Source organism: Streptomyces sp. NPDC054961 (assembly GCF_053609145.1).
Genome location: NZ_JBSGWY010000013.1, coordinates 50,172 through 135,614, shown reverse-complemented (window position 1 = coordinate 135,614; position 85,443 = coordinate 50,172). Strand labels below are relative to the sequence as shown.

84 protein-coding genes and 1 pseudogene are annotated in these 85,443 nt (G+C 71.8%); 30 read left to right on the top strand and 55 right to left on the bottom strand.

What is annotated here, in order from left to right:
- Positions 1-149 precede the first annotated feature (149 nt).
- The 3 genes from ACWF9Z_RS15130 to ACWF9Z_RS15120 form a co-directional block, all read right to left on the bottom strand.
- Positions 150-1,595, bottom strand: a complete 1,446-nt coding sequence (locus ACWF9Z_RS15130; protein WP_453602120.1) for an aldehyde dehydrogenase family protein — start codon at positions 1,593-1,595, stop codon at positions 150-152.
- A gap of 217 nt (positions 1,596-1,812) precedes the next feature.
- Positions 1,813-3,390, bottom strand: coding sequence for a PucR family transcriptional regulator (locus ACWF9Z_RS15125; protein WP_453602118.1), 1,578 nt, complete (start codon positions 3,388-3,390; stop codon positions 1,813-1,815).
- A 224-nt stretch (positions 3,391-3,614) separates the two neighbouring features.
- The gene (locus ACWF9Z_RS15120) at positions 3,615-6,077 is read right to left on the bottom strand and encodes an ATP/GTP-binding protein (RefSeq protein WP_453602115.1); all 2,463 of its coding nucleotides are present in this window, start codon (positions 6,075-6,077) and stop codon (positions 3,615-3,617) included.
- 241 nt (positions 6,078-6,318) lie between these two features.
- Here ACWF9Z_RS15120 and gabT point away from each other — a divergent pair, with 241 nt between their 5' ends.
- The 3 genes from gabT to ACWF9Z_RS15105 all read left to right on the top strand — a co-directional run bounded on the left by gabT (position 6,319) and on the right by ACWF9Z_RS15105 (position 9,138).
- A complete protein-coding gene (gene gabT, locus ACWF9Z_RS15115; RefSeq protein ID WP_453602112.1) occupies positions 6,319-7,653 on the top strand; it encodes a 4-aminobutyrate--2-oxoglutarate transaminase in 1,335 nt (444 codons plus the stop codon).
- A gap of 165 nt (positions 7,654-7,818) precedes the next feature.
- Positions 7,819-8,598, top strand: a complete 780-nt coding sequence (locus tag ACWF9Z_RS15110; RefSeq protein ID WP_453602109.1) for a phosphatase PAP2 family protein — start codon at positions 7,819-7,821, stop codon at positions 8,596-8,598.
- Between the two features lie 48 nt (positions 8,599-8,646).
- On the top strand, positions 8,647-9,138 hold the full coding sequence (locus ACWF9Z_RS15105) for a hypothetical protein (protein ID WP_453602106.1): 492 nt from the start codon (positions 8,647-8,649) through the stop codon (positions 9,136-9,138).
- A gap of 161 nt (positions 9,139-9,299) precedes the next feature.
- Here ACWF9Z_RS15105 and ACWF9Z_RS15100 read toward each other — a convergent pair whose 3' ends face one another.
- The 8 genes from ACWF9Z_RS15100 to ACWF9Z_RS15065 form a co-directional block, all read right to left on the bottom strand.
- The gene (locus ACWF9Z_RS15100; RefSeq protein WP_453602103.1) at positions 9,300-11,135 is read right to left on the bottom strand and encodes a chitinase; all 1,836 of its coding nucleotides are present in this window, start codon (positions 11,133-11,135) and stop codon (positions 9,300-9,302) included.
- An 86-nt stretch (positions 11,136-11,221) separates the two neighbouring features.
- Complete coding sequence (locus tag ACWF9Z_RS15095; protein WP_453602100.1) at positions 11,222-11,686, bottom strand: hypothetical protein; 465 nt, start codon at positions 11,684-11,686, stop codon at positions 11,222-11,224.
- 151 nt (positions 11,687-11,837) lie between these two features.
- Positions 11,838-13,256: an NAD(P)/FAD-dependent oxidoreductase gene (locus ACWF9Z_RS15090; RefSeq protein ID WP_453602097.1), complete on the bottom strand. Its 1,419-nt coding sequence runs from the start codon at positions 13,254-13,256 to the stop codon at positions 11,838-11,840.
- Positions 13,257-13,288: 32 nt separating this feature from the next.
- Positions 13,289-14,095 carry an ABC transporter permease gene (locus tag ACWF9Z_RS15085; RefSeq protein WP_356653296.1) on the bottom strand — a complete coding sequence of 269 codons (807 nt, stop codon included), beginning with the start codon at positions 14,093-14,095 and terminating at the stop codon, positions 13,289-13,291.
- A complete protein-coding gene (locus ACWF9Z_RS15080) occupies positions 14,095-15,036 on the bottom strand; it encodes an ABC transporter permease (protein ID WP_453602094.1) in 942 nt (313 codons plus the stop codon). The genes ACWF9Z_RS15085 and ACWF9Z_RS15080 overlap by 1 nt, the downstream gene beginning before the upstream one ends.
- Entirely contained in the window at positions 15,033-16,184 is a 1,152-nt protein-coding gene (locus ACWF9Z_RS15075) for an ABC transporter ATP-binding protein (RefSeq protein ID WP_453602091.1), read from the bottom strand. Before ACWF9Z_RS15075 ends, ACWF9Z_RS15080 begins: the two co-directional genes overlap by 4 nt.
- Before the next feature lie 73 nt (positions 16,185-16,257).
- Entirely contained in the window at positions 16,258-17,508 is a 1,251-nt protein-coding gene (locus ACWF9Z_RS15070) for an ABC transporter substrate-binding protein (protein WP_453602088.1), read from the bottom strand.
- Positions 17,509-17,582: 74 nt separating this feature from the next.
- Positions 17,583-19,112, bottom strand: coding sequence for a gamma-aminobutyraldehyde dehydrogenase (locus ACWF9Z_RS15065; RefSeq protein ID WP_453602193.1), 1,530 nt, complete (start codon positions 19,110-19,112; stop codon positions 17,583-17,585).
- Positions 19,113-19,306: 194 nt separating this feature from the next.
- Between ACWF9Z_RS15065 and ACWF9Z_RS15060 the strand changes: the two genes are divergently transcribed.
- On the top strand, positions 19,307-19,858 hold the full coding sequence (locus ACWF9Z_RS15060; protein WP_453602085.1) for an NADAR family protein: 552 nt from the start codon (positions 19,307-19,309) through the stop codon (positions 19,856-19,858).
- A gap of 125 nt (positions 19,859-19,983) precedes the next feature.
- Here ACWF9Z_RS15060 and ACWF9Z_RS15055 read toward each other — a convergent pair whose 3' ends face one another.
- Positions 19,984-20,685, bottom strand: a complete 702-nt coding sequence (locus ACWF9Z_RS15055) for a DUF4190 domain-containing protein (RefSeq protein ID WP_453602082.1) — start codon at positions 20,683-20,685, stop codon at positions 19,984-19,986.
- A 109-nt stretch (positions 20,686-20,794) separates the two neighbouring features.
- On the opposite strand from ACWF9Z_RS15055, the gene ACWF9Z_RS15050 reads away from it, so the two are divergent.
- Together ACWF9Z_RS15050 and ACWF9Z_RS15045 are read left to right on the top strand one after the other, a co-directional pair.
- The gene (locus ACWF9Z_RS15050) at positions 20,795-21,820 is read left to right on the top strand and encodes an adenosine deaminase (protein ID WP_453602079.1); all 1,026 of its coding nucleotides are present in this window, start codon (positions 20,795-20,797) and stop codon (positions 21,818-21,820) included.
- Positions 21,821-21,840: 20 nt separating this feature from the next.
- Positions 21,841-22,530, top strand: coding sequence for a glycerophosphodiester phosphodiesterase (locus ACWF9Z_RS15045; protein WP_453602076.1), 690 nt, complete (start codon positions 21,841-21,843; stop codon positions 22,528-22,530).
- On the opposite strand, the gene ACWF9Z_RS15040 is transcribed toward ACWF9Z_RS15045, so the two are convergent.
- The 3 genes from ACWF9Z_RS15040 to ACWF9Z_RS15030 form a co-directional block, all read right to left on the bottom strand.
- Positions 22,475-23,050, bottom strand: a complete 576-nt coding sequence (locus ACWF9Z_RS15040; protein ID WP_453602074.1) for a hypothetical protein — start codon at positions 23,048-23,050, stop codon at positions 22,475-22,477. The genes ACWF9Z_RS15045 and ACWF9Z_RS15040 overlap by 56 nt on opposite strands.
- A 111-nt stretch (positions 23,051-23,161) precedes the next feature.
- A complete protein-coding gene (locus tag ACWF9Z_RS15035) occupies positions 23,162-24,340 on the bottom strand; it encodes a polyamine ABC transporter substrate-binding protein (RefSeq protein ID WP_453602071.1) in 1,179 nt (392 codons plus the stop codon).
- 104 nt (positions 24,341-24,444) lie between these two features.
- On the bottom strand, positions 24,445-25,884 hold the full coding sequence (locus tag ACWF9Z_RS15030) for a gamma-aminobutyraldehyde dehydrogenase (RefSeq protein ID WP_453602190.1): 1,440 nt from the start codon (positions 25,882-25,884) through the stop codon (positions 24,445-24,447).
- A 171-nt stretch (positions 25,885-26,055) separates the two neighbouring features.
- Here ACWF9Z_RS15030 and ACWF9Z_RS15025 point away from each other — a divergent pair, with 171 nt between their 5' ends.
- From ACWF9Z_RS15025 to ACWF9Z_RS15000, 6 genes are all read left to right on the top strand, one after another.
- Positions 26,056-26,559 carry an Lrp/AsnC family transcriptional regulator gene (locus ACWF9Z_RS15025; protein ID WP_356653272.1) on the top strand — a complete coding sequence of 168 codons (504 nt, stop codon included), beginning with the start codon at positions 26,056-26,058 and terminating at the stop codon, positions 26,557-26,559.
- A complete protein-coding gene (locus ACWF9Z_RS15020; RefSeq protein ID WP_453602068.1) occupies positions 26,544-27,923 on the top strand; it encodes an aspartate aminotransferase family protein in 1,380 nt (459 codons plus the stop codon). Before ACWF9Z_RS15025 ends, ACWF9Z_RS15020 begins: the two co-directional genes overlap by 16 nt.
- Before the next feature lie 182 nt (positions 27,924-28,105).
- Complete coding sequence (locus ACWF9Z_RS15015; RefSeq protein ID WP_453602065.1) at positions 28,106-28,861, top strand: ABC transporter ATP-binding protein; 756 nt, start codon at positions 28,106-28,108, stop codon at positions 28,859-28,861.
- Entirely contained in the window at positions 28,843-29,916 is a 1,074-nt protein-coding gene (locus tag ACWF9Z_RS15010; protein WP_453602062.1) for a hypothetical protein, read from the top strand. Before ACWF9Z_RS15015 ends, ACWF9Z_RS15010 begins: the two co-directional genes overlap by 19 nt.
- A 26-nt stretch (positions 29,917-29,942) precedes the next feature.
- Positions 29,943-31,040: an LOG family protein gene (locus ACWF9Z_RS15005; protein WP_453602060.1), complete on the top strand. Its 1,098-nt coding sequence runs from the start codon at positions 29,943-29,945 to the stop codon at positions 31,038-31,040.
- Positions 31,041-31,130: 90 nt separating this feature from the next.
- A complete protein-coding gene (locus ACWF9Z_RS15000; RefSeq protein ID WP_453602057.1) occupies positions 31,131-32,030 on the top strand; it encodes a hypothetical protein in 900 nt (299 codons plus the stop codon).
- Positions 32,031-32,153: 123 nt separating this feature from the next.
- Here ACWF9Z_RS15000 and ACWF9Z_RS14995 read toward each other — a convergent pair whose 3' ends face one another.
- The 9 genes from ACWF9Z_RS14995 to rpsB form a co-directional block, all read right to left on the bottom strand.
- Positions 32,154-33,176, bottom strand: coding sequence for an ABC transporter ATP-binding protein (locus ACWF9Z_RS14995; protein ID WP_453602054.1), 1,023 nt, complete (start codon positions 33,174-33,176; stop codon positions 32,154-32,156).
- On the bottom strand, positions 33,176-34,792 hold the full coding sequence (locus ACWF9Z_RS14990; RefSeq protein ID WP_453602187.1) for an ABC transporter permease: 1,617 nt from the start codon (positions 34,790-34,792) through the stop codon (positions 33,176-33,178). Before ACWF9Z_RS14990 ends, ACWF9Z_RS14995 begins: the two co-directional genes overlap by 1 nt.
- 62 nt (positions 34,793-34,854) lie before the next feature.
- Entirely contained in the window at positions 34,855-35,946 is a 1,092-nt protein-coding gene (locus ACWF9Z_RS14985; RefSeq protein WP_453602051.1) for a thiamine ABC transporter substrate-binding protein, read from the bottom strand.
- 251 nt (positions 35,947-36,197) lie between these two features.
- Positions 36,198-37,310: a 23S rRNA (adenine(2503)-C(2))-methyltransferase RlmN gene (gene rlmN / locus ACWF9Z_RS14980; protein ID WP_453602048.1), complete on the bottom strand. Its 1,113-nt coding sequence runs from the start codon at positions 37,308-37,310 to the stop codon at positions 36,198-36,200.
- A 176-nt stretch (positions 37,311-37,486) separates the two neighbouring features.
- Positions 37,487-38,566: a phosphatidate cytidylyltransferase gene (locus ACWF9Z_RS14975; RefSeq protein ID WP_453602045.1), complete on the bottom strand. Its 1,080-nt coding sequence runs from the start codon at positions 38,564-38,566 to the stop codon at positions 37,487-37,489.
- The gene (gene frr, locus ACWF9Z_RS14970; RefSeq protein WP_214947881.1) at positions 38,566-39,123 is read right to left on the bottom strand and encodes a ribosome recycling factor; all 558 of its coding nucleotides are present in this window, start codon (positions 39,121-39,123) and stop codon (positions 38,566-38,568) included. The genes ACWF9Z_RS14975 and frr overlap by 1 nt, the downstream gene beginning before the upstream one ends.
- A gap of 114 nt (positions 39,124-39,237) precedes the next feature.
- Positions 39,238-40,017: a UMP kinase gene (gene pyrH / locus ACWF9Z_RS14965; RefSeq protein WP_453602042.1), complete on the bottom strand. Its 780-nt coding sequence runs from the start codon at positions 40,015-40,017 to the stop codon at positions 39,238-39,240.
- A gap of 162 nt (positions 40,018-40,179) precedes the next feature.
- Positions 40,180-41,016 carry a translation elongation factor Ts gene (gene tsf / locus ACWF9Z_RS14960; protein ID WP_453602039.1) on the bottom strand — a complete coding sequence of 279 codons (837 nt, stop codon included), beginning with the start codon at positions 41,014-41,016 and terminating at the stop codon, positions 40,180-40,182.
- 137 nt (positions 41,017-41,153) lie between these two features.
- Entirely contained in the window at positions 41,154-42,077 is a 924-nt protein-coding gene (gene rpsB, locus ACWF9Z_RS14955) for a 30S ribosomal protein S2 (protein ID WP_453602036.1), read from the bottom strand.
- Between the two features lie 168 nt (positions 42,078-42,245).
- Between rpsB and ACWF9Z_RS14950 the strand changes: the two are divergent.
- Positions 42,246-42,842 (top strand): annotated as a pseudogene (locus ACWF9Z_RS14950) (M23 family metallopeptidase); the annotation flags it as partial.
- Between the two features lie 161 nt (positions 42,843-43,003).
- Here the strand turns inward: ACWF9Z_RS14950 and ACWF9Z_RS14945 are convergent.
- The 16 genes from ACWF9Z_RS14945 to ACWF9Z_RS14870 form a co-directional block, all read right to left on the bottom strand.
- On the bottom strand, positions 43,004-43,561 hold the full coding sequence (locus ACWF9Z_RS14945) for a TetR/AcrR family transcriptional regulator (protein WP_453602184.1): 558 nt from the start codon (positions 43,559-43,561) through the stop codon (positions 43,004-43,006).
- 64 nt (positions 43,562-43,625) lie between these two features.
- On the bottom strand, positions 43,626-44,462 hold the full coding sequence (gene whiG, locus ACWF9Z_RS14940) for an RNA polymerase sigma factor WhiG (protein WP_453602033.1): 837 nt from the start codon (positions 44,460-44,462) through the stop codon (positions 43,626-43,628).
- Positions 44,463-44,671: 209 nt separating this feature from the next.
- Complete coding sequence (gene dprA, locus ACWF9Z_RS14935; protein ID WP_453602030.1) at positions 44,672-45,943, bottom strand: DNA-processing protein DprA; 1,272 nt, start codon at positions 45,941-45,943, stop codon at positions 44,672-44,674.
- Positions 45,940-47,565, bottom strand: coding sequence for a YifB family Mg chelatase-like AAA ATPase (locus tag ACWF9Z_RS14930; protein WP_453602027.1), 1,626 nt, complete (start codon positions 47,563-47,565; stop codon positions 45,940-45,942). The genes dprA and ACWF9Z_RS14930 overlap by 4 nt, the downstream gene beginning before the upstream one ends.
- A complete protein-coding gene (locus tag ACWF9Z_RS14925) occupies positions 47,565-47,966 on the bottom strand; it encodes a YraN family protein (RefSeq protein WP_453602025.1) in 402 nt (133 codons plus the stop codon). Before ACWF9Z_RS14925 ends, ACWF9Z_RS14930 begins: the two co-directional genes overlap by 1 nt.
- A gap of 164 nt (positions 47,967-48,130) precedes the next feature.
- Positions 48,131-48,439: a DUF2469 domain-containing protein gene (locus ACWF9Z_RS14920; RefSeq protein WP_005311352.1), complete on the bottom strand. Its 309-nt coding sequence runs from the start codon at positions 48,437-48,439 to the stop codon at positions 48,131-48,133.
- A gap of 55 nt (positions 48,440-48,494) precedes the next feature.
- Positions 48,495-48,986: an NUDIX hydrolase gene (locus tag ACWF9Z_RS14915; protein WP_453602022.1), complete on the bottom strand. Its 492-nt coding sequence runs from the start codon at positions 48,984-48,986 to the stop codon at positions 48,495-48,497.
- The gene (gene lepB / locus ACWF9Z_RS14910; RefSeq protein WP_453602019.1) at positions 48,976-49,752 is read right to left on the bottom strand and encodes a signal peptidase I; all 777 of its coding nucleotides are present in this window, start codon (positions 49,750-49,752) and stop codon (positions 48,976-48,978) included. The genes ACWF9Z_RS14915 and lepB (ACWF9Z_RS14910) overlap by 11 nt, the downstream gene beginning before the upstream one ends.
- Before the next feature lie 43 nt (positions 49,753-49,795).
- Positions 49,796-50,710, bottom strand: coding sequence for a signal peptidase I (lepB, locus tag ACWF9Z_RS14905; RefSeq protein WP_453602181.1), 915 nt, complete (start codon positions 50,708-50,710; stop codon positions 49,796-49,798).
- Positions 50,711-50,822: 112 nt separating this feature from the next.
- Positions 50,823-51,707 (bottom strand): signal peptidase I, encoded by an 885-nt coding sequence (gene lepB / locus ACWF9Z_RS14900; protein ID WP_453602016.1) that lies wholly within the window; start codon positions 51,705-51,707, stop codon positions 50,823-50,825.
- Positions 51,700-52,497, bottom strand: a complete 798-nt coding sequence (gene lepB / locus ACWF9Z_RS14895) for a signal peptidase I (RefSeq protein ID WP_453602013.1) — start codon at positions 52,495-52,497, stop codon at positions 51,700-51,702. The genes lepB (ACWF9Z_RS14900) and lepB (ACWF9Z_RS14895) overlap by 8 nt, the downstream gene beginning before the upstream one ends.
- Positions 52,498-52,541: 44 nt before the next feature.
- Positions 52,542-52,892: a 50S ribosomal protein L19 gene (gene rplS, locus ACWF9Z_RS14890; protein WP_384653597.1), complete on the bottom strand. Its 351-nt coding sequence runs from the start codon at positions 52,890-52,892 to the stop codon at positions 52,542-52,544.
- Positions 52,893-53,026: 134 nt separating this feature from the next.
- Positions 53,027-53,848 carry a tRNA (guanosine(37)-N1)-methyltransferase TrmD gene (gene trmD, locus ACWF9Z_RS14885; RefSeq protein ID WP_453602009.1) on the bottom strand — a complete coding sequence of 274 codons (822 nt, stop codon included), beginning with the start codon at positions 53,846-53,848 and terminating at the stop codon, positions 53,027-53,029.
- On the bottom strand, positions 53,848-54,417 hold the full coding sequence (gene rimM / locus ACWF9Z_RS14880) for a ribosome maturation factor RimM (RefSeq protein WP_453602006.1): 570 nt from the start codon (positions 54,415-54,417) through the stop codon (positions 53,848-53,850). The genes trmD and rimM overlap by 1 nt, the downstream gene beginning before the upstream one ends.
- A 105-nt stretch (positions 54,418-54,522) precedes the next feature.
- Positions 54,523-55,308: a glucosamine-6-phosphate deaminase gene (locus tag ACWF9Z_RS14875; RefSeq protein ID WP_453602003.1), complete on the bottom strand. Its 786-nt coding sequence runs from the start codon at positions 55,306-55,308 to the stop codon at positions 54,523-54,525.
- A gap of 204 nt (positions 55,309-55,512) precedes the next feature.
- Positions 55,513-56,274, bottom strand: coding sequence for an SDR family oxidoreductase (locus tag ACWF9Z_RS14870; protein WP_453602001.1), 762 nt, complete (start codon positions 56,272-56,274; stop codon positions 55,513-55,515).
- Between the two features lie 78 nt (positions 56,275-56,352).
- On the opposite strand from ACWF9Z_RS14870, the gene ACWF9Z_RS14865 reads away from it, so the two are divergent.
- Positions 56,353-56,946: a TetR/AcrR family transcriptional regulator gene (locus ACWF9Z_RS14865; protein WP_453601998.1), complete on the top strand. Its 594-nt coding sequence runs from the start codon at positions 56,353-56,355 to the stop codon at positions 56,944-56,946.
- A 508-nt stretch (positions 56,947-57,454) separates the two neighbouring features.
- Positions 57,455-58,924: a sensor histidine kinase gene (locus ACWF9Z_RS14860; protein WP_453602179.1), complete on the top strand. Its 1,470-nt coding sequence runs from the start codon at positions 57,455-57,457 to the stop codon at positions 58,922-58,924.
- Positions 58,925-59,124: 200 nt separating this feature from the next.
- Here the strand turns inward: ACWF9Z_RS14860 and ACWF9Z_RS14855 are convergent, their stop codons facing one another.
- Both ACWF9Z_RS14855 and ACWF9Z_RS14850 read right to left on the bottom strand, forming a co-directional pair.
- Positions 59,125-59,382, bottom strand: coding sequence for a WhiB family transcriptional regulator (locus ACWF9Z_RS14855; RefSeq protein ID WP_003953983.1), 258 nt, complete (start codon positions 59,380-59,382; stop codon positions 59,125-59,127).
- Between the two features lie 332 nt (positions 59,383-59,714).
- The gene (locus ACWF9Z_RS14850; RefSeq protein ID WP_356649411.1) at positions 59,715-60,680 is read right to left on the bottom strand and encodes a diacylglycerol/lipid kinase family protein; all 966 of its coding nucleotides are present in this window, start codon (positions 60,678-60,680) and stop codon (positions 59,715-59,717) included.
- An 84-nt stretch (positions 60,681-60,764) separates the two neighbouring features.
- On the opposite strand from ACWF9Z_RS14850, the gene ACWF9Z_RS14845 reads away from it, so the two are divergent.
- Positions 60,765-61,202 carry a hypothetical protein gene (locus tag ACWF9Z_RS14845; protein ID WP_453601994.1) on the top strand — a complete coding sequence of 146 codons (438 nt, stop codon included), beginning with the start codon at positions 60,765-60,767 and terminating at the stop codon, positions 61,200-61,202.
- Positions 61,203-61,311: 109 nt separating this feature from the next.
- Here the strand turns inward: ACWF9Z_RS14845 and ACWF9Z_RS14840 are convergent, their stop codons facing one another.
- From ACWF9Z_RS14840 to ACWF9Z_RS14830, 3 genes are all read right to left on the bottom strand, one after another.
- Positions 61,312-62,364 (bottom strand): RNA polymerase sigma factor SigF, encoded by a 1,053-nt coding sequence (locus ACWF9Z_RS14840; RefSeq protein ID WP_453601991.1) that lies wholly within the window; start codon positions 62,362-62,364, stop codon positions 61,312-61,314.
- Positions 62,361-62,774, bottom strand: a complete 414-nt coding sequence (locus ACWF9Z_RS14835) for an ATP-binding protein (RefSeq protein WP_214949331.1) — start codon at positions 62,772-62,774, stop codon at positions 62,361-62,363. Before ACWF9Z_RS14835 ends, ACWF9Z_RS14840 begins: the two co-directional genes overlap by 4 nt.
- Positions 62,775-63,000: 226 nt before the next feature.
- Positions 63,001-63,261, bottom strand: a complete 261-nt coding sequence (locus ACWF9Z_RS14830; RefSeq protein ID WP_453601988.1) for a UBP-type zinc finger domain-containing protein — start codon at positions 63,259-63,261, stop codon at positions 63,001-63,003.
- Between the two features lie 64 nt (positions 63,262-63,325).
- Here ACWF9Z_RS14830 and ACWF9Z_RS14825 point away from each other — a divergent pair, with 64 nt between their 5' ends.
- On the top strand, positions 63,326-64,903 hold the full coding sequence (locus ACWF9Z_RS14825; protein WP_453601985.1) for a Na+/H+ antiporter: 1,578 nt from the start codon (positions 63,326-63,328) through the stop codon (positions 64,901-64,903).
- Between the two features lie 36 nt (positions 64,904-64,939).
- Here ACWF9Z_RS14825 and ACWF9Z_RS14820 read toward each other — a convergent pair whose 3' ends face one another.
- The 4 genes from ACWF9Z_RS14820 to ACWF9Z_RS14805 form a co-directional block, all read right to left on the bottom strand.
- Positions 64,940-65,848, bottom strand: coding sequence for a 1-aminocyclopropane-1-carboxylate deaminase/D-cysteine desulfhydrase (locus tag ACWF9Z_RS14820; protein WP_453601983.1), 909 nt, complete (start codon positions 65,846-65,848; stop codon positions 64,940-64,942).
- A gap of 10 nt (positions 65,849-65,858) precedes the next feature.
- Positions 65,859-66,449, bottom strand: a complete 591-nt coding sequence (locus tag ACWF9Z_RS14815) for an N-acetylmuramoyl-L-alanine amidase (RefSeq protein ID WP_453601980.1) — start codon at positions 66,447-66,449, stop codon at positions 65,859-65,861.
- A 131-nt stretch (positions 66,450-66,580) separates the two neighbouring features.
- Positions 66,581-67,777 carry a globin domain-containing protein gene (locus tag ACWF9Z_RS14810; RefSeq protein ID WP_453602176.1) on the bottom strand — a complete coding sequence of 399 codons (1,197 nt, stop codon included), beginning with the start codon at positions 67,775-67,777 and terminating at the stop codon, positions 66,581-66,583.
- 153 nt (positions 67,778-67,930) lie between these two features.
- Positions 67,931-68,392: an RrF2 family transcriptional regulator gene (locus ACWF9Z_RS14805; protein WP_453601977.1), complete on the bottom strand. Its 462-nt coding sequence runs from the start codon at positions 68,390-68,392 to the stop codon at positions 67,931-67,933.
- 227 nt (positions 68,393-68,619) lie between these two features.
- Between ACWF9Z_RS14805 and ACWF9Z_RS14800 the strand changes: the two genes are divergently transcribed.
- From ACWF9Z_RS14800 to ACWF9Z_RS14780, 5 genes are all read left to right on the top strand, one after another.
- On the top strand, positions 68,620-70,026 hold the full coding sequence (locus ACWF9Z_RS14800) for a family 2B encapsulin nanocompartment shell protein (protein ID WP_453601975.1): 1,407 nt from the start codon (positions 68,620-68,622) through the stop codon (positions 70,024-70,026).
- Positions 70,017-71,078, top strand: coding sequence for a family 2 encapsulin nanocompartment cargo protein polyprenyl transferase (locus tag ACWF9Z_RS14795; protein ID WP_453602173.1), 1,062 nt, complete (start codon positions 70,017-70,019; stop codon positions 71,076-71,078). Before ACWF9Z_RS14800 ends, ACWF9Z_RS14795 begins: the two co-directional genes overlap by 10 nt.
- A 136-nt stretch (positions 71,079-71,214) precedes the next feature.
- On the top strand, positions 71,215-71,826 hold the full coding sequence (locus tag ACWF9Z_RS14790) for a GNAT family N-acetyltransferase (RefSeq protein ID WP_453601972.1): 612 nt from the start codon (positions 71,215-71,217) through the stop codon (positions 71,824-71,826).
- Positions 71,827-71,895: 69 nt separating this feature from the next.
- On the top strand, positions 71,896-72,480 hold the full coding sequence (locus ACWF9Z_RS14785) for a dihydrofolate reductase family protein (RefSeq protein ID WP_453601969.1): 585 nt from the start codon (positions 71,896-71,898) through the stop codon (positions 72,478-72,480).
- Positions 72,481-72,749: 269 nt separating this feature from the next.
- A complete protein-coding gene (locus tag ACWF9Z_RS14780; protein ID WP_453601967.1) occupies positions 72,750-72,950 on the top strand; it encodes a hypothetical protein in 201 nt (66 codons plus the stop codon).
- A gap of 28 nt (positions 72,951-72,978) precedes the next feature.
- Here the strand turns inward: ACWF9Z_RS14780 and snpA are convergent, their stop codons facing one another.
- On the bottom strand, positions 72,979-73,644 hold the full coding sequence (gene snpA, locus ACWF9Z_RS14775) for a snapalysin (RefSeq protein ID WP_453601964.1): 666 nt from the start codon (positions 73,642-73,644) through the stop codon (positions 72,979-72,981).
- 210 nt (positions 73,645-73,854) lie between these two features.
- On the opposite strand from snpA, the gene ACWF9Z_RS14770 reads away from it, so the two are divergent.
- From ACWF9Z_RS14770 to ACWF9Z_RS14760, 3 genes are all read left to right on the top strand, one after another.
- Positions 73,855-74,799, top strand: a complete 945-nt coding sequence (locus ACWF9Z_RS14770) for a LysR family transcriptional regulator (RefSeq protein WP_453601961.1) — start codon at positions 73,855-73,857, stop codon at positions 74,797-74,799.
- A 272-nt stretch (positions 74,800-75,071) separates the two neighbouring features.
- Entirely contained in the window at positions 75,072-76,007 is a 936-nt protein-coding gene (locus tag ACWF9Z_RS14765) for a DUF4097 family beta strand repeat-containing protein (RefSeq protein ID WP_453601959.1), read from the top strand.
- Position 76,008: 1 nt separating this feature from the next.
- Entirely contained in the window at positions 76,009-76,953 is a 945-nt protein-coding gene (locus ACWF9Z_RS14760) for a helix-turn-helix transcriptional regulator (RefSeq protein ID WP_453601956.1), read from the top strand.
- Between the two features lie 103 nt (positions 76,954-77,056).
- Here ACWF9Z_RS14760 and ACWF9Z_RS14755 read toward each other — a convergent pair whose 3' ends face one another.
- The 4 genes from ACWF9Z_RS14755 to ACWF9Z_RS14740 all read right to left on the bottom strand — a co-directional run bounded on the left by ACWF9Z_RS14755 (position 77,057) and on the right by ACWF9Z_RS14740 (position 80,139).
- Entirely contained in the window at positions 77,057-77,569 is a 513-nt protein-coding gene (locus ACWF9Z_RS14755; protein WP_453601953.1) for a Clp protease N-terminal domain-containing protein, read from the bottom strand.
- Entirely contained in the window at positions 77,569-77,778 is a 210-nt protein-coding gene (locus ACWF9Z_RS14750) for a helix-turn-helix domain-containing protein (protein WP_215015209.1), read from the bottom strand. The genes ACWF9Z_RS14755 and ACWF9Z_RS14750 overlap by 1 nt, the downstream gene beginning before the upstream one ends.
- Before the next feature lie 67 nt (positions 77,779-77,845).
- Positions 77,846-78,808: a zinc-binding dehydrogenase gene (locus ACWF9Z_RS14745; protein WP_356649393.1), complete on the bottom strand. Its 963-nt coding sequence runs from the start codon at positions 78,806-78,808 to the stop codon at positions 77,846-77,848.
- A 128-nt stretch (positions 78,809-78,936) separates the two neighbouring features.
- Positions 78,937-80,139 carry an NAD(P)-dependent malic enzyme gene (locus ACWF9Z_RS14740; RefSeq protein WP_453601949.1) on the bottom strand — a complete coding sequence of 401 codons (1,203 nt, stop codon included), beginning with the start codon at positions 80,137-80,139 and terminating at the stop codon, positions 78,937-78,939.
- Between the two features lie 527 nt (positions 80,140-80,666).
- Between ACWF9Z_RS14740 and ACWF9Z_RS14735 the strand changes: the two genes are divergently transcribed.
- From ACWF9Z_RS14735 to ACWF9Z_RS14720, 4 genes are all read left to right on the top strand, one after another.
- Positions 80,667-81,611, top strand: a complete 945-nt coding sequence (locus ACWF9Z_RS14735; protein ID WP_453601946.1) for an ABC transporter substrate-binding protein — start codon at positions 80,667-80,669, stop codon at positions 81,609-81,611.
- 70 nt (positions 81,612-81,681) lie between these two features.
- A complete protein-coding gene (locus tag ACWF9Z_RS14730; RefSeq protein WP_453601943.1) occupies positions 81,682-82,632 on the top strand; it encodes an amino acid ABC transporter permease in 951 nt (316 codons plus the stop codon).
- Positions 82,633-82,643: 11 nt separating this feature from the next.
- On the top strand, positions 82,644-83,396 hold the full coding sequence (locus ACWF9Z_RS14725; RefSeq protein ID WP_453602171.1) for an amino acid ABC transporter ATP-binding protein: 753 nt from the start codon (positions 82,644-82,646) through the stop codon (positions 83,394-83,396).
- Positions 83,397-83,738: 342 nt separating this feature from the next.
- Entirely contained in the window at positions 83,739-84,377 is a 639-nt protein-coding gene (locus ACWF9Z_RS14720; RefSeq protein WP_453601940.1) for a CGNR zinc finger domain-containing protein, read from the top strand.
- Here ACWF9Z_RS14720 and sodX read toward each other — a convergent pair.
- Positions 84,281-84,751: a nickel-type superoxide dismutase maturation protease gene (gene sodX, locus ACWF9Z_RS14715; protein WP_453601938.1), complete on the bottom strand. Its 471-nt coding sequence runs from the start codon at positions 84,749-84,751 to the stop codon at positions 84,281-84,283. The genes ACWF9Z_RS14720 and sodX overlap by 97 nt on opposite strands.
- Before the next feature lie 183 nt (positions 84,752-84,934).
- On the opposite strand from sodX, the gene sodN reads away from it, so the two are divergent.
- Complete coding sequence (sodN, locus tag ACWF9Z_RS14710; RefSeq protein ID WP_215025411.1) at positions 84,935-85,330, top strand: superoxide dismutase, Ni; 396 nt, start codon at positions 84,935-84,937, stop codon at positions 85,328-85,330.
- Positions 85,331-85,443 lie beyond the last annotated feature (113 nt).

Genomic DNA, 85,443 nt, shown 5'->3' with positions numbered 1-85,443 from the left:
GAGTGTATACTAGGCAGCGGGCCAACCCGGGGGCGCCTCGCTGAGAGCACCCCGGGGCGGGGGGGGGGGGGGGGGGGGGGGGGGGGGCGGGCCGGCGCCCCCCCCCCCCCCGGGCCCCCCCCCCCTCGGCTCCATGGCCTGCGAGTCGGTCAGATGTCGAGGCCGCTGAGGACCATGACCCGCTCGTAGGTGTAGTCGTCCATCGCGTAGCGCACGCCCTCGCGGCCCACACCGGACTGCTTGACACCGCCGTACGGCATCTGGTCGGCACGGTAGGACGGGACGTCGCCGACGATCACGCCGCCGACCTCGAGCTCGCGGTGGGCGCGGAACGCGGTCTGGATGTTCCGCGTGAAGACGCCCGCCTGCAGACCGAACTTCGAGTCGTTGACGGCGGCGAAGGCCTCGTCGGTGTTCTCGACCCGGCGCAGGGTGAGGACCGGTCCGAAGACCTCCTCGGTGGCGAGGCTGACGCCGTCGGGCACCTCGGCGACGACGGTGGGCTCGTACGAGGCACCCTCGCGCTTGCCGCCCGTGAGCAGCTTGGCTCCGGCGGCCACGGCCTCGTCGACCCAGGACTCGACGCGCTTCGCGGCGTCCTCGGAGACGAGGGGGCCGACGTCGGTGGCGGAGTCGTTCGGGTCGCCGGTGACCTGCTCGCGGACCTTGGTGACGACCTTCTCGACGAGGCGGTCGTAGACGGTCGCGTCGGCGATCACGCGCTGCACGCCGATGCAGGACTGGCCGGCCTGGTAGTTCGAGAAGGTCGCGATGCGCGTCGCGGCCCAGTCGAGGTCGGCCTCCGAGGACCAGTCCTCCAGGACCACGGCCGCGGCGTTGCCGCCGAGCTCCAGGGTGCAGTGCTTGTGGGGCACGGCCTGCTGGATGGCGTAGCCGACCTTGTCCGAACCGGTGAAGGAGATGACGGGCAGGCGCTCGTCCTTGACCAGCTCCGGCATCTTGTCGTTGGCGACGGGGAGCACGGACCAGGAACCGGCCGGCAGGTCGGTCTCGGCCAGCAGCTCACCGATGATCAGACCGGAGAGCGGGGTGGCCGGGGCCGGCTTCAGGATGATCGGCGCGCCGACGGCGATGGCGGGGGCCACCTTGTGGGCGCACAGGTTCAGCGGGAAGTTGAACGGCGCGATGCCGAGGACCGGGCCCTTGACGAAGCGGCGGGTCAGGGCGAGGCGGCCGACGCCGCCGGCGTCGGTGTCCAGGCGCTGGGCCTCTCCGCCGTTGAAGCGGCGGGCCTCTTCGGCGGCGAAGCGGAACACGGACACCGCACGGCCGACCTCACCGCGGGCCCACTTGACCGGCTTGCCGTTCTCGGCGGAGATCAGCAGGGCGATCTCCTCGGTGCGCTCGACGAGCCGCCGGGAGACGTGGGCCAGGGCCTCGGCCCGTACGTGGGCGGGGGTGGCCGAGAACTCCGCCGTCACGGCGTGCGCGGCGGCCACGGCCTCTTCGACCTGGGCGTCGGTGGGGACGCTCACGGTACCGACGAGGCGGCCGTCCCACGGGGAGTGGACGTCGAAGCTGTCGTCGCCGGTGGCCTGGCGGCCGGCGAGCCAGAAGGCGTGGGTGGAAGTCATGCGGATCCCGGCCCTTCGGAGTGTGTGCGGTGGGTCCTTGTCACCTCCACCGTAGGACTCCGCCGGGGATTCGGCGTTTGTCCGGCATGGAGTACGTGCTCCGCGCGGCGCGCCGCTTTGTCAGTGTCGGGCCGGGCGCCGCACCGTCGGGGAGGGTCGCCGAAGGGGCGCCGGCCGCCCGGAGGGCGGGGCCGGCGGCGTCCCGGACGAACGCGTTTCAGGGGGCCGAGGTGGCCTTGAGGGCCAGCCAGAGCTCCATGCGGACGTCCGGGTCGTCCAGGGAGCGCCCGAGGATCTCCTCGACGCGCCGCATCCGGTAGCGCAGCGTGTGGCGGTGGACGCCGAGGTCGGCGGCCGCCGCGTCCCACTGGCCGTGCCGGGAGAGCCACGCCTGGAGCGAGGCCACCAGGTCGCCCCGGCCCTTCTCGTCGTGGTCGCGCAGCGCCCGCAGCGTGCCGTCCGCGAAGGCCCGTACCGCGTCGTCGGCCAGCAGCGGCAGGACGGAGCCCGCCGCCAGGTCCTCGTGCTCGGCCATCGGGCGGCCTCGCCGCCGGGCCACGACCAGGGCCTGGTCGGCCTGCTTGAAGGCGGCCGCCACCCCGGAGGCCACCGCGGGCGCCGACAGGCCCAGGACCAGCTCGTCGGGCTCCGGCTGCGCCGCGTCCCGGCCGCGCCGCGATTCCAGTGCCTCCGCGTGTTCGGAGCACGCCCGCACCGCCGAGCCCCCGTCGGCCGCCAGCACGACGAGGCGGCCCGGTTCCGGCACCACCAGCAGGGTCTCCCCGGTGCGCGCCGCGGCCGATTCCACCGCGTCGGCCAGCAGGGCCAGGCCCTGCGGCTGCGCGGTGCCCGCCAGTGCGGGCTCCGCCACCAGGATCCGGAAGGGGGCGTCCAGCAGGGCCCCGTAGAGATCCCCTGCGACGCTCTGCGCGTGCTCGGCCTGCCCGGCCAGCAGCATGCGGAGCACGGCCGCGCCGAGCCGGGACTCCGCGTCGTTCAGGGAGCGGGAACGTTCCGTGGTGAGGGTGAGCAGCGCCACCGCCGAGTGGACCGCGTACCGCTCGGCCGTGCCGAGGGGCGCTCCCGTGCCGACGGCGAGGGCGCCGCGGGCGCGGCGCCCGGTACCCAGGGACTGCAGTTCGACCCGGTCCTCCGAGCCGCCGACGACGGCGCTGGCCGGGGCGGGCCGCTCCCGCAGCCGCTCCACGTCCGGGGTCAGCCTGGCCGCCCGGCGCGCCGCCCAGTCGGGCGCGGCGGCGACGACCGCGCCCGAGGTGTCGTACAGGGCGGCCCAGCCGTGCACGTGCGCCGCGAGCTTGGTCAGCAGCTCGCCGGGGCCGTCGGCGGACAGCGCGGCCCGCGTGAGCTCGCGCTGCGCCTCGAAGCCGGCGGTCACGGCCCGGTACTGGTCGGCGGCGAGCGCGGCGGAGACGGCCTTGCTGATGGCGAGGAACGGGGTCCGCCGGGGCACCTCCAGCAGCGGCAGGTCCTCCGCGCGGGCCGCCTCGACCAGGGCCTCGGGCACGGCGTCGTAGTTGACGCCGATGGCGAAGCCGATGCCGACGACCCCGGCCGCCGCGAGCCTGCGCACGTAGCGGCGCATCTCCTCGGGGTCCTCCGCGTCCAGCTTCATCGCGGTGATGAGGAGCAGCTCGCCGCCCTCCATGTAGGGGACGGGATCGGCGAGCTCGCTGACGTGGGCCCAGCGCACCGGGGTGTCGAGGCGGCTCTCCCCGGCCCGGACGCCGAGCTTGAGCGCCGAGTGCTGGACGAGTGAGGCGAGGGTGAGCGGCATGGGTACCGGGGGCCTTAGCGGGAGGAGGGGCGGCGGCGAGATGGCGGCGGCGGGGCGTCGGCGAGGCCGCGAGGCGTCGGCGGAGGAGGACCCTCGCCGTGGGAGGCCACTGCGGATTTCGCCGTGTCGTACGAAGAGCTCCCCTTGATTCTGCCACCCCGTACGGGTCGGCTCAGCTCGGCCCGGCGGGACGGCCGCGGCCCCCTCGGGCCGGGCCCGTCGGCTCAGCCCGTCCCGCCGAGCCGTACCAGCAGCGGGGCGGCCCGCTCGCCGCGGACGGAGGTGAGGGAGAGGACGGCGTGGCCGGGGGGCACAGTGTTGGCCAGGGCGGAGGCCGACCAGCGCTCGCGTTCCACCTGCCGCACGGTGACCGCGTCCGTGGTGACCGCCTTGCCGGTGACCATCTTGCGCAGCGTGTGCAGGAACCGGGTCATGGGCCGCTCGGCGTAGACCGTCCGGCTCGTGACGTCCCGCGTCTCGACCAGTTCGGTGCCCCAGGCGTCGGCGAACCACTTGCCGTCCCAGGTGGTCACGCCGGAGAAGGCCACCCGGCAGCCGACGGCCCCGAGCAGCGGGGTGCGCAGCGGTTCCGGTACGTCGTCCAGGGTGCGCAGCGCGAGCAGGACCCCCGCGTTCGCCGAGCGGAGCCGCTGCACCCCGCGCACGGCCTCGGGCGTGAGGGTCCGCGAGGCGTCGTCGAAGGCGAGGAAGGCGAAGAGCGAGCGGTCGGCGCGCGCCGCGACCGAGGCGTTGAACTGGGCGAGCAGCAGCCGGGCCAGCAGCCGGGAGGCGTCGGCGTGGCCGCGCTCGGGGAGGTCCACGCGGACCCGGATGGGGTGTTCGAGGGCGCGCGGGGAGAAGGGCCGCCCGGCGCCGGTGGTGTCGAAGAACCCGTGGAAGGCGGGCCGGTCGAGGAGCGCGACGCGGTCGGCCAGGACGGGGCCGGGGTCGCCGTGGATCCCCTGCTGCCGGGTCCGGGCGTCGAGCTCGCGCAGCATGGCCTGACGGCCCGCGTTCTCCAGCGCCTGGCGCAGCGCGCCGAGGGCGGACGGCAGTCCGTCGAGGAGTTCGCGCAGTTCGGGCACGGTGGGGAAGCGGCCGTGGGCGGCCCGGAAGGGGCCGATCAGCTGGGCGAGGGCGGTCGCGCAGCGGCGTACGTCCAGGCCGGGCACATCGCCCACGAAGGCCTCGGCGAGGAGGGAGGCCGCCTCGTCGGGGTCGGTGGCGCCGCCGTAGAGGTCGAGGTCGTGGACGGACGCCGGGTCGCCGGGGCGCACGACGATGTCGTAGGCCTCGTCGGGTCCGAGCGGCGCGCCGGCCGCGGCGACGACGATGACGGCGGCCTCGCCGGCGAGCGCCTGGAGCATCAGCGACTCGACGACGGGCCGGACCAGGCGGCCGGTCTTGCCCGCTCCCGAGGGCCCGACGGCGAGCATCGAGGTGCCGAGCACCCCCGGGTCCAGGGCCAGCCCGGTCCCGCGGCGCTCGTGGGGGTTGGGCTCGGCGTCGGTGACCGCGCCGAGGCGGACCTGGGAGACGGTGAGGTCGTGGTGGGCGGCGCGGACGGGCAGGTCGCGGGCTCCGGAGGGGTGGCCGCAGGCGGCGGCGCCCTTGTCCCGTACGGCCTGGACGAAGGCGGTGCGGCGGGCGGGGTCCGCCAGGACGGAGTCCCAGGCCCGCCGGATGCGCACGTGGTCGACGTCGTTCATGCGCCCGGCGGCGGCCTCGGCGGCCAGCCGGTCGGCGGATTCCCCCAGCCCGGCGGCGCGCAGCTGCGGCCAGCCGGCGGGGTCCTCGGGGCCGGCCGGGCCTGCCGGGCCGGCCGGAGTGCCCGGGAGCGGGACGGCCGGGCCGGCGCCGGTGGGCGCGCCCGTGCCCGTGAGGGCTCCGTGGACCAGCCCGGCCCAGTCGCCGAGCCGCCCGAAGAAGAGGATGACGGGGAGGTAGATCACCGCGTAGAGGAGATAGGTGACGGCGGAACTGGCCGCCCCGCCCAGTTCCGCGTACGGCAGGTGGGCGAAGGCGAGCGGGTAGGCCGGCAGGGTCTCGCTCACGATGAGCAGGGTCAGCACCAGGGCGCCGATCAGCGCGCCGAGCGCGCGGTACCAGGGCCCGCGGGCGACGACCAGCCGGTCGAAGGCGGTGCGCCAGCCGCCGACCTGCGCGAACGCGTAGACCATCCCGAGGGTGACCAGCAGCTCGTAGAGCTCGGTCGCGGCCAGGCCCCGGTGGTCCACGGGCTCCCGCCGCAGCCCGTGGGTCCACCAGTCCTCGGGGGTGAAGAGGTCGAGCGGCACTCCGGCGAAGGGCAGCGACCCGGCCACGAAGAGCCGCCAGAGCACGAAGCAGAGGACGAGGGAGATCCCGACCCGCTTGAGGAGGGAGGCGTCGGTCACCTCGGGCCGGGGCGCGGGGGGGACGTGGGCGTGGCGCCAGACGCCGGGACCCGCGGCGGGGCGCGGAACGCGCAGCCAGTCCACGAGCGTGACCCCCGCGGCCGGCGCCGTCGCCGCCGCCGTCCCCGGACGGGGAGCCGCGCCGGCGCCCGCGGGCGGCGCGTGCGCGGGCATCGGCGGGAGGGCCGGCGGCATGCGGGGAGGGGCCGGCGGTCCCGCCGGCCGGGGGACGTGCCCGGTGGTGCGCGGAGCCCGCTTCTCGTGCGTGCCGTGCGTGCCGTCGGTGTCCATGAAACCCCTGCCCCCTGCCCGTTACCGCACTGTGCTGCGCGCCCAATCTAGTGGTCGGCGCCGCCCCGCGACCCGAACCCGGTCATGATCCACACGACACGTGCGGATTCCTTCCTATGGCCGTCACGGACAAGGACACGCGGGCACCACTCCCGAACGGAGCATGCAGGACCGGGCCCCCCGGGCCTAGCCTGCGGACAAAGACACAAGTGCGTCCGAAAACACCCCCCAGGAGCCCCCTATGACCGCTGTCCCGCAGGAGCGCCGCATCGTCACCGCGATCCCCGGCCCCAAGTCGCAGGAGCTGCAGGCCCGCCGCCTGTCGACGGTGGCCGGCGGCGTGGGCTCCGTGCTCCCCGTCTTCACGGCCCGCGCGGGCGGCGGCATCGTCGAGGACGTCGACGGCAACCGCATGATCGACTTCGGCTCGGGCATCGCCGTGACCTCCGTCGGCGCCTCCGCCGAGGCCGTCGTGCGCCGCGCCTCCGCGCAGCTCGCCGACTTCACCCACACCTGCTTCATGGTGACCCCCTACGAGGGCTACGTGGAGGTCTGCGAGGCCCTCGCCGAGCTCACCCCGGGTGACCACGCGAAGAAGTCGGCCCTGTTCAACTCCGGCGCCGAGGCCGTCGAGAACGCCGTCAAGATCGCGCGGTCGTACACCAAGCGCCAGGCCGTCGTCGTCTTCGACCACGGCTACCACGGCCGTACGAACCTCACGATGGCGCTGACCTCGAAGAACATGCCGTACAAGCAGGGCTTCGGACCGTTCGCCCCCGAGGTCTACCGCGTCCCGGTCGCCTACGGCTACCGCTGGCCCACCGGCGCCGAGAACTGCGGCCCCGAGGCCGCCGCCCAGGCGATCGACCAGATCTCCAAGCAGATCGGCGCCGACAACGTCGCCGCGATCATCATCGAGCCGGTCCTCGGCGAGGGCGGCTTCATCGAGCCGGCCAAGGGCTTCCTGCCGGCGCTCGTGAAGTTCGCCAACGACAACGGCATCGTCTTCGTCGCCGACGAGATCCAGTCCGGCTTCTGCCGCACCGGCCAGTGGTTCGCGTGCGAGGACGAGGGCATCGTCCCCGACCTGATCACGACCGCCAAGGGCATCGCGGGCGGTCTGCCGCTCGCCGCCGTGACCGGCCGCGCCGAGATGATGGACTCCGTCCACGGCGGCGGGCTGGGCGGCACCTACGGCGGCAACCCGGTGGCCTGCGCCGGCGCGCTCGGCTCCATCGAGACCATGAAGGAGCTCGACCTCAACGCCGCGGCGAAGAAGATCGAGTCGGTCATGAAGGCCCGCCTGACGGCCATGCAGGAGAAGTACGAGATCATCGGCGACATCCGCGGCCGCGGCGCCATGATCGCGATCGAGCTCGTGAAGGACCCGGCCTCCAAGACCCCGAACCCGGAGGCCGCCGGCGCGCTCGCCAAGGCCTGCCACGCCGAGGGCGTGCTCGTCCTCACCTGTGGCACCTACGGCAACGTGCTCCGCTTCCTCCCGCCGCTCGTCATTGGCGAGGACCTGCTCAACGAGGGTCTGGACGTCATCGAGGCCGCGTTCGCGGCCCTCTGATCGAACGTCTGACACGCGCGGTAGAACGTACGGGCAGAATGCTCGATCAGGCCCCGGCCACTACCGGCGGTAACGGTCGGACCCTGTGAAGAACGTGTGGGGGGCCGATGGCGGGAGCGTTTTCCTGCTGTCGGTCCCCCTGTCGCTGCCGTACGGTTTCTGCAGATGAGTGAGACACCCCGCTCCCGGGAAACCGGGGGCGACACCAGTACCGGGCTTCCCCAGCGCCGCACTGGGCATGCGTTCGCGCACACTCCTCACCGATCGGACAGCCGTACGCCCCAAACCCCCCGGGGCGCACGGCAACCCGGTCCGGGCGGCCGTCCCGGAACCACCCCCCCTGTTCCGGGACGGCCGGCCACTCTCCTCGCCGCGCTCTGCGCCCTCTGCGCCGCGCTCTTCGCCCTGATCACCTGGCAGGTCCTCGCGTCGGGTCCCCTGCTGACCCCCGACGCCGGCCTCAGCCGCGCCGTGGTGCGCACCGTCCCGGACGCGGTCACCCAACGCCTCTCCGACCTCGGCAACATCCCGGTCGCCGTGCCCGTCCTGGTCCTCGCGATCGCCTACGCGGCCCGGCGCGGCGACCGCCGCGGCGCCGTGGCCGCCGCGCTGGCCATGGCCCTCGTACCGGCCCTGGTCGTCCCGCTGAAGGAGTGGACCGCCCGCCCGGGCCCCCTGGAGCCCTGGGCCTCCGGCTACTTCCCCTCGGGCCACACCGCCACCGCGTACGTGGCCTACGGAGCCGCGGCCCTGCTGGTGCGCCCCCACACCCGGCGCCCCTGGCCCCTGCTCGTCGCCGCCGTCCTCACCGCCCTGACGGCCACGGGGCTGATCCTGCGCGGCTACCACTGGCCACTGGACGTCCTGGCCAGCCTCCTGATGTGCACGCCGCTCCTGCTGGGCGTCCGCCGGTGGGCCGCACGGCCTGTCGGACCCTCCGCCTAGGATTCTGCCGATCTTGGGATTCTTTCTCCAACGAAGGGCGGGGGCGCCATGGGTGCCAGTGGCTGGGACTACGTGACGACGTATGAGGGGGACGTGCAGGCCTCCCTGGACGCCCTGCACGCGCGGGTGTTCGTCGAGGAGTTCGGCGAGACCGGCGACTACCCGGACCTGGCCGCCCTGTGGGCGGACGGCGAGTTCATGGGCACGGGCGGCACGCACACGATCCTCGACGTCCCGGTGGCCACCACCGGCTCCGGGGGTGACCCGGAGGGCACCTTGCGGCCGCTGTCCGCCGAGCGCCTGCTGCACCACTTCGGTGACCGGCGGCCGACGGTCGGCCGGTTCGAGGAGCTGGTGGCCGCGGCCGGGCGGGCGATGAGCCACGAGGAGTACGAACAGAGCCTGCTGGGTGAGGAGTTCCCGCACTGGGGCGGCCTGTACGTGCTCCTGTACGGGGAAGAAGGGACCGGGGCCGAGGGACCCGGCGCCGAGGGAGCCGAGCCCACCCACGTGGGCTTCCTCGGCTGCTCCGGTGACTAGGCCGTCCCTTCCGGATCTTGTCGGCCGAGCCCGCGGTGTCCGGGCCGGACCGCGGTCCCCGGGGGGCGCGGTCCGGCCGTGACGGTTCCCGGGGACGGGGCGGACGCGGCGGCAGGGGCAGGGGCGGACGCGGTGGCGGTGACGGGGGCGGACCCGGCCCGTCAGCCGCCGAAGTAGGCGTCGAAGTTCTTCGAGAACTCCCAGCCGCCGAAGCGGTCCCAGTTGACCGACCACGTCATCAGGCCGCGCAGCGCGGGCCAGGTGCCGTGGGTCTGGTAGGAGCCGCAGCCGGTGTGCTTCGTCAGGCAGTCCAGCGCCTTGGTCACTTCCGCCGGGGACGTGTGCCCGTTGCCCGCGTTGGTGGTGGCCGGGAGGCCGATGGCGACCTGTTCCGGGCGCAGCGGCGGGAAGACGCGGGAGGTGTTCCCCGCGACGGGGAAGCCGGTGAGCAGCATGTCGGTCATGGCGATGTGGAAGTCGGCGCCGCCCATGGAGTGGTACTGGTTGTCGATGCCCATGATCGAGCCCGAGTTGTAGTCCTGGACGTGGAGCAGGGTGAGGTCGTCGCGCAGGGCGTGGATGACCGGGAGGTAGGCGCCCGCTCGCGGGTCCTGGCCGCCCCAGGGGCCGGAGCCGTAGTACTGGTAGCCGAGCTGGACGAAGAAGGTCTCGGGGGCCATGGTCAGGACGAAGTCCGGTCCGTACCTGGCCTTGAGGGTCTTGACGGCGGAGATCAGGTTGACGATCACCGGGGTGGTGGGGGCCCGGAAGTCGGTGTCCCCCGTCGCCAGCGAGAGGGAGTGGCCTTCGAAGTCGATGTCGAGGCCGTTGAGCCCGTACTCGTCGATGATCCTGCTGACGGAGGAGACGAAGGTGTCACGGGCGGCCGTGGTGCCCAGCTGGACCTGTCCGTTCTGGCCGCCGATGGAGATCAGGACCTTCTTGCCCGCGGCCTGCTTGGCCTTGACGGCCGCCTTGAACTCCGCGGCCGATTCGACGTTCGGGCATTCGCTCACCGGGCAGAGCTGGAAGCGGATGTCGCCCGAGGTCACCGAAGTCGGTTCGCCGAAGGCCAGGTTGATGACGTCCCACGAGGCGGGCACGTCGGCCATCCGGACGTAGCCGGAGCCGTTGGCGAAGCTGGTGTGCAGGTAGCCGACGAGGGCGTGCGCGGGCAGCCCGGGGTTGCCCGGGTCGCCGCCGCCCGGCGTGGTCACCGCGACGGCGGTGCCCTTCGGGGATTCGCCGGCCGCGTTGACCGCGCTGACCTGGAAGGAGTAGGCGGTGGAGGCGGTGAGGCCGGTGACGGTCGCCGAAGTGCCGGTGACGGACGTCGGGTTGGAGCCGTCGCGGTAGACCTTGTACGAGGTGGCGCCGGCCGCCGCCGTCCAGCTCAGGCCGACGGAGGCCGGGGAGGCCGCCGAGGCCGTCAGGCCGGTGGGGGCGGCCGGGGGCTGGGGCTGACCGGGGCCGGAGCCGCCGGGGTCGGGGCCGACGAGGGTGACGTCGTCGGTGAAGTGCGGCGGCTGGCCGTACCAGCCCTGGGTGTACACGGTCACCGACGTGGTGCCCGGTCCGGTACGGAAGCTCGTGCTCAGCTGCTTCCAGGCGCCCGGGGTCTGGGTCCAGGTCTGCACGTCCGTGGTCCCGGTGCCGGTGGCGCCGAGGTAGACGTACGCGCCCTGCACCCAGGCCGTCAGCGCGTAGGCGGAGTCGGGCTTGACGGTGACGGTCTGGGAGCAGCGGGCGTTGTCCTGCCCGGCCGGGGTGCCCTTGAGGGCGGAACTCCCCGCGTGGGCCGGGGTGCTGACGACGGATCCGCCGGCGGCCGAGCAGCTCCAGCCGTCGAGCCCGGCTTCGAAGCCGCCGTTGCGGACGAGGTCGGCGTCCGCCGCCGCGGCGGACGGGCCGGTGGCGAGGAGGCCGGCCGCCGCGAGGGCGGCGGCGGTGAGGAGGGACAGGGCCGTTCTTCTGACGGCGCCTCTTGGTGCGCGCACAACTGCCTCCGGTGCATGGGGGGATGGAGCCAGGCCACAGGTGGTGGAGGGGGGCGCGCCCAACATGGTCCAGACCAATCCCCTTGTCAAGACTTCCCGCCCCTCCGGCCCAGGGCGCGCGCCGCCGCCTCGTGCATCGCGAGCTCCAGCAGCACCGGATCGGTGAGCGTGCCCCGCCCGTCGGGGACCACCAGCCAGCGCACCCCGCCCGTGGCCCGGCCGGGATAGGGGACCACGATCCAGGTCCCGCGCCCGGCTCCCCGGACGCCCGTCCCGATCCAGCGGGAGGCCGTGCCCGGGGGGACGAAGAAGCCCAGCCGGGTGTCGTCGAAATCGGCGAGCACCGGGCCGGGCAGGTCCGTCAGGAGGCCGAGCACACCGAGGGCGGTCTGCCCCAGGTCGCCCGGCAGGATCAGTACGTCCCAGCGCCGGCCGGCGGGCAGCAGGGCGACCCCGAGGGGGTTGCGCTCCCACTCCCGCCGGCAGGCCTGCGGATCGGGTGCCGCCGAGACCAGCCATTGCACGGCCGCTTCGTCCCCGGGGATCGCCATCGCCCGGCCTCCGTTCTCTCTGTGCGCGGTGAAGGGTTCTCCACAGCAGAGAGCGGGGCCGGGCTCGGGTATGACGCGGGTTGCGTTACTCCATGGCAGTGAACCGGGTCACAGGGTCAGGCGGCGGAGGCGGCCGCGACGCCGCCCGGCGTCAGCTGTCGAAGCCGAGGCCGAGGCGGTCCAGCGCCTTGAGCCACAGGTTCCGGTGCCCGCCCGTGCGGTCCGCCCGTGCCAGGGACCACTTGGTGAGCGTGATCCCGGTCCAGGCGAAGGGCTCCGGCGGGAAGGGCATCGGCTTGGAGCGGACCATCTCCAGCTCCGTGCGCTCGGTCCGCTCCCCCGCCAGGAGGTCCAGCATCACGTCGGCGCCGAAGCGGGTGGCGCCGACGCCGAGCCCGGTGAAGCCGGCCGCGTAGGCCACCTTCCCCTTGTGCGCGGTGCCGAAGAAGGCCGAGAAGCGGGAGCAGGTGTCGATCGCCCCGCCCCAGGCGTGGCTGAATTTCAACCCTTCCAGCTGCGGGAAGCAGGTGAAGAACTGCTCGGCGAGCTTGAGGTAGGTCTCGGGCCGGTGGTCGTGCGCGGGGTCGAGCTTGCCGCCGTACGGGTAGATCGCGTCGTAGCCGCCCCACAGGATCCGCCGGTCGGGGGTGATCCGGAAGTAGTGGAACTGGTTGGCGCTGTCGCCGAGTCCCTGCCGGTTCCTCCAGCCGATCGACTCCAGCTGCTCCTCGGAGAGCCGCTCGGTCATCAGGGCGTAGTCGTAGACCGGGACGGTGAGCGGGCGTACCCGCTTGACCAGCGACGGGAAGATGTTGGTGCCGAGGGCCACCCGGCGGGCGAAGACCCGCCCGTAGGGGGTGCGCACCGCCATCCCGGCCCCCGAGCCCACCAGGTCCAGGCCGCGCGTGTTCTCGTAGACCCGCACGCCGAGGTCCGTGCAGGCCCGCTTCAGGCCCCAGGCGAGCTTCGCCGGGTTGAGCATGGCGACGCCGTCGCGGTCCCAGATCCCGCCGAGGAAGGTCGGGGAGTCGACCTCGGCGCGCAGGGCGTCGCGATCCAGCCATTCGGAGCGCCCCGCGAGGCCCAGCTTCCCGGCCTCCTCGTGGAGCTCGCGCAGCTCTTCGACCTGGTGCGGCTCGGTGGCCACGTCGATCTCGCCGCTGCGCTCGAAGTCGCAGTCGATGCCGTAGCGGGCGACGGCGGCCTCGATGGCGTCGAGGTTGCGGGCGCCGAGCTCCTCCAGCGTGGCCAGCTCGTCGGGCCAGCGGGCCATCCCGTTGGCGAGGCCGTGGGTGAGGGAGGCGGCGCAGAAGCCGCCGTTGCGGCCCGAGGCGGCCCAGCCCACCTCGTGCCCCTCGATCAGTACGACGTCCCGGGCGGGGTCCCGCTCCTTGGCGAGCAGTGCGGTCCACAGACCGCTGTAGCCGCCGCCGATGACGAGCAGGTCGCAGTGCTCGTCCCCGGTGAGGGCGGGCTCGGCGGCGGGCTTGCCGGGGTCGTCCAGCCAGTACGAGACCGGCTTCGCCTCGGAAAGGGATCGTGCAGCGGTGCGCATGGCGTCTGGGGCCATGTCTTCCAACTCCCAACAGGTGCTGCCCCGTGTTACTTGGGCTGTGCTTTCTTGCGGCGGTTGCCGACCATCTGGCCGGCGAGGACCACCAGCACCGCGATGACGAACATCGCCGTACCGATGACGTTGATCTGCACAGGCGTACCGCGCTGGGCCGATCCCCACACGAACATGGGGAAGGTGACGGTGTTGCCCGAGTTGAAGTTGGTGATGATGAAGTCGTCGAACGAGAGCGCGAAGGAGAGCAGCGCGCCCGCCGCGATCCCGGGGGCCGCGATCGGCAGGGTCACCCGCAGGAAGGTCTGCACGGGACCGGCGTAGAGGTCGCGGGCGGCTTCCTCCAGCCGGGGGTCCATGGACAGGACGCGGGCCTTGACGGCGGCGACGACGAAGCTGAGGCAGAACATGACGTGGGCGATCAGGATCGTCCAGAAGCCCAGCTGGACGCCCATGTTGAGGAAGAGGGCGAGCAGCGAGGCGGCCATCACGATCTCGGGCATGGCCATCGGCAGGAAGATCAGCGAGTTGACCGCGCCGCGCCCCCGGAAGCGGTAGCGGACCATCGCGAAGGCGATCGCGGTGCCCAGGACGGTCGCTCCGATGGTGGCCCACAGGGCGATCTGGAGGGAGAGCGAGAGGGAGGCGCACATGTCGGCGACTCCGCACGGGTCCTTCCACGCGTCGAGGGAGAACTCCTGCCAGGCGTAGTTGAAGCGCCCGGCGGGGTTGTTGAAGGAGAAGACCGTGACGACGACGTTCGGCAGGATCAGGTACGCGAGCGTGCCGAGGCCCGCGATCACGACCAGATTGCGGCGCAGCCAGGTGGTGGCGTTCTTCATCAGACCAGGTCCTCCGTCCCCGCTCGGCGGATGTAGATGGTGACCATGACGAGCACGATGGCCATGAGGATGAAGGACAGCGCGGCCGCCGTCGGATAGTCCAGTATGCGCAGGTACTGCGACTGGATGACGTTGCCGATCATCCGGGTGTCCGTGGAGCCGAGCAGCTCGGCGTTGACGTAGTCGCCGCTCGCCGGGATGAAGGTGAGCAGGGTTCCGGAGACCACGCCCGGCATGGACAGCGGGAAGGTCACCTTGCGGAAGACCGTGGCGGGGCGGGCGTACAGGTCCCCGGCCGCCTCGTGGAGGCGGGTGTCGATGCGCTCCAGCGAGGTGTAGAGCGGCAGGATCATGAAGGGGAGGAAGTTGTACGTCAGGCCGCAGACGACCGCGAGCGGCGTGGCGAGGACGCGGTCGCCCTCGGTCATGCCGAGCCAGCTGGTGACGTCCAGGAAGCCGATCGAGTTCAGGACGCCGACCACGGGGCCGCCGTCGGCCAGGATCGTCTTCCAGGCGAGGGTGCGGATCAGGAAGCTGGTGAAGAACGGGGCGATGACCAGCACCAGCAGGAGGTTGCGCCAGCGGCCGGCCTTGAAGGCGATCAGGTAGGCCAGCGGATAGCCCAGCAGCAGGCACAGCGCGGTCGCGGTGCCGGCGTAGAGCAGGGAGCGCAGGAACTGCGGGTAGTAGTCGGTGAAGGCGTCCCAGTAGGTCTGGAAGTGCCAGGTGACCTTGAAGCCCTCTTCGAGGGAGCCGGTCTGCACCGAGGTCGAGGCCTGGTAGATCATCGGCAGCACGAAGAAGACGAACAGCCACAGGATGCCCGGGAGCAGCAGCCAGTACGGGACCAGGCGCTTGCGCAGGGACGGCTTGTGGACCGGGGGCCCGTCGCCGGCCACGGCCCGCGACACCGCGGCGGGGGCGGGGGCGGGGGCGGTCATGCGCCCTCCTCGACCGTCTCGATGCCCGCGTCGATGTCCTGGTCGGCGTCGAGGCCGAAGGTGTGCGCCGGGTTCCAGTGCAGGATCACCTCGGCGCCGGGGACCAGGCGGGCGTCGCGCTCGATGTTCTGGACGTACACCTCCAGCTCGGAGCAGACCGGGCTGTCGATGACGAACTGGGTGGAGACGCCGATGAAGGAGGACTCGGCGATCTTGCCCGCGATCTTGTTGCGGCCGGCCGCTATGGTGTCCGCCTCGTCCGCGTGGACCAGGGAGATCTTCTCCGGGCGCACCCCGACCAGCAGCTTTCCGCCGGCGCGGGGTGCGGTCGAGCACCGCCCGGCCGGGACGCGGAGCTTCGTGCCCGCCGAGCCGACCACGACGTCGGCCGGACCGGCCTCCAGGACCTCGGCCTCGATGAGGTTGGAGGTGCCGAGGAAGTTCGCCACGAACGTCGTCTTCGGGTTCTCGTACAGCTCGGCGGGGGCGCCGAGCTGCTCGACCCGGCCGCCGTTCATCACCGCGACCGTGTCGGCCATGGTCATGGCCTCCTCCTGGTCGTGCGTGACGTGCACGAAGGTGATGCCGACCTCGGTCTGGATCCTCTTCAGCTCCAGCTGCATCTGCCGGCGCAGCTTGAGGTCGAGGGCGCCGAGCGGTTCGTCGAGGAGGAGGACCTGCGGGTGGTTGATGAGCGCGCGGGCCACGGCGACGCGCTGCTGCTGGCCGCCGGAGAGCTGGTGCGGCTTGCGCCCGGCGAACTGGCCGAGCTGGACCAGTTCCAGCATGTCGTCGACCTGCTTCTTGACCGACTTGATGCCGCGGCGGCGCAGCCCGAAGGCGATGTTCTCGCTGACGTCGAGGTGCGGGAAGAGCGCGTAGCTCTGGAAGACCGTGTTGACCGGCCGCTTGTACGGCGGCAGGTGGGTGACCTCGCGGTCGCCGAGGCTCACGGTGCCGGTCGAGGGCTCCTCCAGGCCGGCGATCATGCGCAGGGTGGTGGTCTTCCCGCAGCCGGAGGCGCCGAGCAGGGCGAAGAAGGAACCCTGGGGGATGGTGAGATCCAGCGGCTGCACTGCGGTGAAGGAACCGTAGTGCTTGCTGATCCCGGCGAGTCGGACGTCGCCGCTCGCGGTCTTGTCAGTCATGGGCCTGGGCCTTCGGTGGTGGTGTCGTGGAAGGGGCAGGTGCCGGTGGGGGTGCCGGTGGCGGCGGGATCCCTCAGGCTCCGATGAGCTTGGCGAACTTCTCCTCGTACGCCGTCTCTTCCGCGCTGGTGAGCGAGCGGAAGGCGTGCGACTTGGCGGCCATCTCCTTGTCCGGGACGATCAGGACGTTGTCCGCGAGCGCCGGGTCGATCTTGGCCAGCTCGTCCTTGACGCCCTCGACCGGGCAGACGTAGCTGATGAACGCGGCCAGTTGGGCGGCCACCGCCGGCTCGTAGTAGTAGTCGATGAGCTTCTCCGCGTTGGCCTTGTGCCGGGCCTTCACGGGGACCAGGAGGTTGTCGCTCGAGGTGATGTAGCCGGCCGCCGGGATCGCGTACTGGATGTCCGGGTTGCCGGCCTGGAGCTGGATGACGTCGCCCGCCCAGGCCAGGCAGGCGGCGAGGTCGCCCTTGTCGAGGTCCGCGGTGTAGTCGTTGCCGGTGAAGCGGCGGATCTGCTTCTTGTCGACGCCCTTCTGGAGCCGCCCGATCGCCGCGTCGTAGTCGGCGTCGGTGAAGTTCGCCGGGTCCTTGCCCTGGTCCAGGAGCGTCATCCCGACGCTGTCGCGCATCTCGGTGAGGAAGCCGACGCGGCCCTTGAGGGAGGGGTCGTCGAGCAGCTGCGTGACGGAGTCGACCTTCTTGCCGTCGGTGGCCTTGGTGTTGTAGGCGATGACGGTGTCGATGCCGGTCCACGGGTAGCTGTGCGCGCGGCCCGGATCCCAGTCGGGGTTGCGGAACTGCGGGATCAGATTGGCGTAGGCGTGCGGGAGCCGGGACGCGTCCAGCTTCTGCGCCCAGCCCAGGCGGATGATGCGCGAGGCCAGCCAGTCGGTGACCACGATCAGGTCGCGGCCGGTGTCCTGGCCGGCCGCGAGCTGCGGACGGATCTTGCCGAAGAACTCGACGTTGTCGTTGATGTCCTCGGTGTACTTGACCTTGATCCCGGTCCGCTGGGTGAACTCCTCCAGCGTGGGACGGGACTTCTCGTCCTCGCTGGTGTCCATGTACTCGGTCCAGTTGGAGAAGTTGAGCTCCTTCTCCTGCTCCGAGTGGTCGTCGGAGGCCGTGGCCGCCTCGCCCTCGCGCTTGGCGGGCGGGATGCCGCAGCCGGCGACGGCGGACAGGCCGCCGAGGGTGAGCGCTCCGACTCCGGAGGCGCGCAGCAGCGAACGGCGGGTGAGGGCGCCGCGCCCGCTGTCGATACTGCGTCGCATCGCGGCGAGTTGCGCCGCCGAGAGGCGGTCGGGCTCGAACTGCTCCATGGGAGGTGCCCTTTCGGGATGGGTGCGGGCCGCTGGTCGGGCGGCGAATGCCCCGCGGCGGCAGCCGCGAAGTGTTAGGTGCGGTCCCCGAAGATCGTGCGGTGCCAGTCCTTCGCAGCCACCGCGGTGTTGTCGTACATCACGTGCTTGACCTGCGTGTACTCCTCGAAGGAGTACGTGCTCATGTCCTTTCCGAAGCCGCTGGCCTTGTAGCCCCCGTGCGGCATCTCGCTGATGATCGGGATGTGGTCGTTGACCCAGACGCAGCCCGCCTTGAGCTCGCGGGTGGCGCGGTTCGCCCGGTAGACGTCCCGGCTCCAGGCGGAGGCGGCGAGGCCGTACGGGGTGTCGTTGGCCAGCGCGATGCCCTCGTCGTCGGTGTCGAAGGGCAGGACGACGAGGACCGGGCCGAAGATCTCGGACTGGACCACCTCGCTGTCCTGGGCCGCGCCGGAGATCAGGGTCGGCCGGTAGTACGCGCCGTCCGCGAGGTCCCCCTCGGGGATCTCGCCGCCGGTGACGACGGTGGCGTACGCGCGGGCGCGCTCGACGAAACCGGCGACCCGGTCGCGCTGGGCGTGCGAGACCAGCGGGCCGAGGTCGGTGTCCGGGTCGAAGGGGTCTCCGACGCGGACGGTCTCCATCAGCTCGGCGACCCTCGCGACGAAGGCGTCGTGCAGCGGGCGCTGAACGTAGGCGCGGGTGGCGGCCGTGCAGTCCTGCCCGGTGTTGATGAGGGAGGCCGCGACGGCTCCGTGCGCGGCGGCCTCCAGGTCGGCGTCGTCGAAGACCAGGAACGGGGCCTTGCCGCCGAGCTCCAGGTGCAGCCGCTTGACGGTGGCGGTGGCGATCTCGGCGACCCGCTTGCCGATGGCGGTGGAACCGGTGAAGGAGGTCATCACCACGTCCGGGTGGCCCACCAGGTGCTCGCCCGCGTCCCGGCCGGCTCCCGTGACGATGTTGACCACGCCGTCGGGCAGGCCCGCCTCCTTGGCCGCCTGGGCGAACATCAGGGAGGTGAGCGGGGTGAGCTCCGCGGGCTTGAGGACGATGGTGTTGCCCGCGGCGATCGCCGGAAGGATCTTCCAGGCGGCCATCTGCAGCGGATAGTTCCAGGGCGCGATGGAGCCCACGACCCCGATCGCCTCCCGGCGCACGTACGAGGTGTGGTCCCCGGAGTACTCGGCGGCGGCCTGCCCCTGGAGGTGGCGCGCGGCTCCAGCGAAGAACGCGGTGTTGTCGATCGTCCCCGGCACGTCGAACTCCGTCGACAGCTTGACCGGCTTGCCGCACTGCAGGGACTCCGCCTCCGCGAACTCCCCGGCCCGCTCCGCCAGCACGGCCGCCAGCCGGTGCAGCGCCTCGGAGCGCTCGCCGGGGGTGGCGCCGGACCAGCCGGGGAAGGCTCGCTTCGCGGCGGCGACGGCCGCGTCCACGTCCGCGGTGGAGGCCAGCTCGTAGGTGAGCACCTCCTCACCCGTCGCGGGGTCGATCACGGTGTGTGATCTGCCCGAGGTGCCGGGCCGCAGCTGCCCGTCGATGTACTGCGCGCCCGCGGCGAAGCGGTCCTTGACCTGGACCTTGACCTGGAAGCGGTTGCCCATCACGCTCTCACGCTCTCCGTAGCTACAGTTCGAGCAACAGCTCGAATTGAGTGCCGATCCTGACAGAGGTAGACCCCTCGGCCAAGTGATTCCGTTGTTGCCTTTTGATTACGCGACGGAATCGGTCGACCATGTGTCGAGGCGCGCCCGAAAACCCGTACGAAGTGTCAGTGGCTCCTGCCAGACTCGCGTGCATGGAGATGATCGAGGAACTGATCGGGCAGGTCAGCCGGGGTGAGCGGGTGAAGTTCCTGCCGTTCTGGGGACACCGCCCGCGGCCTGACGGAAGCCTCGGGCCGAGCTGTCTCAGCCAGTGGTGGCCGTCCGAGTTCACCGTGGGTGACGTGAGGTACGCCACCGCGGAGCACTGGATGATGGCCGGAAAGGCGCGGCTCTTCGGCGACGCCGCGGCCGAGCGGGCGGCGCTGGAGGCGAAGACCCCCGCCGAGGCGAAGAAGGCCGGACGGCTGGTGCGCGCCTTCGACGACGCCGTGTGGCAGCGGGAGCGGTTCGCGCTGGTGGTGGAGGGCAGCGTGCACAAGTTCGGCTCCGGGCCGGCACTGAAGTCGTACCTGCTGAGCACCGGGGACCGGGTGCTGGTCGAGGCCAGCCCGATGGACCGGATCTGGGGCATAGGCCTCGCCGCCGACGACGAGCGCGCGCTGGACCCGGCGCGCTGGCGCGGGCTGAACCTGCTGGGATTCGCCCTGATGGAGGCCCGGGAGCGGCTGCGCGCCGAGGCGTGACCCGGACCCGGACCGTCCATCGGTCGCGCGGGGGCGGGGGCGGGGGCACACCCGTGGAACGGGGCCGGGCCGGAGCGTGATGCTCCGGCCCGGCCCCTTCGCGCTGCCCGTGCGGGCCCGGCGCCTCAGCCCTGGTAGACGACCTTGGTGTTCTCGTACGGAGTCGAGTAGTCCGACTCGAAGCCGGAATCGGGGTCGCCGAGCATGAGGGCGAAGACGGCGATCGCGATGAACACGCAGCTCACCACGATGCCGACCGCGCCCGTGATGATGCCGGCCAGCGCCATCCCGTCGTTGTCGGCCTCGCCGCGCTTGGCCTTGCCGCGGCCCAGCACACCGAAGATGACGGCGGGTATCCCGAACAGGATGCCGCCGTAGCAGCTGATCACGGCGATGATCCCGAGCACGAGCGCGGTGATCCCGAAGCCGTTGCTCTTGGGCGCGTACGGGTACCCGGGGTGGCCCTGGTACCCGGGGTAGGCCGGGTAACCGGCGTACCCCGCCTGCGGGGCCGGCGGCTGCGCGGGGTACCCGTACCCGGCGGGGGCCGGCGGCTGCGCCGGGTATCCGTAGCCGCCGGGATCCGGCTGGGCCGGGTACCCGTAGGCGGGCGGCGGGCCCGGCTGGGGCGCGGGAGCCGACGCGGCCGGGGCCGTGGGCGGTTGGCCGGATATCGCCGTGTCCGCGGGCGCACCCGTCATGCCCGCGATCGTCGGCTGGTCGTGGACCCCCGACCCGCCCGGCGTGCCCTGCTGCTTGCCCAGATCGACCGCGGGCCGCTCCGGCGGCGCCCACGGGTCTCGCGGCTCGGGGCTCTGTTCGGTCATAAGGCGCCCCCCTCTCGTACAGCCATGCTATGCGCTGCCTCGGACACCCCCGGTCCTGCCTACGATGAAGGCCGTTCCGTCCGCACCGCGCCCTCCCGGAGGCACCCTCATGCCCGACCTGCACCCCTTCATCGCGGGGCTGCCCAAGGCCGAACTGCACGTCCACCACGTCGGTTCGGCCTCGCCCCGCATCGTCGCCGAACTCGCCTCCCGGCATCCCGACTCCAAGGTGCCGACGGACCCGGAGGCCCTCGCCGACTACTTCACCTTCACCGACTTCGGGCACTTCATCGACGTCTACCTCTCCGTCGTCGACCTGGTCCGCACCCCCGACGACGTACGCCACCTCACCTTCGAGGTGGCCCGTGACATGGCCCGGCAGAACATCCGGTACGCCGAGCTGACCATCACCCCGTACTCCTCCACCCGCCGCGGCATCGACGAGAAGGCCTTCATGGCCGCCATCGAGGACGCCCGCGAGGCCGCCGAGGCCGAGCTCGGCGTCATCCTGCGCTGGTGCTTCGACATCCCCGGCGAGGCCGGCCTGGACGCCGCCGCGGAGACCCTGCGCCTCGCCGTCGACCTGCGCCCCGCGGGCCTGGTCTCCTTCGGCCTCGGCGGCCCCGAGATCGGCGTACCGCGCCCGCAGTTCAAGCCGTACTTCGACGCGGCCCGCGCCGCCGGTCTCCACAGCGTGCCGCACTCCGGCGAGACCACCGGCCCGGAGAGCATCTGGGACGCCATCCGCGAGCTGGGCGCCGAGCGCATCGGCCACGGCACCAGCGCCACGCAGGACCCCGAGCTGCTCGCCTACCTCGCCGAGCACCGCATCGCGCTGGAGGTCTGCCCGACCTCCAACATCGCCACCCGCGCGGTCACCGACCTCGACCTGCACCCGGTCAAGGAGATGGTGGCGGCCGGAGTCCTCGTCACCATCAACAGCGACGACCCGCCGATGTTCGGCTCGGACCTCAACAACGAGTACGCGGTGGCCGCCCGGCTGCTGGAGCTCGACGAGCTCGGCCTCGCGCAGCTCGCGAAGAACGCCGTGGAGGCCTCGTTCCTGGACCCGGCGGGCAAGGCGAAGCTCGCCGCCGAGATCGACACGTACACCGCCGCCTGGCTGACCTCCTGACGGCTGCGCAGAATGGGTGCATGCGCATCCTGACTGCCGTAGGCCACCGCGGGGATCCCTACCGCGTCCGCGAGAACACCCTCCCCTCGATCCGCTCCGCGTTCGCCCGCGGGGCGGACGCGGTGGAGATCGACGTGCGGATGACCCGCGACGGGGTCCCCGTCCTGCTCCACGACGAGGACCTCCGGCGGCTGTGGGGCCACGACGTCCGGCTCGACGGCGTCACGGCCGCCCAGCTCAAGGAGCTGACGGACGGCCAGGTCCCCACCCTGCGCGACGCCCTGATGGCGGCCGGCGCGGGCCGGGTCATGATCGACCTGCCGGGGGCGGCCGCCGAGTCCGTGCGGACCGTCGTCGGCCAGGTCCGCGAGTGCGGGGCGCGCGAGCGCACGTACTACTGCGCGGGCCCGGACACCATGCTGGCGGTGCGCGCCGCCGATCCGGGCGCCGAGATCGCGCTGACCTGGACCACGCTCTCACCGCCGCGCCGGGTGCTGATCGACGCGGTGGCCCCGAGCTTCCTCAACTACCGCTTCGGGCTGGTCGGCCGGGAGCTGGTGGACGCCCTGCACCGCGACGGCCTGCTGGTGTCCGCCTGGACCCCGGACACCAGGAGGTCCATGCGCAGGCTGATCAGGGCCGGGGTCGACTCGATCACGACGAACCGGATGGACGCGCTGGAAGCCGTACGGGCCGAGCTCGGCCGGTGACGGCCTGAGGGACCTCGGCCGCCGGGGCGGGCCCGGGGGCCGGGGCCGCGCCGGTGGCCGCCGTCGCGGCCTCGAGACGCTTGATCATGCGGCGCAGGACCAGCAGGGGGACCACCCCGAAGACCCCGAAGGACATGTCGATCACCGACCACCAGAAGGGGATGCCCCGGATGGGGCCGCAGATCAGGGCCAGCGGGATGATGCCGGCGCAGGCGATGATGCCGGCGTCCACGATCCAGATGTTGCGGACCGGGTCGCGGTGGACCCCGTAGAAGAAGACGGCGATCACCAGGTGGGCGAAGGCGAGCCAGTCGGTGCCGTAGAGGAGGAAGGGGTACTGGGAATCCGCCGCGTCCAGTCCGTCGCCGACCCGCCGCAGCCACACGTTGTCCATCAGGGCGTTGGCCCAGTGGAGTTCGCTGACCAGGGGGAAGGCCGTGAGCCCACTGAGCACCAGGCAGACGAGGAACAGGGTCAACCAGGCACGGATCCGCCGCTCAAGGGCGCTTCTCTCGCTCATGGAAGGAAGCCTACCCACATTTCTGAACATGTTCAGCAAAATCTCTGAACATGTTCAGTTCCGACTCCCCTTCCGCGACCCGGCTCCCCTCCGTGACCGGGCGCCCGCGCCTCACAGACCGACGATGGAGTTCCAGCGCTTGGCGAGGGGCGCCCGCTCGGCCGAGGAGATGTCGCGGGACACGACGAGCCGCTTGCGCATCTCCTCGTCGGGGAAGATCAGCGGGTTCTCGGCCAGTTCGGCGGTCTCCTTGTCGTCCGAGGCGGCCAGCACCTCGCGGGCGGCCGGGACCGGGCAGACGTAGTTGACGGAAGCGGCGAGCTCCGCGGCCACGGCGGGGTCGTAGTAGTAGTCGACCAGGGCCTCCGCGTTGGCCTTGTGCCGGGCGAGGTTGGGGATGAGCAGGCTCTCCGCCCAGAGCTCGGCCCCCTCCTCGGGGACCACGAACTCGATGTCGGGGTTGTCGGCCTGCAGCTGGATCACGTCTCCGGAGTAGGCCTGGCAGGCCAGGACGTCGCCCTTGCTGAGGTCGGAGGTGTAGTCGTTGCCGGTGAAGCGGCGGATGTGCTTCTTCTTCACCATGCTCTCCACCCGGTCGCACATCCGGTGGAAGTCGGACTCGGTCCACCGGGTGACGTCGACGCCGTCGCCCTGCATCAGCAGGGAGAAGGACTCGTCGAGCCCGGAGAACAGCGTGACCTTGCCGGCCAGGTCCGGCTGCCACAGGTCCTGGACCGATTTGATCTCCCGGCCGAGCGCCTTGCGGTTGTAGGCGATGCCGGTGATACCGGACTGCCAGGGCACGGTGTGGAGCCGGCCCTCGTCGAAGGCCGGGGAGCGCAGCTGGGGGTCCAGGTACTTCGCCACGTTGCCCTGCGTCGAGCGGTCCATCTTCTGGGCCCAGCCCAGGTGGACGAAGCGGGCGGCCATCCAGTCGCTGACCACGAGCACGTCGTGGCCGGTCTCCTGGTGGTTCATCAGCGCCGGGCTGACCTTGCCGAAGAACTCGTCGTTGTCGTTGATCTCCTCGGTGTACCGGACCTCGATGCCGGTCTTCTCCGAGAAGGCGTCCAGCGTCGGCCGCCGGCTCTCGTCCTCGTCGTCGGTGTCGATGTAGAGCGGCCAGTTGGAGAAGGAGACGCGACGGTCGTGCTCCGAGCGGTCCCGGCCCTCCCGCCGGCTCTCGGGGACGTACGCGGCGGGGACGCCACAGCCGGTGAGGGCGGCCAGCAGGCCCGCGGCACCGAGGCCGCGCATCGCCGCGCGGCGGGAGAAGGCGAGTTCAGGCATGGGCAAAGCCTCGGCGAACGCGAAGGGGCGGGCAATAGACATGTTGTCTACTGCCCGCCCCTTCAAGGCCTTGCCCTGATCAGTGCGGCCGGTGCGGCGACCGGTCAGCCGTCGAGCGAGGTCATCACGTGCTTGATGCGCGTGTAGTCCTCGAAGCCGTAGGCGGAGAGGTCCTTGCCGTAGCCGGACTTCTTGTATCCGCCGTGGGGCATCTCGGCGACGAGCGGGATGTGGGTGTTGATCCACACGCAGCCGAAGTCGAGGTTCTTGGACATCCGCATCGCACGGCCGTGGTTCTTGGTCCACACCGAGGAGGCGAGGGCGAACTCGACGCCGTTCGCGTACTCCAGGGCCTGGTCCTCGTCCGTGAAGGACTGGACCGTGATGACCGGTCCGAAGACCTCGTTCTGGATGATCTCGTCGTCCTGCTTGAGGCCCGAGACCACGGTCGGGGCGTAGAAGTACCCCTTCTCGCCGACCTGGTGGCCGCCCGCCTCGACCTTGGCGTGCGCGGGGAGGCGCTCGATGAAGCCGGCGACCTGCTTGAGCTGGTTCGGGTTGTTCAGCGGGCCGTAGAGCACGTCCTCGTCGTCCGGCTGCCCGGTCTTGGTGTCCGCCGCGTTCTTGGCGAGCGCCGCGACGAACTCGTCGTGGATCGACTCGTGGACGATGACGCGGGTGGCCGCGGTGCAGTCCTGGCCGGCGTTGAAGAAGCCCGCGACCGCGATGTCCTCGGCGGCCTTGGCGATGTCGGCGTCCTCGAAGACCACGACCGGGGCCTTGCCGCCGAGCTCCAGGTGGACGCGCTTGACGTCCTTGGCGGCGCTCTCGGCGACCTGCATGCCCGCGCGCACCGAGCCGGTGATGGAGGCCATCGCCGGGGTGGAGTGCTCGACCATGGCCCTGCCGGTCTCGCGGTCGCCGCAGACGACGTTGAAGACGCCCTTGGGCAGGATCGAGTCGATGATCTCGGCCATCAGGATGGTGGAGGCCGGCGTGGTGTCCGAGGGCTTGAGGACCACGGTGTTGCCCGCGGCGAGGGCCGGGGCGAACTTCCAGACGGCCATCATCATCGGGTAGTTCCACGGTGCGACCTGGGCGCAGACGCCGACCGGCTCGCGGCGGACGATGGAGGTCATTCCCTCCATGTACTCGCCGGCCGAGCGGCCCTCCAGCAGGCGCGCGGCGCCCGCGAAGAAGCGGATCTGGTCCACCATCGGCGGCAGCTCCTCGCTGGCCGTGAGGCCGAGCGGCTTGCCCGTGTTCTCCGACTCGATGGCGACGAGTTCGTCGGCACGCGCCTCGAAAGCGTCCGCGATCCTGAGCAGCGCCTTCTGGCGCACGGCGGGGGTCGTGTCGCGCCAGCCCGGGAAGGCGGCCGCGGCGGCGGCCATGGCGGCGTCCACGTCCGCCTGGCCGGAGAGCGGGGCGGTCGCGTACGCCTCGCCCGTGGCGGGGTTGACCACGTCGGTGGTCCGCCCGTCGGCGGCGTCCTTGAACTCCCCGCCGATGTAGTTGCGCAGACGACGCAGTTCGGTGGTCACTACAGCCACACTCCCGTGATCACATGTCCAATGGATGAGACAGCTACCCAGCCTAACTCCTAGGACGCCGTTTTCGACAGGGCCACCCGCCACGAACTACGGAATCAGTGACATCCGACTCCTCAAACAACGAATTACATCGTTCTCGTCTTGCGGAACAGACGACTCCTCGTGCAGAGTGAGCTCGTGGTCAGTCGAAGCGCAGATTCCAGGAACAGACAACCGTCCCCTTCGGTCGATGCTGTGTCCCTGGCGATCATCGAGCAACTGCAAGAGGACGGTCGCCGTCCCTACGCAGCGATCGGCAAGGCCGTCGGCCTGTCCGAAGCGGCGGTGCGCCAGCGGGTACAGAAGCTCCTCGACCAGGGCGTCATGCAGATCGTCGCCGTCACCGACCCGCTCACCGTGGGGCTGCGGCGCCAGGCGATGGTCGGCATCAACGTCGAGGGCGACCTCGACCCGGTGGCCGACGCACTGACCGCCATGGCCGAGTGCGAGTACGTGGTGATGACCGCGGGCTCGTTCGACCTGATGGTGGAAATCGTCTGCGAGGACGACGACCACCTGCTCGAAACGATCAACAAGAAGATCCGTGCGCTCCCCGGCGTGCGATCAACCGAAAGCTTCGTTTACCTGAAGCTGAAGAAGCAGACCTACATGTGGGGAACGCGATAGCCGTGAGCCAGGACCTCTCCAAGACCGCCTACGACCACCTGTGGATGCACTTCACCCGCATGTCGTCGTACGAGAACTCGCCCGTTCCCACCATCGTGCGCGGCGAGGGCACCTACATCTTCGACGACAAGGGCAAGCGCTACCTGGACGGTCTCGCCGGCCTGTTCGTGGTCAACGCCGGTCACGGCCGCAAGGAACTGGCCGAGGTCGCGTACAAGCAGGCCCAGGAACTGGCCTTCTTCCCCATCTGGTCGTACGCGCACCCCAAGGCCGTCGAGCTCGCCGAGCGCCTCGCGCACTACGCCCCGGGCGACCTGAACAAGGTCTTCTTCACCACCGGTGGCGGCGAGGCCGTCGAGACCGCGTGGAAGCTCGCCAAGCAGTACTTCAAGCTGCAGGGCAAGCACACCAAGTACAAGGTCATCTCGCGTGCGGTCGCGTACCACGGCACCCCGCAGGGCGCCCTGTCGATCACCGGCCTGCCGGCCCTGAAGGCCCCCTTCGAGCCGCTGGTCCCCGGCGCGCACAAGGTGCCGAACACCAACATCTACCGCGCCCCGATCTACGGCGACGACCCCGAGGCCTACGGCCGCTGGTGCGCCGACCAGATCGAGCAGGAGATCCTGTTCGAGGGCGCCGACACCGTCGCCGCCGTCTTCCTGGAGCCGGTGCAGAACGCCGGCGGCTGCTTCCCGCCGCCGCCCGGGTACTTCCAGCGGGTCCGCGAGATCTGCGACGAGTACGACGTCCTGCTCGTCTCCGACGAGACGATCTGCGCGTTCGGCCGCCTCGGCACGATGTTCGCCTGTGACAAGTTCGGCTACGTCCCGGACATGATCACCTGCGCGAAGGGCATGACCTCGGGCTACTCCCCGATCGGTGCCTGCATCATCTCCGACAGGCTCGCGGAGCCGTTCTACAAGGGTGACAACACCTTCCTGCACGGCTACACCTTCGGCGGACACCCGGTGTCCTCCGCGGTGGCGCTCGCCAACCTCGACATCTTCGACAAGGAAGGCCTCAACCAGCACGTGCTGGACAACGAGGACGCCTTCCGCTCGACGCTGGAGAAGCTGCACGACCTGCCGATCGTCGGCGACGTCCGCGGCAACGGCTACTTCTACGGCATCGAGCTCGTCAAGGACAAGGTCACCAAGGAGTCCTTCACGGACGAGGAGACGGAGCGCGTGCTCTACGGCTTCCTCTCCAAGGCCCTCTTCGAGAACGGCCTGTACTGCCGCGCCGACGACCGTGGCGACCCGGTCATCCAGCTGGCCCCGCCGCTGACGGCCGACCAGGGCACCTTCGACGAGATCGAAGGCATCCTGCGCCGCGTCCTCACCGAGGCCTGGACCAAGCTCTAACCGGCAGCCGGCCACCGGCCGCGCCTCGTCCGGCCACCCGGCCCGGATCCTCCGTTCGAGTGAGAACGCGGGGGTCCGGGCCGTGTGCTGTCACCATCCAAGACGTTCATCTCTTTACATCTCCTTGCGGCGCCAGTGACCTACGCGGGTTCCGCTTCGTTCCCCGGACGGAGGTGTACGCCATGGTGGCTCCGGACAACGCCCCACCGGATGATGACGTCCTGTGGGCACGGTCCCTTCACTACTCCCACTGCGGTTCGCCCGGTCTCATCGGGGTCTCGATCGGCGTCCGCGCCGGTGAGATCCTCGCCGTGACCGGCCCTCGCGGCAGCGGAAAGACCACCCTGCTGCGCTGCCTGTCGGGACAGCTGCCGCCCGAACAGGGCGAGGTCTGGTTCAACGGCATCGCCCTGCACACCCTGGGCCCATCGGCCCGCGAGCGGCTGCGCCGCGACCGCTTCGGCTGGATCGGCCCCGAACCGCAGCTGCTGCCCGAGCTCCGGGTGTGGGAGAACGCCGCCCTGCCCCTGCTGATCGCGGGCACGAGCCACCGCAAGGCCAAACGGGCCGCCTGCGCCTGGCTGGAGCGCCTCGACATCGGTGCCTTCGCCCGCAAGCACCCCGGAGCGCTCACCCGGGCCGAGTCCCAGCGCGTCGCCCTCGCCCGCGCCCTCGTGAGCGAGCCCGCCGTGATCTTCGCGGACGAACCCACGGCCCCCCTGCACCGTTCCGAGCACGCCCTGCTGCTGCGCACGCTCACCAGCGCGGCCCGCTCGCACGAGATCACCGTGCTGCTGGCCACCCACGACGAGGAGACCGCGGCCGCCGCCGACCGGCACGTCGCCCTGCTCGACGGGCGGCCCGCCGGGGCCGCCTCCCCCCAGACCGTCTTCCCCCAGCCCCCGGAGGACCAGGCCGCGTGCTCGCTCTCCGCCTAGCCCGCGGCTCCAGGCCGCTCGTCCAACTGCGCCGGCTGCTCGTCGCCGCGGCTTCCGCCTGCAGCGGCTTCCTGCTGCTCTACGCGCTCGAGCAGGCCGCGGCCCGGCCCGCCGGATCGTTCCCGCAGCTGCTGTGGGCCCTGGTGCCGCTCGGCGTCACCGTCCAGTTCGCCGTCTCCGTGGCCCGCTGCGACCCGGCGACCCGGCCCCGGGAAGGGCTGGACGCGGCCGGGCTGGGACCCGTACGGCTCACCCTGGTCGCGGCGCTCTCCACCGCCGTCGCCTGCGCCCTCGGCAGCGCCGTGGCCCTGGCCGTCTTCCTCCACCTGCGCGGAGACGTCACGGGGCTGCCCTTCGACGGAGCCGGGGCGAAGCTGCTCCACGCCGAGCTGCCCCTGCCCGTGGCCGCCGCCCTCACCCTGCTGGCCCTGCTCCCGGTGGCCGCCTCGGCCGCCACCGCCCTCGCCCTGCGGCCCCACTCCCGGCCGGCCCCGCACACCGTCCTTCCCTGGGGCATCGCCGTCACCGCCTGCGGACTCGCCGCCCTGGCCACCACCGGACCCACCGGTATCGGCCTGCCGGCCGGCTGGGCGCTGACCGCCGTCGGGCTCGCCCTCACCGGTCCCGGCCTCGCCTACGCCTGCGGAGCGCTCGTCCAGGCCGTACGCCCCGGCGCGCTGCGGCTGCTGGCCGGGCGGGCCCTCCAGGAGGAGGCCCCTCGGCTCGGCGCACCGCTGGGCGTCCTGTGCGCGGTCGGGGCGGGAGCGCTCAGCGTCGTGGCGCTGCGCGAGCGCGGCGGCCTCCAGGTCCCGTTCGGCCCGCTCACCGCGCCCGCCGCCGCCCTGGTGGTGCTGTGCGCGGCCGCGACCTTCCTCACATCCGCGGTCGAGGTGCACCAGGCCCGCACCGACACCCGCGCGACCCTGGCCGGGCTCGGAGCCCCGGGCAAAGTACTGCGCGGGGCCGCGACTTTGCGGGCCGGCGCGCTGACCGCCGCGGCCCTGCCGCTCGTCTGGGGTGTGGCACAGCTGACGTCGCTGGCATTGACCCGCTGAGGCGGGCAGCCCTTAATGTGGGCCGAATGGTCAACGCAGACATCGAGATCGAGACGCTCGCCGAATTCGACCGGGTCGTGGCCCGCGGCTCACTCAGCGGGTACCGGATCCAGTCGCTCAACCTGCTGGAGCGGACCTTCGCCCTGCTGTCCGCCGACACCTCCGCCGCCGTGTTCCTGGGCTGCGCGATGGAGTCCGACGCCTCGGCGAAGGTCCGCGCGGACGGCGCGCTGGTCTTCCCACCCGTCCCCGACCTGCCCTTCAACCCCTACCGGGGCCTCCTGTACACGGCCGAGGAGCTGTTCGCGGGACTCGCCGAGGGGTACGGGGCCACCCCGGACGCCGAGGCCTACGCCTGGCTCCAGGAGACCAAGGCGGACGGGGACGTCTACTCCTCGATGCTCCGCTCCCTCCACGACGACGCCATCTCCGACGCCCTCGACGAGCACCTCGCCGGCTCCCGCGTGGTCGGCGTGATGGGCGGCCACGCCATGGCCCGCGGCGACGACGCGTACCGGGGCGCGGCGGAACTCGGCCGGACCCTGAGCCGCTCCGGGCTCACCGTGGCCACCGGCGGCGGCCCCGGCGCCATGGAGGCGGCCAACCTCGGCGCGTACCTCGCCACGGCCCCCGACGACGCCCTGCCCGAAGCGCTGAAGATCCTGGCCGAGGCCCCGTCCTTCGCGCCGTCCGTCTCCGACTGGGCCCGGGCCGCCTTCGCCGTGCGGGAGCGCTGGCCGGCCGCCCCCGGCGCCGACTCGGTGGGCATCCCCACCTGGTTCTACGGACACGAGCCGCCGAACGTCTTCGCCGGGCACATCGCGAAGTACTTCGCGAACGCCACCCGGGAGGACGGGCTCCTCGCCCGGTGCAACGCCGGCGTCGTCTTCCTGCCGGGTGCGGCGGGCACGGTCCAGGAGGTCTTCGACAACGCGACGCCGAACTACTACGCGTCGCGGGGCGAGCCCACGCCGATGATCCTCGTCGACCGGGCCCACTGGACCGAGCACCTGCCGGCCTGGCCGCTGCTCCAGGCGCTGGCGCGCGGCCGTGCGATGGAGTCGCGGATCGCCCTCGTGGACTCGGTGGACGAGGTTCCGGCGGTACTCGCCACAATGTCCTGACCGCGGCCAGGCAACTTTCCGGGCGTTCCGCACGTCTGGCAGAGGTACGCACACACCGCAAAACCTGCCAGACGTGAACGGAGCCCCCGGGTGCTCATAGGCCTGCTGACCGCTATCGCGGCGTCCATCTGCTACGGCACGGGATCCGTCCTGCAAGCCGTGGGCTCCCGGCGCGCGGCCCGGACGTCACCGGCCGCCGCCGGGGTCACCCAGCACGGCGGCCCGAACCTCGCGTCCACCGCGAAGGCCGCGATGACCTGGGAGTTCATCCTCGGCACGATCCTGGACTTCGTGGGCTTCGGCCTGGGGGCCCTGGCCGCGCGCCTCCTGCCGCTGTTCCTCTCCCAGACGGTCATCAGCGCCAACCTGGTGATCACCGCCGTGCTGAGCGTGAAGATGCTCGGGATCCGGCTGACGCGCAAGGAATGGACCTCGATCGGCGTGGTCTGCGCCGCGCTGGTCCTGCTGGCGACGGCGGCGGGGCACGAGGGCGGCCACTACGCGCCGGCCGCCACGCACTGGTGGCTGCTGGCGGTGACCGTACTGATCATCGTGGGCGGCACGGTGGCGGTACGCCTCCTCGGGGCCCGGGCCGCGATCCTGGCGGGCCTGCTGTCGGGTCTGGCCTTCGGCGCGCTGGGCGTCGGCGTCCGCATCCTCAACGGCATCGAGCCCTTCTCCCTCACGTCGCTCCTCGCGGACCCGGCCCTCTACGCCATCGTCCTGGCGGGAGCCGGCGGCATGTACCTCCACACGGTGGCGCTCCAGATCGGCTCGGTGAACGGCGCGACCGCCGCCCTGGTGGTCGGCGAAACCGTCCTCCCCGGCGCGATCGGCGTCCTGTGGCTCGGCGACGCGTCCCGCCCCGGCATGGCCTGGCTGGCGGTCCTCGGCTTCGTCCTGGCGGTCGCCGGCGCGGTGGCGGTGGCCTGGTACGGCAACCACGACGAGGCGCGGGCGCCCGCGGAACTCAGCCCCGCGGGCGTCTGAGCCACGGGTCCGGGGCGCCGCCGCGTCCTCGCGGAGGGCCGGGGCGGGCGAGGGCCGGGGCGGGCGAGGGCGGGGGCGGGCGAGGGCGGGGCCAGGGCGGGCGAGGGCCCGCCCGGCGGCGCCCTACTCCCCCGGCAGGACGACCACCTCGGCCCGGGCGAAGGCCACCGCGACCCGGTCCCCGACGGCCGGAGCCCCGGCCAGCCCGCACTCCGCCTCCAGCACCGGCCCCTCCGACGGCCGCAGCAACAGCGCGACGTGGTTTCCCCGGAAGGTCCGGGACACCACCTCGCAGCCGAGCCCCTCGGGCGACAGCACCACGCCCGCCGGCCGGATCAGCACCCGCCGCGGCCCCTGCGGAGCCCCCGCGGGGACCGGTACCCCGCCCCAGGGCGTGGCCGCCACCCCGCCCGACACCTCCGCCGGCACCACGTTCTCGAAGCCCAGGAACCGCGCCACGAACTCCGAGGCCGGCCGCTCCCACACCTCCAGCGGAGTCCCCGCCTGCGCGATCCGCCCGTCCCGCATCACCACCACCCGGTCGGCCAGCGCGAACGCCTCCCCCTGGTCGTGCGTCACGGCCAGCACGGTCGTCCCCAGGCGCGAGAACAGCCCCCGCAGCTCCACGACCAGCCGCTCCCGCAGCCCCCGGTCCAGCTGTCCCAGGGGCTCGTCCAGCATCAGCAGCCTCGGCGACGGCGCCAGCGCCCGCGCCAGCGCCACGCGCTGCTGCTCGCCGCCGGACAGCGAGGCCACCGCCCGGCCCTGGGCCCCGGGGAGCCCGACCAGCTCCAGGAGCTCCGCGACCCGGTCCCCCGAGGACTCCTTCGAGGAGCCCCTCATCCGCAGTCCGAACGCGATGTTCCCGCCTACGTCCCGGTGCGGGAACAGCTGGTGGTCCTGGAACATCAGGCCCACCCCCCGCCGGTGCACGGGCACCGCCGCCTGGTCGGCGCCGCCGAGCAGCACCCGCCCCCGCGAGACGGGCTGGAGCCCGGCCACCACCCGCAGCAGGGTGGACTTGCCGCTCCCGCTCGGCCCGAGCACGCACACGGTCTCGTGCTCGGCGACCTTCAGGTCCACGGCGTCGACGACCGCCCGCTCACCGAAGCGGACCGAGACCCCTTCCAGCTGAAGCAGTGTCATCAGAACTCTCCGGAAGTCTTGTCGGACCGCAGTCGCTCCAGCAGGAGCAGCGACACCGCGCACACCAGCATCAGGATCGTGCTCAGGGCCATCGCCTGCCCGTAGTTCATCTCCCCGGGCCGCCCCAGCAGCCGTGCCACCGCGACGGGCAGCGTCGGACGGTCGGGGCGGGCGATGAACACGGTCGCCCCGAACTCCCCGAGGGACACGGCGAAGGCGAAGCCCGCCGCGATCAGCAGGGCCCGCCGCACCATCGGCAGGTCCACTTCCCGCCAGGCCCGCAGCGGCGAGGCCCCGAGCACGGCGGCGGCTTCCCGCAGCCGCCCGTCCACCGCCCGCAGCACGGGCAGCATGGTCCGTACGACGAAGGGCACGCCCACCAGCGCCTGGGCCAGCGGCACCAGGATCCACGAGGTCCGCAGGTCCAGCGGCGGTTCGTCCAGGGTGATGAGGAAGCCGAAGCCGACCGTCACGGCCGACACCCCGAGCGGCAGCATCAGCAGCACGTCGAAGCCCCGTACGAAGCGGCCCGCGCGCCGGGTCAGGGCGGCGGCCGCGAGTCCGCCGACGACCAGCGCGATGGCGGTGGCGGCGAGCGCGTACTGCAGGGAGTTCCAGATGGCCTCCAGCGGAGGCACCAGAAACGTTCCACCGCCCGGGCCGACCTCCTGGAGCGCCCGGTAGAAGCCGAACCCGTATCCGCCGGGGGCGTCGAGCGACCTCTCGACCAGCACGGCGAGGGGCGCCACGATCAGCAGCAGCACCGTCAGCAGGACCCCGCCGAGCAGGGAGCGCTGCGCCCAGCCGCGCGGCCGGTGCGCGGTGCGTCCCGGGTCCACGAGCCGCAGCGCGGTCTCCCGCCGGCGCACGGTCCAGGCGTGCACGCCGAGGATCACTCCGATGGCGGCGAACTGCACCATCGTCAGCACCGCGGCCGTCGACAGGTCCAGGAGCTGCGCGGTCTGCCGGTAGACCTCCACCTCCAGGGTGGAGTACGCGGGCCCGCCCAGGATCTTCACGACCCCGAAGGAGCTGAAGGTGAACAGGAACACCATCAGCGAGGCGGCGGCCACCGCGGGGGCGAGCGCGGGCAGCGTCACCCGCCGCCAGGCGGCGAACCGCCCGGCGCCCAGCACCCGGGCGGCCTCCTCCTGGCGCGGGTCCAGCTGCGCCCACAGTCCGCCGACGGTCCGGATGACGACGGCGTAGTTGAAGAAGACGTGCGCGAGCAGGATCGCCCACACGGTCGTGTCGAGCCGGATCCCGCCCAGCTCGTCCAGCAGACCGCCCCGCCCCAACAGCGCCAGGAAGGCGGTGCCGACCACGACGGTCGGCAGGACGAAGGGCACGGTCACCAGCGCCCGCAGCAGCTGTTTGCCGGGGAACTCGAAGCGCGCGAAGACGTACGCGCCGGGGAGTGCGATCAGGAGCGTGAGCGCCGTCGACGCGAGCGCCTGCCAGGTGGTGAACCAGAGCACGTCGCCGATGTCGGGCCGGGCCAGCACCTCCCCGATCCGGCCGAACTGCCAGCCCTCGTCGGTCTTGAGCCCGCGTCCGACGATCGCGGCGACGGGGTAGGCGAAGAACAGCCCGAAGAAGACGAGCGGCACGGCCATCAGACCGAGCCTGACGGCCGTGGCCCGCCCGCTCTCCTTCGGTGCGGTGTGCACGGGTCCCGCTACTTCACGACGAGCGCGGACCAGGCCTTGACCCACTCGTCGCGGTTCTTCGCGATGGCGTCGGGGGTCACCGTCTCCGGCTTCTCGATCACGACGCCGTGCTTCGTGAACAGCTCCGGCAGCTTCGCGTCCCGGGTCACCGGGTTCACGAACATCTGGAGCGGCATGTCCTCCTGGAACTTCTTGGAGATCAGGAAGTCGAGGAGCGCCTTGCCGCCCTCCACGTTCTTCGCGCCCTTCAGCAGGCCCGCGAACTCGGTCTGCCGGAAGCAGGTACCGGTCGCGACGCCCGTGGGGGCCTCGGCCGGCTGCGGCTCGCCGTAGAGGACCTCGACCGGCGGGCTGGAGGCGTAGGAGACGACCAGCGGGCGGTCGCCCTTGGCCTTCTTGCCGCCGGCCGAACCGGAGAACCGCTCGTTGTAGGCCTGCTCCCAGCCGTCGACGACCTCGACGCCGTTGGCCTTGAGCTTGCTCCAGTAGTCCTTCCAGCCGTCCTCGCCGTACTTGCCGGCGGAGGCGAGGAGGAAGCCGAGGCCGGGCGAGGAGGTCGCGGCGTTCTCGGTGACCAGCAGGTCCTTGTACTCGGGCTTGACGAGGTCGTCCAGCGTCTGCGGCGGGGCGATCTTCTTGTCGGCGAAGTAGGCCTTGTCGTAGTTGACGCAGATGTCACCGGAGTCGACCGGGGTGACCCGGTGCTCCTTGTCGAGCACGAACTCGGGCTTCACGTCGGCCAGCCCCTTGGCCTCGTACGGCGTGAAGATGCCGTTGTCGAGGGCGCGGGAGAGGAGCGTGTTGTCCACGCCGAAGAAGACGTCGCCGCGCGGGGAGCCCTTGGTCAGGATCTCCTGGTTCAGCGCGGCGCCGGCGTCGCCCGACTTCAGGACCTTGACGCTGTAGCCGCTCTCCTGCTCGAACTCCTTGAGGACCGTGTCGGTCACGTTGAAGGAGTCGTGCGAGACGAGGGTGATCGTCTTGGACGCGGGGGCGTCGCCCCCGGACTTGTCCTCGGCCTTGCCGCCGCAGGCGCTGAGCGTGCTGACGCCGAGCGCGGCCGCGAGCGCGACGCCCGCGAGCTTCTTGGTGGTGCTCACTGGTGATTCCTCCTGGGATGTCCAGGAGAAGACGCGGCCCTGCCCGGCGCTCTGTCGAGCGGACGCCGGGCAGGGCGCAACAGCTTGAGTGGTGACCGAACTTCCTACCCCGAATGACCGGGGCGAGGTTCAGAGGGTCTGCGGTGACGGTTACCGCACTCTCAGCGCTGTGGCGCTCCCCTGTCGGAAATATGAAATTGGTTCGGCCACAGGGTACCCCGCGGCCGAATCTGTCCTTCCACTGGCGAGAACTAGCGCTCCGAGGCCGCGAGCTGGCCGCACGCGCCGTCGATCTCCTGGCCGCGGGTGTCGCGCACGGTCACCGGCACGCCGTGGCGGGCGATGGCCTCCACGAACGCCTTCTCGTCCTCGGGCCGCGAGGCGGTCCACTTCGAGCCGGGCGTCGGGTTCAGCGGGATCAGGTTGACGTGGACGCGCTTGCCCTTGAGCAGCCTGCCGAGCAGGTCGCCCCGCCAGGCCTGGTCGTTGATGTCGCGGATCAGGGCGTACTCGATGGAGATCCGGCGGCCGGACTTCTCCGCGTACTCCCAGGCCGCGTCGAGCACCTCGCGCACGTTCCAGCGGGTGTTCACGGGCACGAGGGTGTCGCGCAGCTCGTCGTCCGGCGCGTGCAGGGAGACGGCGAGACGGCACTTGAAGCCCTCGTCGGCGAACCGCAGCATGGCCGGGACCAGGCCGACGGTGGAGACGGTGATCCCGCGCTGGGACAGGCCCAGGCCGTCGGGCTCCGGGTCGGTGAGCCGGCGGATGGCGCCGACGACGCGGTTGTAGTTGGCGAGCGGCTCGCCCATGCCCATGAAGACGATGTTCGACAGCCGCGCCGGACCGCCCGGGACCTCGCCGTCACGCAGCGCGCGCATGCCGTCGACGATCTGGTGGACGATCTCCGCGGTGGACAGGTTGCGGTCGAGTCCCGCCTGGCCGGTGGCGCAGAACGGACAGTTCATGCCGCAGCCGGCCTGCGAGGAGATGCACATGGTCACCCGGTCGGGGTAGCGCATGAGCACGGACTCGACGAGCGTGCCGTCGTGCAGCTTCCACAGCGTCTTGCGGGTGGTGTCGTCGTCACAGGAGATGTGCCGCAGGACGTTCATCAGGTCCGGCAGCAGCTCCTTCTGGAGCTTCTCGCGGGACGCGGCCGGGATGTCGGTCCACTCCGCCGGGTCGTGCGCGTACCGGGCGAAGTAGTGCTGCGAGAGCTGCTTGGCCCGGAACGGCTTCTCACCGATCGCGGCGACGGCCTCCCGGCGCTCCTCGGGGGTGAGGTCGGCGAGGTGCCGGGGCGGCTTCTTCGCTCCACGGGGGGCGACGAAAGTGAGCTCTCCCGGAACAGGGCGGGCCATGGCAGGTACTCCTTGTAAGACGAAAGGCGCGCCGCAGAAGCAGCACGCCCTTCAAGAGTAACCGCCCCGGCCCTGCCGGAGCCTTCCGTCGTACGCCGCCCCCGACCGGCGGGGCTCCGCCGGTGAGGAGCCCGCGGCCGGGAGCCGCGCACCGGATCGGCCGGCGGCGGACCGGATCAGCCGGCGCCGACGAAGGCGGCGAGCAGCAGCCAGACCACCGGAGCCGTGGGAAGCAGCGAGTCCAGCCGGTCCATGATGCCGCCGTGGCCGGGCAGCAGCGTGCCCATGTCCTTGATGCCGAGGTCGCGCTTGATCATCGACTCGCCGAGGTCGCCCAGCGTGGCGCTGACCGCTACCGCGAAGCCCAGTACCAGGCCCTGCCACCACGAGCCCCCGTCGATCAGGAACTCCATGCACAGCGCGCCGGCCACCATCGCGAAGGCCACCGCTCCGAGGAGACCCTCGCGGGTCTTGCCGGGGCTGATGCGCGGGGCGAGCTTGGTCTTGCCGAAGCGCCAGCCCACCGCGTAGGCCCCGGTATCGCTGACCACGGTCAGGACCAGGAAGGTGACGACCCGCTGCGGCCCGTCGTCGGGGGTGAGCAGCATCGCGACGAACGTGGCCAGGAAGGGCACGTAGAACGCCGCGAAGATTCCGGCGGTGACGTCCTTGAGGTAGTCCTCGGGCGGTTCGGTCATCCGCCAGACCAGGACGGCCAGCGCCGTCAGGGCCATGGCCACCCAGGCGCCCTCGGCCCCGCGGACGTACCCGGCGATGACCATCGCCGCGCCGCCGATCGCGAGCGGGACCAGCGGGGTCTTGATGCCCTTCTTCTCCTGGAGCCGGGAGGTGAGCTCCCACAGCCCCACGACGACCGCCACGACGACGACGCCGACGAAGACCGCCTTGACGATGAACAGGGAAGCGAAGATCACCGCGCCGAGGCCGACGCCGACCCCTATGGCGGCCCGCAGATCCCGTCCCGCGCGCTTCTTCTGAGGCGGCGGAGTGGGGTCCTGCGGCGCCGACGAAGGCGGGGGCGACGGGGGGCTGGGCATGGGCTCCTGCGGCGGCGTCTCGGCGCGGAAGAGGGAGCCGCCGTCAGCGGCGGCCCCCCGATCGCGTGCTTCCCGGTCGTCGAAGTCACGGCCGGCGGCATCGGGCACGATGGGCATGGGCCGAGTGTGCGGGCCCACCTGCGCATCGTATGCGGGACCCGCCGGAACCGGCTCCGGCTGCCAGGAAGAGTCGTTCATCAGACTTCGAGGAGCTCGGCTTCCTTGTGCTTGAGGAGCTCGTCCACCTGCGCGACGTACTTCGCGGTGGTGTCGTCGAGCTCCTTCTCGGCGCGGCGCACTTCGTCCTCGCCGGCTTCCTTGTCCTTGACGAGCTTGTCGAGGGCGTCCTTCGCCTTGCGGCGGATGGCGCGGATCGACACCTTGGAGTCCTCGGCCTTGGTGCGCGCGACCTTGATGTACTCCTTGCGGCGGTCCTGCGTCAGCTCGGGGAAGGTCACCCGGATGATGCTGCCGTCGTTGCTCGGGTTGACACCGAGGTCCGAGTCGCGAATGGCCTGCTCGATGTTGCGCAGGGCGCTCTTGTCGAACGGGGTCACGATCGCCATGCGCGGCTCGGGAACCGAGAAGGAGGCGAGCTGGTTGATGGGCGTGATGGCGCCGTAGTACTCCGCCACGATCTTGTTGAACATCGCCGGGTGCGCACGACCGGTGCGAATCGCGGCGAAGTCTTCCTTGGCGACGACGACGGCCTTTTCCATCTTCTCCTCGGCCTCGAGGAGGATCTCTTCGGTCACCACGTGCTCCTGCATGTCAGAAATGGATGGTTCGGGCGGGCGGGGCCGGCTCGGCCCCGCAGGGCTCGAACCAGCGGCGGGTGCTCGGACCCGGAGTGCCCAGGTCCGCAGTGCTCAGGTCCGGGTGCCCTGGTCGCTCACGAGCGTGCCGATCTTCTCACCCTTGACCGCGCGGGCGATATTGCCCTCGGCGAGCAGTTCGAAGACCAGGATCGGCAGCTTGTTGTCGCGGCACAGCGTGATGGCGGTGGCGTCGGCGACCTTGAGGTCGCGGGAGAGCACCTCGCTGTACTCCAGCGCGTCGAACTTCACGGCGTCGGGGTTCTTCTTGGGGTCCGAGTCGTAGACCCCGTCGACGCCGTTCTTGCCCATGAGGAGGGCTTCCGCGTCGATCTCCAGGGCGCGCTGGGCGGCCGTGGTGTCGGTGGAGAAGTAGGGCATGCCCATGCCGGCGCCGAAGATGACGACGCGGCCCTTCTCCAGGTGTCGCACGGCGCGCAGCGGGATGTACGGCTCGGCGACCTGGCCCATGGTGATGGCGGTCTGGACCCGTGAGTCGATGCCCTCCTTCTCCAGGAAGTCCTGGAGCGCGAGGCAGTTCATGACGGTGCCGAGCATGCCCATGTAGTCGGACCGTGCCCGGTCCATGCCGCGCTGCTGGAGTTCGGCGCCACGGAAGAAGTTGCCGCCGCCGATCACGATGGCGATCTCGGCGCCGTCGCGGACCACCGCGGCGATCTCGCGCGCGATGGCGTGGACGACGTCGGGGTCGACGCCCAGTCCTCCGCCACCGGAGAAGGCCTCGCCCGACAGCTTCAGCATGAAGCGGCGGCCCTTCTTGTCCTGGTCGCTCTTGTCGTCGGAAGCGGTGTGGGTGTCCACGCCCTGATTCATGGAGATCTCCTCGTGCACATACGAAGAAGGCCATTGCCGGTGGGTCCTCGCGGTTCCCTCTACGGCAATGGCCTCCTCGTCAGATCTGCGGTCGTCCTGCGCGAACGCGGGCGACTGCTTCAGACCCTACCGGGGTCCGGTGTCCGTCGCGTACGGACGGACTCAGATGCCGACCTTGATGCGCGAGAAGCGCACCAGGTTGACACCGGCCTCGTCCAGAACCTTCTGGACGGACTTCTTGGCGTCCAGGGCGTAGGCCTGGCCGAGCAGGGTGTTGTCGCGGAAGAAACCGTTGACACGGCCTTCGACGATCTTCGGGAGGGCGGCCTCGGGCTTGCCCTCCGCGCGGGTGACCTCTTCGGCGACGCGGCGCTCGGACTCGACCACGTCGGCCGGGACGTCGTCCTTGGAGAGCCACTTCGGCGCGAACGCGGCGATGTGCTGCGCGACGCCGCGGGCGACCTCGGCGTTCTCCTTGTCGAGCTCGACGAGGACGCCGATCTGGAACGGCAGGTCGGGCATCGTGCGGTGCATGTACGCCGAGACGTAGCCGCCGGTGAACTGCGCGAAGCGGTCCAGGACGATCTTCTCGCCGAGGTTGGCGTTGGCCTCGTCGACGAACGCCTGCACGGTCTTGCCGGACTCGATCTCGGACGCGAGCAGCGCCTCGATGTCGGCCGGGGAGGTCGCGGCGATGTGGTTGGCAAGCTGGTTGGTGACAGCCAGGAACTTGTCGCCCTTGGCGACGAAGTCCGTCTCGCACTTCAGCTCGACCAGAACACCGGAGGTGTTGTCGTCGGAGATGACGGAGACGACCGCACCGTTCTCGGCAGAACGGCCTTCGCGCTTGGCGACGCCCTTCTGACCCTTGATACGGAGCGCCTCGACGGCCTTGTCGACGTCACCGTCGGCCTCGACCAGCGCGTTCTTGCAGTCCAGCATGCCGACGCCGGTGAGCTCGCGGAGCTTCTTGACGTCAGCGGCGGTGTAGTTCGCCATGAGTCTGTGATTCTCTCTCGAAGTCGTAGATCTACGGGTGAACGGCGGAGGAGGCGCGCTTGTGGCGCGGCCCTCCCCCGCCGTCATCGTCCGTGCTGCGAGTGCCCGGCGCGTGAACGCCGGGCGCTCTCAGTGGGTCAGGCCTGCTCGGCGTCGGCGGCCGGAGCCTCGACGACGGGCTCGGCGACAACCTCGGCCTCGGCGGCCGGAGCGGCCTCGGTCTCGGCGGCGGGGGTCTCGACGGCGGCGGCGGCCGGAGCGGCCTCAGCGTCGTCGGCCTTCTTCTCGCCCTCGAGCAGGTCGCGCTCCCACTCGGCGAGCGGCTCGGCAGCGGCCTTCTCGCCCGGCTTCGAGTCGCCAGTGGCGGCACCGGAACGGGCGATGAGGCCCTCGGCGACGGCGTCGGCGATCACGCGGGTGAGCAGACCGACGGAGCGGATCGCGTCGTCGTTGCCCGGGATCTTGTAGTCGACCTCGTCGGGGTCACAGTTGGTGTCGAGGATCGCGACGACCGGGATGTGGAGCTTGCGCGCCTCACCGACGGCGATGTGCTCCTTCTTGGTGTCGACGATCCAGACGGCGCTGGGGACCTTCGACATCTCGCGGATACCACCGAGGGTCTTCTCCAGCTTGATCTTCTCGCGAGAGAGGACCAGGAGCTCCTTCTTGGTGAGACCCGACGCCGCGACGTCGTCGAAGTCGATCGCCTCAAGCTCCTTCAGACGCTGGAGGCGCTTGTAGACGGTGGAGAAGTTGGTGAGCATGCCACCCAGCCAGCGCTGGTTGACGTACGGCATGCCGACGCGCGTCGCCTGCTCGGCGATGGCCTCCTGCGCCTGCTTCTTGGTACCGACGAACATGATGGAACCGCCGTGGGCGACGGTCTCCTTCACGAACTCGTAGGCGCGGTCGATGTACGACAGCGACTGGAGCAGGTCGATGATGTAGATGCCGTTGCGCTCCGTGAAGATGAAGCGCTTCATCTTCGGGTTCCAGCGGCGGGTCTGGTGACCGAAGTGGACGCCGCTTTCCAGCAGCTCCCGCATCGTTACGACGGCCATGGCCATCTCCTTGTTTTCTCGGTTTGGTTCCTGACACCCCTGTCGCGCCCTGCCCCCGACGAAGGGGACCGAGAGGCGCTGTGACCCGGCCTGAGCGGCCGGTGCTGGGGCGTGCGAAGTCGACCCGGTGACCCGGATCGCCACAAGAAGTGTACGGGACCCGGTGGTATGCCGGGTGACGCCGTTGTCCACAGGCGCCCGGTCGCCCGCGCGGGACCGGTTGTCCACAGGCCCGGCGGCGCGCCGCCCGCGCGCGGGACCCTGAGCGGCATGACCCTTCTCCTGCTCGGCCTGCTGCTGTCCCTGTCACTCACGGTCGCCCCGGCGACGGCCCCCCCGAGCCCCGCGGGGTCCGCCGGACCCGCCGCGTCCACCGCGTCCACCGGGTCCGCCGGGTCCACCGGGTCCCCCGGGTCCACGAGGACCTCCGTGCCCGCCGGGGCCCCCGGGTCCCCGTCGGCCGCGGATCGCGGCGCGGCGCGCCCGCTCCCCGCCCCGCTCACGGTGATCCGCTGGTGGGACCCGCCCCCGACCCCGTACGCGGCGGGCCACCGCGGGGTGGACCTGGCGGCCGCGGTGGGCGCGGAGCTGCGCGCGGTCGGCCCGGGCCGGGTCCACTACGCCGGCCGGGTAGCGGGCCGCGGAGTCCTCTCCCTGACCCTCCCGAACGGGCTGCGCACGACCTACGAACCGGTCCGTCCCTTGGTGGCGGAAGGCGCCGACGTCACGGCGGGCCAGGTGGTGGCCCTCCTCACGGACGGCTCGCACTGCGCGCGCCCCTGCCTCCACTGGGGCCTCCTGCGGGGCGAGGAGTACCTCAACCCCTTGGCCCTCGTCCCCCGCCCGACACCGCGCCTGCTGCCCTGGGACCCGGGAACCGGCCCCGTCCCGCCGGGAAGGGTCCCCTCGGGGGAGCCCGCGGGGGACTACCCCCCGACGCCCCGCAGCGCCATGGCGACGGCCGCGTCCGTGACCACGGACGGGTCCTCGCCGGAGGCCGCCTCGATCCGGCGGACGGCGGCGTCCACGACGCCCTGGAGCAACATGGCCGCCAGCCTCGGTTCGGTCTGCCCGAGCGCCCCCAGGGCCTCGACGATCATCGCGATCAGCCCCCCGTGCGCCGCACGGATCTTCTCGCGCGCTCCCGCGTCCAGCTCGCTGGCGGAGATCGCCACGACCGCGCGGTGCCGGCGGTCCCCCACCAGACCCAGCTGACTGCGGACGTACGCCTCGATCTTCGCCTCCGGCGTTGCCGCCTCGGACATCGCCGCCTCGATCTCGGCGGCCCACACGGGGAAGTCCACCGCGCAGAGTTCTTCGACGACGGCCGCGCGCGAACGGAAGTACTCGTACACGGAGGACCGGGCGAGACCGGTCCGCTCGGCGAGGGCGGGGAAGGTCAGCGCTTCCGTTCCCCCTTCGGACAGCAGGGAACGCGCGGCATCCAGCAGGGAGCCGCGTTGCATCGACCGGTGCTCGGCCACGGAGGCCGCTCGAATCCTGGGCACGCGTCCACTCTACGGAGGTCCCGCAAGGCCCCTGTCACGCTCAGCGGCCGACGTCGGCCAGCTTCGCCCGCAGCTGCAGTACCGACTTGGTGTGGATCTGGCTGACGCGGCTCTCGGTGACGCCGAGGACGTTGCCGATCTCGGCCAGCGTGAGGCCCTCGTAGTAGTAGAGGGTCACCACCGTCTTCTCCCGCTCGGGCAGGGTGTTGATGGCCCGCGCGAGCAGCCGCCGCAGCTCCCGGTCCTCCGCCACCTCCACCGGGTTGTCGGCTGCGGTGTCCTCCAGCGTGTCCATCAGGGAGAGCCGGTCGCCGCCCTCCCCGCCGGCGTGCAGCAGCTCTTCGAGGGCGACCACGTTGGCCAGCGACAACTGGCTGAAGACCGCGTGGAGCTCCTCGACCCCGATGCCCATCTCCCCCGCGACCTCGTGCTCGGTCGGGGTGCGCCGCAGCTGCGCCTCCAGCGTGGCGTAGGCGCGCTCGACGGCCCGCGCCTTCTGCCGCACCGAGCGGGGGATCCAGTCCAGCGCCCGCAGTTCGTCGATCATCGCGCCCCGGATCCGGGTGATCGCGTACGTCTCGAACTTGATGGACCGCTCGATGTCGAACTTCTCGATGGCGTCGATCAGGCCGAAGACCCCCGACGAGACGAAGTCGGCCTGTTCCACGTTGGGCGGCAGACCGACGCTGACCCGGCCGGCCACGTACTTCACCAGGGGCGAGTAATGCAGGATCAGCTGCTCCCGCAGCCGCTCGTCACCCGAGTCCTTGTACGAGCGCCACAGCACCTCCAGGGACGAGGGCGCGGTGGACCGCTCGCTGCCGCGCGCAGCGGGGGGCACCGCAGCGCGGTCAGACCCTGAGGTGTGCTGGGGCATGCTTCGCCTTTGCCGGAGCCGGATTCGTTGGGAGCGTAGCGTGACGGAAGTGTCGCGGTGCGCGAAGAGTACGGGATCGCGCGGACCCGCAAGGGCGCCCCGGCTCGCGTGGGCGACCCGGGACCGGCGCCTGGCGCACGGTCCCGGCGGCTGCCACCGGGAAGACCGCGTCTCTCATCGGCTTCACTCTTCCACCGGAACGCCCCAGGTCAACGACCGCCTCGCCGGGGCCCTCCGGTTTGTGCGCCTCCTCTCGCCCGCCGCGGAGTCAACCGCCAGCCGTCGCCCTGCCGTTCGACGAACCCCAGAGAGTGAAGTTCGTACAGTCTGCCGATGACTTCATCGGTGCTTTTGCCGGTGGCAAGGGCCACCGCCTCCACGTCGGCGGTCCGGCCGGCCGGGAGCGCCTCGAGCACCCGGGCCGTTCCGGGGTCCAGCAGGTCCCGGGCGACCACCGGCCCGCGCCGCTCGGGGGCCAGCTCGCCCATCGCGCCGACGAGCTCGACGACCTCCGCGGCGTCCGTGACCAGCACCGCCTCGGAGCGGAGCAGTTCGTGCACCCCGGCCGAGAGCCCGCTGGTGGCCGGGCCGGGGATACCCATGGTGAACCTCCCCAGCGCCAGGGCCCGGCGGGCGGTGACCAGGGATCCGCTGCGGTGCGCGGCCTCCACGACGACCGTGCCCCGGGTCAGCGCGGCGATGACGCGGTTGCGCAGGACGAACCGGCTCGGCGTGGGGTGGCTGCCCGGCGGGAGTTCCCCGAGCACGAGCCCCTGCGCGGCGATCCGGCCGAGCAGTCCGGCGTGCCCGCGCGGGTAGGGCACGTCCACTCCGCAGGCCAGCACGGCGGCCGTGGCTCCGCCGGCGGCGAGGGCCCCGCGGTGGGCGGCCCCGTCGATCCCGTACGCCGCGCCCGAGACGACCACCCAGCCGCGCTCGGCGAGCCCGGCGGCGAGGAGCTGGGCCATGTGCGCGCCGTAGGGCGTGCAGGCGCGGGCTCCGACCACGGACACCGAGCGCAGGGCCCAGGTCCGCAGGCTCGGCGCGCCCCGCACCCACAGCCCGACGGGCCGGGCGTCCCCCAGGTCGTCCAACTGGGTCGGCCATTCCGCCGAAACGGGGCAGACGAACCGCCCGCCCGCCTCGGCGGCGACCGCCAGGTCCCGCCGGGGGTCGGCCAGCGCCGCCCGTCTGCGGTATCCGGCGAGCCGCTCGGCGCCGACCCCTGCCGGCACCCCGGGCTCCCGCCCCGGACCGGTCAGCAGCCGCATCAGCCCGACCGCCCCGTACTGGCGCAGCCAGCGCCCCCCGTGCTCGTCCCCCGGCTCCAGCACCCGCGTGAGCGCGGCCCGCGCCAGCACCTCCGCCTCCGGCCCCGACCCGAACTCCTGCTCCGGCCCGGACTCCTGTCCCCGCCCCGGCCTCGACCCGCAATCCGACTCCGGCTCCGGCCCCGCGGCGGAGGTGTCCGGGCCGTTCATGAGCCCGCTCCCATCGCCGCCGCGGCCCCGCGGGCGATGCCCGTACGGAGTTCCAGCGCGAGCGCCACGTCCAGCGGGTCCGGTCGGTCGCGGCCGCGCAGGTCCGCCACCGTCCAGGCCACCCGGAGCACCCGGTCCAGGCCCCGTGCGGTGAGCAGGCCGCGCTCCAGGTCCCGCTCCGCCTGGGCCAGCGCGCCGGGGGCGAGCCGCCAGCGGGTCCGGATCTCGTGCCCCGGCACCTCGCCGTTGCGCCGCCACGGGGTGTCCGCCAGCCGGGCCGCCGCCCGGTCCCGGGCTTCGCGGACCCGCTCGGCGACCACCGTCGTGGCTTCGCCCCGGCCACCGCGCCCCAGCAGATCGGAGCGGGTGACCGGCTCGACCTCCACCCGGAGGTCCACCCGGTCCAGCAACGGCCCCGACAACCGGGCCTGGTAGCGCCGGATCACCGAGGCCGGGCATTCGCAGCCGGCCCCGTGCAGGGTGTGCCGCCCACAGGGGCACGGGTTGGCGGCGAGGACCATGAGGAAGCGGGCCGGCAGCCTCACCACCCCCGCGGCCCGCGCGATGACCACGTGCCCGGCTTCGAGGGGCTGCCGCAGGGCGTCCAGGGCCTTGGTCCCGAACTCCGCCGCCTCGTCCAGGAACAGCACCCCCCGGTGGGCCAGCGACACCGCCCCGGGCCGCGGCACTCCGGCCCCGCCCCCGACGAGGGACTGCATGGTCGCGGAGTGGTGCGGGGCGCAGTAGGGCGGCCGGGTGACGAGCGGTTCGCCCGGCGGCAGGATCCCCGCGACCGAGTGGACGGCCGTGACCTCCAGAGAGTCCTGCCGGGTGAGCGGCGGCAGGATCCAGGGGATCCGTTCGGCGAGCATCGTCTTGCCGGCCCCAGGGGGCCCGCTCAGGAAGAGGTGGTGGCCCCCGGCGGCCGCGATCTCCAGGGCCCGGCGGGCCCCGTGCTGTCCCGCGACGTCGGCGAGGTCGGGAACGTCCCGCCCGTCCGCACCGCCCCGGGCCACCCCCGCGCCGAGTCCGGCGCCCGGCAGGACCAGCCCGGCCAGCATCGGGTCGGGCCGCCCCGGGAGATCCGGCGGATCCTCCTCGGGGACCTCCCCGCCGGTCAGCACCGCGATCAGCTGCCGCAGGCTCCGCACACCGAGCACCGTTACGTCCGGGACGAGCATGGCCTCGGCCGCGCACTGCTGCGGGACCACGACCTGCCGGTAGCCTGCCTCGGCGGCGGCGAGCACCGCCGGCAGGATCCCCCGGACGGGCCGCACCCGGCCGTCCAGGCCCAGCTCCCCGATGAGGACGAGGTCGGCGATCGCACCGGGGTCGACCACCTCGGCGGCGCCCAGGACCGCCACGGCCACGGCGAGGTCGAAGCCGGCGCCCGACTTCGGTACCGAGGCGGGGCTGAGGCCGACGGTGAGCTTCTTCTGCGGCCAGGAGGCGCCGGAGTTGACCACGGCCGCCCGGACCCGGTCCCGGCTCTCGACCAGGGTCTTGTCGGGCAGCCCCACCAGGGTGAAGGCTGCGACCCCGGGTTCCAGGTCGGCCTGGACCTCCACCACCACGCCGTCGACGCCCACGAGGGCGACCGAACAGGCTCGAGCGAACCCCATCAGGCGGCCCCCCTGATGTGCTCCACCACGGGCGCACCGCGCCGCGGCAGCAGGATCCCGACCAGGTCGATCCGCACCCCGCCCGGGGGCGGTCCGCCGTGATCGGCCATCCACCGCCCGGCGAGCCGCCGGAGCCGTTCGGCCTTGCCGGGCCGCAGCGCGGCCATGGGGTGTTCGAACTCCCCCGCCCGCCGGGTCTTGACCTCGCACACGACGAGGGCGTCCCCGTCCCGGGCGACGATGTCGATCTCCCCGCTCCGGCACCGCCAGTTGCGCGCGATGACGGTCATCCCGGCCTCGGCGAGCCGCCGCGTCGCGAGCTCCTCGCCGTACCGCCCCAAGGCCCGCTGCGCCAGTGCCCGCTGTGCCAATGCCTGCTGTGCCACGCCCTTCGCGTCCATCCGGCACCACCTCCGGCACCGACGGTCCCGCGTCCCCGCCCACCCTGTGGATCTTGGTGGACAACCAGGGCGTTGTGGAAAACCCCCTCACCCGTGCGGGTGAACCGTCCGGGGCCGGGGCCGGGTCTCCCCCGCTCCCCGGACCCGGCGCCGAACGCCGCGGCCTAACTCCCCGGAAGTTCGAGATCGCTCTTGTTGAGCTCCTCGATGTTCACGTCCTTGAAGGTCAGCACCCGTACCTGCTTGACGAACCGGGCCGGCCTGTACATGTCCCAGACCCACGCGTCGGCCATCGAGACCTCGAAAAACACCTCGCCCTGGACCGAGTGCACCTGCATCTCGTAGTCGTTGGTGAGGTAGAAACGGCGTTCGGTCTCGATCACATACTTGAACAGCCCGACGACGTCGCGGTACTCGCGATAGAGCTTCAGCTCCATCTCGGTCTCGTACTTCTCGAGGTCCTCGGCACTCATGGCATGTTCCCCTTCAGCCGTGCGTCCCCCTATTGTGCGCCAGGCCCGTGCGCCCCTAAACGATTTCCGGGGCCAGGTTCACGGGCGCGCCCGGGGGACCGTCGTCGAGCAGCCTGCGGAGCAGCTCTGGGAGTCTGTTCGGGTACACCGTCTCACGGGCCGCCAGAAGTTCCTCGGAGGTCCACCACCTCGCCCCGGAGACGCTGCGCCGCTCGAGCTCCGTGAGGCCGCCCATCTCGGTCCGCGTCCGGGCCGTACGGGCCAGGAAGTACCACTCGTCCTGCTGCCAGCGGCGCCCGTCGAAGGGGAACTCGCAGTAGCGGTGCCACAGCACCGGACCCAGTTCCACCTCGGTGATCCCGGTCTCCTCCGCGAGTTCGCGCAGCGCGGCCTGCTCCCGGGTCTCGGAGCCTTCCAGGCCGCCGCCCGGGGTGAACCACCAGTCGTCCGCCGGGTCGCCCGGTTCGAAGCCGTGCAGCAGCAGGATCCGGTCGGCGGGATCCAGCAGGACCACCCGCGACACCTTGCGCGGCCCGTCAGCGGACACCGGTCCGCTCCCTCCTCCGCCCGCGCCCGAGGACCCGTGCGACCGGGCCGTACGCGGCTCCGAGCACCACCAGGGCGGCTCCGGCCACCACGGCCACCACCTGGAGCCGCAGCGGCCCCGCCTTCGAGATCCCGCCGGGCAGGGCCTTGTAGCTCGCCGGCCGCTCCAGCATGGTCTGGGAGGGCCACGCCAGGGCGTCCACGCGGGCGCTCACCGCCGTCCGGGCCACCATCCCCTGCCCGGCCTCCTCGAGGTGCGCACGGGAGTCGATCGAGGCCCCGCGCCGGTCGCCCAGCAGGAACAGCTTGCCCTCGGGCACCGTCACCTCGAACGGGGTCCGCGAGGCGGAGCCGCCCGGCGCGTCCGCGACGTCGAGCTTCTCCTTCTCGATGTACGGCTCGTCGAGCTCCTTGCCGTTCACGGTGATCCGGCCGCCGTCGCCGCAGCACTTGACGGTGTCCCCGCCGATGCCCACGACCCGCTTGACCATCGGCGAATCGCTCCACTGCTCGTCCTTGAAGATGACCACGTCACCACGGCGCACCGCGGCGCCGTCGATGCGCTGGGCCAGCACCCGGTCCCCGGGCTTCACCGTCGGCACCATCGAGTCGGTCGGCACCGTGTACGGCTGGTACACGACGGCTCCCCACACGAACCCGCCCAGGAAGAGCGCAAAGCCGATGGCCACGGCGAGACCCGACACCACCGTGCCGAAACCGCCGCGGCCATCGCCGTCACCTGCTCGTATCGTTCGTGTTCCGCCCATTGCAGCGCCCCCACCTTCGGAGATCGTCGACCTGGGCGGCACCCTACCTGCCGGTACGCCTCGCGGTCAGCTCCCGTCGGCGCCACAGGACGACCGGCACCGCGCCGGCGAATCCGAGGGCGGCGGGGGCGAGCCCGACGGGCGCCAGCCCGGAGGCTCCGAGACCGAGCGCGGCGGCTTCGGCCTGCGTGCCGATGCCCGGCTGGTCGAAGGTCTCCGGGACCGGAAGGGTGGACCAGCGGGTGACCGGCCACGCGACCACCACGGCCCGCCCGACGACATCGCTGACGGGTACGAAGCCCTTGGTGGGGTCCTGCTGGTGGTACCGGGAGTCCTGGGAGTTCTGCCGGTGGTCACCCATCACCCAGATCTTGCCCTTGGGCACGGTGATGGGGCCGAAGGGGAAGTCGTCGCAGGGGGTGTTGCCGGGGTAGATGTACGGCTCGTCGAGCTCCTTGCCGTTGACGACGACCGGTCCCCCCTTCTTGCACTCGACCGTGTCGCCGCCGACCGCGATCGTGCGCTTGATGAGGTCCTTCTCCTCGGCGGACGGCATGAGGCCGATGGCACTGAGGACCTTCTGCGCGATGTTGGGCTCCGGCGTGGACTCCCCGCTCAGCCAGTTCGCGGGGTCGTGGAAGACCACGACCTCCCCGCGCTGGGGCTCCGAGCCGAACCACGGCGTCAGCTTGTCCACGAGGACGCGGTCGCCCCGCTGCAGGGTGTTCTGCATCGAGTCGGACGGGATCGAGAACGCCTGCACCAGGAAGGTCTTGATCAGCAGAGCCAGCAGCAGGGCGATTCCGATCAGGAGCGGCAGCTCCTTCCAGAACGAGCGGTGCGGGCGTGCCACCTCTTCGTCCTTCGCGCCGCCTTCGTGCTTGACGGCATCGTGCTCGACGGCGTCGTCCGGCTGCTCGGCACCCTCGTCACGTCCGGACCGTGCACCCACCGCCACATCCCCCACGTCTACTCCTCATTCGGAAATTGCAAGCCCGGCCGGATCAGGCACGGGCCCTCCCCTCCCTAACGAGCGGGAGTTCCCGAAGGCGCGGGAGACCGGGAACACACTATGCGAACGCGGCGTCCTGAGGGCGCCGACGGCGCGTCCGGCGCGTGCGGCGTGCCTGGTCGGGCACCATGCGGAAGGTCGCGGGCTGTTCCAGCCGCCGCCAGTGCCCGAACGGCCATGCGATCACGACCGCCTGACCGACCACGTCATCCTCGGAGATCGTGCCCTGGAAGGCCTCGTCGAGGTGGTAGCGGGAGTCGGCCGAGTTCGACCGGTGGTCGCCCATGACGAAGAGCCGCCCCTCGGGCACGTGCACCTCGAAGGGGATCTCCGACGGCGCGTTGCCCGGACTGATGTACGGCTCGTCGAGCGGCGATCCGTTGACGGTGACCCGGCCCCGGGCGTCGCAGCACTTCACGGTGTCCCCGCCGGTCCCGATGACCCGCTTGATCAGGTCCTGTTCGTCGGCCGAGGGCAGCAGGCCGATGAAGGTGAGGGTCTGTTTGACCTGCTTGACCCCCACCGGGTCCGGAGCCGGGCGGGCGCTCTCGCCGCCGAGCCAGCCCCCGGGGTCCTTGAACACGACGACGTCCCCGCGCTCGGTCTTGGAACCGAACCACGGGGTCAGCTTGTCGACCAGGACCCGGTCGCCGATCCGGATCGTCTGCTCCATGGAGCCCGACGGGATGAAGAAGGCCTGCACCAGGAAGGTCTTGAGGACCAGGGCGATGCACAGCGCGACCGCCACCAGCAGGGGCAGCTCTCCGGCGCGGCGGGTACGCCGTCTGCGCCGGACCCGCCGGGCCAGCCGGCGCCGGTGGGCGCGGCCCCCGGGCTCCTGCGCGGGGGCGTCGCCCTGCTCCGGGGCGCGCCCGCCCGCGGCGACGGGCTCCGGTTCCGGATCCGCGTCCCCGTCGCGCCTCGGACGGCCCCGGCTACCCACGTCCGCCGCCCGCGGAGGAGACGCCGGCCCAGCGCGAGACCGGCCAGCCGATCCAGTCGGCCCGCCCGATGACCTTCTCCACCGGCACCATCCCCCCGCCAGGTTCCCCCAGGTGGTCCCGGGAGTCCCGGGACTGGGAACGATGATCGCCCATGACCCAGAGGGTCCCCAGCGGCACCACGATCCGGAAGGGCACCTTCGAGCCCGTGTCTCCGGGGAAGAGGTACGGCTCGTCCAACGGCACCCCGTTGACCTTGATCCGGCCGTTCGCGTCGCACGTCACGTCGTCGCCGCCGATCCCGATGACCCGCTTCACGAAATCGGTGTCGGAGGGTTCGGCGAGCCCGAGGGCCGAGCCCACGCCGTGCAGGGCTTCGCCGATCGGGTTCCCGGTGGGCCCCTCCGGCACGAAGGAGCCCGTGCCGTCGAAGACCACGACGTCACCGCGCTGCGGCTGTCCGCCGAAGCGGTACGCCAGCTTGTCGACCAGCACCCGGTCCCCCACGGCGAGCGTCGGCTCCATCGAGCGGCTCGGGATGAGGAAGGGCTGGAGGACGAAATTGCTGAGCAGCAGCAGGAAGACGGTGCAGATCACGCCCAGCAGACCGGCCCGGCGCCAGGTCAGCCAGCCCGCCGCGCGGGAGCCCTGCTCCTCGGTCCCGGGACCGCCGGTGTCCGGCGCGGCGGTCCCCGAGGCGGAAGCCGCTTCGGAAAACACGAAACGCGACCGCCCCTCCCCCTCGTCGGGGGAAGAGTGGCCGCGCTGCGAGTGAGGTGCTTCGGTGTCCATCGGGGGCGAGCCTATCCGCCCGCCCCGGGAACTCCGAGAGCAGATCAGCGGTCGCGCTTCTCCTTGATCTTCGCGGCCTTGCCGCGGAGCTCACGGAGGAAGTACAGCTTGGCGCGACGCACGTCACCGCGGGTGACGAGCTCGATCTTCTCGAAGATCGGGGAGTGGACCGGGAAGGTACGCTCCACGCCGACGCTGAAGGAGACCTTGCGGACGGTGAAGGTCTCGGAGACGCCAGAGCCCTGGCGACGGATGACAACGCCCTTGAACTGCTGGATACGGGAGCGGTTGCCCTCGATCACGCGGACGTGCACGTTGATCGTGTCACCCGGGCGGAAGGCCGGGAGGTCCGAGCGGAGCGTGGCGGCGTTGACGCCATCGAGCAGGTGAGACATGTAATTCGTCTGCTTTCTTCGCATGACGCCACAGGCCGCCGATGCGGGGTTTCCGTAGAGAGTTCGGGAGCCGTGGGACCCGGCGGGCGACTGTCCCCCTGTGGCAGGGGCGCACGCGAGCACACAGCAGCCGCCTATTCTTCCACGGCCCGGGGCCTACGCCAAAATCGGCCGTCGGCGGACGGCTGCCAGCCGAGGATGCTCAGCAGCTCGCGGTCCTTCTTGTCGAAGGAGGAGGCCTCGCAGCGCTCGATGAGGTCCGGGCGGTTCCGCGCGGTCCGGCGGAAGGCCTCGTCGCGGCGCCACCGGGCGATCTTGCCGTGGTGCCCGCTGATCAGCACGTCCGGGATGCCGCGGCCGCGCCACTCCGGGGGCTTGGTGTAGACGGGCCCCTCCAGCAGGTTCGCCATGTCACCGGGCGCGAAGGAGTCGTCGCGGTGCGACTCGGCGTTGCCGAGGACCCCGGGCAGCAGCCGGGCCACGGCCTCGGTGACGACCAGGACGGCCGCCTCACCGCCGGCCAGGACGTAGTCGCCGATGGAGACCTCGTACACCGGGATGCGGGTGGCGTACTCGTCCATGACCCGGCGGTCGATGCCCTCGTACCGCGCCGGGGTGAAGATCAGCCAGGGGCGCTCGGAGAGTTCCACGGCCAGTTCCTGGGTGAACGGCCGGCCGCTGGGGGTGGGGACGACCATGACGGGCCCGTGCGCGCCCGCCTCGTAGCCGTCGGCCATCGCCGCGTCCAGGGCCTCGCCCCACGGGTCGGTCTTCATGACCATGCCCGGGCCGCCCCCGTACGGGGTGTCGTCCACCGTGTTGTGCCGGTCGTACGTCCACTCCCGCAGGTCGTGGACGTGCACGTCGAGCTGTCCGCGCGCCCGCGCCTTGCCGACCAGGGAGACGTTGAGCGGCTCCAGGTACTCCGGGAAGATCGTGACGACGTCGAGACGCATCAGGCGCCGTCCCCGGCGGGCTTGCCGTCCTCGGCGTCGCGCTCGGACGCGATCTCGGCGAGGTCGTCGACCAGTCCGGGCGGCGGGGTGATGACACAGCGCTGCTCGGCGAGGTCGATCGCGGCGACGATCTCCTCGACGAAGGGGATCATCACCTCGGTGCCGTCCGGGCGCTCGACGATGAACAGGTCCTGCGAGGGCAGGTGGGAGATCTCGGTGATCCGGCCGATCGCCGTGCCGTCCTCGAGGACGACCTCGAGGTCCATCAGCTGGTGGTCGTAGTACTCGTCGGGCTCGGCCGGCAGCTCCGCCGGGTCCACGTCGGCGATGAGCAGGACGTTGCGCAGCGCCTCGGCGCCGGTGCGGTCCTTGACGCCCGCGAAGCGCAGCAGGAGCCTGCCGCTGTGCACCCGGCCCGTCTCCACGGTCAGCGGTCCCGCCGACGCCGGTTCGGTCTGGAGCACGGCGCCGGGCCCGAGCCGCTGCTCGGGCTCGTCGGTCCGCACCTCGACGGTGACCTCACCCTTGATCCCGTGGGCGCGGCCGATCCGCGCGACTACCAGCTGCACTGTGTGTCTCTCCTGTTCAGACGACGACGGGGGGGGGGGGGGGGGGTAGCCCCCCCCCCCCGCCGGCGTTTTCGTGCGCGTGCCCGCGGCACGCCCCGCTCCTGCTTACAGGCCCTGCCAGGCGGGCTTTGCGGCGAAGGTGTGGCGGAAGTAGTCCGCGAGCTTCAGCTTGGACGCCGCGGCCTCGTCGACGACGACCGTGGCGTGGCGGTGCAGCTGGAGCGCGGAGGCCGGGACCAGGGCCGACAGCGGGCCCTCGACGGTCTGCGCGACGGCCTCGGCCTTGCCCTCGCCGGTGGCCAGCAGGACCAGGTGGCGGGCGTCGAGGATGGTGCCGATGCCCTGGGTGATGACGTGGTGGGGCACCTGGTCTATGTCGTGGTCGAAGAAGCGCGCGTTGTCCACGCGGGTCTGCTCCGTCAGCGTCTTGATGCGGGTGCGGGAGGCGAGCGAGGAGCAGGGCTCGTTGAAACCGATGTGCCCGTCCGTGCCGATGCCGAGCAGCTGCAGGTCGAGGGGGGGGGCGGGGGGGCGGGGGGCGGGGGGGGGGGGGGGGCCCCCCCCCCGGGGGGGGGCGGGGGCGCGGGGGCCGATGAAGGAGGCCTCGGACAGGCCGAGCGGCTCGACGACCTCGCGCAGGACGACGGCGCGGTAGGACTCCGGGTGCCCGGCGGGCAGGCCGACGTACTCGTCGAGCTGGCAGATGCGGGCCTTCGAGACGTCGACCTTGCCGGCCTTGACCTGGGCGGCGAGGGCCTCGTAGATGGGCAGCGGGGTGGAGCCAGTCGCTACGCCGAGCAGGGCGTCGGGCTTGCGGCGGACCAGGGCGGCCATGGCCTCCGCGATGAGCTCGCCGCCTGCCTTGGCGTCCGGGACGATGACAACTTCCACGCGTGGCCTGCCGATCTGGAGTGGGACAATTGTGGTATAGACCAATTCTAGCAGAGGAGGGGCGTCCGTGGCCTGTCTTCGCACAGTCCATGGTGGTTCCCGTTCCCGCCCCCGGCCGCCCGGGAGCGGGAACGCGCGGGCCCGCTCCCGGGAGGCCCGTTCCCGCCCGCCCCGCTCCTGTCCCGCCCCCTCCCGGATCGCCGGCTAGAGCAGCGAGAGCTGGAGGCCGCCCGTCGCGGCGAGGTGCTGCCCCGTGATCCAGCGGGAGTCCGGGGAGGCGAGGAAGGCGACCACGTCCGCGACCTCCTCCGTGGTGCCCAGGCGGTCGAAGACCGAGCGTGAGGCGGCGTGGGCGCGGGCCGCCGGGTCGGCCAGCCAGCCGGCGTTCAGATCGGTCTCCACGATCCCCGGGCCCACCGAGTTCACGGTGATGCCCCGGGGTGCGAGCTCGGCGGCCAGCGAGACCGTCAGCGCGTTCACCGCCCCCTTCGCCGTGATCGTGGCGAGGATCGCGGGCAGGGCGAGGTCGGGGGTGCCGGTCACGTTCACGATCCGGCCGCCGTCCCGCAGCCGGGACAGGCCGTACTTGATCACGAAGAAGGGGGCCTTCGCGTTGAGCGCGTGGACCCGGTCGTACGTTTCCTCGTCGGTCGAGGCGATGTCCGCGAAGGCGGCCCCGCCCGCGTTGTTCACCAGGACGTCGACCTCCCGCGTGGCCAGCGGATGGGCCGCGTAGGCCGCCCAGAGCGCCTGCGCGTCGCCCGGGACCCCCAGCTCGGCCTCCAGGGCGAAGGCCCGCCCGCCGGCGGCCTCGATGGCCCCCACCGTCTCCGCGGCCGCCGCCCCGTTCCTGCCGTAGGCCACCGCGACCAGGGCGCCGTCCCGGGCCAGCCGCTCGGCGATGGCCCGCCCGATGCCCCGGCTGCCGCCCGTGACCAGTGCCGTCTTCCCCTCGAGCACGCCCATGGCGCGCCCCCTTTCCCTAGTGGTCGCTACAGAATGGGAAGGTACCAGATTCCATAGCGGCCGCTATAGAATGTGCGCATGGTGACCGGACAGCGCGGCAGGCCCCGCTCCTTCGACCGCGCGGCGGCCCTGGACAAGGCGATGTTCGCCTTCTGGGAGAACGGCTACGAGGCGACGTCGATCTCCGACCTGACCGCCTCGCTCGGGATCGGCGCGCCCAGCCTCTACGCCGCGTTCGGCGACAAGCGCACGCTCTTCGACGAGGTCGTGGCGGCCTATGGCGGCCGCTACGCGCAGTTCGCGGCCGTGGCGCTCGCCGAGGAGCCCACCGCCCGCGAAGCCGTGGGGCGCGTCCTGCGGGAGGCCGCCGGGATCTACACCGACCCGGCGCACCCGCCGGGCTGCATGGTGATCAGCGCGGCCGTCAACACCACCTCGCAGGAGGTGGCGCGGGCGCTGCGCGAGCGGCGCGAGGCCGGCCAGGTGATGTTCGAGCACCGGATCCGGGCCGACGTGGCCGCGGGCGTCCTGGCGGCGGACACGGACGTACGGGCGCTGGCCCGCTATGCCGGGGCCGTCCTCCAGGGGATGTCCCAGCAGGCGCGGGACGGGGCGAGCCGGGGGGAGCTGGAGGCGGTGGCGGACGTCGCGCTGCGCGCCTGGCCGCGGTAGCGGCGCGCGGTTTCACCGTGCGGGCCGGTGCGTCCGGCCTGACCTCCGGAGCCGATCCCCGGGTCTGGTTCCCGGGTCTGGTTCCCCGGGGTGAGTCCCGGGTCTGATCCCCCGGGGTCCGATCCCCGGGTCTGAGCCCTCGGGTCCGGTTCCTACCGGCCCGATTCCTCTGGCCTACGGTGCCGGGCGGGACCCTCAGCCCGACCGGCACCGTAGTCCGGAGTACTTACGGCCGACGGGTGTGCGGTGCCCGACGGCCGGTGGGAGGTGCCCGCGCGGTCAGGGCAGAGCGCGCGGCTTACCTCGATCCGTCCTCCTGTGCGGGGAGGGCGGAAGCTTTGATGCAATTCTGGACTAGACCAATCTGTTCTGTCCATCCAATGACGGGGCCCAAGATCCCGTCACTTCCTCCAAGCGTACGCGGAAGGGGGGTCTCCTGGATACTCCGGAGTATCGCGCTGCGGAAAGTCATGGCCCGTACCCGGGGTACGCTCGCCACGTGCCCTCCATGAACGACCTCGTACGCCAGCACACCGCTCTCGGTGAAACCGACCTGGAGTGGCTCCACCTGCTGGTCTCGGAGTGGCAGCTGCTCTCCGACCTCTCGTTCGCCGACCTCGTCCTGTGGGTGCCCACCCTGGACGGCAGCCGGTACGTCTCGGTCGCCCAGATGCGCCCGAACACCGGCCCCACCTCGTACCAGGACGACATGGTCGGCCACCTGGTCCCGCGCGGCCGCCGCCCGCTGCTCGACGCCGCGCTCGACGAGGGCCGGATCGTGCGCGAGGGAGACCCGGAGTGGCGCGAGGAGGTGCCGGTCCGCGTCGAGTCGATCCCCGTCCGCCGCGAGGGCCGGGTGCTGGGCGTCATCGCCCGCAACACCAACCTGCTCACTGTGCGTACACCCAGCCGGCTCGAGCTCACCTACCTCCAGTCCGCCTCCGACCTGGCCCAGATGATCGCGGCGGGCTCCTTCCCGTTCCCCGGCCAGCAGGTGGACATGGACGCCTCCCCGCGCGTGGGGGACGGCCTCATCCGGCTCGACGCCGACGGGGTGGTGACGTACGCGTCCCCGAACGCGCTCTCCGCCTACCACCGGCTCGGCCTCGCCTCCGACCTGGTCGGCCAGCACCTGGGCGACATCACCTCCGAACTCGCCCCGTCCCGCGGCCCGGTGGACGAGGCGCTGGTCAAACTCGCCAGCGGCTGGGCCCCGCGCGAGACCGAGGCCGAGGGCGACACCGGGGTCATCCAGCTGCGCGCCATCCCGCTCAAGCCGAAGGGGATCCGGATCGGCTCCCTGGTGCTGTGCCGCGACGTCACCGAACTGCGCCGTCGCGAACGTGAATTGATCACCAAGGACGCGACCATCCGGGAGATCCACCACCGGGTGAAGAACAACCTCCAGACGGTGGCCGCGCTCTTGCGGCTCCAGGCCCGTCGGATGGATTCCCCGCAGGGGCGCGAGGCGCTGAACGAGGCGGTCCGCCGCGTCGGTTCGATCGCGATCGTGCACGAGACGCTGTCCCAGAACCTCGACGAGCGCGTCGAGTTCGACGAGATCGCCGACCGCGTCATCGCGATGGTCGCCGAGATCTCCCCGGGCAAGGTCGCCTGCCGGCGCACCGGCCGGTTCGGGATCCTGGACGCGGAGGTCGCCACTCCGCTGTCGATGGTGCTGACGGAGATCCTGCAGAACGCCCTGGAACACGCCTTCACCCAGGGGGAGGGCGGCACCGTGGAGGTGTCCGCCACCCGCACGGGCAGCGGCCGCAGCGATGCCCGGTTGCTGATCTCGGTGGTCGACGACGGCTGCGGTCTGCCCGAGGGATTCGACCCCCAGCGGGCCGGCAACCTCGGGCTGCAGATCGTACGGACCCTCGTGGAGGGCGAGCTCGGCGGCGGGTTCGACATGGTCGCGGCCGAACCGCGCGGCACCAAGGTCGTCCTCGACATACCGGTGATGGCGCAGAAGTAGCGGAAGCGGGACCGGGCGGGAGACCGACCCGGTCACTCACCGTGACGCACTGGGTTCAGAAGCCCCGCGCCCGGAGCGCCAAGTGGCCCGGACAGCACTGAGCCCCGGACCGAATGGTTTTCGGTCCGGGGCTCAAGAGCACGTTGCTGAGCGCTGCTTTTTGGTACTACGCGCTGCGGCTCGAGGCTCGAAAGTCGATATCAGGCGCTGGCGTTGCGCGCCCGGTTGCGAGCGGCGCGGCGCTTCATCGCGCGGCGCTCGTCCTCGCTGAGACCGCCCCAGACGCCGGAGTCCTGACCGGACTCGAGCGCCCACTGCAGGCACTGCTCCATGACGGGGCAACGGCGGCAGACGGCCTTGGCTTCCTCGATCTGCAGCAGCGCAGGACCGGTGTTGCCGATGGGGAAGAAGAGTTCCGGGTCTTCCTCGCGGCAAACGGCGTTGTGACGCCAGTCCATGGCTGCTCCATCTCCTTGTATTGCGGGCAGGTTGCTTGTGAATGTGAACGCTTTCACGAATCCCTTCGCGACGGAAGGGAGACCGCCCAGTTTGGTCAAAAGCTCGCCCTGGGTGGCGGGGGATTCGTGGAGGGGTTCTGGCGGTCTGTGTGGGTGCCGGGTTCTGCGGGCTGTCCCGATCGCCATGTAGAGATTCGCAAACCTCGGACGGGGATACAACCCCTTCCGGAAAGTTTTTTTTGATTCGTCGGTGTCTACTAGGTCACAGCCCTACTTCGTGGGGGTGGACCGGCGTGTAAACGTTCGAGTGAAAGGACTTTGGGCCCTTCTACTCACACAATCACACGCAGTGCACGGCGTACGCCTGTGAACCGAACGCTGGTACGCAGACCGAGGTGGTCTCCGTCCATCTGGAAGGGAAGCGGAACCTTCGAATGCAAGGTGAAGTCGGTCAGATCGTGCAGAGACACCGCATGCTTGCCGTGAGGGCCGCGCTCAGGAGTCGAGGTCAGGAGCTGTGTCGCGTAGCGAGCGACCGCCGGAGTTGACAAACGGTCCAGGGCCAATACGTCAAGTGCAGTATCGAACGACGCCTCGGGTGAGGCGTAAAGGGGGCGGTTGCCCAGATACGTCCAGGGTGAGGTGTTGCACACTATCGACAGCACCAGGTCCGTCACCGGATCCGCGCCGGGGCGTTCGAGCGTGACCGTGCCGTGCCGCCGGTTCGGCTCGTCCCAGAACTGGCGCATCAGCTGCCGTACATAGAGGGCGTGCGTCGAACGCTTGCCCCGTTCGCGCTGTTGTTCGACTCTGCCCACGACGCCGGCGTCGAAGCCGAAGCCCGCGCAGAAGGTGAACCAGCGGGCCGGAACCGACTCGTCCTCGGTGCCCGGCGTGCCCGCCGCCAGTCCCAGGCCGACCGTCCGCTCGCGCCGCTCGCGCAGCGCGTCGAGCAGGGCGCCGGTCGCCTCCACCGCGTCGTTGGGCAGGCCGAGCGCGCGGGCGAACACATTGGTGGAGCCGCCGGGGACCACGGCGAGGCCCGGGAGCCGGTCCGGATCGGGTCCTTCGTGCAGCAGTCCGTTGACCACTTCGTTGACGGTGCCGTCACCGCCGAGCGCCACCACCAGGTCGACACCGGTCTCCGCCGCCCTGCGTCCCAGGTCCCGGGCGTGGCCGCGGTACTCGGTGGTGACCGCCTCCAGCTTCATCTCGCTGGCCAGGGCGTGGGTCAGGACGTCACGCGTGCGCGCGCTGGTCGTCGTCGCTGCTGGGTTGGCCACGAGGAGTGCACGCATATGCGCAGCCTACCGACCCGTTCGAGTGCGATCCGTACTGGCCGTCCCCTCTGAGGGCGCGAAGGCCCCGGATACCCTGCTGGGGTGAGTACGAAGCCCATCCCCACCGCACCCGACGGCCCCGCCGCGCCGCTCCGCAGGCTGACCGCGGCCGCCGCCCTCACCGCCCTGGAGGGCCTGACCCTGGCCGGCCTCGGCATCGTCATCCTGTACGTGGGCATCGCCGGCGACGCCGACTCCCCGCAGCAGGCGGAGACGGGCGGGATCACCCTGCTGGTCCTCTCCGCGCTGCCGCTGGTCGCGGCGCGCGGGCTGCGCCTGGGCCGCCGCTGGAGCCGCGGCCCGGCGCTGATCACCCAGCTGATGGCCCTGCCGGTGGCCTGGACCCTGTGGACCAGCGGCGGCGCGATGACCGCCGCCGCCGTGGCCCTGGCCCTGGCCGCGGTGGCCGTCGTGGGACTCCTGGTGAATCCGACGGCGACCGCGGCGCTCGGCGCCGGGCCCGGCACCGAGGCTCCGTAGCCCGGCCCGTGCGCGGGGTCCATGCGCCGGGATCCTGCGCCGGGCCCGCGTCAGGCCCGCGTCAGGCCCGTGCGCCGGCCCGTGCGTCAGGCCTTTCCTTCCGTGCCCCTCACTCCTCGACCAGGAGCTTCTCCCGGAGCTGGGCCAGGGTGCGGGCCAGCAGCCGGGAGACGTGCATCTGGGAGATGCCGACCTCCAGCGCGATCTGCGACTGGGTCATGTTGCCGAAGAACCTCAGCAGCAGGATCCGCTTCTCGCGCGGTGGGAGCCCCTCCAGCAGCGGTTTGAGGGACTCGCGGTACTCGACGCCTTCCAGCGCCTCGTCCTCCGAGCCCAGCGTGTCCGCCACCGCCGGCGACTCGTCGTCCGTGTCCGGGACGTCGAGCGAGAGCGTGCTGTAGGCGTTGGCCGATTCGAGGCCCTCCAGCACCTCCTCCTCGGAGATCCCCAGCCGCTCGGCCAGTTCGTGCACCGTGGGGGAGCGGCCGTGCTGCTGGGACAGCTCCGCCGTCGCCGTCGTCAGCGAGAGCCGCAGCTCCTGCAGCCGCCTCGGGACGCGTACCGCCCAGCCCTTGTCGCGGAAGTGGCGCTTGATCTCGCCGACCACCGTGGGCGTGGCGTACGTGGAGAACTCGACCCCGCGGTCCGGGTCGAACCGGTCCACCGACTTGATCAGCCCGATGGTGGCGACCTGCGTCAGGTCGTCCAGGGGCTCGCCGCGGTTGCGGAAGCGCCGTGCCAGGTGCTCGACGAGCGGCAGGTGCATCCGTACGAGACGGTTGCGCAGCTCGGCCTTCTCCGGCGAGCCGTCGGGCAGGGCCCGCAGCTCGATGAACAGGGCCCGCGCGCCGCTGCGGTCGCGCGGGTCCGGCAGGGGCGCCGGACTGACGAACACCGGGGCCGGGGGGGCTCCGGGTGTGTCCTCGGCCGGGGCCGACGGGGCCGTGGCAGCGGCTCCCGGTGGCTGGACCGGCAGTGTCTGGTCGTGCTGGTTGTCGCTCATAGGGCCCGCCCGTCGCTCCGCCGAGTCCGAAAAGCCGTCTTCCGCATCCGTGTCGGCCGGGTGCGGCCGGGCGTGCTGCTGCTCCGGAATGCCGCCGTCGACCTCGTGACCTACCCGGGGCCGATCCCCGCCCCGCACCGGGACCTCCCCGCCGCTCACGCCGGGCCTGGTCCTGCGCCGCGCTGTTTGTAGAGGCTGATGCTCACCGTCTTGTTCTCCTCGACCGTGGCCTCGACCTTGCCGGCCAGGGCCGAGAGGACCGTCCACGCGAACGTGTCGCGCTCCGGCGCGCGGCCGTCCGTGGTCGGCGCGGAAACGGTCACCTCCAGCGAATCGTCCACCAATCGGAAGACGCAGCTGAGGACGGAGCCGGGCACGGCCTGCTGGAGCAGGATCGCGCAGGCCTCGTCCACCGCGATGCGGAGGTCCTCGATCTCGTCGAGAGTGAAGTCCAAACGTGCCGCGAGGCCGGCCGTGGCCGTCCGCAGCACCGACAGGTAGGCACCCGCAGCGGGCAGCCGGACTTCCACGAAGTCCTGGGTCCCGGGCTCGCCTGCGATCTGGGACACCCTCACCTCCAAGGTGGTACGAGCTCTGTTCGCCGGTGACGCTATCGCGATCCGGGCGATCGTGTCGCGGTCCCCCCGCTGGAGAGCGCGAGGCCCCGTCGAACATAGCTGGCCGTGCGGCCGTACCTACGACCAGTGACTGATGGTAAGCCCATGGGTACGCACAGTGGCTAGGGGTCTGCGGGCCCAAATCAGGGGAACCGGCGGAGGGTTGATCTACCCCGCCTCAGACGATCGAACCGTCGACAAAACACCACCGCCAGGTCTCGCCCGCTTCGAAGCTCCGCATGACCGGGTGGCCGGTCGCGCGGTGGTGCGCCGTGGCGTGCCGGTGGGGCGAGGAGTCGCAGCAGGCGACGTACCCGCACTCCAGGCACATGCGCAGCTGCACGGGATGGCTGCCGAGCTCAAGACATTCGGGGCATGTCCGGTCAAGGGGGGCGGGCTCGGGGCGCGGCAGTTCGGGAACGTGGGTGCACTCGCTCATGATGGCCAGCGTACTGAGGTGCGGGCGCCCGAGGACGACACGAGCCGAGCGAGGATGATCTTCGATGGAGGTATTGCCCCTGGTGGCGCTGGTCGCGGGCTGCGCGATCGTCGCCGGTCTGGCCCGGCGCACCCGGGTGCCCGCGCCCCTGCTGCTGGTCGCCGCCGGGCTGGCCGCCGCGTACGTCCCCGGCGTGCCGCCGTACGGGCTGGACCCGCACATCGTGCTGCCGCTGCTGCTCCCGCCGCTGCTGTACACGGCCGCCATGGACAGCTCGTACCTGGACCTGCGGGCGAACATGCGGCCCGTGGCGCTGCTCTCGGTGGGGTACGTGCTCTTCGCGACCCTGGTCGTCGGGTACGCGGCCTACTGGGTGGTGCCGGGGCTCTCGCTGCCGGTGGCGCTGGTGCTGGGCGCGGTCGTCGCGCCGCCCGACGCGGTCGCCGCGACGGCCATCGCCCGCAAGCTGGGGCTGCCGAACCGGATCACGACCATCCTGCAGGGCGAGTCCCTGGTCAACGACGCCACCGCGATCACGGCCTACAACGTGGCGCTCGCGGCGGCGCTCGGGGCGAGCGCCGGCTGGGCGGGCGGGATCGCGGAGTTCCTGCTGGCGTCGGTGGGCGGGGTCGGCGTGGGCCTGCTGCTGATGGTCCCCATCCACGTGCTGAGGAAGACGCTGCGCGAACCCCTGCTCCAGAACACGCTGTCGCTGCTGATCCCGTTCGTGGCCTACGCGGCCGCCGAGCGGGTGCACGCCTCGGGCGTCCTGGCGGTGGTGGTGGTCGCCCTGTACCTCGGGCACCGGAACTGGCAGGTGGACTTCGCGACCCGGCTCCAGGAGGAGGCGGTGTGGAAGATGGTCGCCTTCATCCTGGAATCCGTGGTCTTCGCGCTCATCGGACTCCAGCTGCCGGTGGTCCTGAAGGGGCTCGGGGAGTACGAGGGCGCGGCCGCGGCGGGCTACGCGGTCGCCGTCTTCGTGGTCGTGGTGGTGGCCCGTTTCGCCTGGGTCTTCCCCGCGACGTTCCTGCCGCGGCTCTCGCGGCGGATCCGGGCGCGGGAGCCCGGGACGAACTGGAAGGCCCCGACCGTCGTCGGATGGGCCGGCATGCGGGGCGTGGTCTCGCTGGCCATCGCCTTCTCCGTGCCGGTCACCGTCCCGCACCGGAACCTGATCCTGTTCCTGACGTTCACGACGGTCATCGGCACGCTGGTGGTCCAGGGGCTCACCCTGCCGCCGCTGATCCGGCTGCTGCGGCTGCCCGCGCGGGACCTGCACGCCGAGACCCTGGCGGAGGCCCAGGCGCAGAGCGAGGCCTCGCGCGCGGCGGACGAGCGGCTGACCGAGCTGCTGGCCTCCCCGGAGAACGCCCTGCCGCCGCCGCTCGCCGACCGGCTGCGGACCGTACTGGAGCGCAGGCGCAACGCGGTGTGGGAGCGGCTGGGGGAGGTCAACGCCGTGACGGGGGAGTCGGCTGACGACGTGTACCGCCGCCTGGCCGGGGAGATGATCGCCTCGGAGCGGGAGGTGTTCGTCTCGCTGCGCGACGCGCGCCGCATCGACGACGAGATGCTCCGCGTCCTGCTGCGCCGCCTCGATCTGGAGGAGGCGGCGGCCTACCGGGAGGAGGCGGCGTAGCCCGCGCCGCCGGAGCCGCGGAGCCGCGGAGCCCGGTCACGGCCGGCCCGTGACCACCGCCGCCACGGTGGAGCCCCGGGGGAAGGCGCCGGCGCGGGTGAGGGCGAGCAGCGCCCAGAGGAGCTTCGCCACGTAGATCCGCTCCACCGGGAGGCCGTGGCGGGACTCGAAGTCCGCCGCGAAGGCCTCCAGCGCGTCGGGAACGCGGGCGTAGCCGCCGTGGGCGAATCCCTCGGCCAGCGACCAGTCACCGGCCGGACCGCCGAAGGCCGCCGTCTGGAGGGAACGTATCTCCCCCTCCAGGAAGCCGCCCCCGACCACCGGTACGCCCACCGCGCGCTGCCCGGCGCCGAGCCCCGCCGCCAGTCCGGCCAGCGTGCCTCCGGTGCCGCAGGCCACCGCGGCCACGTCGCAGACGCCGCGCAGCTCGCGCCCGAGCTCGGTGCAGCCGTGCAGGGCGAGCGCGTTGCTGCCGCCCTCCGGGACCACGTACGCCCCGCCCGCACCGGCCGCCTCCAGGAGCCGGGACAGGGCCGCCGGATCGGCCTTGAGGCGGTACTGCGCGCGGGAGACGAAGTGCAGCCGCATGCCGTCCGCGGCGCACCGGGCCAGCGACTCGTTCAGCGGACGCCCGGCGAGCTCGTCGCCCCGGACGATCCCGACGGTCTCCAGCCCCAGCAGGCGGCCGGCCGCGGCCGTGGCGCGCAGGTGGTTCGAGTAGGCCCCGCCGAAGGTCGCCAGCGCCGGGTATCCGCCCGCGACGGCCGCGCGCAGGTTCGGCGCGAGCTTGCGCCACTTGTTGCCCGGCAGCTCCGGATGGACCAGGTCGTCCCGCTTCAGCAGCAGCGCCACGCCGTGCTCGGCGAAGCGCTCGTCCGCCGCTTCGGCCAGCGGGGACGGGGGTCGGGGGAGCAGCGCCTCGGACGCTTCGGGAGCCTCGTTCACCAGGCCATTGTCACTTCAGCCGCTCCTCCACGCGGGCGCGCATCGAGTCCATCGTGAACCCCTTCGGATCGATCTTGCCCGGCTGCCACTCCAGGTGGCCGATCACCGAGCGGGCGGTCCATCCGTGGACGCGGCACAGGGCGGCCGCCGCGCGGGCGATCGCGTCGAGCTGGACCGCCGGCCAGGGGTCCGTGCCGCTGCCGAGGTTCTCGCACTCGAAGCCGTAGAAGTGGCGGTTGCCGTCGGTGTCCGCGTGCTGGTCCGGGGGGAGCCGCTTCTCCGCGATCACCGCGGCCAGGACCGCGGAGTCGCCCGAGCCCGCGTGGTTGGCACGGCCGTAGCCGACGAGGTGGACCCGGCCGTCCTTGGTGATCACCCCGTGGCAGAGCGGGCCGGGGAGGGCCGGGTCGCCGTCGCGGCAGAGCTGGACGGTGTACGCGGTCCCGTGCGTGACGGTGTGATGGACCATCACCCCGTTGACCGGACCCCAGGGCCCCTTGTGGTTGCGGTTGTGGGTGCGCCAGGCGCCGACTTCGACGACGGTGAGGCCCTCGGCCCGCAGGGCGCCGATGAACCGGTCTGCGGACATGGGTGCGGACATGGCCGACTCCTTGACTCTGCGTGAGCGATCTATCACTCAACGGTCTAATGGAGGCAGTCATTCCGCCGCAAGGGCGCAGAGGGCGCGGGGGAGGGGCGGGGAAGGGTGAGGGCGCAGGGGCGGGGTCGGGCCTAGGCCGAGGCGAGCCACAGGTCGGGGCCGAAGACCTCGTAGTGGATGTCGGCGGGCGCCACGCCCCTGGCGATCAGCTGCTCGCGCGCCGCCCGCATGAAGGGGAGCGGTCCGCACAGGTAGGCCCTGGTGCCGGACGCGACCGGGACGCCGGTGAGGTCGAGGCGGCCCTCGCGGTCGCCGGGCTCGGCCGCGGTCTCGTACCAGAAGTGGGCCCGGGCGTCGGGGAGCTTGTGGGTCAGTGCGCGGTGGTCGGCGCGCAGGGCGTGGTCGGCGGGGGAGCGGTCGGCGTGCAGCACGGTCACGGGAGCCGGGTGCGAGGTCTCGGCGAGGTGCCGGAGCATCGCGAGCATGGGCGTGCAGCCGATTCCGGCGGAGGCGAGGACCACCGGCGCGGCGGAGTCCTGGAGCACGAGGTCGCCGTAGGGGGCCGAGACGCGCAGGGTGTCCCCGGTGCGGACCTCCGTGTGGAGGTGGTGGGAGACCTCGCCGTCGGGGCCGCCGGCGGCCCGGCCGTGGACGCGCTTGACGGTGATCGAGCGGACCGGGGAGCCGGGGGCGCCGGAGAGGCTGTACTGGCGTATCTGGCGGGCGCCGTCGGCCAGTTCCACCTGGACGGAGACGTACTGGCCGGGCTTGGCGCCGGGTGCGGGGGCGCCGTCGGCGGGGGTGAGGTGGAAGGTGGCGCAGTCGGCGGTCTCCTCGACGCGGGCGGTGACGGTCCACTCGCGCCACACGTCCCCGGCGACCACCTGCTGCTCGGCGTAGAGGCGCTCCTCGATGGCGATGAGGGCGTTCGCCATCAGCCAGTACACCTCGTCCCAGGCTTCGGCGACCTCCGGGGTGACGGCGTCGCCGAGGATCTCGGCGATGGCCGCGACGAGGTGCTCGTGGACGAGCGGGTACTGCGCGCGGGTGACACCGAGGGAGGCGTGCTTGTGGGCGATGCGGCCGAGCATCACGTCGGGGCGGGTGTCGGGGTGGGCGACGAGGTGGGTGGCGAAGGCGGCGATCGAGCCGGCGAGGGCCTGCTTCTGGAGCCCGGCGTTGTGGTTGCCGCGGTTGAACAGGTCGCGGATCAGCTCGGGGTGGGCCGCGAAGAGCTTCGCGTAGAAGAGTTCCGTGATCTCGCCGATGGCCGCGCCGACGGCGGGCAGGGTGGCTCGTACGGTCGCGGTCGACTTCTCGGACAGCATGCGGGACTCCTCCGTGGAAAGTTGCATTCAAGATGCTTATTTATTGGGACGGGTAACGGGTCCGCCTTGATGCGGACTTCCGTTCGAAAGGCTGGTCGGACTCGGGTCTCGGGGGCCCCTCGCCGGTGCGAACCGGCCATCGGGACCCCGTCGTCAGGGGCCCGGGATCCTCGGTGAACTGCCCGAAATGCCCAGCAGGAGCGGGCCGGTCGGGGCTGCGACCAGGTCGTTCACCGTCAGGGGGTCCAGTGACGCGAAGAAGGCCTCCTGGGCCCGGCGCAGCGCCCCGCGCAGCACGCAGGCGCCGCGCAGGGGGCACGGGGCCGTGCCCTCGCAGTCCACGACGTCGCCGGCGCCCTCCAGCTCGCGGATCACCGCGCCCGCCGAGGCGGTCCGCCCGGCGGCGGTCAGGGCGAGGCCGCCGCCGCGCCCGCGCCGGGCCTCGACCAGGCCGAGGTGCTGCAGCTTGGCGACCACTTTGGCGGTGTGCGTGTAGGGGACCTCCATGGTCGCCGCCACGTCCCGGGTGGTGGGGAGGTCCGCCTCGGGTGTCTCCTCGACGGCCAGGCGCATCAGGACGCGCAGCGCCAGGTCGGTGAATCGGGTCAGCCGCATGGGGTCACCGTAGGAAACTTGCATCCAAGATTCAAATTCAAACGGCCCTCGGCGGCGCCGATGGCTGAAACGGGTGGGGTGCGAGTGGCTCGTGGTGAGGGAGTTGAACTCCAGAGGATGCCCCGTCCACGGACGGAGTAGTCCCACCCTTTTGTGTAATGGTCCCACCACGGTCCGTGCTGGAAGGCTGCGAGCGCAGATCCATGGAGTGATCGAAAGGGAAACACATGTCGGTCCAGGCAGGTTCCGAATCCGGGGTCCAGGCCCCGCAGCGCAGTCTCGGCACCTCGGCCGCGAGGAACTTGGCAACCACGACCAAGTCCGCGCCGCAGATGCAGGAGATCACCTCCAGGTGGCTCCTGAAGATGCTCCCGTGGGTGTCGGTCCAGGGCGGTACCTACCGGGTCAACCGGCGGCTGAGCTACGCGGTCGGCGACGGTCGCGTGGAGTTCGTCAAGACGGGCACCCAGGTGCAGGTGATCCCCGCCGAGCTCGGCGAGCTGCCGCTCCTGCGCGACTACGACGACCTCGACGTCCTCACCGAACTCGCCGCGCGCTGTCACCAGATCGACTTCGAGGCCGGCCAGGAGCTCACCTCCTTCGGCAACCCGGCCGACAAGGTGTTCCTGCTGGCCCACGGCCGCGTCGACCAGATCGGCACCGGCCCCTACGGCGACGACGCCGTCCTGTCGACCGTGGCCGACGGCGCCTACTTCGGCGAGGACTCCCTCGTCGACGAGGAGGCCATCTGGGAGTGGACCGCCCGCGCCGCCACCGCCGGTACCGCGCTCGTCCTCTCCCGCCAGGACTTCCAGATCCTCGCCGACCGGGTCGAATCGCTGCGCGCGCACGTGGACTCCGTACGGGCCATGCCCGAGCAGCGCACCAACAAGTACGGCGAGGCCGCGATCGACCTCTCCGCCGGCCACCAGGGCGAGGCCGTCCTGCCCGGCACCTTCGTCGACTACGAGGCCCGCCCGCGCGAGTACGAGCTCTCCATCGCGCAAACGGTCCTGCGGGTCCACACCCGCGTCGCCGACCTGTACAACCAGCCGATGAACCAGACCGAGCAGCAGTTGCGGCTCACGGTCGAGGCGCTGCGCGAGCGCCAGGAGCACGAGATGCTCAACAACCGCGACTTCGGCCTCCTGCACAACGCCGACTACGACCAGCGCATCCAGCCGCACGACGGCGCGCCCGGCCCCGACGACTTGGACCAGCTGCTCAGCATGCGGCGCGGATCCAAGTTCTTCCTCGCGCACCCGAAGGCCATCGCCGCCTTCGGCCGGGAGTGCAACCGGCGGGGCCTGTACCCGGAGTCGGTCGAGATCGGCGGCCACCGCGTGCCGTCCTGGCGCGGGGTCCCGCTGTTCCCGTCCAACAAGATCCCGATCAGCGACGCCCGGACGACGTCCATCCTCTGCATGCGCACCGGCGAGGACGAGTCGGGCGTGATCGGCCTCCACCAGCCCGGGATCCCCGACGAGATCGAGCCGAGCACCTCGGTGCGGTTCATGGGGATCAGCGAGCAGGCGATCATCTCCTACCTGGTCACCACGTACTTCTCCGCCGCGGTGCTCGTGCCGGACGCGCTCGGCGTCCTGGAGAACGTCGAGATCGCGCGCTGGCGCTGACCGTGTCGACCATCGAGGCGATCGCCGCCGGCGAGGGGCAGGATGCCGCTGCCCTGCTCGACCGGACGAGAGAAACGGTCAACCCGGAACTGCGCCGGACCGTCGAGAGCCTGCCCGGCTCGATGCGGCGCGTGGCGATGTACCACTTCGGCTGGGAGAACGAGGACGGCACCCCCGCGTCCGGCAGCGCGGGCAAGGCCCTGCGGCCGGCGCTGGTGCTCGCCTCCGCCCAGGCCCTGGGGGGCGCGGGGAGCGGGGCGGCGGACGCCGTGCGGGCGGCGGCGGCCGTGGAGCTGGCGCACAACTTCACGCTGCTGCACGACGACGTCATCGACAAGGACGTCCGGCGGCGCGGCCGGGCCACGGCCTGGACGGTCTTCGGGGTGCCGGACGCGATCATCACGGGTGACGCCATGATGGCGCTGGCGCTCCGGCTGCTCGCCGAGGACCCGCACCCCGCCTCGGCCGCGGCTTCGGCCCGGCTCGCGGCCTGCGTGATCGAGCTGTGCGCGGGCCAGCAGGCGGACTGCGCCTTCGAGCAGCGGGCGTCCGTCTCCCTCGACGAGTGCCTGACCATGGCGATGGCCAAGACCGGGGCCCTCCTGGGCTGCGCGTGCGCGCTCGGCGCCCTGTACGCGGGGGCCGGCCCGGACGAGGTCGACGCGATGGACGCCTTCGGGCGGGAGGCCGGACTGGCCTTCCAGCTCATCGACGACCTGATCGGCATCTGGGGGGACCCCGGCCACACCGGGAAGCCCGCGGGGGCCGACCTGGCCGCCCGCAAGAAGTCCCTGCCCGTCGTGGCCGCCCTCACCTCCGGCACCACGGCGGGGGCGGAACTGGCCGCGCTGTACGCGGGCCCCATGACCGGGGACGACGTGCGCAGGGCCGCCGACGCGGTGGAGCGGTCCGGGGGGCGGGACTGGGCGCAGGCCCACGCCGCCGACCGGATGGGGCGGGCGGTGCAGCAGCTGTCGCGGGCGGTCGCGGACCTCGGGGCGGCGGACGGGCTGCTGGCGCTGGCGGAGTTCGTGACGCGCCGTACGAAGTGAACGCGTAGGCGTGGAGGGGCGCCCCGAGGCCTGTTCCGGCACCGCACGGTGCCGGAACGGGCCTTTTCGCTCCGGTGGGCCAACTCTAGGATCGCTCACGGTGGTTGACACGTGAGCGAAGTGAAGGGCGGGACCCATGGCGCTGGAGACACGTCGGGCGGATCAGTCGGACCGGGACGCGGTGGCGCGGCTGCTGGACGAGGCGTTCCGCGAGGACCCGGTGAGCAGTTGGGTGTTCCCCGACCCCGCGCACCGGGCCGCGGTGCACGGGAAGTTCCTCGGGGTCTTCGTGGACGTGGCGCTGGCCGAGGGCAGGATCGACTACGCGGCGGACGGTTCGGCCGCGGCGCTGTGGCTGCGGATCCCGGCCGGCGATCCGGAGGGGGAGGCCGCCCCGGACGAGGTCCCGGCGAAGATGCGGGCGGTGGCCGACCCGGACAACGAGCGCTGCGAGCTGGTCGGCCGGCTGACGGGCGAGGCGCACCCGACCGCGGAGGAGCACGAGTACCTGCTGATGATCGCGGTCGCGCCGGGACGGCAGGGGGAGGGGCTGGGGCGGGGGCTGATCGAGCCGGTGCTGGAGCGGTGCGACCGCGAGGGCCTGCCGGCGTACCTGGAGGCGAGCAGCGAGCGCAGCGGCCGGCTCTACGAGCGGCTCGGTTTCGAGCACACGGGCACGCCGGTGCGGCTGCCGGACGGCCCGCTGATGTGGCCGATGTGGCGCAAGCCGCAGTCATCCCTTGCGTGACCACTTCACGTGAAGTACTTTGTCCGACGTGCCTCGCTGGAGGTGCACGGTCGAACGAAAGAGACTCGCTTGCGCAAGCTCACGTACTTCATCGCCACGACGGTCGACGGGTTCATCGGGGCCCCGGACGGTGACGGCGATTTCTTCTACGCCCACCTGGACCCCGAGTTCATCGACCACCTGAAGGCGGAGTACCCGGAGACCATCGCCGCGCAGGGGCGCACCCAGCTCGGCCTCTCCGACACCCCCGCACGGCGGTTCGACGCCGTCCTCATGGGCCGCAACACCTACGAACCGGGCCTGAAGGCCGGCGAGGCCAGCCCTTACGGCCATCTGCGCGAGCAGTACGTCATCTCGCGCTCCCTCACCGCCGCGCCCGCCCCGGACGTGCAGCTGATCAGCGGCGACGTCGTCGCACGGGTGCGCGAGCTGAAGGCGCGCGACGGGCTCGGGATCTGGCTGTGCGGCGGGGCGGACCTCGCGACCCAGCTGATCGACGAGATCGACGCGTTCGTGGTCAAGACCTACCCCGTCTTCGCCGGCACGGGCATGCCGATGTCGCGGGCGGGCTTCGGGGTCCGCCCGCTGGAGCTGACCGGCTGCACGGTCCTCGGCGGCGGCCAGACCATCACCTCGTACGCCGTCAAGCGCTGAGGCTCCCGGCCGGCCCCGGGGCTCCCGGACGCCGGCCCGCGCGCGGGGGGGGGCCGCCGCGCGGCCCCCCCGCCCCCCCGAGCACGCGTCCCCGCCTCACTTTAGACGTTGTAGATTTCTCGGGTGGGGGGGGCCCACACAAACACCCCCCCCCCCCCCCCCCGGCCCGCCGCCCCCCCCCCCCCCCGGCGCCCCCGCCCCCGCCCCCGCGGGGGGGGGGGCCCGCCCCCCCCCCCCCGGGACGCGCGGAACCGGCCTACCGTGGAGGTATGACCGGTCAAGAGCGGCAGCGCGTACACGAGACGATCGCCCCGCGGGCCGGGCACGAGCAGCAGACGTGCCCGGCCTGCGGACGCCCCGTCGACACGGTGGTCAGACGGCGCAAGGCGCTCGGGATCTTCATCCCCGAGTGGGTGCCGGGTTCCTGCCGGAACCCGGACTGCGCGGCGTACGTGCCCACCGGGGCCTGAGCCCCGCCGGGCTCAGGCCCCGCCGGGCCTAGCCCTTCGAGTCGAGGCCCGAGGCGACGAGGCCGTTGGCCCACAGCTGGTTGACGCGCGAGCGCTCGGCGGAGTTCGGGGTGGCGTTCTGGCAGGAGGTGCCGGGGCCGCCGCCCGACATCAGCTCGCTGCACGGACCCGAGTAGTGGTCCGGCAGGCCGAGCACATGTCCGGTCTCGTGCGCGGTCACGCGGGTGGAGTTGTACTGCTGGTTCTGCTGGTAGTCGAGGAAGATGTAACCCCGGCCGTGGCCGTCGGTGCTCGCGTACGAGCCGCGCGAGTCGTTGCCCTCGCGGTACGAGAAGTTCCCGCCCGAGGACACCTCCTGCAGCTTGACGTTCGCCACCGAGCCGTTCCAGATCTGGGTGGAGCGGGCTATCTGGCTGCGGAAGCTCGGGGCGCTGCGGGTGTTGTACGTGACGGTCACGGCCTGCAGGCCCGGGTTCGCGGCACGCTGCTCGGCCACCGAACGCTGGACCGCGTCGAAGAAGGCGCGGTTGGCGGCCTGGTTCTCCTGCGAGCTCGCGTACGCGGCGTACGAGCTCGGGCTGCCCGAGGCGGGGCCGGCGGCGGCGCTCGCGCTCGGGACGATGCCGCCGAGGACGGCGGCGACGCCGAAACCGACGGCGGCGGCGGACATCATGGTCTTGCGGGAGTGGCGCATGGGGGACTCCTGCTCCGGTGCGGGGGGTGGTGGGGGGATCCGTTCGGTACCGGAGTCTGCGGGAGCGGGGGCGGCCGGCGGATGATGCCAGCCCCCGATAACGCGGGGTTATCGGAGGGTTTTCGGCAGGCCAACACCCCTGAGAATGGCGGGATTCGGGGGGATGCCAGTGGCTGGTGCGGTCGGAGCCGACCGGCCTACTCTCTGGGCATGGAGCTTGAGGTCAGGCACCTGCGCGCCCTGTGCGCCATCGCCGACGCCGGTAGCCTGCACAAGGCCGCCCGGCAACTCGGCGTGAGCCAGCCCTCGCTGACGACCCAGCTGCGCCGCATCGAACGGGCCCTGGACGGTGAGCTGTTCCTGCGCGAGCGCACCGGCTGCCGGCCGACCCCCTTCGGGCGCAGCGTGCTCGGCCGGGCCCGGCCGCTCCTCGCCGAGATGGCCGCCCTCGTCGCGGAGGCACGGGCGCTGTCCCAGGGACCCCGGCTGCGGATCGGCTCCACGGCCAGCCGCGCCCTGCCCGGCTGGCTGCGCCGCCTGCACCGGCGGCTGCCCGACACGGAGACCGACCTGGTGGTCGACGTCTCCGCCAACGCGCTGCTGCGGATGACGGCTTCGGGGCAGCTCGACGTGGCGTTCGTCCACGAGGTGGAGGGAAGCCCCCTCCAGGTGCCGGCCGGTCTGCGGCTGCGCGTGCTCATGGAGCGGGAGCCCCAGTTCGTCTCCATGGCCCGCAACCACCCGGCGGCGGCCCGGTCCGTGGTGGAGCTGCGGGACCTCGCCACCGACCGGTGGACCGTGGACCCCTCGGTGGACGGCGAATGGGACGGCCTGCGCAGGGTCTTCGCGGTCGCCGGACTCGACCCGCCCCTCCTGCACGCCGATTACCACACGGCCACCTCGCTGATCGTCTCCGGCGAGGCCGTCGCCCCCTGCCAGCCCACCTCCGGGCCGCGCGAGGACATGGCGATCCGGCCGCTCTCGGGCGACCCGCTCGCCGTGCGCCTCCTCCTCGCGACCCGGCCGGGCGCGCACGAGGCGACCTGCGCGCAGGTGTACGAGGACCTCCGCGCGGCCTACCGCGAAGCGGCGCTGCGCACTCCGCCGTACCGGGCCTGGCTGCGCCGGCACGCGAGCCCGCTGCTGGCGGCGTAACTCAGGACCGATCCGGGCCGCCCCGCGCCGCCGGCACCCGTGCGGCGGCTGCCTCCGGCTGCCCGTTCGGCCGGCCGGCCCGCGGACGCGGGCCCGGCGGGCCCGCGCCGCGCCCCGTCACCTCATGCGTGCGGACTGCCGCATCCCCCTGCCGCCCTTGACTTACCCCAACCGCGATATATCGTGTTAGTCAGAAGACGCGATATGTTGCGTGCGTCGAGCACACCCAGCAGTCCGCAGTCCGTGCACGTACGCCGAGGAGGATCAGCAGCATGGCAGAGGCAGTGCAGAAGACGTGGTCGGTCGCCGAACCGCAGAAGCTCACCTTCGAGGAGCCGGTGACCGAGGTCCGCGTCCGCGTCGTCGGCGGCACGGTCAATGTGGTCGCCGCGGACGAGGGCCCGGCCTACCTGGAGGTGGCCGAGGTCGACGGCCCGCCCCTGCACGTGGTGCAGGAGGACGGTGTCCTCACCGTCTCCTACGAGGACCTCCCCTGGAACGGCTCGCAGGGATTCAAGAAGTGGTTCGACAGCAAGCCGTGGAAGGCCTGGTCCGCCTCCGGCTCCGGCCGCAAGGCCTGGGAGCGCAGCGCCACCGTGACCCTCGCGGTCCCGGCCGCCACCCGCGTCCAGCTGGCCGCCGTCAGCGCCGCCGCCTTCGTCTCCGGGATCGACGGCGGCACCGAGATCCACGGGGTCTCCGGCGGTGCCACGCTCGTCGGCCTCTCCGGCAGGATCAAGGCGCACACCGTCTCCGGCGGCGTCGAGGCCCAGTCCGTGACGGGTGAGCTCGGCTTCCACTCCGTCTCGGGAGACCTGACCGTCCTCGACGGCGCCGCCGGCACCGTACGGGCCGACTCGGTCAGCGGCGACATGCTCATCGACCTCGCCCTCGACGGCCGTCCCGGGCAGAGTCCGGTGGACATCTTCCTCAACTCCGTGTCCGGGCAGGTCGCCATCCGCCTCCCGCACCCGGCCGACGCCCGCGTCGAGGCCAACACCGCCACCGGCGGGGTCTCCAACGCCTTCGAGGACCTGCGCGTCTCCGGTCAGCTGGGCGCCAAGCGGATCACCGGCACCCTGGGCGCCGGTACGGGCACCCTGCGCGCCACCACCGTCTCCGGGTCCATCGCGCTGCTGCGCCGCCCGGCCGAGGACGGCCCCGCCGCCCCGGCCGCTCCTCTCGAGCTCGACAAGAAGGTGCTCTGACATGCCGCCCGTCTTCGCCCACGGCCGCCTCCGCCTGTACCTCCTCAAGCTGCTCGACGAGGCCCCGCGCCACGGGTACGAGGTGATCCGGCTCCTGGAGGAGCGGTTCCAGGGGCTGTACGCGCCCTCCGCGGGCACGGTGTACCCGCGCCTCTCCAAGCTGGAGGCCGAGGGCCTGGTCACGTACGCCACCGAAGGCGGGCGCAAGGTGTACTCGATCACCGAGGCGGGTCGCGCCGAACTCGCCGGCCGGGTCGGTGAACTGGCCGACCTGGAGCTGGAGATCCGCGACTCCGTCTCGGAGCTCGCCGCCGAGATCCGCGCCGACGTGAGCGGGGCGGCGGGTGACCTGCGGCGCGAGATGCGGGCCGCGGCGAACGCGTCGGCCACGCAGGTGGAGGACGAGTCCTGGAAGGCCGCCAAGGAGGAGCTCCGCAAGGCGAAGGCGGAGTGGAAGGAGCAGGCGCGCCGGGCGAAGGACGAGAGCCGGCGGGCCCGCGAGGAGGCCCAGCAGGCCCGTCGCCAGGCCAAGGAGGCGCAGGAGCGGGCCCGCGAGGAGGTCCAGCGCATCGCCGGTCAGCTGCAGGAGCAGCTCGCGAAGTCGGGCGGGGTCCTGGGCAATCTGGCGGGTGCCTGGCTCGGCGGTGCGGCCTCGGGTTCCGCGGCTCCCGCGGGCGCCTCGGCCGGTTCGCCCGGCGCGCCCGGTTCCGCCGGCGCTCCGGGGGCCTCGGCCCAGGCCCCGGCGGGAGACCCGGACTGGGCCCGGGACGTGCCGGCGACCGGCGACCCGGCGCGTGACATGGACCGGCTGCTGGACCGCTTCCGCGATGACATCCGCGACGCGGCCCGCGACCACGGGGTCACCCGGGACCAGCTGTCCGAGGCCCGTGAGCACCTCGCGGCGGCGGCCTCCCGCATCGCGGCGACACTGCGGCCGCCGCGCTAGGAACACGGCGGCTTCGCGAGCTCCATCTGCGCCGTCTGCTCCCGCCGTTCCACCCGTTCCGACGAGCCCCCCGCGCCTGCCGGCCCGGGGGGCTCGTCGGGTTTCAGGCCGCCAGGCCCGACTCGGCCGCGGCGTAGGTGACCCCGTGGTCCGTGAGGATCTCGGCGGGGGTGCCGGGGCGGGAGAGGAGGGAGAGGAGCAGGTGGAGGGAGGAGATGTGCCGGTCCTTGCGCCCCAGGGCGATCCGCAGCGACTGCTCGAGCACCTTCTTCGCGCCCGGGGTGAAGCGGGTGCGGCCGGTGCGCCTGGCCGGGGAGGGGGCCGACAGGGCGCCCTCCCCGTGGGTCTCCTCGATGCGGGAGACGATCTCCGTGAGGTCGATGCCGAGATCCGCGAGGGCCTTCTCGTCCGCCCTGGACATGCCGCCCCGGCGGCGGGCCGCCGCGAGGTCGGCGGCGAGCGCGTCCCGGTCCACGCCCAGGGGGTCGAGGGCGCCCTGGGCGAGTAGCGCGAGGAGCAGGTGTTCCTCCGTGACCGAGGCGGCCCCGGCCCGCTGGGCCTCGGTGACCGCGCCGGTCACGGCGGAGCGGGCGTCCCGGGTGAAGCGTTCGAACATCAGAGCCTCCCGTGCTTCTTGTGTACGGCCTGCCGGCTGACTCCCAGCTCGGCCGCGATGTCCTGCCAGGACCAGCCCTGCGCGCGGGCGCTGCGCACCTGGACGGCCTCCAGCTGCTCGAGCAGCCGTCGGAGGGCGGCCACGGCGCGCAGGCCCACACGGGGGTCGCGGTCACCGGCACGCTCCGCGAGATCGGTAGCTTCCGTCATGCATGTCAATGTAGGTTGACGCACGGGAGGGTGTCAACCTGCATTGACGAAGCGGGTCGCGAGCCGCCTACACCGTGAGGACGATCTTGCCGAAGAGGTCGCCGGACTCCAGCTTCTCGAAGCCCTCGCGGGCCCGGTCCAACGGCAGCGTCTCGTCGATCACCGGCCGGACCCCGGTCGCCGCGCAGAAGGACAGCAGGTCTTCCAGCTCGTCCTTCGAGCCCATCGTCGAGCCGACCACCTTGAGTTCCAGGAAGAAGATCCGGGTGAGCTCCGCGTGCGCCGGGCGGTCTCCGCTGGTGGCGCCCGAGATGACCAGGGTGCCGCCGGGGCGGAGGGACTTGACCGAGTGCGACCAGGTGGCCGCGCCGACCGTCTCGATGACGGCGTCCACCCGCTGGGGGAGCCGCGCGCCCGGCTCGTACGCCTCCACGGCGCCGAGCTCGACCGCGCGCCGGCGCTTGGCCTCGTCCCGGCTGGTCGCGAAGACCCGCAGACCGGCCGCCTTGCCGAGGACGATCGCGGCGGTGGCGACGCCGCCCCCCGCGCCCTGGACCAGGACCGAGTCCCCGGGGCGGACGCCGGCATTGGTGAAGAGCATCCGGTACGCGGTCAGCCACGCGGTGGGCAGGCAGGCGGCCTCCTCGAAGGAGAGCTCGGCGGGCTTGCGCAGCACGTTCCAGGCGGGGACGGTGACCTGCTCGGCGAACGTGCCCTGGTAGCGCTCGGTCAGGATCGAGCGGGGCTCGTCGGGGCCGACGCCGTGGCCGCTCTGGCCGATGACGGAATGCAGGACGACCTCGTTGCCGTCCTGGTCGATCCCGGCGGCGTCGCAGCCGAGGATCATCGGGAGTTTCTCCTCGCCGAGGCCGACTCCGCGCAGGGACCACAGGTCGTGGTGGTTCAGGGAGGCGGCCTTGACGTTCACGGTCACCCAGCCGGGCCGGGCCTGCGGCGCGGGGCGGTCGCCCAGCTCGAGGCCTCGTAGCGGCTGGTCACGGTCGATTCGGGCGGCATAGGCAGCGAACATGGCCGCGAGGCTACCGCCCAGTAGCCCCCGGATCCAGGCCCCGCCCCCGGACGGTCGCCGCGGCGGACGGCAACAGGGCCCGGCCGAAGTGTCCGGCCGGGCCCTGCTGCGTACGACTGGTGAGGCGATCAGGCGAGACGGGCCACGCCGTCCGCCTTGGCGGCCGCCGCGACGGCCGCGGTGACGGCCTGCGCCACGCGCTCGTCGAACGGCGAGGGGATCACGTAGTCGGCGGCGAGCTCGTCGCCCACGACGCCGGCGATGGCGTCGGCGGCGGCGATCTTCATGCCTTCGGTGATCCGGCTCGCGCGGACCTTCAGCGCACCCGCGAAGATGCCCGGGAAGGCCAGCACGTTGTTGATCTGGTTCGGGAAGTCCGAACGGCCCGTGGCCACGACCGCCGCGTAACGGTGCGCGACGTCGGGGTGGACCTCCGGGTTCGGGTTGGCCATGGCGAAGACGAAGCAGTCCTTCGCCATCGTCGCCACCGCGGACTCGGGGACCGTACCGCCGGAGACGCCGATGAAGACGTCGGCGCCCGCGAGGGCGGTCTCCAGGGAACCGGTCTGGCCGGTCTTGTTCGTCAGGCCCGCGATCTCCGCCTTGACGTCCGTCAGGTCGGAGCGGTCCGCGGAGACGACGCCCTTGCGGTCGGTGACGCAGACGTCGCCGATGCCGGCGTCCACCAGGATCTTGGCGATGGCGATGCCCGCCGCACCCGCGCCCGAGATCACGGCCCGCAGGTCGGCGAGGGTCCGACCCGTGAGCTTCGCGGCGTTGCGCAGGGCGGCCAGCGTCACGATGGCCGTGCCGTGCTGGTCGTCGTGGAAGATCGGGATGTCCAGGGCTTCCTGGAGGCGACGCTCGATCTCGAAGCACCGGGGGGCGGAGATGTCCTCCAGGTTCACGCCGCCGAAGGACGGCGCGAGGCGGATCACGGTCTCGATGATCTCGTCCGTGTCCTTGGTGGCGAGCGCGATCGGAACCGCGTCCACTCCACCGAACTGCTTGAAGAGAATGGCCTTGCCCTCCATCACGGGGAGGGAGGCTTCCGGCCCGATGTCACCGAGTCCGAGCACGGCCGTACCGTCGGTGACGACGGCGACCACGTTGGACTTCCAGGTGTACTCGTTCACCAGGTCGGGCTGCTCGGCAATGGCGCTGCAGACCTTCGCAACGCCGGGCGTGTACGCCAGGGACAGGTCGTCCTTGTTGTGGACCGGCACGGTGGCCACGATGGCCATCTTGCCGCCCCGGTGCAGCGCGAACACCGCATCGGGGTTGTTGTCCGTCACGCTGTCGCTGCGAGGATTGACGATCTCCGCTGCCACTGTGTTGACCCCTTAAGTCTTTGAATCATTGAGGGTGACCACTCCTGGTTAAGGGGTGGGCGGGCACCGCGTCCGTACTCCGCACAGACGGTTGGTAGCCCGTCCGCGCGAAGGGGAGGTTCGTACGCGCGGGCGCGCCGCACGCGCGCCCTGAGCCCCGGATGAGGGGTGTAAGGATCTGTTCTACCCGAAGAACACTCACCCAGACGAGTCGATTCCCCCTCGACCATAGGTCGCTTGCCCCGGTTTTGGCGAAAAGTCCAAACCTTGGCGTCCGATAGGCGAGACGCACCGCAAAAACTGCGGCCAAAACGCCTGGTCACAGCGTTTAATCCGGCCCCGAGGGCCCTTATCCGCAGGGCTGTTGGGTACCCGGGGGTCTCCGTTATCCGATTTTGACCTGACGGGCACCCTGAATGTCTCAGTCCGAATGGCAAGATGCCGTAATCACACAAGGTCGCGACACTCGATGGTGCGTGCACGACCGTCTCGGATGCTTCTTTCCCCACTGCCGGAGGAACCAGCTCATGACCGCAAGCACCACCCGTCGTACGACCGCCGCCCGGTCCCGGATCGCCGCGGTCGGCGCGATCGCGGTCGCCGGCGCCCTGATCCTCACCGGCTGTGGCGACCAGACCGAGAAGAAGGACGGCGGCAGCTCGAAGTCGAACGACGCCCCGCTCTTCTCCGCCCTGCCGAAGAAGATCCAGGACGCGGGTGTCGTCAAGGTCGGTACGGACGCGGCCTACGCGCCGATGGAGTTCACCGAGGGTGGCAAGATCGTCGGTGTCGACCCCGACATCGCCGAGGCGCTGGGCAAGCAGCTCGGCGTGAAGTTCGAGTTCACCTCGGGCAGCTTCGACGGTCTGATCACCTCGATCTACTCCGGCCGCCAGGACGCGATCATGTCGTCGGTCACCGACAACGAGAAGCGCCAGAAGGGCCTCGACGACGACGGCAAGCAGATCGGCAAGGGGATCGACTTCGTCGACTACTTCTCCTCCGGCGTCTCGCTCCTCGTCAAGAAGGGCAACCCGCAGGGCATCAAGTCCCTGGATGACCTGTGCGGCAAGACCGTCGCCGTCCAGCGCGGCACGATCTACGAGGACACCTTCAAGGCCCAGGCCACGAAGTGCGGTGACAAGAAGCTCACCATCGAGTCCTTCGACACCGACGCCGAGGCCCAGACCCGCGTCAAGGCCGGCGGCGCCGTGGCCGACCTGAACGACTTCCCGGTCGCCGCGTACATCGCGAAGACCTCGGGCGGCGGCAACGACTTCGAGGTCGGCGGCGCGCAGAGCGACGTCGGTCTCTTCGGTATCGGCGTCAGCAAGGAGAACACCCAGCTGCGCGACGCCCTGAAGCAGGCACTCGACGCGATCATCAAGGACGGCTCCTACGCCAAGGTCCTGGAGAAGTGGAACGTCAAGGACAGCGCGGTCACCTCCGCCACGGTCAACGCAGGCAAGTGACCCGGGTGACCCCGGTGGCCCTCGCGGCCCCGGGGTCCTGGTTCCTGAGTTCCACTGAAGGGCAGTCATCGTGACTGACAAGATCGAAAAGGGTCCGGCCGCAACCCCGCCGGCCGGTCCCGGCGCCTCGGGCACCCCCTACGAGGCCATCAAGGCAATCCCCGTACGGCACTACGGCCGCTGGGTCAGCGGTGTCGTCGTCGTCGTGCTGCTGGGCTGGCTCGTCTACGCCTTCTCGCAGGGCAACGTCATCTGGAAGACGGTCGGCGACAAGCTCTTCGACCCCTCGGTCATCAGCGGCCTGGGCAACACCGTCGTGATCAGCGTGTCCGCGATGGCGCTGGGCCTCGTGCTCGGCATCGTCTTCGCGGTGATGCGGCTCTCGAAGAACCCGGTGACGAACACCGTCGCCTGGCTCTACATCTGGTTCTTCCGCGGCACCCCGGTCTACGTACAGCTGCTGGTGTGGTTCAACCTGTCGCTGATCTTCCAGTACGTGAACCTCGGCCCGATCTACAAGCAAGAGACCGTCGAACTCATGACCCCGTTCATGGTCGCCCTGCTGGGCCTCGGCCTGAACGAGGGCGCGTACATGGCGGAGATCGTCCGGGCCGGCATCCAGTCCGTCGACGAGGGTCAGGGCGAGGCCTCGCACGCGCTGGGCATGACCCAGACGCAGACCATGCGCCGCGTGGTGCTCCCGCAGGCGATGCGCGTGATCATCCCGCCGACGGGCAACGAGTTCATCAACATGCTGAAGACCTCGTCGCTGGTGTCCGCGGTTCAGTACACGGAACTGCTGAGGGCCTCGTCGAACATCGGGTCCACGGCCGGCGCCATCATGGAGATGCTGTTCGTCGCCTCCATCTGGTACCTGGCCCTGACCAGTGTGTTCAGCGTCGGCCAGTACTACTTGGAGCGCCGCTACGCACGCGGTGCGCTGCGTTCCCTGCCGCCCACGCCGTTCCAGCGGCTGCGGGCCAACCTGAACATGTTCCGCCGTACGGAGGTGTCGAAGTGACCGCCCAGCCGATGGTCAAGGCCGAGGCCGTCCACAAGTCGTACGGCGCCGCGCACATCCTGCGGGGCATCGACCTCGAGGTGGCCCCCCGCGAGGTGTTCTGCCTGGTCGGCCCGTCCGGTTCCGGCAAGTCGACCTTCCTGCGCTGCATCAACCACCTGGAGCGCATCAACGCCGGCCGGCTCTCGGTCGACGGTCAGCTGGTCGGCTACCGCGAGAAGGCCGGCAAGCTCTACGAGCTGAAGGACAGCGAGGTCGCGGCCCAGCGCCGGGACATCGGCATGGTCTTCCAGCGCTTCAACCTCTTCCCCCACATGACGGCCATCGAGAACGTCATGGAAGCCCCCGTCATGGTCAAGGGCGAGAGCAAGGCCGTGGCCCGTGCCCGCGCCGTCAAGCTCCTCGACCGCGTCGGCCTCGGCGACAAGGGTGCGAACTACCCGACCCAGCTCTCCGGCGGCCAGCAGCAGCGCGTGGCCATCGCCCGCGCGCTGGCCATGGAACCGAAGCTGATGCTCTTCGACGAGCCCACCTCGGCGCTCGACCCGGAGCTCGTCGGCGACGTCCTCGACGTCATGCGGGACCTGGCCGAGTCGGGCATGACCATGATCGTGGTCACCCACGAGATGGGCTTCGCCCGCGAGGTCGGCGACAACCTCGTCTTCATGGACGGCGGTGTCGTGGTCGAATCCGGCCACCCCCGCGAGGTCCTGGGCAACCCGCAGCACGACCGGACGAAGGCCTTCCTGTCCAAGGTGCTGTAACGGCTTCACACGCGCAAGGGGCGGTACGGGTCTCCCGTACCGCCCCTTGCGCGTGCGGCGGACGTCCGGCTTCGGGCACGCGTCAACGGGGCGGGAACGGGGGCGGCGCCCGTACGGATGGATTCCGGGAACCTCTGGGCGGCGCGGTCCGTGTTACTTCCGGTACCGCATGCGAGGTCCGGGGCGCCGGGGCCGCTCCGGCTCGCGCCGAGGGGTCCGGGCGGCCTGCGCCGCCCGCCCTTCGGTGCGTGCCGCGTCCGCCCCGCCCTCCTGTATGCGTAATACCCTAGAAGCTGTCTCGGCCGTTACGGAGACAACAATCCGCAGCCGTAAGGACTACAAGTGGAACTGGCCTATTACTCGGACTACGCCGTGCGCCTGGTCAACACCGAGGAGCCGGCCCGCAACAAGGACTCGCTGACCTCCGTGGACGCCGTCCGGGCGCTCTTCGGCGCCAGCGTGCAGATGGCCCGCCGGGTCACCGACACCGACGTCACCCGCTTCCGCAACGTCCGGGGCAGGCTGCGCACCGTCTTCGAGGCGGCCGACGGCGGCGACCACGTCCTGGCCGTCGACCTGCTGAACTCCCTGCTCATGGAGTTCCCGGTCAGCCCCCAGGTCTCGGGACACGGGCCCATCGACGAGCACGACGAGCACGGCGGGCCCCACTGGCACATCCACCTCGCCGACCACCCCTCCAACGCCTCCGCGGGCTACGCCGCGATCGCGTCCTTCGGGCTGGCCTTCCACCTCACCGAGCACGGCCCGGGGCGGCTCGGCCTCTGCCAGGCGGCCCCCTGCCGCAACGCCTACCTGGACACCTCGACCAACCGCTCCCGGCGCTACTGCTCCGACCGGTGCGCCACCCGCGCCAACGTCGCGGCCTACCGCGCCCGCAAGCGCCTGGAGGCCGAGGAGTCCGCGCGCAGCGGACGCAGCGCCGAGGCCGCCCAGGAGACCCGGGCCCTCAGCGACCGCTGATCGCGCGCCGCGTGCTCCGGCCGGGGGAGCGGCCTGAAACGGGCCACCCCGGTCGCCAGCACCAGCTCGTCGGGAACCGTCCCGTAGTCGGTGCTGTCGCCCGTCTCGTTGAACGGGTTGTCGCCCAGCACCCACCAGCCGCCCGGCCGCCGCTCCGCCGCCCGCTTCACGACCAGCAGGTCCTGCTGGAACGGGTGGCGCAGCACCACGACGTGGCCCGGCCGCACCGGCGCCCCGTACCGGACCAGCAGCTGGTCCCCGTGCTCGAGCGTCGGAGCCATCGAAGGACCCGTCACCTCGAGCACGCCGATCCGCTTCAACGGAGACGACCACACCGACGGCGACCGCCGTCCCGAGGGCGTGTTCCGGACCATCCGTGACCTCCTCGCCCGCACCTTGTCCCACCCCGCATGCTGCCGCACTCTTCCGTACATTCGCGCACCGGCCCGGGTACGGCCCTGGACTTTTGTCCCAAGCCCATGGGGGCGGCCGCGAAAACGTCTCTCTCACGGAGTAATCTCCCCCTTGAGAAGACGATCACGAGGAGGACAAACTCCATGCTTTCCCGCCTCTTCGCCCCCAAGGCGAAGGTCTCCGCCCACTGCGATCTGCCGTGTGGCGTGTACGACCCTGCCCAGGCCCGCATCGAGGCCGAGTCCGTCAAGGCCGTGCAGGAGAAGTACCAGGCCAACGACGACGCCGACTTCCGCGCGCGCGCCATCACCATCAAGGAGCAGCGCGCCGAGCTCGCGAAGCACCACGTTTCGGTGCTGTGGAGCGACTACTTCAAGCCGCCGCACTTCGAGAAGTACCCGCAGCTGCACGCTCTGGTCAACGACACCCTGAAGGCCCTCTCGGCCGCCAAGGCGTCGAACGACCCGGCGACCGGCGCCAAGGCGCTGGAGCTCATCGCCGAGATCGACCGCATCTTCTGGGAGACCAAGGCCGCCTGAGCGCGCCTTGTCCTCCCTGTCCCCGGGGACGATGACGAAGGGGCCCGGGGGCCGCGCGGGCGGGGCGGGGGGCGCCCGCTCTCGAGTGCGGGGTGAGGCGCGCGCTCGGTGGG

Excerpts from the sequence above, each read along its gene's own strand:
- ACWF9Z_RS15075 (WP_453602091.1), bottom strand. The coding sequence starts at position 16,184 with ATGACTGACAAGACCGCGAGCGGCGACGTCCGACTCGCCGGGATCAGC.
- ACWF9Z_RS15130 (WP_453602120.1), bottom strand. The coding sequence starts at position 1,595 with ATGACTTCCACCCACGCCTTCTGGCTCGCCGGCCGCCAGGCCACCGGC.
- ACWF9Z_RS15070 (WP_453602088.1), bottom strand. The coding sequence starts at position 17,508 with ATGGAGCAGTTCGAGCCCGACCGCCTCTCGGCGGCGCAACTCGCCGCG.
- ACWF9Z_RS15065 (WP_453602193.1), bottom strand. The coding sequence starts at position 19,112 with ATGGGCAACCGCTTCCAGGTCAAGGTCCAGGTCAAGGACCGCTTCGCC.
- ACWF9Z_RS14725 (WP_453602171.1), top strand. The coding sequence starts at position 82,644 with ATGGTCAAGGCCGAGGCCGTCCACAAGTCGTACGGCGCCGCGCACATC.
- ACWF9Z_RS14745 (WP_356649393.1), bottom strand. The coding sequence starts at position 78,808 with ATGTTCGCTGCCTATGCCGCCCGAATCGACCGTGACCAGCCGCTACGA.
- sodN (WP_215025411.1), top strand. The coding sequence starts at position 84,935 with ATGCTTTCCCGCCTCTTCGCCCCCAAGGCGAAGGTCTCCGCCCACTGC.
- ACWF9Z_RS15055 (WP_453602082.1), bottom strand. The coding sequence starts at position 20,685 with ATGACCGAACAGAGCCCCGAGCCGCGAGACCCGTGGGCGCCGCCGGAG.
- ACWF9Z_RS15085 (WP_356653296.1), bottom strand. The coding sequence starts at position 14,095 with ATGAAGAACGCCACCACCTGGCTGCGCCGCAATCTGGTCGTGATCGCG.
- ACWF9Z_RS14860 (WP_453602179.1), top strand. The coding sequence starts at position 57,455 with ATGAACGACCTCGTACGCCAGCACACCGCTCTCGGTGAAACCGACCTG.
- ACWF9Z_RS14865 (WP_453601998.1), top strand. The coding sequence starts at position 56,353 with ATGGTGACCGGACAGCGCGGCAGGCCCCGCTCCTTCGACCGCGCGGCG.
- snpA (WP_453601964.1), bottom strand. The coding sequence starts at position 73,644 with ATGCGCCACTCCCGCAAGACCATGATGTCCGCCGCCGCCGTCGGTTTC.
- rlmN (WP_453602048.1), bottom strand. The coding sequence starts at position 37,310 with ATGGCCCGCCCTGTTCCGGGAGAGCTCACTTTCGTCGCCCCCCGTGGA.
- ACWF9Z_RS15005 (WP_453602060.1), top strand. The coding sequence starts at position 29,943 with ATGGTCAACGCAGACATCGAGATCGAGACGCTCGCCGAATTCGACCGG.
- gabT (WP_453602112.1), top strand. The coding sequence starts at position 6,319 with ATGACCGCTGTCCCGCAGGAGCGCCGCATCGTCACCGCGATCCCCGGC.
- ACWF9Z_RS14810 (WP_453602176.1), bottom strand. The coding sequence starts at position 67,777 with ATGCTGTCCGAGAAGTCGACCGCGACCGTACGAGCCACCCTGCCCGCC.
- ACWF9Z_RS14920 (WP_005311352.1), bottom strand. The coding sequence starts at position 48,439 with ATGAGTGCCGAGGACCTCGAGAAGTACGAGACCGAGATGGAGCTGAAG.
- ACWF9Z_RS14995 (WP_453602054.1), bottom strand. The coding sequence starts at position 33,176 with ATGACACTGCTTCAGCTGGAAGGGGTCTCGGTCCGCTTCGGTGAGCGG.
- dprA (WP_453602030.1), bottom strand. The coding sequence starts at position 45,943 with ATGAACGGCCCGGACACCTCCGCCGCGGGGCCGGAGCCGGAGTCGGAT.
- ACWF9Z_RS14780 (WP_453601967.1), top strand. The coding sequence starts at position 72,750 with ATGACCGGTCAAGAGCGGCAGCGCGTACACGAGACGATCGCCCCGCGG.
- ACWF9Z_RS14830 (WP_453601988.1), bottom strand. The coding sequence starts at position 63,261 with ATGAGCGAGTGCACCCACGTTCCCGAACTGCCGCGCCCCGAGCCCGCC.
- trmD (WP_453602009.1), bottom strand. The coding sequence starts at position 53,848 with ATGCGTCTCGACGTCGTCACGATCTTCCCGGAGTACCTGGAGCCGCTC.
- ACWF9Z_RS14760 (WP_453601956.1), top strand. The coding sequence starts at position 76,009 with ATGCCGCCCGTCTTCGCCCACGGCCGCCTCCGCCTGTACCTCCTCAAG.
- ACWF9Z_RS15105 (WP_453602106.1), top strand. The coding sequence starts at position 8,647 with ATGGGTGCCAGTGGCTGGGACTACGTGACGACGTATGAGGGGGACGTG.
- lepB (WP_453602019.1), bottom strand. The coding sequence starts at position 49,752 with ATGGGCGGAACACGAACGATACGAGCAGGTGACGGCGATGGCCGCGGC.
- rplS (WP_384653597.1), bottom strand. The coding sequence starts at position 52,892 with ATGTCTCACCTGCTCGATGGCGTCAACGCCGCCACGCTCCGCTCGGAC.
- ACWF9Z_RS14735 (WP_453601946.1), top strand. The coding sequence starts at position 80,667 with ATGACCGCAAGCACCACCCGTCGTACGACCGCCGCCCGGTCCCGGATC.
- ACWF9Z_RS15120 (WP_453602115.1), bottom strand. The coding sequence starts at position 6,077 with ATGGACACCGACGGCACGCACGGCACGCACGAGAAGCGGGCTCCGCGC.
- ACWF9Z_RS15110 (WP_453602109.1), top strand. The coding sequence starts at position 7,819 with ATGAGTGAGACACCCCGCTCCCGGGAAACCGGGGGCGACACCAGTACC.
- ACWF9Z_RS14870 (WP_453602001.1), bottom strand. The coding sequence starts at position 56,274 with ATGGGCGTGCTCGAGGGGAAGACGGCACTGGTCACGGGCGGCAGCCGG.
- ACWF9Z_RS14800 (WP_453601975.1), top strand. The coding sequence starts at position 68,620 with ATGTCGGTCCAGGCAGGTTCCGAATCCGGGGTCCAGGCCCCGCAGCGC.
- ACWF9Z_RS14815 (WP_453601980.1), bottom strand. The coding sequence starts at position 66,449 with ATGTCCGCACCCATGTCCGCAGACCGGTTCATCGGCGCCCTGCGGGCC.
- ACWF9Z_RS15060 (WP_453602085.1), top strand. The coding sequence starts at position 19,307 with ATGGAGATGATCGAGGAACTGATCGGGCAGGTCAGCCGGGGTGAGCGG.
- whiG (WP_453602033.1), bottom strand. The coding sequence starts at position 44,462 with ATGCCCCAGCACACCTCAGGGTCTGACCGCGCTGCGGTGCCCCCCGCT.
- ACWF9Z_RS14925 (WP_453602025.1), bottom strand. The coding sequence starts at position 47,966 with ATGGACGCGAAGGGCGTGGCACAGCAGGCATTGGCACAGCGGGCACTG.
- ACWF9Z_RS15035 (WP_453602071.1), bottom strand. The coding sequence starts at position 24,340 with ATGCCTGAACTCGCCTTCTCCCGCCGCGCGGCGATGCGCGGCCTCGGT.
- ACWF9Z_RS14975 (WP_453602045.1), bottom strand. The coding sequence starts at position 38,566 with ATGAACGACTCTTCCTGGCAGCCGGAGCCGGTTCCGGCGGGTCCCGCA.
- ACWF9Z_RS14850 (WP_356649411.1), bottom strand. The coding sequence starts at position 60,680 with ATGCGTGCACTCCTCGTGGCCAACCCAGCAGCGACGACGACCAGCGCG.
- rpsB (WP_453602036.1), bottom strand. The coding sequence starts at position 42,077 with ATGGCCGTCGTAACGATGCGGGAGCTGCTGGAAAGCGGCGTCCACTTC.
- ACWF9Z_RS15125 (WP_453602118.1), bottom strand. The coding sequence starts at position 3,390 with ATGCCGCTCACCCTCGCCTCACTCGTCCAGCACTCGGCGCTCAAGCTC.
- ACWF9Z_RS14825 (WP_453601985.1), top strand. The coding sequence starts at position 63,326 with ATGGAGGTATTGCCCCTGGTGGCGCTGGTCGCGGGCTGCGCGATCGTC.
- ACWF9Z_RS14750 (WP_215015209.1), bottom strand. The coding sequence starts at position 77,778 with ATGACGGAAGCTACCGATCTCGCGGAGCGTGCCGGTGACCGCGACCCC.
- ACWF9Z_RS15045 (WP_453602076.1), top strand. The coding sequence starts at position 21,841 with ATGCGCATCCTGACTGCCGTAGGCCACCGCGGGGATCCCTACCGCGTC.
- ACWF9Z_RS14990 (WP_453602187.1), bottom strand. The coding sequence starts at position 34,792 with ATGGCCGTGCCGCTCGTCTTCTTCGGGCTGTTCTTCGCCTACCCCGTC.
- ACWF9Z_RS14930 (WP_453602027.1), bottom strand. The coding sequence starts at position 47,565 with ATGGGGTTCGCTCGAGCCTGTTCGGTCGCCCTCGTGGGCGTCGACGGC.
- ACWF9Z_RS14805 (WP_453601977.1), bottom strand. The coding sequence starts at position 68,392 with ATGCGGCTGACCCGATTCACCGACCTGGCGCTGCGCGTCCTGATGCGC.
- ACWF9Z_RS15040 (WP_453602074.1), bottom strand. The coding sequence starts at position 23,050 with ATGAGCGAGAGAAGCGCCCTTGAGCGGCGGATCCGTGCCTGGTTGACC.
- ACWF9Z_RS15095 (WP_453602100.1), bottom strand. The coding sequence starts at position 11,686 with ATGGCGATCCCCGGGGACGAAGCGGCCGTGCAATGGCTGGTCTCGGCG.
- pyrH (WP_453602042.1), bottom strand. The coding sequence starts at position 40,017 with ATGAATCAGGGCGTGGACACCCACACCGCTTCCGACGACAAGAGCGAC.
- ACWF9Z_RS15080 (WP_453602094.1), bottom strand. The coding sequence starts at position 15,036 with ATGACCGCCCCCGCCCCCGCCCCCGCCGCGGTGTCGCGGGCCGTGGCC.
- sodX (WP_453601938.1), bottom strand. The coding sequence starts at position 84,751 with ATGGTCCGGAACACGCCCTCGGGACGGCGGTCGCCGTCGGTGTGGTCG.
- tsf (WP_453602039.1), bottom strand. The coding sequence starts at position 41,016 with ATGGCGAACTACACCGCCGCTGACGTCAAGAAGCTCCGCGAGCTCACC.
- ACWF9Z_RS15015 (WP_453602065.1), top strand. The coding sequence starts at position 28,106 with ATGGTGGCTCCGGACAACGCCCCACCGGATGATGACGTCCTGTGGGCA.
- ACWF9Z_RS14855 (WP_003953983.1), bottom strand. The coding sequence starts at position 59,382 with ATGGACTGGCGTCACAACGCCGTTTGCCGCGAGGAAGACCCGGAACTC.
- ACWF9Z_RS14765 (WP_453601959.1), top strand. The coding sequence starts at position 75,072 with ATGGCAGAGGCAGTGCAGAAGACGTGGTCGGTCGCCGAACCGCAGAAG.
- ACWF9Z_RS14755 (WP_453601953.1), bottom strand. The coding sequence starts at position 77,569 with ATGTTCGAACGCTTCACCCGGGACGCCCGCTCCGCCGTGACCGGCGCG.
- ACWF9Z_RS15050 (WP_453602079.1), top strand. The coding sequence starts at position 20,795 with ATGCCCGACCTGCACCCCTTCATCGCGGGGCTGCCCAAGGCCGAACTG.
- lepB (WP_453602013.1), bottom strand. The coding sequence starts at position 52,497 with ATGGACACCGAAGCACCTCACTCGCAGCGCGGCCACTCTTCCCCCGAC.
- ACWF9Z_RS15090 (WP_453602097.1), bottom strand. The coding sequence starts at position 13,256 with ATGGCCCCAGACGCCATGCGCACCGCTGCACGATCCCTTTCCGAGGCG.
- ACWF9Z_RS14770 (WP_453601961.1), top strand. The coding sequence starts at position 73,855 with ATGGAGCTTGAGGTCAGGCACCTGCGCGCCCTGTGCGCCATCGCCGAC.
- ACWF9Z_RS14790 (WP_453601972.1), top strand. The coding sequence starts at position 71,215 with ATGGCGCTGGAGACACGTCGGGCGGATCAGTCGGACCGGGACGCGGTG.